Consider the following 110,983-nt stretch of genomic DNA (forward strand, 5'->3'; position numbering starts at 1 on the left):
GTGCGCCCCTTCGCGGGGCGCACCGGCCGTCGTGGTGCCGGGGGTGGGGCTCGATCAGCCGAAGACCGGGCCGGTGTACTTCTCGCCCGGCCCCTGGCCCGGCTCGTCCGGGACGATCGAGGCCTCACGGAAGGCGAGCTGGAGCGACTTCAGGCCGTCGCGCAGCGGGGCGGCGTGGAAGGAGCTGATCTCGGTGGCGCTCGCGGTGACCAGGCCGGCCAGGGCCGTGATCAGCTTGCGGGCCTCGTCGAGGTCCTTGTGTTCGGAATCCGGCTTGTCCAGGCCCAGGTTGACCGCCGCGGCGCTCAGCAGGTGCACGGCCACCGTGGTGATCACCTCGACCGCGGGGACGTCCGCGATGTCGCGGGTCATGGCGTCGTAATCGGGGGCGGCGTCGGCAGCGGGGTCGGCGGGGAGGGTCGCGTCAGTCATGCTTCACACGATAAGCCGGTCGGCGGGTGCCCCCGACCGGAGCACCGGGTGAGCGGCTCCGGCGCGGAATGCTATATTGGGTCACGACCGGCCGGAGACGTATGTCCCCGGCCCACAAGTGGAGGCTCCGATCTCCCACCCGACCACCCTCACGGGAGGCGGGTCACCGGTCAGGCGGCATCCATCGTTCCGTACGGACGATGGAAAGCTGCCCGAGTCTGCGCCCCGCGGTTCGCACGCGGCGGTGCTCCGGTCGTTTTGGAGCCCCTGCCTGTGCCCGGCGGGGCTTTTTTCATTCTCCCCGCTGCGGTCGGTCTGACGGAAATACACGTCAGCGGCTGTCTGCCAGGCAGTCGTCTGGTGCTACCGAGGAGGATCCATCAGCACCGAGCCCCGCATCAACGACCGGATTCGCGTTCCCGAGGTACGGCTTGTCGGTCCCAGCGGCGAGCAGGTCGGCATCGTGCCGCTTGCCAAGGCGCTTGAGCTCGCGCAGGAGTACGACCTCGACCTGGTCGAGGTCGCGGCGTCCGCACGCCCGCCGGTCTGCAAGCTCATGGACTACGGCAAGTTCAAGTACGAGTCGGCCATGAAGGCCCGTGAGGCGCGCAAGAACCAGGCGCACACGGTCATCAAGGAAATGAAGCTCCGGCCGAAGATCGACCCGCACGACTATGACACCAAGAAGGGTCACGTCGTTCGGTTCCTCAAGCAGGGCGACAAGGTCAAGATCACGATCATGTTCCGTGGTCGCGAGCAGTCCAGGCCGGAACTCGGCTACCGACTGCTGCAGCGCCTCGCTTCGGACGTCGAGGACCTCGGGTTCATCGAGTCGAACCCGAAGCAGGACGGCCGAAACATGATCATGGTCCTCGGTCCGCACAAGAAGAAGACCGAGGCCATGGCCGAAGCCCGCGAGGCGCAGGCCGCCCGCAAGGCCGAGCGCCAGGGTGTCGCCCTCACCGGCGACGAGGCTCCTTCCGGGGAGGCCGCCGAGGTGGAGGCCACCGAGGTTGCCGAGGTCGAGGCCACCGAGGCTGTCGCCGACGAGGCGCCCGCCCAGGAGCCGAACACCGAGGCCTGATTCCGGGGCAGCCCGCCTCGGATCACCGATACAACATGACGCTCCCACGAACCGGTCCGGTACCGGACCGGTGGGAGCGCCACCGACGAGGAGATAACGGCGCTATGCCGAAGAACAAGACGCACAGCGGTTCCAAGAAGCGCTTCAAGATCACCGGCTCCGGCAAGGTGCTCCGTGAGCGCGCCGGCAAGCGCCACCTGCTCGAGCACAAGTCGTCCCGTGTCACCCGCCGCCTCACCGGCACCGCGGAGATGGCCCCCGGCGACGCCGCGAAGATCAAGAAGCTTCTCGGCAAGTGACGTCCTCCGCTCCCCCTGCCGGGAGCGGTGACGTCAAGACCGGGACCCCATCGAATTCGGGCCGTGTGAAGACACCCACGGCCCCGCTACAAGGAGTTAAAAAGTGGCACGCGTCAAGCGGGCAGTAAACGCCCACAAGAAGCGCCGGGCAATCCTCGAGGCGGCCTCCGGCTACCGCGGTCAGCGTTCGCGCCTGTACCGCAAGGCCAAGGAGCAGGTCACCCACTCGCTGGTCTACAACTTCAACGACCGCAAGAAGCGCAAGGGCGACTTCCGTCAGCTGTGGATCCAGCGCATCAACGCCGCTGCCCGCCAGAACGGCATGACGTACAACCGCCTCATCCAGGGTCTGAAGGCCGCCAACATCGAGGTGGACCGCAAGATCCTCGCCGAGCTGGCCGTCAACGACGCCAACGCGTTCGCCGCGCTGGTCGAGGTCGCGCAGAAGGCCCTCCCGGCCGACGTCAACGCCCCCAAGGCTGCTGCGTAAGGCTTTGCCGGCCGCGTAAAGCAGTCGGCACCCACGGACCCGCAGGCGATTGCCTGCGGGTCCGTGTGCGTTCGCCCCGCACCTTAGGGGCACCCCCGCCCGCGACCCCGCGCCCCGCGCGAGAGAGAACCCTGAGACCATGCGCACCCCCGCCGAGCTGATCTCCCCCCGATCCCCGCGGGTGGCCGCCGCCAGGCGACTGGCGCGCCGGAACTTCCGCACCAAGGAGCGCCGGTTCATCGCCGAGGGCCCGCAGGCGGTCCGCGAGGCCGTCGAGCACCGCGGCCCGGCGGGTGCGTCGACCCTGATCGAGCTGTTCGCGACCGTCGAGGCCGCCGAGCGCTACTCCGAGATCGTCGACGCCGCCCTGAGCGCGGGCGCCCGCGTGCACTACGCCTCCGACGAGGTGCTCGCCGAGGTCTCGCAGACCGTCACCCCGCAGGGCCTCGTCGGCGTCTGCCACTTCCTGGACTCGCCCTTCGAGGACATCCTGGCGGCCCGGCCGAAGCTCGTCGCCGTCCTCGCGCACGTCCGCGACCCCGGCAACGCCGGTACCGTGCTGCGCTGCGCGGACGCCGCCGGCGCGGACGCGGTGGTACTGACCGACGCCTCCGTGGACCCCTACAACCCCAAGTCCGTACGGGCCTCCGTCGGCTCCCTCTTCCACCTCCCGGTGGCGGTCGGCGTCCCCGTGGAGAAGGCCGTCGAGGGCCTGCGGGCGGCGGGCGTGCGGATCCTGGCGGCCGACGGGGCGGGCGAGGACGACCTCGACGCCGAGCTGGACGCGGGCACCATGGGGACCCCCTCGGCCTGGGTCTTCGGCAACGAGGCCTGGGGTCTGCCGGAGGAGACCCGGGCCCTCGCGGACGCCGTCGTACGGGTCCCGATCCACGGCAAGGCCGAGAGCCTGAACCTCGCGACGGCCGCCGCCGTGTGCCTGTACGCCTCCGCGCGTGCACAGCGGGCTCCCGGAGGGTGCCGCTCCGTGACCCCCAGCTAGTAATGTGGCGGCCCGGGGGGCCCACTGCGCTACTCGGAGATGTGGGGTACGGGGACATGACCGTCGGTACGAACAGCTCACCCGGCGCCGCGGGGGCCGCGGGCGCCGCGGACGCGGCCGAGGGGTGGTTCCCGCAGGCCCGGGCGCACGTGCAGGGCACCGCGGCCGCGCAGCCCGCCGCCGGCCCGCCCCGCGCGGACGCCCGCGACGGACTGCCGGCGGTACCGCCGCAGGCGGCCTCGGGCGGGCGGGGCCACGGCCCCGTGGTCCGCACCGGTGCGTTCCCGCAGACCGACGGCGCCCCGGCCGCCCCGGCGTACGCGGGCGAGGGGTTCGGGATCGATCCCGACGAGCTGCCCGACGGACTGGTCGTCGCCGACGCCACCGGGCGGGTCATCTGCTTCAACCGGGCCGCCGCCCGGATGACCGCCACCGACCCCCGGCAGGCCCTCGGGGCGCCCATCGGCCGGGCGCTGCCGCTGGAGGACCTCGAAGGCCGCCGCTGGTGGGCGCTGACCGATCCGTACGGCGGCCTCGCCACCCGCCGCGGCCAGCCCGAGCGCAACCTCCTGCTCCCCGGCGGGCGCGAGGTGCTGGTCTCCGCCCGGTACGTCCGCACCCACCCCACGGGCCCGCTGCGCCGCCTCGTCGTCACCCTGCGCGGCACCGAGGCCCGCCGCCGTACCGAGCGCAGCCACGCCGAGCTGATCGCCACCGTCGCCCACGAGCTGCGCTCCCCGCTCACCTCCGTCAAGGGGTTCACCGCGACCCTGCTCGCCAAGTGGGAGCGGTTCACCGACGACCAGAAGCGGCTGATGCTGGAGACCGTCGACGCCGACGCCAACCGCGTCACCCGCCTCATCGCCGAGCTCCTCGACATCTCCCGCATCGACTCCGGCCGCCTGGAGGTGCGCCGCCAGCCGGTCGACATCGCCACCGCCGTCGGCCGCCACGTCCAGGCGCTCACCGCGAACGGCCAGGCCCCCGAGCGGTTCCTCGTACGGGTGAGCCGCCCGCTCCCCGACCTGTGGGCCGATCCGGACAAGATCGACCAGATCCTCGGCAACCTCCTCGAAAATGCGGTGCGCCACGGCGACGGAACGGTCACCATCGACGTATCGCCGCACGAGAAGGGAACCGCCGTCACCGTGACCGACGAAGGCCCCGGGATCCCCGAGGAGTCGATGGGCCGCGTCTTCACCCGCTTCTGGCGGGGGAGCAAGCGCGGCGGCACCGGCCTGGGCCTTTACATCGTCAAGGGCATCGTGGAGGCGCACGGCGGCACCATCACGGTCGGCCGCGGCCCCGGCGGCGGCGCCGAGTTCCGATTTATCCTGCCCGTGAGCGCCCCGGCGTACCTCACGCAGTAGCACTGCGGAGCGTCTCGCCAGGCGGCCCACGGGCCCCCTTCACCCCCAGCGACCTTTAGACTCGTCCTTTGGCACCTTTGTGTCCTCGTGGCGAGCGTGTCGGTCGAGCGCGCCGCGCGGGGATCCACCAGCCAGCCATCGGAAGTACGGGAAGAGATGTCGGCACCGAACAAGTCGTACGACCCTGTCGAGGTCGAGGCACTGAAACCGGAAGAGATCGAGCGCATGCGGGACGAGGCGCTCGCCGCCTTCGCGTCCGCCGGCGACCTCGACGCGCTGCGTGAGGCGAAGACCGCGCACATGGGCGACCGCTCGCCCCTGGCGCTCGCCAACCGCGAGATCGGCGCCCTGCCGCCCCAGGCCAAGGCCGAGGCGGGCAAGCGCGTGGGCCAGGCCCGCGGGGCCGTGAACAAGGCCTTCGGGGCCCGCACGGTCGAGCTCGAAGCCGAGCGCGACGAGCGGGTGCTGGTCGAGGAGGCCGTGGACGTCACGCTGCCCTACGACCGCGTTCCCGCCGGCGCCCGGCACCCCCTGACCACGCTGATGGACCGCATCGCGGACATCTTCGTGGCCATGGGGTACGAGGTCGCCGAGGGGCCCGAGGTCGAGGCGGAGTGGTTCAACTTCGACGCGCTCAACTTCACGCCCGACCACCCGGCGCGCCAGATGCAGGACACCTTCTTCGTCCGGGGGCCGGAAGGCACCGAGGGCGACGAGTCCGGCGTCGTGCTGCGCACCCACACCTCCCCGGTGCAGGCGCGCTCGCTGCTGGAGCGCAAGCCGCCCGTCTACATCGTGTGCCCGGGCCGGGTGTACCGCACCGACGAGCTCGACGCGACGCACACCCCGGTCTTCCACCAGGTCGAGCTGCTCGCCGTGGACGAGGGCCTGACCATGGCCGACCTCAAGGGCACCATGGACCACATGGTCCAGGAGCTGTTCGGCGAGGGCACCACCACGCGCCTGCGCCCGCACTTCTTCCCCTTCACCGAGCCGTCCGCCGAGATGGACATGCAGTGCTACGTGTGCCGCGGCGCGTCGGTGGGCAACCCCGACCGTCCGTGCCGTACCTGCTCCAGCGAGGGCTGGATCGAGCTCGGCGGCTGCGGCATGGTCAACCCCAAGGTGCTCATCGCCTGCGGTGTGGACCCGGAGAAGTACAGCGGGTTCGCCTTCGGGTTCGGCATCGAGCGGATGCTGATGTTCCGTCACAACGTAGAAGACATGCGAGACATGGTCGAGGGTGACGTTCGCTTCACCCGGCCGTTCGGGAGTGAGATCTGATGCGCGTCCCGCTTTCCTGGCTGCGGGAGTACGTCGACCTCCCCGCGGGTGAAACCGGCCGTGACGTGGCCCACAAGCTCGTCGACGCCGGCCTCGAGGTCGAGACCGTCGAGCAGCTCGGCGGCGGGCTCAAGGGCCCGCTCGTCGTCGGTCAGGTGCTGACCATCGAGGAGCTGGAGGGCTTCCGCAAGCCGATCCGCTTCTGCACGGTCGACGTCGGCCGGGCCAACGGCACCGGCGAGCCGCAGGAGATCGTCTGCGGCGCCCGGAACTTCGCCGTCGGCGACAAGGTCGTCGTGGTCCTGCCCGGCGCGGTCCTGCCCGGCGACTTCGCGATCGCCTCGCGCAAGACGTACGGCCGCACCTCGCACGGCATGATCTGCTCCGGCGACGAGCTGGGCATGGGCGACGACGGCACGCACGGCATCATCGTGCTGCCGCCCGAGCACGAGGTCGGCACCGACGCGATCGAGCTGCTCCAGCTCGTCGACGAGGTCCTCGACATCGACATCACCCCGGACCGCGGCTACTGCATGTCCATGCGCGGTGTCGCCCGCGAGGCGGCGACCGCGTACGGCCTGCCGCTGCGCGACCCGGCACTGCTCGACGTCCCGGCGCCGAACTCGTACGGCTACCCGGTCAAGGTCGACGACCCGGCCGGCTGCGACCGCTTCACCGCCCGGACGGTGACCGGCCTCGACCCCGACGCGCGCTCCCCGATCTGGCTCACCCGCCGCCTCCAGAAGGCCGGCATGCGCCCGATCTCGCTCGCCGTGGACATCACCAACTACGTGATGCTCGAGCTCGGCCAGCCGCTGCACGCCTACGACCGCGCCAGCATCGAGGGCGCCATCGGTGTCCGCCGCGCCGAGCAGGGCGAGAAGTTCACCACCCTCGACGGGGTCAAGCGCACGCTCGACGCCGAGGACCTGGTGATCACCGACAACAGCGGGCCGATCGGCCTCGCCGGTGTCATGGGCGGCGCCAACACCGAGATCGCCGACTCCGTGACCGACCCCGAGACGGGCGCCGTCACCGGGACCACGGACGTCGTCATCGAGGCCGCGCACTTCGACTCCGTGTCGATCTCGCGCACCGCCCGCCGCCTGAAGCTCTCCTCGGAGGCCTCCAAGCGCTTCGAGCGGGGCGTCGACCCGCTCGCCGCCGCCGCGGCCGCGCAGCGGACCGTCGACCTGCTCGTGCTCCTCGCGGGCGGCACCGCCGAGGCCGGCGTCACCGAGTTCCTCGCCCCGGGCGCCCCGCGCACCATCGCGATGAGCGCGGACCACCCGGACCGGGTCGCGGGCATGGACTACGGCCGCGAGACCGTCGTACGCCGTCTCCAGGAGATCGGCTGCGACGTCTACGGCCAGGACGAGCTCGTCATCACCGTCCCCTCGTGGCGGCCCGACCTCGCCGAGCCCAACGACCTCGCCGAAGAGGTCATCCGGCTGGAGGGCTACGGGAACCTCCCGTCGACCCTTCCGCAGGTGCCCTCCGGCCGCGGTCTGACCGCGCGGCAGCAGCTGCACCGCCGGGTGGGCCGCGCGCTGGCCGGTGCGGGCTACGTCGAGGCGCTGAGCTACCCGTTCATCGGTGAGGGCGTCTTCGACCAGCTCCAGCTCCCCGCGCACGACGCCACCCGTCAGGTCGTCAAGCTGGTCAACCCGATCTCCGACGAGGAGCCGGCGCTGCGCACCACGCTGCTGCCGGGTCTGCTCGGCGCGCTGCGCCGCAACGACAGCCGGGGCAGCCACGACCTCGCGCTCTTCGAGACCGGTTCGGTCTTCCGGGCCGCCGCGCGGCCGGGTGTCGCCGTACGGCTGCCCGTCGACCGGCGCCCCACGGACGAGGAGATCGCCACCCTGAACGCGGCCCTGCCCGCGCAGCCGCGGTACGCCGCGGTCGTGCTGGCCGGTGCGCGCGAGCAGGCCGGCTGGTGGGGCAAGGGCCGCCCGGCCGACTGGGCGGACGCGGTCCAGGCCGCGCGCTCGCTGGCGGTCGAGGCCGGCGCCGAGCTCGTCGTCCGCCAGGGCCAGTACGGCCCCTGGCACCCGGGCCGGTGCGCCGAGCTGCTCGTCACCCTGGACGGGGTGGAGACGGTCATCGGCCACGCCGGTGAGCTGCACCCGCGAGTCGTCAAGGCGATGGGCCTGCCGGCCCGCACCAGCGCGATGGAGCTCGACCTGGACCGCCTCGCGGCGGCCGGTGGCGACGCCCTCCAGGCGCCCCGGATCTCCTCCTTCCCGGTGGCGACCCAGGACGTCGCGCTGATCGTGGACGCGTCGGTTCCGGCGGCTTCCGTCGAGGCCGCTCTGCGCAAGGGCGCGGGTGAACTCCTCGAATCGCTGCGGCTGTTCGACGTGTTCACCGGTGAGCAGGTCGGCGAGGGCAAGAAGTCCCTGGCGTACGCGCTGCGCTTCCGCGCGGCGGACCGCACGCTGACGGCGGAGGAGTCCACGGCGGCCCGTGACGCGGCCGTGGCCCTGGCGGGCGAGCGGACCGGGGCGGTGCTCCGGGGCGCGTAGCGCCCGCTGCGAGGCCTGTCGAGGGGCGCATCCGGACCACCGGATGCGCCCCTCATCCGTTCGGGTGACCGCGCTGAGCGCCGGTGGGTCGGGTGCCGGTTCCGCCGGGGCCCGGCGACCAACCGGGCGCCGGCGGAACCGGGACGCCGCCCGCCTGCCGTGGAGTGTCGGGCAGACAGCAGGACGGGCGGCGCGGTGACGGGTCGTCGCACTGTACGAGGGGGAGCCGACGACCCGAGCTGCCTCTTGGCGAGGCCCTTAAGTGAACCGCCGAACGGCCCGTCTGCGGCAGGGTGCGTATCGCATTTATGCGCGTACACGGTTCACACCCCGTGTGAACCGCGCACCCACTAGCCTGAGAACGACGAGCCCTTGGAGCGGCCCATGCAGCCCAATGTCCTGCTCGACGCCCTCCTCGCCGAGGCGGGAATGTCCCACGCCGGACTCGCCGCGTACGTGAACCAGGCAGGCCGCGCCCGCGGACTCGCCCTGCGCTACGAACACACCGCCGTCGCCCGGTGGTTGAAAGGCCAGCGGCCCCGCGGCCAGGTCCCCGACCTGATCTGCGAGGTGCTCGGCGGCCGGCTGCGGCGGCCCGTCGGGCTGGACGACGTCGGGTTCGGCGTGCCCGGCCAGGCCGCCTCCGCGCACGCCTCCCCGCTGAGCGGCTTCGTCGACCGGGCGGCGGCCCTGTGGCGTTCCGACGGGCAGGCCCGGCCCCAGCTGCTCACCGCCGAGGCGGTCACCGGAACGCCCGCCGTCATCCCCGTCTGGGAATGGGAGAACCCGCCCGAGGACGCCGACGTCTCCCGCGAGGGCCCGGACCGGATCGGGCCCGAGCACATCGAGATCCTGCGGGCCGCCCGTGCGCACTACGAGCTGATGTACCGCCGGGCCGGCGGGGTGGCCACCCGGGACCGCATAGTCCGCTTCCTCGGCAGCGAGACGGCGCCCATGCTGCGCGGCAGCTACCCCGACGCGCTCGGCCGACGGCTGCACCGGGCCACCGGGTCCCTCGTGGCGGTGGCGGGGATCTGTGCGTACGACTCGGACGCCCACGGGCTCGCCCAGCGCTACTTCCACCAGGCCCTGCGCCTGGCCAAGGCGAGCGGGGACCGCGGCCTCGGGGCGTACGTCATCGCGCTGATCGTCAACCAGTCCCTGCACCTGCGCGAGTACCGCCAGGCCGTGGCCTTCGCCGAGGCCGCGCTGCGTGCCGCCGGCCGGCACACCACCCCGGCGCTGGCCGCCGACCTGTACGCCATGCAGGCCAAGGCCTACGCCCAACTGGGCGACACCCGCGCCGCGTTGGCCTGCATCCGGCACGCGGAGGCGGCGGCCGAGCGGATCAGGCCGGGCACCGAACCGGACGAGACCGGCTACGTACAGCCGGGGCTCGTCAACGTCCAGGTCGCCGAGGCGCTGCTCGGGCTGGGGGACCTCGCCGCCGCGCACGAGCAGGCGACCGCCGCCGTCGGCACCCCGGCGCACGACCGCGGCCGCGTGCACCGGCTCGCGATGCTGTGCGAGATCCAGCTGCGCCAGGGAGAGGCGGACCGGGCGGTGGCGGCCGCGGCCGAAATGGCCGAGCGGGCCAAGGGGATGGAGTCGCTGCGGCTGCGCGACCGGCTGCGGGCGGTCCGCGAACAGCTGCTGACCAGCGGTTGTTCCGGCGCGGAGGAGACCGCGCAGCTCATCGACGGGGCGTTGCGCGTTCCCCTGTGACGGCGTGAACTGCTGCCATGTTGCCACCAATTCGAACGGAAGGTGGCACAGCCGTGCAGTGGACCAACCTGAGTGAGCAAACTGTGTACAAGAACCGCTGGTTCGACGTGAATCTCGCCGATGTGGAACTCCCCGACGGCCGGCACCTGGACCACTTCGTGATCCGGCTGCGCCCGGTCGCCGCCGCCACGGCCGTCAACGAGGCCAACGAGGTGCTGCTGCTGTGGCGGCACCGCTTCATCACCGACAGCTGGGGGTGGGAGCTGCCCGCCGGGGTGGTCGAGGACGGGGAGTCCGCCCTGGCCGCGGCCGCGCGGGAGATGGAGGAGGAGTCGGGCTGGCGCCCCGGCCCGCTCCACCACCTCATGACCGTCGAGCCGTCCAACGGGCTGACCGACGCCCGCCACCACCTCTACTGGGCGGACGGGGCCACGTACACCGGTCATCCCGAGGACGACTTCGAGTCCTCACGCCGCGAATGGGTCCCGCTCGAACGCGTACCGGACATGATCGCGCGCGGGGAGATCCCGGCCGCCAACATGGCGGCCGGGCTGCTGCTCCTGCACCACCTCAGGCTGGGCAGGCCGTAGTACTCAGCCGTACGGGTAGAAGCCCGCGCCCGACTTGCGGCCCAGGCGGCCCGCGTCGACCATCCGCTGGAGCAGCGGGGGAGCGGCGTACAGGGGCTCCTTGTACTCCGCGTACATGGAGTCGGCGATCGAGGCGATGGTGTCCAGGCCGATCAGGTCGGACAGCTTGAGCGGGCCCATCGGGTGGGCGCAGCCCAGTTCCATGCCGTTGTCGATGTCCTCGCGGCTCGCGATGCCGGACTCGAACATCCGGATCGCGGACAGCAGGTACGGGACGAGGAGTGCGTTGACGACGAAGCCGGAACGGTCCTGGGCGCGGACCGCGTGCTTGTTCAGCACGTCCCGCACCAGGGCCTCGGCCCGCTTGACGGTCTCCTCGCCCGTCGTCAGCGCCGGGATCAGCTCGACGAGCTTCTGGACCGGGGCCGGGTTGAAGAAGTGGATGCCGATGACCTGGCCGGGCCGCGAGGTCGCGACGGCCAGCTTGACCAGCGGGATCGAGGAGGTGTTGGAGGCGAGGATCGCGTCCGGGCGGGTGATCACCTGGTCGAGGACCTGGAAGATCTCCGTCTTGACCTGCTCGTTCTCGACGACGGCCTCGATGACGAGGTCGCGGTCGGCGAACTCGCCGAGGTCGGTGGTGAAGGTGAGGCGGGCCAGGGTGGCGTCCCGCTCCTCCTCGCTGATCTTGCCGCGTTCGGCGGCCTTCATCAGGGAGCTGTGCAGCCGGGTGCGCCCGATCTCCAGGGCCTCGCCGGTGGTCTCGGCGACCTTCACCTCAAGACCGCTGCGGGCGCACACCTCCGCGATGCCCGCGCCCATCTGGCCGCAGCCCACTACGCCGACCCGTGTGATGTCGGTCGGGAGGGTAGAGAGGTCCGTCACTTCGTGCCTTTCGCTGCTCATCCATCGCGGGTCCCCCGGGCCTGGCAGTGGTAACTGCGTTCCGGCGCCCGCCACGCCCCCCGACGTTACCCCTGACCTTGCCCGCGGTGGCGGGCCGGGGCGGGCATGCTGGGCGGACACAGGGCGATGTCACGGAACGGAACGGAGTCGTCACATGACGTACATCGGACGGCGGGGGCTGCTGGCGGGGGCCGCAGGGGCGCTGGCCTCGGCGGCAACGGGCCGGGCGGGAGCTGCGACGGCAGCGGCGCCCGCGCGGGCCCGCAAGGCGCGGGCCGCGGAGTTCCGGGGGATGTGGATCGCCTCCGTGGCGAATGTGGACTGGCCCTCCGAGAGCGGGCTCACGGCCCGCGAGCAGCGAGCGGAGCTGCTCGGCCTCCTGGACACGGCCGTGAAGCGCCGGCTGAACGCGGTGGTCCTCCAGGTCCGGCCGGCGGCCGACGCGCTGTGGCCCTCCCGGCTGGAGCCGTGGTCGCAGTGGCTGACGGGCGAGCAGGGGGTGGATCCGGGCTGGGACCCGCTGGGCACGGCCGTCACCGAAGCGCACGCCCGCGGGCTGGAGCTGCACGCCTGGTTCAACCCGTACCGGGTGGCCAACCACACCGACCTCGACCGGCTGGCACCCGAGCACCCGGCCAGGCTCAATCCCGACTGGACCGTCGAGTACGGCGGGAAGATCTTCTACAACCCCGGGATGCCCGAGGTGCGGCACTTCGTCCAGGAAGCCATGCTCGACGCGGTCACCCGCTACCCGGTGGACGGGGTGCACTGGGACGACTACTTCTACCCGTACCCGGTCGAGGACGAGGACTTCGACGACGACGAGGCCTACGAGGAACACGGGGCGGCCTTCCGCTCCCGCGCCGACTGGCGCCGCCACAACACCGACACCCTGGTGAGCGAGATGTCCGCGCGGCTGCGGGCGCTTCGGCCCGCGGTCCGGTTCGGCGTCAGCCCCTTCGCGGTCTGGCGCAACTCCAACCGCGACCCGCGCGGTTCGGCCACGCGGGCGGGCCTGGGCACCTACGACGACCTGTACGCGGACACCCGCAAGTGGGTCACCGAGGGCTGGATCGACTACGTCGTGCCGCAGGCCTACTGGCAGATCGGGCACCCGACCGCCGATTACGCCGACATCGTCCCCTGGTGGGCCCGGACCGTCGCGGGCACGAAGGTGCAGCTGTACGTGGGGGAGGCGCTGTACCGCTGCGATGCGGACAGCCCCACCGCGGCCTGGCGCGACCCGGCGGAGCTGTCGAAGCACGTCCGGTTCGCCCGCGAATACCCCCAAGTCCGCGGCCACGTCTACTTCTCGGCGAAGCAGGTGGCCGCGGACCCCAACGGGGCGATGGCCCGGGTGGTCGCCGACCACTACGGCTCGGCGGTGCCCCCGCGCTGATTCAGTGTTCGGGCTCTGCGGGGTGGCGGACCGTGCAGTCGGGTCCGGGAGCCATCAGGGCCTCGTGACCGTCCTGGAAGCGGACCCGGTACGGGGGAGTTCCGTTTTCGCCCAGGACCTGGGTGATCTCGCCCACCTTGTCGTGCTGTCCGACGATCCTGCCGTGCTGCACCAACTGGTCGCCCTCGGTCGCGCGCATAACTGACCTCCTCGGTGGCGGTCCGATCCGGTGCTAGCAGTTTAGGTCGTTCCCGCCCTATTTGACCCGTTGGGTCACGGCGATGCAGACGAGGACCGCGCAGGCGGCCACCGGAGCGGCGGGCGACAGCCGCTCGCCGAGGAGCGCCACGGACCAGACCAGGGTCAGCAGCGGCTGGGCGAGCTGGAGCTGGCTGGCCCGCGGAGCGCCGATCTCGGCCATGCCCCGGTACCAGACGTACAGGCCGAGGAAGGTGGAGCCGGCCGCCGCCCAGACCAGCCCCGCCATCCCGTGGCCGGTCAGGTGCACCGGCTCGTACGTGAGCCCCAGCGCGGAGCCGACGAGGCTGAGGGGCAGGCACAGCACCAGCGCCCACCCGATCACCTGCCAGCCGGGCAGCGTCCGGGCGAGGCGCCCGCCCTCGGTGTACCCGGCGGCGCACACCAGCAGCGCGGCGAAGAGGTAGGCGTCGCCGGCCGAGAGCGAACCGCCGCTCTGTGCCACGGTGAAGCCGATGACCACGGCGGCCCCGGCCAGGGCGGCGGCCCAGAACCGGCGCGAGGGCCGTGCGCCGGTGCGCAGCGCGGCCAGGGCGGCCGTGGTCAGCGGTAGCAGTCCGACCACCACGGCGGCGTGCGAGGTCGTGGAGGTGGTCAGCGCGAGGGTGGTGAGCAGGGGGAAGCCGACGACCACCCCGGCCGCGACGACGGCCAGCCCCGCCCGGTGCTCGCGCGCGGGCAGCGGGACCCGGCACGCCAGCAGGAAGGCGCCGGCGATGACGGCCGCGAGGGCACTGCGCAGGGCGACCAGCGACCAGGGTCCGAAGCTCTCCAGGCCCCAGGCGGTGGAGGGGAAGGTCAGGGAGAAGGCGATCACACCGAGCAGGGCGAGGACGGTGCCGCGACGGCCGGATGTGCGGCCTCCTGGCACGCGGCCCTCGGTCGGGTGGCCCTCGGTATTCTCGACCGCTATCGTCACCGGAGCGGTAGCGCTATTGTGTGCTGTCATGTACGAGCGTAGCAGTGTGGCGGAACTGGCCGATTCTCTTCGGTCCGAGCTCAACCGCTACTCGGTGGGTGGAAAGCTCCCGTCGAGCCGTGCCCTGGTCGAGCACTACCGGGTCAGCCCCGTCACCGTCTCCCGGGCCCTCGCCCAGCTCGCCGCCGAGGGCCTGGTCGTCACGCGGCCCGGCGCCGGGGTCTTCCGCGCCCGGCCGCGCACGTCGGCCGCCGCGCCCGGGGACACCTCCTGGCAGGAGGTCGCCCTCAGCGTGGAAGGGGCCGGGGAAGTCGTCCCGCGTTCCGTGGACGCCAGCGGGGTGCTGACCACGCTGGCCGCGCCGCCGCCCGGGGTGATCGAGCTCAACAGCGGCTACCTGCACCCCTTCCTCCAGCCCGAGCGGGCCATGGCGGCCGCGCTGGCCCGGGCCGGGCGGCGGCCCGGGGCGTGGGGGCGGCCGCCCGTCGAGGGACTGCCCGAGCTGCGCGACTGGTTCGCCCGGGAGATCGGCGGATCGGTCGTCGCCGCCGACGTGCTGGTCACCGCGGGCGGGCAGAGCGCGCTGTCCACCGCCCTGCGGGCGCTCGCCCCGCCCGGGGCGCCGATCCTGGTGGAGTCCCCGACCTATCCCGGGCTGCTGGCCATCGCCCGCGCCTCCGGCTGCCGGCCCGTGCCGGTCCCGGTGGACACCGACGGGGTCCGGCCGGAGCTGCTCGCCGCCGCCTTCGAAGCGACCGGGGCGCGGGTCTTCGTATGCCAGCCGCTGTTCCAGAACCCGACCGGGACGGTGCTGGCCCCCGGGCGGAGGGCCGAGGTGCTGCGGATCGCCCGGGCCGCCGGGGCCTTCGTCGTCGAGGACGACTACGCGCGCGCCCTGGCCCACGAGGACGCCGGGCCGCTGCCCGCGACACTGGCCGCCGAGGACGCGGACGGCGTGGTGGTGCACGTCCGGTCCCTGACCAAGGCCACCTCGCCCAGCCTGCGGGTGGGCGCCCTCGCGGCCCGGGGGCCGGTGGTGGACCGGCTGCGCGCCATCCAGGTCGTGGACAGCTTCTTCGTACCCCGGCCGCTCCAGGAAGCCGCCCTGGAGCTGGTCGGCGCACCCGCCTGGCCGCGCCACCTGCGGACGGTGGCCGCCGAGCTGCGCCACCGGCGGGACGTGCTCGCGGGGGCCCTGCGGCGGGAGCTGCCCGGGCTGGAACTGCCGCACCTGCCTTCGGGCGGCTACCAGTTGTGGGTACGCCCGGCCGGCGGGGAGGACGACGCCGGCTTCACGGCGGCGGCCCTGCGCGCCGGGGTCGCGGTCGCGCCCGGCCGCCCGTACTTCTGCGCGGAACCGCCGGGTCCGTACGTACGGCTGAGCTTCGCCGGGGTCTCCGGCCCCGGCGAACTGGTGGAGGCGGTCCGACGGCTGAAGGGCAGGCCGGCGGACGGTCCGGCGCACGGACCGGCGCAAGGCCTCGGTCCAGACGCTTGACCCCGTGCGCCGCGCGGCTCACCATCACCGCATGCATGTTCGGGTTTCGCTCGTCGCGGCAGCCCGCAGTTCCTCGCTGCTCGCCGAGCGCTTCGACGACGACCGGCCGCTGGACGGCCCGGGCCGCCGGTCGGTGGAGTACGCCGCCCACGGGCTCGTACCGCTGGGCGCGGCCGAGCTGCGCTACTGCTCGCCGACCCCGCGCAGCCGGGCCACCGGCGAGGCCCTCGGGTACGCGCCGCTCGCGCAGCCCGCGCTCCGCGAGTGCGACATGGGCCGCTGGCGGGGTCTGACCCTCGCCGAGGTGACCGCGCACGAACCGGGGGCGGTGGACCTCTGGCTGACCGACCCGCGGGCCGCCCCGCACGGCGGGGAGTCACTGCTCGCCTTCATCTCCCGGATCGGCGGCTGGCTTGACACCAGGCCGGCCGACGACGGGGGCCGGATCGTGGCGGTGGCGGAGCCCTCCGTGGTCCGGGCGGCCCTCGTCTACGCGCTGAAGGCGCCGCCGCTGACCTACTGGAACGTGGACGTGCGGCCGCTGTCCACAATGACCCTGACGGGCTGGTCGGGGCGCTGGCACCTCTCCCTCCAGCCACCGGTGTAAATCGATTGCACCCCCAACGGCCCCCTCCTAGCCTGCGACGATGACCGGAATCATGATCAGCACGCTCGCGGAGCGGCCCGAACTTGCGCCGCGACTCTGGGACATGGAGGACTCCTGGCCCGAGTTCGCCCAGCACGACTCACTGGCCTGGCTGCTGTACCCGCGGATGGTGGCCGAGTTCCCGGAGTACGTCCTGGTCGCCACGGACGGAGACGCGGTGGTCGCCCGCGGCTTCAGCCTGCCCTTCGCGCAGCACGCGCCGGGCCGCGACGGGGTGCTGCCCGCGCAGGGCTGGGACCGGATCCTGATGTGGGCCTTCTCCGACCGCCGACGGGGGGTCGAGCCCGACACCGTGAGCGCGATCGAGATCAGCATCGCCACCGGCCGGCAGGGCGAGGGTCTGTCCGGCCTGATGCTGGCCGCGATGCGGGAGAACGCGCGTGTCCGCGGCTTCGCGGAGGCGGTGGCCCCCGTGCGGCCCAGCGGAAAGCCGGCCGAGCCGGACACCTCGATCCACGAGTACGCGTACCGGACCCGCGAGGACGGCCTGCCGCACGACCCCTGGCTGCGCGTCCACGTCCGCGCGGGCGGCGTCATCGACTCGGTGGCCCCGCTCTCGATGACGATCACCGGCTCGCTCGCGCAGTGGCGCGACTGGACGGGACTGCCCTTCGATGCGCCCGGCCCGGTCCACGTCCCGGGCGCGCTAGCCCCGGTCCGCTGCGAACCGGAACAGGGCTACGCGGTCTACGTGGAGCCGAACGTCTGGGTCCGCCACCCGCTCGGCTGACGGAGGGGGCGTTCCCGGACCCGTCGGCGTGCGACGCGGGGGCCGGCCCTCTTCACACGAGCCGGTCGATGAGGATCATCGCCACGTCGTCCGTCAAGCGGCCCCCGGTGTGGCGGATCAATGCCTTGTGCAGTTCGGCCAGGAACTCCTGTGGGGAGGCGCCGGCGGGTATCTGCTCCATGGTCCGCGGCAGCGGGAGGAAGTCGTTGTCACGGTCGCGGGCTTCGATCACGCCGTCGGTGTAGAGCAGCAGCCGGTCACCGGGCAGGAACGGGTAGCTCTCGGGCTTGGCCGGAGGACCGCTGACGAGGTCCTCCAGGCCGAGGGGCGGCAGTGGTGAGGCGGGCATCAGGGCCCGGACCCTGCCCTGGTGCAGCACCAGCGGAGGCGGATGGCCGCGGTTGACCAGCTGCACCACCGGCTCGTCCGGCACCTGGGCGATGAGCGCGGTGGTGAATCCCTCCATGAGGACCTCGGGAAGCTCTGCCTGGGAGTAGGTACCCGGTACGGCGGCCTCCCGCCGCAGCGCGGCCGAGCAACGGTTCATGACCTCCTGCACCTCGTCCTCGTAGTGGACGGCCTCGCGGAACGCGCCCAATGCCACCGCGACCGCGCGTATGGCGGACAGCCCTTTCCCCCGGACGTCCCCCACGATCAGGCGGACGCCGTAGCGCGTCTGCACGGCCTCGTACAGATCGCCGCCTATCTGCGCCCCCGTCCCGGCCGCGAGGCACAGGCTGGCCGCCCGTACAGGGCCCAGGAGCTCGGGGACGGGCCGCAGGACGACCTCCTGAGCCGCCACCGCGATCCGGCGGACCTGGTCGAGCTCGATCTGCCTGCGGGTGCGCACCGCTTTGCTCAGGGTGACACTGGCTACGGACACCACGATGATCGCCAGGTAATTGCCGACGATCAGCTGGGTCTGGGTTCCCCACGAGTGGTTGTAGGTCGCCGAGGTCGAGTTCACAGCCGCGGCGAGGGCTGCCGCGGACAGTGTGCCCATCGGGCCCATCGTCAGCGCGGCCAGCGCCGGCGTCGTGGTGAGCATGGGACCGGTGACCAGTTCGTGTGCGGGCGAGAGCTCGATGCCCAGCACGCCCAGCGCGATCGCGAACGGCGCACATTTCCCCAGCGTGAACAGGATCGAGCCGTGACGGCCCGCTCTTGGTCGAAAGGACGCCCCTTGCCGAACAGGTGAGCGAGGATGTGACCCCATGGGAACAGCCTGCCCCGCGGAAGCCGCCGCGGCCTCCCGGGAACCGTGACCGGCGGCGCCCGGGAGCTCCTGCGCCCGCCGGCCAGGCCACCCATCCGCCAACGGAAGCGCTCGGCGTGCCGTGCCTCCCGGCGGGGGCATGGGCGGGAAGCCATGGGGCGACGGCGGCGTCCGGCCCCCTAGCAGTCAGCCGTGCGCCGTGAGATCGTCCGCAGGTGACCGACGCTGCTGATGGGGCAATGACCTTGAGACGGCCGGACGACCGCGCTGCGTCCGCCCTGCGCTTCGCGACGGAACTCGTCGCGTGGGTGGCCACCCCCTGGGCCCTGGCCGGCCACTCGTGGCTGCTTGCCGCCCTGTCCGTGCTGGCCCTGATCGGCCTTCCGACGTTGTTCTCCACGCCGGGGGACAAGGCCAACGTGATCGTCGCGGTGCCGGGCTGGGCCACGATCCTGCTGGTGCTGCTCCAGCTCGCCGCGGCCGTGGTCTCCTCGTGGCTGGCCTGGCCCGCCTGGGCGGCGGCCCCCGTGACCCTGCTGGCCGCCGCCACCCTCGTCACGGAGCGCCGCCGCTGGCGGTGGCTGGTCTCCGCGAACCGACTCGCCACCTGAAGCGCTCACCCGCCAACTGGAGCGCCCGGTCTCATTTCCCGGAGCCGGCCGGGTGATCCGGGCTTTGCATAAAAGTGCGTCGGTACGTATAGTCATGCCATCGATGAGGAGGTCCGATGGTGGTACGTGTAGCGGTGGCCGGAGCGAGCGGATACGCGGGCGGTGAACTCCTGCGCCTGCTCCTCTCGCACCCCGAGGTGGAGATCGGCGCGCTGACCGGCAACTCCAACGCCGGACAGCTCCTCGGCTCCCTGCAGCCGCACCTCGTGCCGCTCGCGGGGCGGACCCTGGAGGCGACCAGTGCCGAGGTCCTCGCGGGCCACGACGTCGTGTTCCTCGCGCTCCCGCACGGCCAGTCCGCCGCCGTCGCCGCCCAGCTCGGCGACGACGTCCTCGTCGTCGACATGGGCGCCGACCACCGGCTCAAGAGCTCGGCCGACTGGGACAAGTTCTACGGCGCCCCGCACGCCGGGACCTGGCCGTACGGGCTCCCCGAGCTGCCCGGCGGGCGCGCCGCGCTCCAGGGGGCCAAGCGGATCGCCGTCCCCGGCTGCTTCCCCACCGCCGTCTCCCTCGCGCTGTTCCCCGCGTACCAGGCGCGGCTCGCCGGGCCGGAGGTCGTGGTCGTCGCCGCCACCGGCACCTCGGGCGCGGGCAAGGCGCTCAAGACCCACCTGCTCGGCGCCGAGGTCATGGGCAGCGTCACCCCGTACGGAGTGGGCGGCGGCCACCGGCACACCCCCGAGATGGTGCAGAACCTGTCCCCGCTCGCGGGCACCGAGGTCAGCGTGTCGTTCACGCCGACCCTCGTGCCGATGGCCCGCGGCATCCTCGCCACCTGCTCCGCCAAGGCCCTTCCGGGCACCACCGCCGAATCGCTGCGCGCCGCCTACGAGAAGGCGTACGCCGACGAGCCCTTCGTGCGGCTGCTGCCCGAGGGCCAGTGGCCGTCCACCAAGTCCGTCCACGGATCCAACGCCGTTCACCTGCAGGTCGCCCACGACGAGTCCGCGCAGCGCATCATCGCCATCAGCGCCATCGACAACCTGACCAAGGGCACCGCCGGCGGCGCGGTACAGAGCATGAACATCGCCCTCGGGCTTCACGAGAGCCTGGGGCTTTCCACGATCGGAGTGGCACCGTGAGCGTCACGGCAGCACAGGGATTCACCGCGGCCGGCATCGCCGCCGGGATCAAGGCGAACGGCAACCCGGACCTTGCCCTCGTGGTCAACCACGGGCCGCGGCTTTCCGCCGCGGGTGTCTTCACCTCCAACCGCGTCAAGGCCGCGCCCGTGCACTGGTCCGAGCAGGTCCTGCGCGGCGCCGCGGTCAGCGCGGTCGTCCTGAACTCCGGCGGTGCCAACGCCTGCACCGGCCCCAAGGGCTTCCAGGACACCCACGCCACCGCCGAGAAGGTCGCCGAAACGCTCGGAGCGGACTTCAACGCCGGCGAGGTCGCGGTCGCGTCCACCGGCCTGATCGGTGTCCTGCTCCCCATGGACAAGCTGCTCCCGGGCATCGAGACCGCCGCGGCCGCCCTGTCGGCGGACGGCGGCGAGGCCGCGGCCATCGCCATCAAGACCACCGACACCGTGCACAAGACGGCCACCGTCTCCCAGGGAGGCTGGACCGTCGGCGGTATGGCCAAGGGCGCGGGCATGCTCGCCCCCGGCCTGGCCACCATGCTCGTCGTCCTCACCACCGACGCCGACGTGGACAGCCCCACCCTCGACCGGGCGCTGCGCTCCGCCACCCGCACCACCTTCGACCGGGTCGACTCCGACGGCTGCATGTCCACCAACGACACGGTGCTGCTGCTCGCCTCCGGTGCCTCCGGCCAGGTGCCCGCGTACGAGGAGTTCGCCGAGGCCGTACGCACCGTCTGCGACGACCTCGCCCGCCAGCTGATCGGCGACGCCGAAGGCGCCAGCAAGGACATCCGCATCGAGGTGATCGGCGCGGCCAGCGAGGACGACGCGGTCGAGGTCGGCCGGTCCATCGCCCGGAACAACCTGCTCAAGTGCGCCATCCACGGCGAGGACCCCAACTGGGGCCGGGTGCTCTCCGCCATCGGCACCACCAAGGCAGCCTTCGACCCCGACCGGCTGAACGTGGCGATCAACGGCGTCTGGGTCTGCAAGAACGGCTCGGTCGGCGAGGACCGCGACCTGGTGAGCATGAAGGACCGGGAGGTCCGCATCACCGCCGACCTGTCCACCGGCGGCGAATCCGCCGTCATCTGGGCCAACGACCTGACCGCCGAGTACGTCCACGAGAACAGCGCGTACAGCTCATGAGCACCGCCAGGAAGCACACCGCTCTCCCCAAGGCGGAGATCCTCATCGAAGCCCTGCCCTGGCTCACCCGGCACAACGGCAAGGTCGTCGTCATCAAGTTCGGCGGCAACGCCATGATCGACCAGGACCTCAAGGCCGCCTTCGCCCAGGACGTGGTCTTCCTGCGCCAGGCGGGCCTGAAGCCCGTCGTGGTGCACGGCGGCGGCCCCCAGATCAACGCCCAGCTCGACAAGCAGGGCCTGGTCAGCGAATTCAAGGCGGGCTTGCGCGTCACGACCCCGGAGGCCATGGACGTCGTACGGATGGTCCTGGCGGGGCAGGTCCAGCGCGAGCTGGTCGGCCTGCTCAACGAGCACGGGCCGCTCGCCGTCGGCCTGACCGGCGAGGACGCCCACACCATCACCGCCACCAAGCACAGCCCGGAGATCGACGGCGAGCTCGTCGACATCGGGCGGGTCGGCGAGATCACCGCCATCGACACCGGCGCGATCGAGGCGCTGCTGGCGGACGGCCGGATCCCGGTCATCTCCTCCATCGCGCGCAGCGCCGACGACCACCACGTGTACAACGTGAACGCCGACACGGCCGCCGCGGCGCTGGCCGCCGCGCTCGGCGCCGAGACGCTGATGGTCCTCACCGACGTCGAGGGCCTTTACGCGGACTGGCCCAACAGCGACGAGGTCATCAGCAGGCTCACCGTCAGCGAGCTGGAGAAGCTGCTGCCCGAGCTGTCCAGCGGCATGGTGCCCAAGATGCAGGGCTGCCTGCACGCCGTCCGGGGCGGCGTCAGCACCGCACGGGTGATCGACGGACGGGTCCAGCACTCGATCCTGCTGGAAATCTTCACGGACGAGGGAATCGGCACGATGGTCGTGCCCGACGAGCGGCAAGGGGGAGCGCAGTGACCGGCGATCAGGAGACCGGCCATCAGGAGACCGGCAACCAGCGGTACAGCGCCCGCTGGCAGGACGCGCTGACGAACAACTACGGCACCCCGGCGCTGGCCCTCGTACGCGGTGAGGGCGCCCAGGTCTGGGACGCGGACGGCAAGCAGTACACCGATTTCGTCGGCGGCATCGCGGTCAACGCCCTCGGCCACGCCCACCCGGCGATCGTCGCGGCCGTGACCGGCCAGATCTCGACGCTGGGCCACGTCTCCAACCTCTACGCCTCCGAGCCGGTCATCGCGCTCGGCGAGCGGCTGCTCCAGCTCTTCGGCCGCCCCGGCAAGGTCTTCTTCTGCAACTCCGGCGCGGAGGCCGTCGAAGCCGCCTTCAAGATCGGCAGGCTGACCGGGCGGACCCACATGGTCGCCACAACCGGCGGATTCCACGGCCGGACCATGGGCGCCCTCGCACTCACCGGCCAGCCGACGAAGCAGGACCCCTTCCTGCCGCTGCCCGGCGACGTCACGCACGTCCCGTACGGCGACGCAGAGGCCCTGCGCGCCGCCGTCACCGAGCGGACCGCGCTCGTCGTCATCGAGCCCATCCAGGGCGAGAACGGTGTCGTCGTCCCGCCCGCCGGCTACCTGACGGCCGCCCGTGAGATCACCCGCGCCACCGGCACCCTCCTCGTCCTCGACGAGGTGCAGACCGGCATCGGCCGGTGCGGCCAGTGGTTCGAGCACCAGGCCCACGAGGGCGTCGAGCCCGACCTCGTCACCCTCGCCAAGGGGCTGGGCGGCGGTCTGCCCATCGGCGCCGTCGTCGCCTTCGGCCCGGCCGCGGACCTGCTCCGGCCCGGTCAGCACGGCACCACCTTCGGCGGGAACCCGGTGGCCTGCGCCGCAGGCCTGGCCGTCATCGACACCATCGCGACCGAGGGCCTGCTCGACCAGGTCAAGGCGCGCGGCGAGCGGCTGCGCTCCGGAATCGAGTCTTCCGCACATCCGCTGGTCTCCCACGTCCGCGGTGCGGGCCTTCTCCTGGGTATCGTGCTGACCGAGCCCCTCGCACCCCAGGTGCAACAGGCGGCTCAGGACGCCGGCTACCTGGTCAACGCGCCCGCCCCCGACGTCGTACGGCTCATGCCTCCGTACGTACTCTCCGAGGCCGAGGCGGACGCGTTCCTCCGGGACCTGCCCGGCATCCTCGACGCAGCCAACGGGGACGGATCCGGAGAATGAGACGACGATGAGTCAGGCGCAGGACAACGAGTACGGCGGGCAGGCCGTCCCGCAGACCCGCACCGCCCGCCACCGCCGGATCGTGGACATCCTCAACCGGCAACCGGTCCGCTCCCAGAGCCAGCTGGCCAAGCTGCTCGCCGACGACGGGCTGAGCGTCACCCAGGCGACGCTCTCCCGCGACCTCGACGAGCTGGGCGCGGTGAAGATCCGCAACACCGGCGGCGAGCTGATCTACGCGGTGCCCAGCGAGGGCGGTTTCCGCACCCCGCAGGCCCCGCTCGGCGAGTCCGCGAAGGAGGAGCGCATGCGGCGCCTCTCCGGGGAGCTGCTGATCTCGGCGGAGGCTTCGGCGAACCTCGTGGTCCTGCGCACCCCGCCGGGTGCGGCGCAGTTCCTCGCCTCGGCGATCGACCAGGCCGAACTCCGGGAGATCCTGGGCACGATCGCGGGTGACGACACCCTGATGCTGATCAGCCGTGACCCGGCGGGCGGCCAGGCCCTGGCCGACCACCTCCTGCGCCTGGCCCAGAAGGAAGGCTGACCGGCGCCTCCCGGCTAGTACCGGGTGACGGCGAGCGGCCCCTCCTGGGTGCCGATCGCGATGTGGGGGTGGCGGCGCGGGTTCGCCCAGCGCAGGATCTCCCGCATCGCCCTCATCGGTACGGAGACGCAACCGGCCGTCGCGCCCTTGCCGTTGACGTGCAGGAAGATTCCCGCGCCCCGGCCGCGTACGGGCTCGGCGTAGTTGAAGGCGATGAGCAGCGCGTGCGCGTACTGCTTCTCGTACGTCACCAGGTGCTCGGCCTCGCCCGGCGCGCAGTCCGCGGGCAGCGGCTCCACCCAGCGGTTGTAGCTGGCGGACGCGTTGTCCTGGCACCACCACGAACGGTCCGTCACCCTCCGGTAGCGGTACTCCGTTCCGGCCGGTGCGCGCCGGACGCCGAAGGCGTACGGGAGTTCGTACAGGCCCGTCGGCGTGGTGTTCGTGCCCTGGGTCCGGGTCGCGCCCTCGGTCAGTCCGTTCGCCCCGAAGCGGGCGTCCGTGCTCCCGGCCACGTACCAGCGCCCCGCCCGCCGGTCCCACCAGGTCAGTCGACCGGTCGTGGACCCGGGAGCGGGTGCGACGGCCGTGATCAGCTGGCTTCCGCCGCCGGTGTCGGCGAGACGGGCGGGCAGCGGGGGATGGCCCTGGACGCCCTGCGGGATCAGGGTGGTGACGATCGTTACGCCGGTGACGAGCGCGGTACGCAGCACATGTCAGACGGTACGGGGCGGAAGGGGCAGAGGCAGCGCAGGCAGGCCGTCGAGGCTCGTTCCGATGAAGTCCTTCTTCTCGCAGTACTCGGCGAACTCCTCGTCCGTCTTGCGGCCGAAGTACTCCGCGTGGAGGGTGCGCTCGCCCTGGTACTCCATCAGGGGGACGGCGTACCCGCACACATCGGCGATCCGGCGGGCGTGGACGACGATGACCGCGCGGGCGGACGGCCCGTCGGCGTCGCCGAACAGGGCGATCAGCTCGCCCCAGCGGGGGTCGTCGCGGAAGACCGCCTCGCCCTCGCCGTGTATGCGCACGATGTTGGGCGGGCCGGAGAACGCGCACCACATCAGGGTGATCCGGCCGTTCTCGCGGACGTGCGCGATCGTCTCGGCGCCGCTGCCGCCGAAGTCCAGGTAGGCGAGGGTCTGCTCGTCGATGACGACGAGGGTGCCGGCGCGGCCCTTGGGGGACAGGTTGACGTGCCCGTCACCCGCGAGCGGGGCGGTCGCCGTGAAGAAGACCGGCTGCTCCTCGATGAAGGTGCGCAGGCGGCCGTCTATGCGTTCGTGTTGCTTTCCCATGGAGATCAGTATCCGCCCATGCCGCACTCCGCACGAGGAATTGCGAGCTGCGAGCACATCCATCGGATGGCGTAGTCGCTGGCCAGCCCCGTGCAACGGTCCAGCAGGGCGCCGACCTCCGGGTCCCGGGCCGGCAGGCTCTTCGGCCCGTAGGTGGGCCACAGGCCCTGGATGTGCTGCGCGGCGAGGCGCCTCAGGCCCGGGTCCCCGTCCGACTGCAGCTCCACGGCGGCCCGCAGCCATGCCACACCGCCCTGCGCGTACAGCAGCCGGTACGCGGCCCGGCGGGTGTGGAGCGGGCGCCCGGGAGCGGTGCGGGCCAGCAGCCAGTCGGCGGGCAGCCGCCCGGCCTCGGAGCGCAGGCTCAGGGAGACCTCGCGGGCCACGGCGGGCGACGGGTCGTCCAACAGCGGCCGCAGCAGCTCGTGGTCGGTGGCGTCCAGCAGCCGCAGCCCGCCCACGGCGGCGGCCCGCACCGCACCGGCGGGGTGCTCCAGCAACGCGCGCAGCAGGGTTGCGTCCGCGGGCCGGGCACACTCGGCGAAGCCGGTCACGGCGTACGGGGTCACCCGGGCCGGGTCCTCCAGCAGCGCGCGGGCGACGGCGTTCGGGTCGTCGCCGCCCTGCCGGACCAGCCAGCGGGCGCACGCCCGGACCGTGCCGGAGCGGTCGGCGAGGTGGTTCACGGCTTCCGCCGAACGCCCGGCCCGGCGCAGGGCGGTGACCCCGCCGGCCCGGACCAGCGGGTGGTGCCCGGCGAGGAGGTCGTCGATCGCCGCGCCGTCCGGCCCGTCGGCGGCCATGGCCGCCAGGGCGGCGTCCGTCCAGATCCGGCTCGTCACCGGGTCCCGCTCGTCGCGGGCCCGCGCGGCGAGCTCCCGTACGCCGGTCCGGCCTGTCTCCGACGTCAGCCGGGCGGCGAACCGCCGGGCCGGAAGGTCGGCCCGCAGGCGCAGGAGGTCCAGGACGAAGTCGCGCTGCTCGTCGGTCAGCGAATTCTGGCTCCACGTCGTCGAGGGCCGCCCGGGGCGCCACCACGCGGCGAGCGAGGAGTACCGGCCGCTCAGGGCCGCCTCCAGCTGGTCCACGGCCCAGGCGCCGTGCTCGCGTCGGCCGAGGCGGAGGATGAGCGGGGCGAGCGTGATCAGTGTGTCGACGGGGTCCAGGGCCACGATCCTGCCGAGCACGCGCCGGGCGCGGCCCCGCACGGCCGGGACCCAGTCGGCGCACCGGATCACGACGAGCTGCGGCGGCGGGCGCCGCCACGCGCTCAGCGCGGACTCGCGGATCCGTCCGTCGGGGTCGCACAGCCGGGCCTCGATCCGGTTGCTCGGCAGGGCCCCGCCGAGCCGGGAGCGGTCGCGCCGTACGTCCTTGTCGAAGGCGATCCAGGCTTCCGGCCCGCTCCGGAAGAGGATGCGGACGGCGAGGTCGGAGTTCCTTCTCAGCAGGACTGCCACCGCGGCCCGCCCCCGCTGCGCGTCCCGTCGCAAGTCCCACATGTGCCCTCCCCGGATGTGTGCCGCTGATCGTAGGCGGCCGCCACTGGCGGCGCCCTCGATATACGAGCCGGTCAGGAGTGCGGCAGCGACCCGATTGACGAAACATACGGAGTGCTGCATAGTTATGCCTGTCGTTGATCGCACCGTGCCGTTGACCGCACCGTAAGGAGGCACCCGTGACCGAGCGCGTCGTACTCGCCTATTCAGGCGGTCTGGACACCTCCGTCGCCATCGGCTGGATCGCCGAGGAGACGGGCGCCGAGGTCATCGCCGTCGCCGTGGACGTCGGCCAGGGCGGTGAGGACCTCGACGTCATCCGCAAGCGCGCCCTCGCCTGCGGTGCGGTCGAGGCCGAGGTCGCGGACGCCAAGGACGAATTCGCCGACGAGTACTGCCTCCCGGCGATCAAGGCGAACGCCCTCTACATGGACCGCTATCCGCTGGTCTCGGCGCTCTCCCGGCCGGCGATCGTCAAGCACCTGGTCGCCGCCGCCGCCAAGCACGGCGCCTCGATCGTCGCCCACGGCTGCACCGGCAAGGGCAACGACCAGGTCCGCTTCGAGGCCGGCATCGCCGCCCTCGGCCCGGACCTCACGTGCATCGCCCCGGTCCGCGACTACGCGATGACCCGGGACAGGGCGATCGCCTTCGCCGAGAAGGCGGACCTCCCGATCGCCACCACCAAGAAGTCCCCGTACTCCATCGACCAGAACGTCTTCGGGCGCGCCGTCGAGACGGGCTTCCTGGAGGACATCTGGAACGCGCCGATCGAGGACATATACGAGTACACCTCGAACCCGGCCCTCCCGCGCGAGGCCGACGAGGTCGTCATCTCCTTCGAGGCCGGTGTCCCGGTCGCGATCGACGGCGAGCCGGTCACCGTCCTCCAGGCGATCCAGCGGCTCAACGAGCGCGCCGGAGCCCAGGGCATCGGCCGGATCGACATCGTCGAGGACCGTCTCGTCGGCATCAAGTCCCGCGAGGTGTACGAGGCCCCGGGCGCGATCGCGCTGATCAGCGCCCATCAGGAGCTGGAGAACGTCACGGTCGAGCGCGAACTGGCCCGCTACAAGCGGCAGGTCGAGCAGCGCTGGGGCGAGCTGGTCTACGACGGCCTGTGGTTCTCCCCGCTGAAGCGGGCGCTGGACGGCTTCATCGACGAGGCCAGCCGACACGTCACGGGTGACATCCGGATGACCCTGCACGGCGGCCGCGCCGTCGTCACCGGCCGGAAGTCGGGCCAGTCGCTGTACGACTTCAACCTGGCGACCTATGACTCGGGCGACACCTTCGACCAGTCCAAGGCCCAGGGCTTCATCGAGATCTTCGGTCTCTCCTCGAAGATCGCGGCCCGCCGCGACCTCGCCTGAGCCGTAGCACGTAACACGTAGCACGTAGTAGGAATGCGGCCTCCCCGTTACCTCCGCGGCGGGGAGGCCGTTGCACACCCGAAGCCATGCAGTCTTGAGGAGCAAAGCTGTGAGCAGCAACAACGGTGACGTCCGGCTCTGGGGCGGCCGCTTTGCCGACGGCCCGGCCGAGGCCCTCGCGAAGCTGTCCGCGTCGGTCCACTTCGACTGGCGCCTCGCGCCGTACGACATCGCGGGCTCCCGCGCGCACGCCCGAGTGCTGCACAAGGCCGGCCTGCTCACGCACGATGAGCTCGAACGCATGATCGCCGGCCTCGACCAGCTCGAAGCCGATGTCGCGAGCGGCTCCTTCACGGGCACCATCGCCGACGAGGACGTGCACACCGCGCTGGAACGCGGCCTGCTGGAGCGGCTCGGCCCCGACCTCGGGGGCAAGCTGCGGGCCGGCCGGTCCCGCAACGACCAGGTGGCCACCCTCTTCCGGATGTACCTGCGCGACCACGCACGGATCATCGGCGGGCTGGTCGCCGACCTCCAGGACGCGCTGGTCGGCCTCGCCGAGAGCCACGCGGACGTGGCGATGCCCGGCCGGACCCACCTCCAGCACGCACAGCCGGTGCTCTTCGCGCACCACGTACTGGCCCACGTGCAGTCCCTGTCCCGGGACGCGGAGCGGCTGCGGCAGTGGGACACCCGCACGGCGGTCTCCCCGTACGGCTCGGGGGCCCTCGCCGGCTCCTCGCTGGGCCTGGACCCGGAGGCGGTCGCCGCCGACCTGGGCTTCGAGCGGGGCTCGGTCGGCAATTCGATCGACGGCACGGCCTCGCGCGACTTCGTCGCCGAGTTCGCCTTCGTCACCGCGATGATCGGGATCAACCTGTCCCGGATCGCGGAGGAGATCATCATCTGGAACACGAAGGAGTTCTCCTTCGTGACCCTGCACGACGCCTTCTCGACCGGGTCGTCGATCATGCCGCAGAAGAAGAACCCGGACATCGCGGAGCTGGCGCGCGGCAAGTCGGGACGCCTCATCGGCAACCTGACCGGTTTGCTCGCCACCCTCAAGGCGCTGCCGCTGGCGTACAACCGGGACCTTCAGGAGGACAAGGAGCCCGTCTTCGACTCCTGCGACACCCTTGAGGTCCTGCTGCCGGCCTTCACCGGGATGATGGCCACCCTCACGGTCAACCGGGAGCGGATGGAGGAGCTGGCTCCGGCGGGCTTCTCGCTCGCCACCGACATCGCGGAGTGGCTGGTCAAGCAGGGTGTGCCGTTCAGGGTGGCGCACGAGGTGGCCGGTGAGTGCGTCAAGGTGTGCGAGGTGCTCGGGATCGAGCTGGACGAGCTGACGGACGAGCAGTTCGCCAAGATCTCGGAGCACTTGACCCCCGAGGTCCGGACCGTCCTGAACGTCAAGGGCGCGCTGGCGTCGCGGAGCGGCCGCGGTGGCACGGCCCCGTCGGCCGTCGCCGTCCAGCTGACCGAGCTGAAGGCGGACCTGGTCATCCAGCACGCCTGGGCGATCCACAAGCAGTAGCCGACGCGCCCGCAGGGGCGGTACGGGCCCGCGCGGCCCGTACCGCCCCTGCGGCGTGTGCGGGGATCAGCCGCGGACGGCGTCGCGGTGCGGACGAAGAGGGTGTTCCCGTTCCCCTGGCCGACCAGCACGCCCGGTTGCTCAGGCCGCCCAGTCCGCCAGCCTGTCGAAGTCCGCCCGGGTCAGCCCGATCTGCTCGTCGATCCGCATGAGCAGCGCCCGCGCCGGGTGCAACTGGTCGACGTACTCGTGGTCCATGGCCGTGATGTCGTCGTCGATCCAGGCGAAGGGCCGGGATCCCGCGTATTCCAGGACGTACTGCGTCTTCCAGAAGGTGCCGCGCGGCGCCCGGCCGTGCATCACCGGCCAGTCGATGAAGGGGAGCCTCGGCAGGCCCAGGTGCGGGGCTATCCAGTCGTTGGCCTCGTCCTTCCACGTCGTCGCCCAGACCAGCTCGTACGCGTCCGCCAGCGCGAGCAGTTCCGCGCCGTGGTCGGGATTCAGCCAGACCCGCAACGGCTTCGCGCTCTCGGCTTCCCTCCAGCCCGTCGGTCGCATCCGGTGGGTGGTGTACCCCTCGGGGCGGCGCTGGGGCTTGGCCGCGTAGGGGTTCAGCGGCCCGTCGACGTCGATCAACAGCAGCGGCTTCATCGGCTTCATCTCGCCAGGATTCCTTTCAGGCTGCCCGTGCGCAGCTCATTTGTCGATCGAATGAGACGGTGACGTCTCATTCGGGGTATGCTTGTCTCATGGCTATGGATCGTGACCAGGTGCTCCGCGACGCGGCCGCCCTGCTTTCCCGCAAGTCGACCGCCACGATGGACGAGGTCGCCCGCGCCGCCGGGATCGGGCGCGCGACCCTCCACCGGCACTTCGCCGGGCGCGACGCCCTCGTACGGGCCCTCGAAGAACTCGGCATCCGGGAGTTCGAGGTGGCCTTCGACAACGCCCGCCTGGACGAGGGGAGCGCGGTCGACGCGCTGCGCAGGCTCGTCGCGGAGGCCGAGCCCAATGCCGAGCTGCTGGCCTTCCTCGTCACCGAGAACCAGCTGTTCGAAGGCGACCAGGTCAACGAGGGGTGGGCCCGCCTCGACGCCCGCGTCGGCGCGCTCTTCCGGCGCGGCCAGGCCGAGGGCGACATCCGCATCGACCTGAGCCCCGCCTGGCTCACCGAGGCCCTCTACGGCCTCATCGGCACCTGCGCCTGGGCCGTCATGGACGGCCGGGTCGCGGCCAAGGACTTTCAGTACATGATCATCGAGCTGCTGCTCGGTGGCGCGCGACGGAGTGTGGAGTGATGAGCAGTACCGAACAGCTCAAGGTGCAGACGGGGGTGGAGGGGAGGAGCCCCGGGCGCTGGCTGGCGCTTTCCGTGCTCGTGCTGGCCGTGCTGCTGGTCGCGGTGGACGCCACCGTACTCGGTCTCGCCACCCCGTCCCTCTCCGAGGACCTGGGGCCGTCCGGCACCCAGCTGCTGTGGATCGGCGACATCTACTCCTTCGTCATCGCCGGACTGCTCGTCTCCATGGGCTCCCTCGGTGACCGCATCGGCCGCAAGAAGCTGCTGCTGGTCGGCGCCTCCGCCTTCGGCGCCGTCTCCGTGCTGAGCGCCTACGCGACCAGCCCCGAGATGATGATCGTCGCCCGGGCCCTGCTCGGCGTGGCCGGCGCGACCCTGATGCCGTCCACCCTCGCGCTGATCCGCAACATCTTCCACGACCCCAAGGAGCGCAGCCTCGCCATCGGCATCTGGGGCGCCACCGCTTCCGCCGGCGCCGCCGTCGGCCCGGTCGTCGGCGGGGCCCTGCTCCAGCACTTCTGGTGGGGCTCGGTCTTCCTCATCAACCTGCCCGTGATGATCGTCCTGGTCCTCGTCGGCATCAAGCTGCTGCCCGAGTCGAAGAACCCGGTCGCCGGACCCTGGGACCTGGTCAGCGTCGGCCTGTCGCTCATAGGCGTCATCGGCGTCGTGTACGCCGTCAAGGAAGTCGCCACCCATGGCGCGACCCGGGGCGTCTGGGCCGCCGCCGTCATCGGCGCCGGGTGCTTGTACGCCTTCGTGCGCCGCCAGTTCACCCTGCCGTCCCCGCTGCTCGACATGCGGCTCTTCAAGCACCGCGGATTCTCCGGCGCGGTCCTCGCCGACCTGCTCACCGTCTTCGGCCTCTCCGGGCTGGTCTTCTTCCTCTCCCAGTTCCTCCAGCTCGTACAGGGCCGCGACCCGCTGGAGGCGGGCCTGGCCGAACTGCCTGCCGCCCTCGGCGCGGTGGTCACCGGTCTGGCCGCCGGGCGGTACGCCCGCCGGCACTCCGTACGGTCCGTCGTCGCCGGCGGCCTCGCGGCCATCGGCCTGGCCCTCGCCGTGCTCACCGTGATCCACAAGGAGACCGGCTACCCGCTGCTCGGCGCGGCCCTGCTCGTCGTCGGCCTCGGCGCCGGCTTCTCCTTCACCGTCACGGCCGACGTCATCCTCTCCAGCGTGCCCAAGGAGCAGGCCGGTTCGGCCTCGGCCGTCTCCGAGACGGCGTACGAACTCGGCGCCGCCCTCGGCATCGCCCTGCTCGGCTCCATCGTGACCGGCGTCTACCAGGGCTTCACCGCCCCGGACTCCGTCGCCGCACCCGTCGCCGACGCCGCCCACGAATCCCTCGGAGGGGCCGTCGACGCGGCCGGGTCACTGGATCCGCACACCGCCGAGGTGATGGTCGGCGCCGCCCAGGAGGCGTTCGTGGACGGGCTGCGGCTCGCCTCCGGCGTCGGCGCGGCCGTGCTGCTGGCCACCGCCGCGGCCGCCTGGTTCCTGCTCAGGGGCCAAAAGCTCCAGGGGGGCATCGAGCACTGACGTCCCGCCAGAGGGTGGCGTCCCGGGTCGGGTTGACAGCCCGTCTGACCCCGGGACACCATCCCGGCGATGGAGATCAACGATCTGACCCCGGCCGAACGCCGCGTATGGGACGCCTTCCCGCGTGGTGAGCGCGTCGATTTCCGGGAGGACCCGGAGGAGAACGGTTCCGCCGGTGCCGGCTGGGGGCCCGAGCGGACCGTACGCGCCGAGGTGCTCACCGCCCTGCTGCTGGGCAGGCACCGGGCCGAGGGGCAGGTCGCCGGACTCAACGTCCGGGGTGCCAGGATCACAGGAAAACTCGACCTCATGTACGCCGTCGTCGAGCACCCGATCCGGCTGCGCGCGTGTTGGTTCGAGCGCAAACCCAACATCTACGGGGCCCAGTTGCGCGCCCTGACCCTGAACGACTCGACGCTGCCCGGACTGAGCGGCGCGACCGTCCGCGTCGACGTCGCGCTGCGGCTGTCCTGCTGCCGGATCACCGGACCGGTCCGGCTCGCGGGAGCCCGGATAGCCGGAGGCCTCTTCCTCAGAAAGGCCGTCATCGGGCGCTTCGACGCCGGCGAAGCGGACCAGGAGCCCCCGCTCCAGGTCAGCCACGCCGACATCGGCACGGACGTCATCGCCATGGAGCTCACCGTCCACGGCCAGACCCGCATCAACGGCACCACGGTCGGCGGCCAGATCAACCTCAACGACGCCCGCCTGCTGGCCCCCGGCGCCATCGCGCTGCACGCCGAGAACCTGACCGTCGGCACCGACGTGCGGGGTCACCGGCTGGAGGCCCGCGGCACGTTCAACCTGACGGGATCCCGCATCCCGGGCCAGCTCTACCTCGGGCGTGCCGCGTTCGCCAACCCCGACGGGGTCGCCCTGCGCGCGTCCAGCTGCGCGATCGGCGAGGTGTGGCTGAGCTCCTGCGACACCATCCAGGGCGTGGTGAGCCTGCGCCGCTCGCAGTTCGACCTGCTGCACATTTCGCCCGACACCTGGCCCGCGCAGATCCGCATCGACGGCCTCAGCTACCGCACCCTGGCCCCGCACCTGCCCGCCGAGCAGCGGCTGCCCGTCCTGGAGCGCGAGGAGTCGGGCTACCTCGGGTACGCCTACGAGCAGCTCGCGGCGGCCTACCGGACGGCCGGCGACGAGGCGGCCGCCCGGACCGTGCAGCTCGCCAAGCTGCGCCGGCACCGTCGCACACTGCCCCGGCACGCCAGGGTCTGGGGGCTGCTCCAGGACGTCACGGTCGGCTACGGCTTCCGGCCGCTGCGCGCGGCCGGCTGGCTGCTGGCGCTCCTGCTCGTCGGCTCGATCGCCTACGGTCTGCACGCGCCCCGGCCGCTGAAGGCGGGGGAGGCGCCGGACTTCAACGCCGTCTTCTACACGATCGACCTGATGCTGCCGATCATCGGCTTCGGCCAGGAGTCGGCCTTCGCGCCGAGCGGCTGGTACCAGTGGCTGTCGTACCTGCTGATCGTGACCGGCTGGGTCCTCGCCACCACGACGGCGGCGGGCGTCAGCCGGTCACTCCAGCGCCAGTGAAACGGTTTCAGGCAGCCTTGGCCTTGGTGGCGTACATGTCCACGTACTCCTGGCCCGAGAGGCGCATGACCTCGGCCATCACCGAGTCGGTGACCGCGCGCAGCACGTACCGGTCGCGGTCCATGCCCTCGTAGCGGGAGAACTCCATCGGCTCGCCGAAGCGGACGGTGACCCGGCCCGGGCGCGGCATCCCGGCGCCGCCGGGCTGGAGCTTGTCGGTGCCGATCATCGCGAACGGGACCACGGGGGCGCCGGTCATCAGGGTCAGCCGGGCGATGCCGGTGCGGCCGCGGTAGAGGCGGCCGTCGGGGGAGCGGGTGCCCTCCGGGTAGATGCCGAAGATCTTGCCCTCTTCGAGGATCCGGCGCCCGGTCATCAGGGCCGCGACCCCGCCGTTGGCCCCGTCGCGGTCGACGGGGATCATGCCGGCGCCCGTGAAGAACCAGGCCATCGCGCGGCCCTTGATGCCCTTGCCCGTCACGTACTCGTCCTTGCCGATGAAGTGGACCGTACGGTCGCACACCAGCGGAAGGATCATGGAGTCGATGAAGGTGAGGTGGTTGCCCGCCAAAATCACCGGTCCGGTGCCCGGAATGTTCTCGATGCCCTCCACACGGGTACGGAACATCAGGCGCATGACCGGTCCGACAGTGGCTTTGATGAGGCGCGTACGGAACAACGTGGGCCCTCCGGCATCGAAAAGCGGTTCTCGCACCCACCACAGAGCGGTAGTGCAGGTGAGGACGATACTCGCGGGTCAGCTCTGATCGCACATCGGGTTCACGAGATGGATACGCAGTGTTGACGTGCGTTTGCGCCATGTTCCCTGCGTGCTGGCCCTGCCGACATCCCCTTTTGCCTACGATCGCCACGCAGATCCGGGCGTTTTCGTAACAGGGAGTGGCACTCATGACACAGGGTGGGGCAGCGCGGCGCACGGTCCTGGGGGCCGCGGTCCTGGCGGCCGGAACCGGGATCACCGCACTGGCGGCGGGCACCGCCACGGCCTCGGAGGCCGGCCACGGCGACGGGGGCTACCGGGACCTCCCCTACCCCACGGTGATCGGCCACCGCGGGGCCAGCGGCTACCGGCCGGAGCACACGCTCGGCTCCTACCAGCTCGCCCTCGACCTGGGCGCCGATGTCATCGAGCAGGACCTGGTCCCGACCCGGGACGGGCACCTGGTGTGCCGCCACGAGAACGAGATCGGCGGCACCACCGACGTCGCCGACCATCCCGAGTTCGCCTCCCGGCGCACCACCAAGTCCGTGGACGGGGTCTTGGTCACCGGCTGGTTCACCGAGGACTTCACCCTCGCCGAGCTCAAGACCCTGCGCGCGAAGGAACGTATCCCCGCCGTCCGCCAGCGCAACACGCTCTACGACGGCCAGTGGGCGGTGCCCACCTTCGAGGAGGTCCTGCGCTGGGCCAACCGGGAGAGCCGCCGGCGCGACAGGCAGGTCTGGCTGCACGTGGAGACCAAGCACCCCAGCTACTTCCGGGCACTGGGCCTCGGCCTGGAGGAGCCCCTCGCCGAACTGCTGCGCCGCTACGGACGCGACCGCCGCGATTCGGCCCTGTTCCTCCAGTCCTTCGAACCCTCCAGCATCCAGCGGCTCTCCCGGCTGGTCTCGGCACCCCGTGTGGTCCTGCTCTCCGCCGCGGGCACCCGCCCCTGGGACTTCGAACAGGCCAAGGACCCGCGTACGGTCGCGGACCTGGTCAAGCCCGAGGGGCTGCGCTGGATCGCGGGCTTCGCGCAGGGCATCGGCCCCACCATGGACCTGATCCTCCCGCGCGACGCGGCCGGCAAGCTCGGTGCCCCGACCACCCTGGTCAAGGACGCCCACGCCCACGGGCTCGTGCTGCACCCCTACACCGCGCGCAACGAGAACAGCTTCCTGCCCGCCGACTTCCGCAAGGGCACGGATCCGGCCGCGTACGGGGACGCCTTCGGCGCCTTCCGGACGTACTTCGAACAGGGCATCGACGGCATCTTCACGGACAACCCGGACACCGGGCTGCTCGCGGCGGAGGCCTTCCGGCCGGGCCGACGCCCCGTCAACAGCTGAGCGGACCTTCCCGAACGAGTGAGCCGGGGCCGGCGGGGAAACCGCCGGGCCCGGCCCGCTCGTCCCGCCCGGCATGGACCTGCTGAAGGCTGACCTCTTTGAGAAGCTCGGCCCGCTGCTCTCCGCGGAGGCCGCCGCGGAGGCCCCGGGCACCGGAGAAGACGCGGCCGACCTGGAACAAGCCGTCTGGGTCAGGCTGCTGGAGAGCGGCCCCCGCGACCCGGACCCCGACGGCCGTGCACGCTGGCTGCGCCGGGCGGTGCGCGCCGAGGCGCGGCTCGCCCGGCGGCGCGCCCGGCGCGAGATCCCGTACGGCGCGACCCCCACGGACGGGGCCGGTGAACCGGAGGACGCGCTCCTGCACGGCGAGGCGACCCAGGCCATCCGGTCGGCGGTCGCCCGATTGCCCGGACGCTGCCCGGAGCTGATGAAGGCACTTCTTTCGCCCAGAGACCTCACTTACCGTGAAATCGCAGGAGAGTTGGGTATCTCACAAGGAAGTTTAGGGCCCGTACGTTCCCGTTGCCTGGGATGTCTGCGCAGAATGCTGGCTGCAGAGGTTGCGGCTCCTGGCCTGTGGGGAAAGGAGCGGTAGACCAACGGGCAACCAGGTGAGCGGGAGGCATGCGCACATGGGCATGAGCGTGACCATTTCGGCGGCGGCTGCCGAGGACGCTGAGCAGATCTTCAAGCTGCAGTACCTGGCCTTCCAGCGGGAGGCCGAGCTCTACGGCAACTACCTCATCCAGCCGCTCACCCAGTCCCTGGACTCCCTCAAGGGTGAACTGGCGACGGACACCGTACTGGTGGCCCGGCTCGGCGACGAGGTCGTCGGCACCGTGCGCGGCAGCGTGGACGAGGACGGTACCGGGAAGATCGCCAAGCTGTGCGTCCACCCCCGGCTGCAGGGCCACGGTCTCGGCGCGCGCCTGCTGCGCGCGGTCGAGGAGGCACTCGCGGGCGACAGCGCCACCACCCGCTTCCGCCTGCACACCGGGCACAAGAGCGAGTCCAACCTGCGGCTCTACCGCAAGGCCGGCTACACCCAGGTCGGCGGCCGCACGGCCTCCGACGGAGTGCGGCTGGTGATCCTGGAGAAGGAAGCCAAGGACACCGACTTCGCGGTCAGCGCCTAACCCTTCTTGCGCAGCCAGAGCATCCCGGTGATCGGCAGGATCACCGGGATGAACAGGTAGCCCATCCCGAAGTCCGACCACACGGTCGCGTCGGGGAAGGCGTCGGGGCGCACGAGGGTCCAGGTGCCCACCGTCAGGACGCCGGCCAGCTCGGCGGCGCAGCACAGGAGCGCCGCCTTGCGGGCCGTCTCCCCGCCGCGCACCAGCGAGTACGTGATGAACGCGTAGACCAGCGCGGCTACGGCGGACAGCGCGTACGCCAGCGGTGCCCGGTCGAACTCGGTGGAGATCTGGTACGCCGATCGCGAGACCGCGCCCACCACCATCACCCCGTACAGCCACACCAGGAGCAGCCCCGGCCCGGAGACGAGCCGCTTGCGTCCGGCGGGCGTGGCGGTCGTCGTGTCAGGCACCGGCGGTCCCCCAGATGTCGTAGAGCCGTACTTCGAGGACGGCGAGGACGACCGCGCCCGCGGCGACCGTCACCGAGCCCCACTTGGTCCGCTCGGTCAGCGAGAGCATCCCGGCGGCCGGTACCGCCGCGAAGGCGCCCACCAGGTAGGCCACGAAGATCACCGTGCCCTCGTCGGGCTTCTCGCCACGGGCCAGCATGACCAGGCCGATCACCAGCTGGGCCAGGACCAGTACGGTCACCACGGCCATGCCGATGAAGTGCCAGTCCTTGGTCGGCTGGTCCCGCCATGCGGCGTGGCCGCACCAGGCGGCGAGGGCGAGTGCGGCCACGCCTATGGCGACCGTCAGGGCGTCGAGCATGCAGCGAGGGTATTACGGGCCGAAAGACCCGATGCGCGCACCCTCCCCGCTCACCACGACGGCCGCACGCGACCGTGGTGGTCTTGACCACAGTGCACACCTGTGCCGGACTCGGCGCGCACGTGGCCGTACGGGGCCTTTCGGGCGTGTCCGTGCAGGTCGGCGTGGTTGATCGGGCCCCGGGACGGCTGACCGGGCCGGCCGCTGTTGTCCGGTATGCGGGCGAATTCCGTCCGCTATCCGGACAGTGTTGATCGGTGAAGCGACAGGTCTGCTTTACTTGGGCCCATGACCACGACGAGCTGCCGCACCCTTGCGACCGAGGCGACGATGACGCCCGGTGCTCGTTGTATGTGTCGAATGCGCGCCTTCTGAGGGCCCCTTCCGCAAGCCTCGCGCCCCGAAGCGAGACCGGCCGAGCCTGTCCGTACGCCTTGGACCGCTCCTGCCCCGCGCCCGCGCCGAGACCGCCGAATCATCCGGTTTCGACCCGTATCGCGTCCCCAGATCTTTGCCCCGTGCCCGGCACCGCTTTGCCGTGCACTCGACAGCGACGGAAATCCTGTGATCACCACATCGGGCCTCACGAAGGTCTACCAGTCCCGTGGCCGCGAGGTCACCGCCCTGGACGGCGTGGACCTCCACGTCCGCGAGGGCGAGGTCTACGGAGTCATCGGCCAGAGCGGCGCCGGCAAGTCCTCCCTGATCCGCTGCGTGAACCTGCTGGAGCGCCCCACCACCGGCACCGTGAGCGTCGACGGAGTCGACCTCACCGCTCTGGCGGGCCGCGGCCGCCGCGCCGGCAAGGACCTCCGCGAGGCCCGCAGCCGCATCGGCATGGTCTTCCAGCACTTCAACCTGCTGTCCTCGCGCACCGTCCAGGGCAACATCGAGCTGCCCCTGGAGATCCTCGGCGTCTCCGGCCGCGAGCGCTCCCGCAAGGCCCTGGAACTCCTCGACCTGGTCGGCCTCGCCGACAAGGCCAAGGCCTACCCCACCCAGCTCTCCGGCGGTCAGAAGCAGCGCGTCGGCATCGCCCGCGCCCTGGCCGGCGACCCCAAGGTGCTGCTCTCCGACGAGGCCACCAGCGCGCTGGACCCCGAGACCACCCGCTCCATCCTCCAGCTGCTGCGCGACCTCAACCAGCAGCTCGGCCTCACCGTTCTGCTCATCACGCACGAGATGGACGTGGTCAAGTCCGTCTGCGACTCGGCCGCCCTGATGAAGCGGGGCCGGATCGTCGAATCGGGCACCGTCGCCCAACTGCTCGCCACCCCGGGCTCCGAGCTCGCCGGTGAACTCTTCCCCGTCACCGGCGCCGCCACCGGCCCCGACCGCACCGTCGTCGACGTCACCTTCCACGGTGATGCCGCCGCCCAGCCGGTCATCTCGCAGCTCTCGCGCACGTACAACATCGACATCTCGATCCTCGGCGCCGCGATGGACACCGTCGCCGGCCGCCAGATCGGCCGCATGCGCATCGAACTGCCAGGCCGCTACGAGGACAACGTCGTACCCGTGGGCTTCCTGCGCGAGCAGGGCCTCCAGGTCGACGTCGTCGACGGGACCGACGGGACCGACGAGGCCGCCGAGGCCGACGAGATCGACAACGAACTGGCCGCACTGGTCAAGGATGGTGCGAAGTGACCTGGTCCGAAATGCAGCCCCTGCTCACCCAGGGCACCTACGACACCCTCTACATGGTGCTGTGGTCGACCCTGGTGACCGTCCTGGGCGGACTGCCGATCGGCATCCTGCTGGTCCTCACCGACAAGGGCGGCCTCCTCCAGAACCGGCCGCTCAACAAGGTCCTGGGCGTGATCGTGAACATAGGCCGCTCGCTGCCGTTCATCATCCTGCTGATCTTCCTGATCCCGGTCACCACCGCGGTCGTGGGCACCTTCATCGGCCCCACCGCCATGATCGTCCCGCTCGCCATCGGCGCCATCCCCTTCTTCGCCCGGCTCGTCGAGACCGCCGTCCGCGAGGTGGACCACGGCCTGATCGAGGCCGTCGAGTCCATGGGCGGCGGCATCCCCACCCTCGTCGGCAAGGTGCTCCTCCCGCAGGCCCTGCCGTCCCTCGTCGCCGGAGTCACCACCACCGTCATCACCCTGGTCGGCTACTCCGCCATGGCCGGCGCGGTCGGCGGCGAAGGCCTCGGATCCAAGGCCATCACCTACGGTTTCCAGCGCTTCGAGACCGGCTTCATGGTCGCCACCGTCGTCGTCCTGGTCGCCATCGTCACGGTGATCCAGCTCCTCGGCGACGGCGCGGTCCGGCTCCTGGCCCGCCGCGGCCGGACGGCCTGAACAGCCCTCGGGCCCGCAAGACCTCCCCCCTCAAGAAAGCCCGCACTTGTCGTGCTTGGGCCACCACCCTGTAAATGCAAGAAAGGCACTCTTCGTGCGTAAGAACGTCAAGCTCACCGCCCTCGCCACCACCGCCACCGCGCTCGCCCTCGGCCTCACCGCCTGCGGCAGCTCCTCGGACCCGTCATCCACCAAGGCCGACGGCGGCAAGGCCGACGAGAGCAAGCCCCTGGTCATAGCGGCCTCCCCGAGCCCGCACGCCGACATCCTGAACTTCGTCAAGGACAAGCTCGCCGCCAAGGAAGGCCTCAAGCTGGAGGTCAAGGAGTTCACGGACTACGTCCTGCCGAACACCGCCACCCAGCAGGGCCAGGTCGACGGCAACTACTTCCAGCACAAGCCGTACCTCGACGACTTCAACAAGAAGAACAAGACGACCGTCGTGCCCGTCGTCAACGTGCACCTGGAGCCCCTCGGCCTCTACTCCAAGAAGGCCAAGGCCATCGGCGACATCAAGCCCGGCCAGACCGTCGCCGTCCCCAACGACACCACCAACGAGGGCCGCGCGCTCCAGTTGCTCGCCGCGAACAACCTGATCACCCTCAAGGAGGGTGTCGGCACCGGCGCCAAGCTGTCCGACATCACCGACAAGAAGGGCCTGGAGTTCAAGGAGCTGGAGGCCGCCACGGTCCCGCGCGCCCTGAACGACGTGGACGCCGCCGTCATCAACGGCAACTACGCCCTTGAGGCCAACCTGTCGCCCGCCAAGGACGCGCTGATCCTGGAGAAGGCCGAGGGCAACCCGTACGCCAACTTCCTCGCGGTCAAGGACGGCAACCAGAACGACCCGCGGGTCCAGAAGCTCGCCAAGCTCCTGAACTCCGACGAGGTCAAGAAGTTCATCGAGGAGAAGTACCAGGGCTCGGTCGTCCCGGCCTTCGCCGCCCCGGCCTCCTGAGCCACCGGCCGGATCCGGCCACACCTTCCGGCCACCCCTTCCGGTCAGGCATCTCGGCCCCGCACGCCCCTGTCGGCGCGCGGGGCCGAACGGTGCCCGCCCGCGGGCAACCCGGCCCTGCACATCCCCCGGTCGATGCTGCATGCTGTGGCCTACGACCCGCACAAACGGTCCCGCACCACGGTCTCAGGCATGGAGCTGCGCATGACTACCACCTTCCCGGACGTCACCATCAGCACGGACCGGCTGGTGCTGCGCCCCTTCGAGGAAGAGGACGTCACGGCGCTCACCGAAATGATGAACGACGAGAACGTCACCGCCTGGACGACCGTCCCGCACCCCTACACCCAGGCCGACGCGCACGGCTGGGCCACCCGGCAGTCCCACGCCGAACGCACCGAGGGCCGCGGTCTCGCCCTCGCCGTCACCGAGTTCCTCACCCACCGCCTCGTCGGCGTCATCCACCTCCAGAACACCAACTGGCGCACCCGCTCCACCGAGGTCGGCTACGTCACCGCCCCCTGGGCCCGCGGCGAGGGCTACGCCAGCGAGTCCGTACTCGCCGTCGCCCAATGGCTCTTCCGCGAGCAGGGCTTCGAACGCCTCGAACTGCGCACACCCGCCGACAACACCGCCTCCCAGCAGGTGGCCCAGAAGATCGGCTGCATCAGCGAGGGCGTCCTGCGCAACGCGTGGATAGTGCGCACGCAGACGGCCGACGGCGACTGGACCGACACCCGCACCGACCTCATCGTCTGGAGCCTGGTCCCCGAGGACCTCGACGACGCGGAGGGGTACGGCGACTATGCCGACTACGGCGGCTACCGCGAGGGGTACGACGCCTACACCGCGGACAACGCCTACGGACAGCGGGCCGACGCGACCGGCCACCGCGTCGGCGCCGACTGGAAATGAACCGATGACCAGGTAGTCTCACCGTGCCCGAACCCGACGAAACTGCGCCTGCCCCCACTCCAGGAGACTGACGACGATGGCCGACCGGGTCACGGTGATCGGCTGGGACGGCTCGCCCCTGACCGCGGCCGCCCGGTCAGCGCTCTCCGCCGCCACCCTCGTGGCCGGCGCGGCCCACCACCTCGCCCTTCCCGAGGTCCCGCCCGCGGCCGAACGCATCCGCCTGGGCAGCCTCGGACTCGCCGCCCGCCGCATCGCGGGCCACCGCGGCACCGCCGTCGTCTTCGCCGACGGAGACCCCGGCTTCTTCGGCGTCGTACGCACCCTGCGCGCTCCCGAACACGGCCTGGAGGTCGAGGTCGTCCCGGCCGTCTCCTCCGTCGCCGCCGCCTTCGCCCGGGCCGGCATGCCCTGGGACGACGCCCAGGTCGTCGTCGCCCACCCCCGCACCCTGCGCCGCGCCGTCAACGTCATCCGCGCCCACGGCAAGGTCGCCGTCCTCACCTCGCCCGGCGCCGGCCCCGCCGAACTCGCGCTGCTCCTCGACGGAGTCCACCGCACCTTCGTCATCTGCGAGGAACTCGGTACCGACAAGGAGCAGGTGAGCGTCCTCACCTCCGACCGGGCCGCGGACCACACCTGGCGCGACCCGAACGTCGTCATCGTCATCGGCGGAAGCGGACAGGCCCTGGCCGCCGAACCGGCCTGGCTGCTCGGCCAGAGTCCGGCCCAGGCCCAGGCCGCCGGACGCGGCTGGGCCAGACCCCAGGCCGACACCGGCGAAGGCGAGTCCGCCCAGCTGCGCGCCGCCCAGCTCGCCCGGCTCGGCCCCCGTACCGGCGACCTCGTCTGGGACATCGGCGCCGGCTCCGGCGGCCTCGCCGTGGACGCCGCCGCGCTCGGCGCCGCCGTCATCGCCGTGGACGCCGACCCGGGCGCCTGCGAACGCGTAACTGCCGCCGCCCGCAAGCGGGGCGTGCAGCTCCAGGTCGTCGCCGGGCGGGCACCCCACGTACTGGAGAACCTGCCCGAACCCGACGTCGTACGCGTCGGCGGCGGGGGAGCCCAGGTCGTCGCGGCCGTCGCCGACCGCCGCCCCGAACGGATCGTCAGCCACGCCTCCACGCGCGACGAGGCGGAGGCCATCGGCCGCACGCTCACCGAACACGGTTACGAGGTGGAGTGCGCGCTGCTCCAGTCCGTCGGCCTGGACACCCGCACCTGGGCCGAACAGGAGCGTTCCGTCGTCTTCCTCCTGGCAGCCGAACGCCCCGTGACCCGCTGAGGTGAGAGCCGGGGTAGGCTGGCCGATCGTCGTACTGCCCAGGACGATTCGGGCATCACGGCACGGGATGACGCGCGACGTGGCGCAGTCCACAGTGGACCGTGGCGGTAATGGCCGCCGCGGTGGCTAACGGGCGCGACAATGCTTAGTGGTTGTCGCGCAGGTGCACGTGAGGCGCTGGTGCCGCACGGCAACCCCGCACGGAAACTCCGCGCGGCGGCCTTGTGGGCGACCGGGCGATCGAAGAGGCAACACCGATGGGCGAGGGGTACGCATGACTGACACCGGCCAGGTCCCGGGCGAGGGTCACCCGGACAACGCGGGCATGGTGGATCAGCAGGGCATCCCCGCTCCGGTCCAGCTCCCGCCGCCGCTTCCCCCGGGCTACGCCTTCCAGGACCTCGTGGACGACCCGGCCGAGCCCGAGGACGAGGAACTGCTGCTGATGCCGAGCGGCCAGGGTGCGTGGAGCGACCCGCAGGTCGTCCCGCAGGCCCCCTCCTTCCCCGTCGAGAACCCGCAGGCCGAGCCCCAGCCGTACGCCGACGCGCCCTACGGCGCCGAGCCCTCGTACCCCGAGGCGCCGGTGGCGTACGCGGAGCCCGCCGCGTACCCCGAGTACCCCTCCTACGGCGCCGACGCCCACGAGACGGGCGGCCGTGACTCCGGCGCGCTCGACCTCGGCGGACTCGTCGTGCCGCCGCCCGCGGCCCCCGCCCCCGCCGTCGCCCAGGCCGCTCCGGTCCGACGCCCGCTGCACATGGGCCCGCCGATGCCCGAGGCCAACGGCGGAGTCGTACGGTCCCTCGCGGACCGCGGTCCGGCCGCGACGCCCGCTCCGGCCGCTCCGGTCCACCAAGCGGGGCCGCCGACCACGGGCCTCGAATACCTGGACGTCCCGCGCACGGAGGCCGTCGCCGCCCCCGCGCCGCAGCTCGGCGAGATCCCCCCGCAGGCCGGCGCGCCGTGGACGCCGGAGCCCGCGCCGGCGCCGGCGTTCGCCCCCGAGCCGGTGGCGGAGCCCGTCCTGGCAGCTGCGGCTCCCGAGGCCGCGCCCGAGCCCGCGCCCGTGCCCGCCCCGGAGCCGGTCGCCGAGGCTGCGCCGCAGCCGCAGCCGCAGCCGGTGGCCGTCGAGGCCGCCCCGGAGCCCGTACCGGCCCCCGTGGCGGTCGAGGCCGTCGCTCCGGAGCCCCAGTCCCAGCCGCAGCCTGAGCCGCAGCCCCAGCCTGAGCCGCAGCCCGAGGCTGTGCCCGCCCCCGCCGAAACGGTGGCCCAGGCGCCGGAGCCCGAGCCCGTCGTGGTGCCCGAGCCGCAGCCCGTACCCGAGCAGGCCGTTCCCGAGCAGCCGGTACAGGAGCAGGCCGCTCCCGCAGCGGTCGAGCCGGTCGTCGAGGCCGAGCCCGTACCGGCCGGACCCGTTCCCGCCGAGCCCGAGCCGGTCGCCGCCGAGCCCGTTCAGGCGGTGCAGGCGCAGGTGCAGGAGCTGCAGCCGGAGCAGGAGCAGCAGCCGGCGCCGGAGCCCGTACCGGCCGAGCCCGTACCGGCCGAGCCCGAGCCGGTCGCCGCCGAGGCGGAGCCGCAGCCCGAGCCCGTCGCCGTCCCGGCCGAGCCCGCCGCGGGCGAGGCCGCTCCCGCCTACGACGACGCCGAGCGCGAGGCCGTCCTGCGCGTCATGCGCGAGCGCCGTGACATCCGCAAGGGCTTCCGCACCGACCCGATCCCGCACGAGGTGCTCCTGCGCGTCCTGGAGGCGGCCCACACCGCGCCCAGCGTCGGCCACTCCCAGCCCTGGGACTTCGTCGTCATCCGCTCCGCCGAGACCCGCCAGACGATGCACGAGCTCGCCCAGCGCCAGCGCGAGGCCTACGCGAACTCCCTGCCCAAGGCCCGGGCGAAGCAGTTCAAGGAACTCAAGATCGAGGCCATCCTCGACACCCCGGTGAACATCGTCGTCACCGCCGACCCCACCCGCGGCGGCCGCCACACCCTCGGCAGGCACACCCAGCCGCAGATGGCCCCGTACTCCTCGGCCCTCGCCGTCGAGAACCTCTGGCTCGCCGCGCGCGCCGAAGGCCTCGGCGTCGGCTGGGTCAGCTTCTTCGACGAGCGCGAGATGGTCCGCGAACTCGGCCTGCCGGAGCACCTGGAGGTCGTCGCGTACCTGTGCGTCGGCTACGTCGACGAGTTCCCCGAGGAGCCCGAGCTCCTGCAGGCCGGCTGGTCGAAGCGCCGGCCGCTCTCGTGGGTCGTCCACGAGGAGACGTACGGGCGCCGCGCGCTGCCCGGCGAGGAGCCGCACGACCTGCTCTCGGAGACGGTCGCCAGCATCCGCCCGCTCGACGCGAAGGCGCTCGGCGAGGCGTGGGAGCGGCAGAAGCGCATGACCAAGCCCGCCGGGGCCCTGGGCATGCTCGAAATCATCTCCGCCCAGCTCAGCGGCCTCTCCCGGGTCTGCCCGCCGCCGATCCCGGAGCCCGCCGCCGTCGCGATCTTCGCCGGTGACCACGGCGTGCACGCCCAGGGCGTCACCCCGTGGCCGCAGGAGGTCACCACCCAGATGGTGGCCAACTTCCTGGGCGGCGGAGCGGTCTGCAACGCCTTCGCCAACCAGGTCGGCGCCGAGGTCTGCGTGATCGACGTCGGCGTCGCGGGCGACCTGCCCGCCACCCCCGGTCTGCTGCCCCGCAAGGTCCGCCCGGGCACGGCCGACCTGTCCGTCGGCCCCGCGATGACCCGCGAGGAAGCCGTCGCGGCGATCGAGGTCGGCATCGAGACCGCCCGCGACCTGGTCGCGGCGGGCAACAAGGCCCTGCTCACCGGCGAGATGGGCATCGCGAACACCACGGTGTCCGCCGCGCTGATCTCGGTCTTCACCGGGGTGGACCCGGCGGAGGTCACCGGCCGCGGCACGGGCATCAACGACGAGACCCACGCCCGCAAGGTCGAGGTCGTACGCCGCGCCCTGGAACTCCACCAGCCGGACCCGGCGGACCCGGTCGGCGTCCTCGCGGCCATCGGCGGCCTGGAGCACGCGGCGATCGTCGGCCTCCTCCTCGGCGGCGCCTCCCTGCGTACGCCGGTCATCCTGGACGGCGTCAGCGCCGGCGCTGCCGCCCTGGTGGCCCGCGCCATCGCCCCCGAGTCGCTGTCGGCGTGCATCGCGGGCCACCGCAGCGCGGAGCCGGGCCACGTCGCGGCGCTCAACAAGCTGGGCCTGCGCCCGCTCGTCGACCTGGACCTCCGCCTCGGCGAGGGCACGGGCGCACTCCTGGCCCTCCCCCTGGTCCAGAGCGCGGCCCGCGCGATGCACGAGGTCGCCACGTTCGACTCCGCCGGCGTCACCGAGAAGTAGTCCGCGGGTTGCCGCGGCCGGGGGCCCCGCCCCCGGACCGCGCGCCTGGCGGACGGCCTGTGTCACGTCCCGCCCCGCCCGGGGGAGGCGGCCGGGGGGAGTTCGAGGCGCTGGGTCCGGGGCGGAGCCCCGGAGGCACCGCAGCGGGCCCGCCCCGCGCCACCGCCCGGCCCGCGCCGTATGGTGGACCCGCACCACATAACCGCACGTCAGTACCCCGCCGCTCCAACGCCGCAGCGGCACGCAAACGCACCGCCGCCCTCAGGAGCCGCACCGCCATGGCCGAACACCCCGCCTACCCCGTAGGACTCCGTCTGGCCGGCCGCCGCGTCGTCGTCATCGGCGGCGGACAGGTCGCCCAGCGGCGCCTCCCCGCCCTGATCGCGGCCGGCGCCGACGTCCTGCTCGTCTCGCCCTCGGCCACCCCCTCCGTGGACGCCATGGCCGAGACCGGCGAGATCCGCTGGGAGCGCCGCCGCTACGAGGACGGCGACCTCGCCGACGCCTGGTACGCCCTCATCGCCACCCAGAACCGCGAGGCCAACGAGCGCGCCTCCGCCGAGGCCGAGCGCGAGCGCGTCTGGTGCGTGCGCGCCGACGACGCCTCTGCCGCCACCGCCTGGACCCCGGCCACCGGCCGCATCGAGGGCGTCACCGTCGCCGTGCTGACGGGCAACGACCCCCGCCGCTCCGCCGCCGTCCGCGACGCCGTCGTCGAGGGCCTGCGCGACGGCACCCTCGCCGCCCCCGGCCACCGGCACAAGTCGACCCCCGGCGTCTCCCTCGTCGGCGGCGGCCCCGGCGACCCCGACCTCATCACCGTGCGCGGCCGCCGCCTCCTCGCCGAGGCCGATGTCGTCATCGCCGACCGGCTCGGCCCCCGCGACCTGCTCGACGAGCTCCCCCCGCACGTCGAGGTCATCGACGCTGCGAAGATCCCGTACGGCCGGTACATGGCCCAGGAGGCCATCAACAACGCCCTGATCGAGCACGCCAAGGCCGGCAAGGCCGTGGTCCGGCTCAAGGGCGGGGACCCGTACGTCTTCGGCCGCGGCATGGAGGAGCTCCAGGCCCTCGCCGAGGCCGGCATCTCCTGCACCGTCGTTCCCGGCATCTCCAGCTCCATCTCGGTGCCCGGCGCCGTCGGTATCCCGGTCACCCACCGGGGCGTGGCCCACGAGTTCACCGTGGTCAGTGGCCACGTCGGCCCCGACGACCCGCGTTCGCTCGTGGACTGGGCCTCCCTCGCCAAGCTCACCGGCACCCTGGTGATCCTCATGGGCGTGGACAAGATCGGCCTGATCGCCGAGGCGCTCGTGCGCCACGGCCGCTCCGCCGACACCCCCGTCGCGGTGATCCAGGAAGGCACCACCGCCACCCAGCGCCGGGTGGACGCGACCCTCGCCACGGTCGGCGCGACCGTCCGCGAGCAGGAGGTCCGCCCGCCCGCGGTCATCGTCATCGGCGAGGTCGTCCGCGTCGGCACCCCGACTCTCCCCACCACCAGCGCCTGACAGGCCGTTGGCACCACACCCAGGACAAGGCAGTATCACCCTGTGGCTGATCTCATCACCGTCGAGGACCCCGACGACCCGCGCCTGCGCGACTACACGGGCCTGACCGACGTCGAACTGCGGCGCAGGCGCGAGCCCGCGGAAGGGCTCTTCATCGCCGAGGGCGAGAAGGTCATCAGACGGGCCAAGGACGCCGGGTACGAGATGCGCTCGATGCTGCTCTCGGCCAAGTGGGTCGACGTCATGCGCGACGTGATCGACGAACTCCCCGCCCCGGTCTACGCCGTCAGCCCGGAGCTCGCCGAACGCGTCACCGGCTACCACGTGCACCGCGGCGCCCTCGCCTCCATGCAGCGCAAGCCGCTGCCCACGGCCGAGGACCTGCTCGCCACCACCCGCCGCGTGGTCGTCATGGAAGCGGTCAACGACCACACCAACATCGGGGCCATCTTCCGCAGCGCCGCGGCCCTCGGCATGGACGCGGTGCTGCTGTCGCCCGACTGCGCGGACCCGCTCTACCGCCGTTCGGTGAAGGTCTCCATGGGCGCGGTCTTCTCCGTCCCCTACGCCCGTCTGGACGCCTGGCCCAAGAGCCTGGACTCGGTCCGCGAGGCCGGCTTCAAGCTGCTCGCCCTGACCCCGCACCAGAAGGCCTCGCCGATCGACGTGGCCGCGCCCCAGTCCCTGGAGCGCGTGGCGCTGATGCTCGGCGCCGAAGGGGACGGCCTGTCCACGCAGGCGCTGGTCGCCGCCGACGAATGGGTGCGCATCCCCATGGCGCACGGCGTGGACTCGCTGAACGTGGGCGCCGCGGCCGCGGTCGCCTTCTACGCCGTGGCCCAGGGTCGCGAAGCCCCGTAGCGGATCAGAGTTTCTGGGCGGCGGCGATGCCCAGGGCCACGATCAGCGTCACCACGACGAACACGATCAGCCGCTGCCGCATCAGCTTCGGGTCCGGCCGTGAAGGGCGCCGCCCCGCCCCCGTCGTACGGGGGGCCGGGCGGCCGCCCGTACGCCCCGCGGTCGGCCGGGAGGACGGGCCCGCCGCACCCCGCGGGTTACGGGGGGACGAGGGCCGCGAGTGCGGTCCGCTGTGCGGCTCGCCCTGGGCCCGGGGCGTGGTGCTGCCGCCCGTACGGCGCTCCGTACGCTCCGCGTACTCCTCGGGAAGCCGGCCGGTGGGCTGCTGCTGCTCCGCGCGGGCGCGCTGCGCCGGCGGGCGACCGTCGGACAGGCCCTGTGCCTCGCGCGACGCGATCTCCTTGAGCCGCATCGAGAGCTGGAGCGTGCTGGGCCGCTCCTCGGGATCCTTGGCCAGGCAGGCCCGTACGAGGGGTGCGAGCGCGTCCGGAACCCCGACGAGGTGCGGCTCCTCGTGCACCACGCGGTACAGCATGACCTCGGAACTGCCGTGCCCGAAGGGCGAGTCCGCCGTCGCCGCGTAGGCGAGGGTGGCGCCGAGGGCGAAGACGTCGGTGGCCGGGGTGACGGCGGCGCCGCGCACCTGTTCTGGCGCGAGGAAACCGGGGGAGCCGACGGCCGTCCCCACGTGGGTGAGGGTGCTCGCCCCGGTGGCCCAGGCGATCCCGAAGTCGATGATCCGAGGGCCCTTCGGGGAGAGCAGGATGTTCGAGGGCTTGAGGTCCCGGTGGACGACCCCCGCCTCGTGCACGGCGACCAGCCCTTCGGAGAGCGCGGCGCCGATGGCGGCGATCTGCGCGGCCGTCAGGGGGCCTTCCTCGGCCACCTTGTCATGCAGGGAGGGCCCGGGGACGTACTGGGTGGCGAACCAGGGCCGCTCGGCCTCCAGGTCCGCGGCCACCAGACGGGCGGTGCACCCGCCGCGGATCCGCCGGGCGGCGGACACCTCGCGGGCGAACCGGGAGCGGAACTCCTGGTCCTCGGCCAGATCCGGCCGGATGACCTTGAGCGCGACGCGCTGCCCGCGCCGGTCGGACCCCAGGTAGACCACGCCCATACCGCCGGCCCCGAGCCGTCGGTGCAGCCTGAACGAGCCGACGACACGCGGGTCCTCGCGCCGGAGCCGCATCATCGCCATGTCCACCCCGCTGCCCGGTCGTCCTGTTGACGTGGCACAGCTTACGGACCATCCGGCATGTGCGCTCAGAGGCCGCGCCCTCGCCGGGGGATTCGATCGTCAGTGCTGCACAGCGCACTTGAGGGAGTATCAGGGACTTCGTCCGGCCCGGATGGGGAGCGGACCGGCCGGGTCAAACACCCTTTCGGGTAAGGGGATTGGGGATCCGGCATCCCCTCCGGCCCGGCGGGGGGCGGCTGTCCGCCGGCCGCCCGCGAGTCGATCTCCGCCGCCCCTCGTCGGCGGACACGCATGAACGGGGAGTGACGGAAGTGAGCGAAGTCACTACGCTCCGGTGACCCCCTCCGGGAAGACCCCGATGCCGGGGGACCGGTCTCCACCCAGGGGAGTACGCGGGGGTGAGCCCGTCATCCTCCGGGAGGCCCGGCAATGGGTACGAGGGCATGAGGCCAGGAGCCTTCCGCGTGCCTAGTGTTGAAGACAAGCGGCGGGTGGCGCACTCGTCCCCCGAGGTCACAAGCCCGCCGCTGCCAGACGACAGGGAGAGGACCATGGCGGACATCGCACGGCAGGGACGCAAGGCATTCGCGTTCAACGGCCATGAGTCCGGTACGCGCCACCCGCTGGTGGCCGCAGCCATGGTGCTCCCCCTGGCCGCCCTCCTGCTCTTCCTCTTCGGAGGCTTCGAGCAGGTGGCGGCGCAGGCGTCGTCCGTGGGCGCGATGCTGGGGCGCTGAGCGGCGCCCCGGGTCCGGGAGAGCGGCCCGGGCCGGGACATCCGCCTTTGTCACACCCCGTGGGGACGGGGGCGTGGCGACGGACGGCAGGTGAAGGGTGCTGCCGGTGCGACTGGGGAGTCGTACCGGCAGCACCCTTTTTGCGTGCGGGCCCCCCGTCGTGGAGGCGGTCCGGAAGGCGGTCCGGAGGAACGCAGAAGCCCCGGCCGTCGAGACGGCCGGGGCTTCCGGGCGGTGCGCGATACTGGGATTGAACCAGTGACCTCTTCCGTGTCAGGGAAGCGCTCTCCCGCTGAGCTAATCGCGCGGGCTCCACGGCTCGAAAGCCGCAGGTCAGGCAGGTAATGCTTTGGTACTGCGTGCGCGATACTGGGATTGAACCAGTGACCTCTTCCGTGTCAGGGAAGCGCTCTCCCGCTGAGCTAATCGCGCGGGGATCCTTGCGGATCAGTGGACGATACTGGGATTGAACCAGTGACCTCTTCCGTGTCAGGGAAGCGCTCTCCCGCTGAGCTAATCGTCCTTGGAGGTGGAGACGGGATTTGAACCCGTGTAGACGGCTTTGCAGGCCGTTGCCTCGCCTCTCGGCCACTCCACCATGGAGCTGCAGGGGTCCTCGGGAAGAAAATCCCCCACTTCGAGCGGACGACGAGACTCGAACTCGCGACATCCACCTTGGCAAGGTGGTGCTCTACCAACTGAGCTACGTCCGCAGGTCACCGTGTTCGCTCCGGGGTTTTTCCCCTTCGCTCCCTGGCGACGTGTTGAACTCTAGCGGATTACCGGGCCAGCTCAAAAACGCGTTTCCGCAGCGTGCTGCCGCTCGATCACCACCGGTCACCTGCTGCTCACCCCACCGGCGCCGCCGCGTCACCGGTCATAGACTCGCAGCCGTGCACGACCTGCCTCCTCTGGCCCGCTTCGGCGGCCTTCTCGCGACCGACCTCCGAGATGTCACCAGCGACCCCGCGGCCCTGGACTCCACCGGCTTCTGGGCGGTGGCCGCCGACTTCGAAGGGCGGCTCGTCTGCGCGCGCTTCGGGGACATACGCCCCGACCCCGTCCCCGCGCCCGCACCGGGCGCCTGGCGGGGTCCCGCCGCCGACGAGTGGTCCTCCTCGCTCGACCGGGCCGCGTACGTGGCCGGCGTCCGCCGCATCCGCGAGCACATCGCCGCCGGCGAGGTCTACCAGGCCAATCTCTGCCGGGTGATGTCCGCGCCGCTGCCCCACCCGGCCGATGCCGATGTCGACGCGCTCACCGCGCTCCTCGCGCGCGGCAACCCCGCGCCCTACGCAGGAACGATTCGGCTCCCCGCGCACGGCGTCGAGATCGCCACCGCCTCCCCGGAGCTGTTCCTGCGCCGCACCGGCCGCCGCGTCGACTCCGGCCCCATCAAGGGCACCGGCCGCACCGCCGAAGACCTGCTCCCCAAGGACCACGCCGAGAACGTGATGATCGTGGACCTCGTACGCAACGACCTCGGCCGGGTCTGCGCCACGGGCTCCGTCACCGTCCCCGAGCTGTGCGCCGTCGAGGAGCACCCGGGCCTGGTCCACCTCGTCTCCACCGTGAGCGGCGAACTCGCCGACGGCGTCGGCTGGCCGGAGCTGCTCGCCGCCACCTTCCCGCCCGGCTCCGTCACCGGAGCGCCCAAATCCTCCGCCCTGCGGATCATCGAGACCCTGGAGACCGCTCCCCGCGGCCCCTACTGCGGCGGCATCGGCTGGGTCGACGCCGACCAGGGCACCGGCGAGCTGGCCGTCGGCATCCGCACCTTCTGGATCGACCGGGAAGCCCCCGGCGGCCCCCGCCTGCTGTTCGGCACCGGCGCGGGCATCACCTGGGGCTCCGACCCCGACCGCGAGTGGGCCGAGACCGAACTGAAGGCCGCCCGCCTGCTGCGGGTAGCGTCTGGAACCCACGAGAACGGGACCATGAGAGGGGCCGTACGGTGAAAATCTGGCTCGACGGAGCTCTGCGGGACGTCGACGACGCGAGGGTGTCCGTCTTCGACCACGGGCTGACCGTGGGTGACGGCGTCTTCGAGACCCTCAAGGCGGAGCGCGGCAAGCCCTTCGCGCTCACCCGCCACCTCGACCGGCTGACGCGCTCGGCCCGCGGACTGGGCCTGCCGGACCCCGACCACGACGAGGTGCGCCGGGCCTGCGCGGCCGTACTGGAAGCCAACCCGGTGCCGTTCGGGCGGCTGCGCGTCACCTACACCGGCGGCGTCTCCCCGCTCGGCTCCGACCGCGGCGAGGCCGCGCCCACCCTGATCGCCGCAGTGGTGGAGTCCCCCCGCCGCCCGGACACCACCGCCGTCGTCACGGTGGACTGGGTCCGCAACGAGCGCTCCGCCGTGGCAGGCCTCAAGACCACCTCGTACGCCGAGAACGTCGTCGCACTGGCGACCGCCGCCCGGGCCGGGGCCTCGGAGGCACTCCTCGCCAACACCGTCGGACAGCTCTGCGAGGGCACCGGCTCCAACGTCTTCGTCGTGCTCGACGGCCAACTGCACACCCCGCCCCTGGCCTCGGGCTGCCTTGCCGGCATCACCCGCGCCCTCGTCGTCGAATGGGCCGGGGCCAAGGAGACCGACCTGCCCTTCGAGGTGCTGGAGCAGGCCGAGGAGGTCTTCCTGACCTCCTCGCTGCGCGACGTCCAGGCGGTCACGCGGATCGACGGCCGCGAGCTCGCCGCGGGCCCGGGCCCGGTCACGGCCGAGGCCATGCGGATCTTCGACGCCAAGGCGGGCACGGAACTCGACCCCTAGGCCCCCAGGTCCTTCGGACGGATAAAGGCTGTCGCGGCGGCCTCGGGGCGGGTAGAACTCGACCAATGACCACCACCCTGCGGCCGTCCGGGCCGCTCCAGCAGACCACGACGGGGGCGCGGACGCGTCCGTACGAGATCCGGGTCAACAGCAGGCGCGTCGGCGCCCTGCTGATCGCCTCCGACACCCCCTTCGGGCCGACGGTCGGCGAGATCCGCGACCTGAGCGTCGACGAGGGCGACCGTCGGCGGGGGAGGGCCACGGTGGCCGCGCTCGCCGCCGAGGAAGTGCTGCGCGGCTGGGGCTGCCGCCGGGTCCGCGTAGCCGTCCCGGCCGACTCGGCGGGCGGCCTGCGCATGGCCGAGGCCCTCGGGTACACCGAGTACAGCCGCAACATGGTCAAGGACCTGCCGGCCGAGCCGCCCGCTCTGCCCGAAGGACTGCTCGGCCGCCCGATGACGGACGCCGAGTACGAGGTCTGGAACGCCGGGGCCATCGAGTCCTACGCCGCCGGCTGGACCAGCCGCGGCATGTCCGCGCAGGCCGCGCACGCGAAGTCGGTGGCCGACCACGAGACCCAGCTGCCGCAGGGCCTGGCCACCCCCGGAACCGACTTCATCGTCCTGGAGGCGGCCGGAGTGCCCGTCGGCCATGTGTGGCTCGCACCCGGGGACGAGGGCGCGTACGTCTTCGACGTCGAGGTCGACGCCGAGTACCGGGGCCGGGGGCACGGCCGCCACCTGATGCTGCTCGCCGAGCGCACGGCCCTCGCCGGGGGCCACCGCGTGCTCGGGCTCCACGTCTTCACCGACAACACCCCGGCCCTGCGCCTGTACGAGTCCCTCGGCTACCGCCCCACCAACTTCAACTACGTCAAGGACCTGATCTAGGCCGGATCAGGCCCGGTCGGAGGCCAGCAGGCGGTCCGCGATCTCCTCGATCCGGGCGCGCAGGCCGTCCTGGCTCTTGCCGCCGTCCAGGCGTTCGCCGCCGATCACGTACGTCGGGGTGCCGGTCACGCCGATCGCCTCGCCCTCCGCCTGGTCGGCGTCGACGATCAGGATGTGCCGCCCGTCGATCAGGGCGGTGTCGAACTCCTCGACGTCGAGACCCAGTTCACGCGCCACGTCCAGCAGCACCGGCTCGCCGCGCTCGCCCAGCTCCGCGGTGCGCGCCAGCACGGCCTCCGCGTACGGCCAGCCCTGCCCCTGCTCCACGGCCTCCTCGGCGGCCTGCGCCCCGGCGAAGGCGTGCTTGTGCTTCTCCAGGGGGAAGTGGCGCAGCCGGATGTCCAGCCGGTCGCCGTAGCGGGCCCGCAGGGCGCGTACGTCGTCCAGCGCGCTGTGGCAGTCCGGGCACTGCAGTTCGCACCAGACTTCGAGGATCACGGAATCGGTCATACGGACAGTCTCCCAGGCCCGCACGCGCCCACCCACCGGTACCCGGGGAGGAGGCGCGACCCGGAGATGTCCCGGAGATCCGTGCGGCAGCGGCCGTGGACCTGGCTCGTACGGTGCCCCCGGGGCAGGATGGATAGGGACAGACCGCCCACACCTGGAGGACCGCATGCTCGCCGAGACCATTTGTGCCGCGGTGTCCGCGGCGGGCCTGGGCATCGCCGCGCTGACCGCCTACCGCAGGCGCTTCCTGGCCGCGACGCGGATCGCCGCGTACGCGCTGGTGCCCGTCGCCCTCGTGATGACGGGCCTCGTGGAGTGGGTGTCCGGAATCGTCTTCAACCCGACCGTCTGGGCCGGCTTCGGCCTGCTCGGGCTCGCCTGGCTGCTCCTCGTCACCACCCGCCGCGTCGAGCGCCGCAGGCTCGGGACGTCCGAGAAGCCGGCCAAGGCCGCCAAGGGGAGTCCGGGCCGGGAGGCCGTCGCCCCGGCCGCTTCCGCGCCGTCCCTGGGCGCCGGCAGCCGCCCCCAGCCCACCGCTCGCCAGAATCCGTCGGCCGCCGCCCCCGCGGACGACTTCTCGGACATCGAGGCCATCCTCAAGAAGCACGGGATCTGACCGGCCGGGGCCGGGGGCGCCCAGGTCCACGAGATCGGGCGAAGTGCCGGGCGGATCTTGGCGTGTTGAGGGACGGATGGGGGCGCGCTGCGCCATCATCGGCCCGACATGCTCGAGACATCGCAGAGTGAGCCCTCGGTGCCCGCGCCGGTACCCGCCCCTGTCGCCGAGGAGCCGCGAGGCTGCCTCTTCGCCCTTTCCCAGCCGCCCCTGATGATCTTCCTAGCCGTGATCGGCGTCCTGCTGCTGCTCGCCGCCGTCCACGATCTGTTCCTGCTCTGACCGTCCCTGCTCCGAGGGGCTCGCGTCGGCTTCCTTGCGCCGGGCCCGGTACGCCGCCACGTGCAGCCGGTTCCCGCAGGTCCGGCTGTCGCAGTAGCGCCGCGAGCGGTTCCGCGACAGGTCCACGAAGGCGCGCCGGCAGTCCGGGGCCTCGCAGCGCCGCAGCCGTTCCTGCTCGCCGGAGACCACGATGAAGGCCAGCGCCATGCCGCCGTCGGCTGCCAGGTGGTCGCCCACCGAGGCGCCCGGCGCGAAATAGTGCACGTGCCAGTCGTAGCCGTCGTGGTCGGTCAGCTGCGGGGTGGTGCCGGCCGTCGCGACCAGTTCGTTGATCAGCGCGGATGCCGCACGCGAGTTCGGTGCGGCGAAGACCTGGGCGAACTTGCCGCGCACCGTACGGACCCCGGCCAGGTCGCGGGCGCCCAGCTCGCCGACGTCGCTGATCGAGTACTCCTGTACGAAGTCGCGCAGCGCGCTGATGTCCGAGAGTCCGTCGGGCTGGTCCGCCTCGGCCGCGGTGTTCACCAGCGCGACGACGACGTCGAGCGCGCGACGGGTGTCGTGGGGGATCTGCACGGGGTCTCCCTCAAGGGCCGGGCCTGCGGCGACGGGCTGCTGCCGCCGCTGGGGGCCGACTCTGGCGGGTTGCTGCGGAAGGGGGTCTCCACGCACACCGGCGCCGTCCGCACGGGTGGCTCCCGCGTGAACAGCGCCGGCACTGCCGTATGTGGTTGTCCGACGCACACCGTCGCCCCGAGTCGGACGGTGTCGATCGGCTGTAGGCCTGGCTCAGCTTTCGGCCAGGATGTGGGAGAGCTCCTTGTCGAGATCGAAGTGCCGGTGCTCGGTCCCGGGTGGGACCGCTGCGTCCGTCCGCTTGAGGAACGACTCGAGTGCTCGGGCGGGTGCTTCGAGCAGCGCTTCTCCCTCCGGTGAGCTCAGGGCGATGCAGACGACGCCCTGACCGTGGCTGCGGGAGGGCCAGACGCGGACGTCGCCGGTACCGGTGGGCCGGTGGAGGCCCTCCGCGAGGAGGTCGCGGGCGAATACCCATTCGACCGTTTCCTCGGCGCCGGTGTGGAAGGTGGCGTGCACGGCGTAGGGGTCGGCCGTGTCATACCGCAGGCCCGCGGGAACAGGCAGTGAGGACTCGCTCGACACAACGAGGCGCAGGTGCAGCTCGCAGCTGACCGTGGTGTTCATAAGCGCCAGGGCCTTTCGCTCAGTGTGCGCTCGGGGATTCGCACGTCGGCGAAATCGACATGCCACCTACGGTGCCGTTGTAAACCCCTCTGACCGTTTTGCGGACCTCTGGGTCCCTCGTACGGCGGATCCAAAGCACCATTCACGTGTGCTTCCGGCTCCGGTAGATTCGTCCCCATGAATACGGGGAGTGACCGCGAGACCGATCAGTCCGCAGCCGACGCGAGCGCAGCCGACACAGCGGCCTCCGACGCGTCCGGCAAGGAAGCCGCGCCGGAGGCGCCGCACGTGTCGAAGGCGCCCGCCTTCATCAAGGCCAACCGGAGCCTGCACCTGAGCTGGCAGGTCGGCGTCTTCGTCGTCGGCCTCGCCGTCATCGCGGCGGGCGTCGCCATGCTCGTCCTGCCCGGACCGGGCTGGGTGGCGATCTTCGCGGGCCTGGCGATCTGGGCCACCGAGTTCGCCTGGGCCCACCTCGTGCTGCGCTGGACCAAGCGCAAGGTCACCGAAGCGGCACAGAAAGCGCTCGACCCGAAGGTCCGCCGCCGCAACATCATCCTGACGAGCGTGGGCCTCGTGATCGCGGGTGCGCTGATCGGCTTCTACCTGTGGAAGTACGGGCTCGTGCTGCCCTGGAACCTCAAGGACCAGTGACCGACCGGTGCTGGTCATGGAGCACCGCTGACATGCGGTAATGTTTGCGGTGCGTCCGGGCGATTAGCTCAGTGGGAGAGCACTTCGTTCACACCGAAGGGGTCACTGGTTCGAACCCAGTATCGCCCACCCGGACCAGAGGCCCGGAGACTTTCACAGTCTCCGGGCCTCTGGCGTTTCCCGGCTTCCGGGACGTCCGGGCGGCTCATCCGAGCCGGCTGATGGCGTCCCGGAGCCTCCGGGCGTCCCGCAGCCGCTTCTCGTACGTGGCCCCCACCGCCAGCAGCAGCAGGCCCGCCAGGGCCGGCGGCACCCAGCGCGGGAGCGCCCCCGCGACCTGCACCACGTACGGGGCCAGCTCGTGCAGCGCCACCGCCGCGAGTACGGCGCCGCCCAGCAGGAGCGGGGCCTGGAGCCTGTGGTGGGCGCCCACCAGGGTCACCGCCAGCGCGGCCAGGCCCAGCAGCAGCGGCCGCAGCCAGTGCGCATCACCGGCCGGGGAGGCCCCCAGGGCGGCCAGCAGGCTCGGCAGCAGGGTCGCGGCCAGCCCCGGGCCGTACGCCGTCCAGGAGGACGCCCGCGGGTCCCTATGGCGCCGCAGGAGGCCCACCACGAGGGCGGGAGCCGTGACCGGCAGCGTGTACGCCTCCGGAACCGTGACCCCGGAGTCGGCCAGCCGGACCCAGGTCGCCGCCACGAACAGCGCCCCCGCCGCCCAGCCGGCCGCAGCGCGCCGGTCCGCCCGTACCGCGGCCCCCGCGCAGATCACCCCGGCCAGTGCCAGGACCAGCGCCAGCGTCCCGGCCCGGCCGGCCGACAGGGCCACCGCCGCAGCACCGGCGACGGCCGCCGCGATCTCCGACGGCACCCGCACGGAGCCCAGCCGCGGCCCGAGCGCGGCCACCACCGCGGGCACCGCGAGCACCGGGAGCGACCACCAGGCCACGGCCAGGTCCGCCACCGCGGCCGCCGCCACCAGCACCCCCGTGGCGTACGCGACCGCGCACACCGCCGCCCCCGAGCGGACCGGGCGCGGAGCGGGCGTGTACGCCGCCCCCGCCACGCAGCCCGCGCCCAGCAGCCCCCACACCGCGAAGGTCGCCGCCCGGCCGTCCAGCGCGCCCACGGACACGTTCACGCCGCCGGCCAGCGCGCACGCGGCGGCCGCGATCCCGGCTCCGCGCGTCCGTGAGCGCAGGGCGAGGACGCCCGCGGCGCCCGTCACCGCCGTCTGCGCGGCGAACACCGCCGCCACCGGGAGGCCCAGCAGCTCAGGGGCCGTGAACAGGCCGGCCCAGGCCGCGGCCACCGCCGCCACCGCCGGCTCCGGCCGGGACAGCGTCCGGGACAGCCACCAGGCCGCCCCCGCCGTGATCAGCAGCGTCGCCGTGACCGCCGCCCCCGGTCCGTACGGATCCCGGGCCGGGCTCGTCACCGCCCACACCTCGTCCAGCACCCGGATCCGGGTCAGCAGCGTCGGCGCCACCGCCGACCAGCCCGCCAGCGCGGCCAGACCGGCCACCGCCGCACCGGCCCAGGCCAGCCCGCGCCGCACCGCCGCCGGGAGCCCGTGCACCCGTACCGCCGCCAGCAGCGGAAGCGCCACCAGCAGGTGCGCCACCACCGCCCACGCCGGATCCAGCGACGGCCTCGCCACACCGCCCAGCGCCACCACCACGGCGAGCCCGCCCGCGAGCGCGGCGGCCAGGGCGCGCGGCTCCCGCCACGCCGCAGCCGTACCCAGGGCCGCGCCCGCCAGCAGCAGCCCCGCCGGGGCCAGGGCGTCGGCCGCGGTGGCCGCCGACCAGGAGTCCGCCGCTGCGATGAGCAGCGCCGCCGTCGCCAGCAGCGCCCCCGGGAGGGCCGCCGCCCGGGCCCGCAGTGCCAGGGCCGCGTCCAGCGCGGCCGTCGCCAGCAGCGCCCAGCCGATCTCCAGCGGTCCCCCCTGCGCGGCCAGCGCGGCCAGCGGCAGCGGGAACTGCGCCGCCAGCACCGCTGCGGGCAGCGCGATCCGCAGCTTCGGCAGGGCCAGGCCGTAACCGGCCCACACCGCCGCCAGCACCGCGGCGGCCCCGGCGGTGTACGAGGCGCCGTCCGTGCCCGGCATGCCGACCGCGTACAGCGCGTACGCGTCCAGCACGGTCAGCAGCAGCCCCACCGCCGCCACCGACTCCGCCGTCGAGCCCAGACCGCGGCGCAGCAGCGGCACGGGAGCGGCCAGGGCCGCCGCGGTCACCGCGGCCAGCACCGCCGAACGCCCGGCGATCCCGAGCGACCCCCAGCTCAGCAGCGTGAAGGCCAGCGCCGCCACGGCCAGCAGCACCGCGCCCAGGGCGAGCAGCACGTTCTGTGCGCCGGGGGCCGAGGCCTCCGTGGCGGGCGCGGGCCCGCGCCCGGGAGCCGCCCAGACGGCAGGACCCGTCGCGGGCTGGTGCAGCAGGCGCAGCAGCCAGTCCCGGCGGCCCAGCAAGTGCAGCCGCCGCGCGTCCAGTTGAGCCAGCTCGCGGTCGATGAGCGCCAGCTCTTCGGCCGGTGGCAGGGGCGTGTTCATAGTCCGGAGTGTGGCGGCGGTCACGCGGTCAGGACATGGGTGTGCGTACTCAGATGTGTGCTGAGTACGTGCGAAGCAGGCATGCCCGCACCCCCGGCGGGCCAGACTGGATCCATGGACCGCAGTCGCTGGGACCGATGGAGCCGCTACCGCTTCCGCAGTGTGTGGGACCTCGACGCCCCGCCCGCACGCGTCTACGCCGTGCTGGAGGAGCCGGGGGAGTACCCGTACTGGTGGCCCCAGATCCGCCGGGTCGAACCCGTCGACGACCGCACCGGCGCCGCGACCGTCCGCTCGGTCCTGCCGTACGCGCTGCACGTCACCGCCTCCGAGCTCGTGCGCGACCCCGCCCGCGGGGTCCTGGAGGTGTCGCTGGCCGGTGACCTCGACGGCTGGGCGCGGTGGACCGTACGGCCGCGCCGCGGGGCCGGCGGCGCGCGGACCCGCGCGCTGTACGAGCAGGAGGTCGAGGTGCGGCTGCCGCTGATGCGGCGCCTCGCGCTGCCCGGGCGGCCGGTGTTCCGGCTCAACCACGCCCTCATGATGCGGGCCGGCCGGCGCGGTCTCGCAGCCCGGTTGGCCGCCCCGGGGGAAGCGGTTTGAACCAGCCCCAAGGCTTCTGTATTGTTCAGTCCGTTCCCGGGCGATTAGCTCAGCGGGAGAGCACTTCGTTCACACCGAAGGGGTCACTGGTTCGATCCCAGTATCGCCCACCGGGACAGGCCGGTCCGTCTCAGACGGACCGGCCTTCCGCATGCAAGGGCCCTGAATTCACGCCGCCGTCGACAGGTCCGGCCGCAGCGGCCAGTGCGGATCCACCGCCTCGGGCGTTCCCTGGCGCGCGAACCACGCCTGCAGCCCCCGCGCCTGTGCCGCGTGCCACACCTGCTGCAGCGTGTGCAGTTCGGCCGGGGTCAGCCGCTCCAGCCGGGCCGCGAACCTGCGCCCCACCGCCCGTACGAGCTCCAGCGACGCGTGCGCGTCCGCCGCCGCGTCGTGCGCGCCCTCCAGCTCTATCCCGTAGTGCGCGCACAGGTCCGTCAGGGTCCGGCGGCCCTTGCGGTACCGGTCCAGATGCTTGTCCAGCACCCGCGGATCCAGCACCGTCAGCGGCCGGTTGTCCAGATACCGCGCCAGCGACGACGCCCGGTGCCGGCGCAACTCCCGGTCCAGCAGCGTCAGATCGAACGGCGCGTTCATCACCACCACCGGCCGGCCGGCCAGCTGCTGCTCTCCGAGCGCCCGGGCTATCTCCTCCACCACCGGCGCCGGCCAGCGCCCGTGGCGCTGGAGGTGCTCGTCGGTGAGGCCGTGCACTTCCGTGGCACCCGGGGGCACCGGGATGCCGGGATTGACCAGCCAGCGCGTGGTGCGGACGCGCCCGCCCGCACACTCCTGCACGATGAGCGCGGCGGACACGATCCGGTCCTGCTCGACGTCCACTCCGGTGGTCTCCGTGTCGAATGCGGCCAGCGGGCCCTCGTACCAGCGTGTCATGGCGAACTCCTCGTCCCCGGTCGGCAGATGGGGCGCACTTGGGCACCGCTGCCTCAAGAACCCGCCACCTTCGCCCGCATCGGTGATACCCGTGCTGTTTGCCGCGTACGCCGTTTGCTGCGACCCGGGTGCGGCAACAACACTCTTGGGGGGCCGTACACATGACCGGTCGTCACCCCACACACCACCCACGGCAGAGCCCGGAAGGCATGGGGAGCCGGCCATGGCGCTCGCGCAGCCCGAACCGGGCGGGGTGCTGGCGGGGCAGATCGATCCGCGCACCGGTACGCCGGGCGACGCGCGGACCGGACCGCTGCGCGGCACACTCGCCACCACCGCCTGTATGGAGACCCTTCAGGTGGGATACCTGCACGCCGTCGCCGCCGCGGCCGGCTGCTCGCTCTCCCAGCCCTTTCCGGACAACGGCATCGACTGGCACGTCAGCCACGGAGCCCCCGAGCACGTCGTCGACGACGAGGTCACCATCAAGGTGCAGTTGAAGGCGACCTACCAGGTACCGCCGCGGCCGGCCGGGCCCACCTTCGCCTTCACCCTCGACAACGAGCACCTGGTGAAGCTGGCCCGCACCCCGGTCGCAGTTCACAAGATCCTCGTGGTGATGCTCGTCCCGCGCGAGCGCGACCAGTGGCTCGCCGCCGGGCACGACCGGCTCGACCTGCGGCACTGCTGCTACTGGACCAACCTCGCCGGACACCCCGTGACCGGCCGGCGCCGGACGACCGTACGGATCCCGACCACGCGGATCTTCGACGACCGGGCGCTGTGCGAGATCATGACCCGGGTCGGGTCGGGAGGGACACCCTGATGAACTGGCACTCGTCGCACCTCGAACCGCTGTCGTCCCCGGAGTTCGCCCCGGGCGAGCCCGACCCCGCTCACGTGGACCCGGCGGTGCTCGGCGCGCTGCTGCACCGCCACGGCTGGCTGCGGCGCGGCGGGGCCGTCGGCCGGTACGGGCGCTGGACCCCGCCCGGCCGCTCGGGCACCAGCCTGCTCGTCCCGGAGAGCCGCACCTTCCCCGACTGCGCGGACCTGTTGGAAGAGGCGCTCACCGCCCTCGCGCACGGCGGACTGCCCTCGGCCGGCGAGGTGCTCCTCGGGCTGAGCGTGCCCAGCGACGAGATCCGCTGGGAGCGGGAGATCCCGGAGGGGCCCTACGGGTACCAGGGCGAGGCCTCCTGGCCCGTGCAGGAACAGCTGCGCTCGGCCGCCCGCCGGCTCCTGCTCGCCGGGGCCCTCGCCGACCGGGCCCGGGCCGGGTACTACGGGGCCCGGCACCAGGCGCAGGCCGAACGCGCCCTGGACGGGGTGCTGGTGGGGCCCTCTCCGGGCGGGCGCCGACTGACCGCGTACGTCCCCGTGGACGGCGGCCGTGGGCCCGTGACCCGGCTGCACCACGCCCTGCACGCGGCCCGCGAGGCGGTGGACTACCAGCGGGCCACCGGCGGCATGGAGGCCTTCGACGCGGCGGTGGCCGCCGGGGTCAGCCGGGAACTCGCCGAGGCGCTCATCGCCCTGGTCCGGGGCTCGGAGGGGGCCCGGATCGCACTGGCCTGGGCGCCGGCGGCCGGGGTCCCGGCCGGGTGCGCGGCCCGTCCCGAGCCGGTGGAGTTCTCCCCGGGCGACCTGCCAGTGCTGCGGGAGGCCGCCGCCCGCTACACCCGCGCGGAGCCCGCCGTACCGGTCAGGCTCGCCGGGGCCGTGGTGCGGATGCGGCGCAAGGCCGCCGGGGGAGGGGGGACCGTACGGCTGCGGGTGCTGGCGGGGGCGGAGGTCCCGTACGTCCGGGCGGCCCTCGACGAGGAGGCGTACCGCATCGCGGGCCACGCCCACCTGGTGGGCCTGCCGATCCGGGTCACGGGCCGACTGCAACGGCGCGGGGGCTTCCGGCGGCTGTCCGACGTGGCGGACGTGACGCCGGTACCGATGGACGAGGTCGAGCGGGACCGGCTCATGAAGTCCCTGGACGCGGCCTTCGACCCCGAGGACGTGCTGCCGTCCGACGACTAGGCCCGGTCGGCCCGAGCCCGTGCCCGGTCCCGGCGGCCCCGCGAGACCCACCGGGCGCGGCCCACCAGGTAACCGTTTAGCGGCGCGGCCACTCCGCTCGGTACGATTCAGGCGCGCGGCGTTCGCCCGCGCACCCCCTGAGTCAGGAGAGACCGGTGTCAGACGTCCGTGTGATCATCCAACGCGATTCCGAGCGGGACGAGCGCGTGGTGGCCACGGGCACTACGGCGGCCGAGCTCTTCGCCGGCGAGCGCACCATCGTCGCCGCGCGCGTCGCGGGTGAGCTGAAGGACCTCAGCTACGAGGTGAAGGACGGCGAGACCGTCGAGCCGGTCGAGATCTCCTCCGAGGACGGCCTCAACATCCTGCGCCACTCGACCGCGCACGTCATGGCGCAGGCCGTGCAGGAGCTCTTCCCCGAGGCCAAGCTGGGCATCGGCCCTCCGGTCCAGAACGGCTTCTACTACGACTTCGACGTGGCCCGGCCCTTCACCCCGGAGGACCTGAAGGCCATCGAGAAGAAGATGCAGGAGATCCAGAAGCGCGGCCAGCGCTTCTCCCGCCGCGTGGTCACCGACGAGGCGGCCCGCGAGGAGCTCGCCGACGAGCCGTACAAGCTGGAGCTCATCGGCATCAAGGGCTCCGCGTCCACCGACGACGGCGCGAACGTCGAGGTGGGCGGCGGCGAGCTGACCATCTACGACAACCTCGACGCGAAGACCGGCGAGCTGTGCTGGAAGGACCTCTGCCGCGGTCCCCACCTGCCCACCACCCGCAACATCCCGGCCTTCAAGCTCATGCGCAACGCCGCCGCCTACTGGCGCGGCAGCGAGAAGAACCCGATGCTCCAGCGCATCTACGGCACCGCGTGGCCGTCGAAGGAGGAGCTGAAGGCGCACCTCGACTTCCTCGCCGAGGCCGAGAAGCGTGACCACCGCAAGCTCGGCAACGAGCTGGACCTCTTCTCCATCCCGGACGAGATCGGCTCCGGCCTCGCCGTCTTCCACCCGCGCGGCGGCATCATCCGCCGGGTCATGGAGGACTACTCGCGCCGTCGGCACGAGGAGGAGGGCTACGAGTTCGTCTACTCCCCGCACGCCACCAAGGGCGCCCTCTTCGAGAAGAGCGGCCACCTGGACTGGTACGCGGAGGGCATGTACCCCCCCATGCAGCTCGACGGTGGTACCGACTACTACCTCAAGCCCATGAACTGCCCGATGCACAACCTGATCTTCGACGCGCGCGGCCGCTCCTACCGCGAACTGCCGCTGCGCCTGTTCGAGTTCGGCACCGTGTACCGGTACGAGAAGTCGGGCGTCGTGCACGGCCTGACCCGTGCCCGCGGCTTCACCCAGGACGACGCGCACATCTACTGCACCCGTGAGCAGATGGCGGAGGAGCTCGACCGCACGCTCACCTTCGTGCTGAACCTGCTGCGCGACTACGGTCTGACCGACTTCTACCTGGAGCTGTCCACCAAGGACCCGGAGAAGTTCGTCGGCTCGGACGAGGTCTGGGAGGAGGCCACCGCGGTCCTCCAGCAGGTCGCCGAGAAGCAGGGCCTCCCGCTGACCCCCGACCCGGGCGGCGCGGCCTTCTACGGCCCGAAGATCTCCGTGCAGGCGCGGGACGCCATCGGCCGTACCTGGCAGATGTCGACCGTCCAGCTGGACTTCAACCTGCCGGAGCGGTTCAACCTGGAGTACACGGCCCCGGACGGCTCGCGCCAGCGCCCGGTCATGATCCACCGCGCGCTGTTCGGCTCGATCGAGCGGTTCTTCGCCGTGCTGCTGGAGCACTACGCGGGCGCCATGCCGCCGTGGCTGGCCCCGGTCCAGGCGGTCGGCATCCCGATCGGCGACGGACACGTCGAGTACCTGCAGGAGTTCGCCGCCGAGGCGAAGAAGAAGGGCCTGCGGGTCGAGGTGGACGCCTCTTCCGACCGCATGCAGAAGAAGATCCGCAACCACCAGAAGCTCAAGGTCCCGTTCATGATCATCGTCGGTGACGAGGACATGGCCGCGGGCACGGTCTCCTTCCGCTACCGCGACGGTTCGCAGGAGAACGGCATCGCGAAGGACGAGGCGCTGGCCAAGCTGGCCAAGGTCGTCGCGGACCGCGTCCAGGTCTGATCGTCGCCGGAAGGCCCCCGGGAAGTGATCACTTCCCGGGGGCCTTCCTCGTATCCGAAGGCAAGGTCATATGCTTGCCGCCATGACGACTGAGCCGGAGCAGCAGATCGGTGTGGGCACGCAGGACGCGTTCCAGCGTCTGTGGACGCCCCACCGGATGGCCTACATCCAGGGGGAGAACAAGCCGACCGGCCCGGAGGCCGGGGACGGCTGTCCCTTCTGCGGGATTCCGGAGATGTCCGACCAGGACGGGCTGATCGTGGCTCGCGGCAAGCACGTCTACGCCGTGCTGAACCTCTACCCGTACAACGGCGGCCACCTGATGGTGGTCCCGTACCGGCACGTGGCCGACTACACCGAGCTCGACGGTCCGGAGACGGCCGAGCTCGCCGATCTCACGAAGCGGGCGATGATCGCGCTGCGCAAGGCGTCCGGGGCGCACGGCTTCAACATCGGCATGAACCAGGGCGCTGCCGCCGGGGCCGGCATCGCCGCGCACCTGCACCAGCACATCGTGCCCCGCTGGGGCGGGGACACGAACTTCATGCCGGTCGTCGGCCACACCAAGGTGCTGCCCCAGCTCCTCGCGGACACCCGCCAGATGCTGGCCGACTCCTGGCCCACCGCCTGATATCAGGACGTGCGGGTCTCCCGCCACGTCCGCAGGACGTCCTCGACGTCGAACTCGGTGATGCCGAGCGGCGGCCCCGGCGGCGGCATGCGCAGTGCCGCCCGGATCTTCTCGTTGATCTCCGTGAGGACGGCCCGCACCTGGCGCTCGGTCCGGGCCGCTCGGACCGTCTCCAGCGCGTCCTCGGCCTCCTTGCGCAGTGCGAGCGCGGGAGGCAGGGCGGAGAAGCCCTCGCGGTGCATCTTCTGCTTGATCCACCACATCTCGTCGTACGGAGCGTCGAGCGAGGCCAGGGGTTTGCCCCAGCCCGGCAGGTTCTCGAAGTCGCCGCGGTCGGCTGCCTCTCTGATCTGCCGGTCCACCCAGGACTCGACGTCCACGCCAGGCGGTTTGCGCTCGGTCATCGCCCCTCCTCGGGCCTCGCGGGTCACCTCGGTCATTCGAGCCTACCCACGCGTCCCTACGCGTCGTACACGTCCGCCTTGCGCGGCGCCGGCTCCTGGATCAGGCCGCTCATGATCGAGGAGCGGTTCGTGAAGCGGTCGGTGTCGACGCCGTTCTCCTCCAGCACCCTGAAGGTGGCGGCGTGCACCGCGCGCAGGACCGGTGCCACGGTGCGCAGCGCGTCGTCCGCCATGAAGCGGTGGCGCCACATCGAGCCGGCCCACACGTGCCGCAGGCCGAAGGGCTCGGGCAGGACCAGCTTGCCGCCGAAGAAGTCGAGGACCGGCGGGAACCAGCTCAGCGGGGCCCGGACGGCGAGGCGTACGACCTCCTGGGCGTCCACCAGAGGCAGCGGGCGCTCCACGGTCTCCCAGAAGCGGATGCTCTTGGGCACCTCCACCACCGGGGCCGCGGACTTCGTCGTGAACAGGCCGTGTACGGGTCCCAGGGCGTGCGCGGTGACGTCCACGCGCAGCGTCTTGTAGAGCACGGTGACGGTGACCAGCATGTTGATGACGAGCTGGCCGTCCCAGAGCGGGTACTGGATGCCCAGGTAGTGCCGGTTGCCCGCGCTGAACTGCTGCTCGTTGCAGATCCGGGTGATCTCGTGCGGCTTGATCAGGAAGTTGTCGGTGTTCTCGCCGGTGGGGCGGGCCACCTCGGCGGCGCCCTCGCCGATCGGGGTGACGATCCAGTGCTGGATGGCGGCCGCCGGGAAGCCGCCGGTGTGCAGGGGGCCGCGTTCCAGCTTGCGCAGCTCGGTGTCGATCGCGCGTACGACGTCCCAGCTGCGGAAGGGGTGGATCTCGGCGCCCTCGGTCTTGGGGGCGAGCTCTTCGGCCATCTGCCAGCTGCCCCACCGGGTGCCCATGCCGAGCAGGCCCTTGGGGCCCGCGTAGAAGACGTGGTTGCTGCGGTCCTCCGCGGTCAGCTTGGCGAGCTGGTGGCGCAGGTCCTCGCGGGCCTTCTCGTCCGGGTTCCCGGGTACCGCCTCCGGGATCTTGGCGCCGATCCCGTCACCGGCCAGCAGCCCGTCCCAGCGGGCGCGCAGGTCGGCGGCGGTGGTCTCGCAGATCCGGCGGGCGAGCAGCCAGCCCAGGGCCGGGGCGATGATCATGCCGCGGAGGTAGAGACCGAAGAAGCCGGTGAAGGGCAGCTTGAACATCAGCACCGCGACCACGAGGGCGACGCCGACCAGGACCGCGGTCCCGAGCCAGGACGCGTGCTTCTTGTCCCCGGAGGCCAGGCTCTTGCGGAGCTGGAACAGACCCAGCCACAGCAGCAGGCCGGGGAGGAACACGACACCGCAGACGAGCATGATCAGGCGGAGCTTGCCGTCGCGCTCCTTGCGTATGCGGGAGGCGGCCAGGCAGTGCTCCACGACGGTCTGCGGGTCGGCGCCGAAGGACTGGATGAGCGGCTTCCGGCCGGAGCCGAGGGTGCGGGCCTCGACGGCGCGGCAGAAGGCCTCGCCGAGGTTGGGCTCGAAGAGGGAGATCTTCGGGGGCTTGACCGTGGCGGGATGGTTCTCGCTGTTGGCGTCGAGAATCTTTGCCAGCTTCGTGTCATTTCCGCCGTCGCGGTACGCGGCCGAGGCGAGGGCGTTGGTCGCCGCCGTCTGCCCCCCGCCGCCCTGGAGCGGGATCTGTGCTCCGGGCCTGAAGTCGAATCCGTCGTCCGCCACCGCTGCCCCCATCGCTGCGCGTTCGTGCTCCTTTGGTGCGCCGACGAGCCTATCGACGCATCTCGCCCCATGGTCATGGGACAGGGAAATGCCGCCCACCGCAAGCTGGTCGGGTGGGCGGCGTCTCCGACGCTATGTCAATTAGGTTCCCTTCTCGGCCTGTTCACGCACCTTGTCCGCGACCTGAGGCGGCATGGGCTCGTGGCGGGCGTACGCCCGGGCGAAGCGGCCCGTGCCGTGCGAGACGGAGCGCAGCTCGACGGCGTAGCGACCGATCTCGATCTCGGGGATCTCGGCGCGGATCCGGGTGCGCCCGGAGCCCGCCTGCTCGGTGCCGACGACGCGGCCGCGACGGCCCGCGAGGTCGCTCATGACCTGGCCTACGTACTCGTCCGGGACGACGACGGCGAGCTCCGCGACCGGTTCGAGGAGCTCGATGCGGGCCTCGGCGGCGGCCTCGCGCAGGGCCAGCGCGCCTGCGGTCTGGAAGGCGGCGTCGGAGGAGTCCACCGAGTGCGCCTTGCCGTCGAGGAGGGTGACGCGCACGTCGACCAGCGGATAGCCGGCCGAGACCCCGCGCGCCGCCTGGGTGCGTACGCCCTTCTCCACGGACGGGATGAACTGGCGGGGCACCGCGCCGCCGACGACCTTGTCGACGAACTCGATGCCGCTGCCGGGCGGGAGCGGCTCGACCTCGATCTCGCAGATCGCGAACTGACCGTGGCCGCCGGACTGTTTGACGTGCCGGCCGCGCCCGGCCGCCTTGGCGCCGAAGGTCTCGCGCAGGCTCACCTTGTGGGGCACTGCGTCGACCTGGACGCCGTAGCGGTTGCGCAGCCGCTCCAGCGCGACGTCCTGGTGGGCCTCGCCGAGGCACCACAGGACGACCTGATGGGTGTGCGGGTTCTGCTCCAGCCGCATGGTGGGGTCCTCGGCGACGAGGCGGGCCAGGCCGTGCGAGAGCTTGTCCTCGTCGGCCTTGCTGTGGGCCTCGATCGCGAGGGGGAGGAGGGGGTCGGGCATGGCCCAGGGCTCCATGAGGAGCGGATCGTCCTTGGCGGAGAGGGTGTCACCGGTCTCGGCGCGGGTGAGTTTGGCCACGCAGGCGAGGTCGCCGGCGATGCCCCGGTCCAGGATGCGCTGCTGTTTGCCGAAGGGCGAGGTCAGAGTGCCGATCCGTTCGTCGACGTCGTGGTCCTCGTGGCCCCGGTCGGTGAGGCCGTGCCCGCTGACGTGGACGGTCTGCTCGGGGCGCAGGGTGCCGGAGAAGACGCGGACGAGCGAGACGCGGCCGACGTAGGGGTCGGAGGAGGTCTTGACGACCTCGGCGAGGAGGGGGCCGTCGGGATCGCAGGTGACGGCGGGGCGGTCGGCGCCGTCGGGGGTGGTGACGGTGACGGGGCCGCGTTCCAGGGGGGTGGGGAAGCCGCCGGTGATCAGTTCGAGGAGTTCCACGGTGCCGAGGCCCTGCTTGGCGCCGTCGGTGGCCGGGGCGGCCATCAGGACGGGGTGGAAGGTGCCGCGGGCGACCGCGCGCTCCAGGTCGTCGACCAGGGTCTTGATGTCGATGTCCTCGCCGCCGAGGTAGCGGTCCATGAGGCTCTCGTCCTCGCTCTCGGCGATGATCCCCTCGATGAGGCGGGACCGGGCGCCGGAGATGAGCTCGACCTCGGCGGGATCCGGATCGCGTTCGGCGCGCTCGCCGGAGGCGTAGTCGTAGACGCGCTGGGAGAGCAGGCCGAGGAGGCCGGTGACCGGGGCGTGCCCGTCGGGGCCCGCGGGGCCGTGCAGGGGGAGGTAGAGCGGGATGACGGCGTCCGGGTCGTCGGCCCCGAAGATCTGGCCGCAGACGTCGGTCATCTGGGCGTAGTCGGCGCGGGCGGCCTCCAGGTGCGTGACGACGATGGCGCGGGGCATGCCGACGGCCTCGCACTCGTCCCAGACCATGCGGGTGGCTCCGTCGATCCCGTCCGAGGCCGAGACGACGAAAAGGGCCGCGTCCGCGGCGCGCAGACCGGCCCTGAGTTCTCCGACGAAGTCGGCGTATCCGGGGGTGTCCAGGATGTTGATCTTGATTCCGCCCCATTCGACGGGGACGAGGGACAGCTGGACGGAGCGTTGTCGGCGGTGCTCGATCTCGTCGTAGTCGGAGACGGTGGCGCCGTCCTCGACCCGGCCCGCCCGGTTGACCGCTCCGGCTGTCAGGGCGAGGGCTTCGACCAGCGTGGTCTTGCCGGATCCGCTGTGGCCGACCAGCACGACGTTCCGTACGGAAGAGGGGCGGTCGGCCGTCAGTGCCCTGCCGGCGGCTCCGGCTTGGTGTGATGTGGCTCCCATGATGCTCGTGCCTCCCGATGGTACGGAGGAAGAAACGGGGTTCTTCGAGCTTTGCACTGCTGTCACACCGCGTCCATACGTCGTACCAGGGGGGTACGGGAGCAGGTCCGTGACGTGAAGTACGTCTTACGAGTCCCGAACCGGGGTGCGCGGCGTCCGGGGGGGCGGCGTGCTGGCTACGATGGGCCAGCCGGTGGCCGTGGTGGCCGTGCGGCCCAGCGACCCTCCGGGAAGGCCATGCTGAACAAGTACGCGCGTGCATTCTTCACGCGTGTTCTCACGCCATTCGCCGCATTTCTGCTCCGGCGGGGGGTGAGCCCGGACGCGGTCACCCTGATCGGCACGGCCGGAGTGGTGGCGGGAGCGCTGGTCTTCTTCCCCCGGGGGGAGTTCTTCTGGGGCACGATCACCATCACCCTCTTCGTCTTCTCCGACCTTGTGGACGGGAACATGGCCCGCCAGGCCGGCGTCTCCAGCCGGTGGGGCGCCTTCCTCGACTCCACCCTCGACCGGGTGGCGGACGCGGCGATCTTCGGCGGCCTCGCGCTCTGGTACGCGGGCTCCGGCAACGACAACGCGCTGTGCGCGGTGGCCATCTTCTGCCTGGCCAGCGGCCAGGTGGTCTCGTACACCAAGGCACGCGGTGAGTCGATCGGGCTGCCGGTGGCCGTCAACGGGCTCATCGAGCGGGCCGAGCGGCTGGTGATCACACTGGTCGCGGCCGGTCTGTCCGGGCTGCAGACCTTCGGTGTGCCGTCCTGGATCGGGGTGCTGCTCCCGGTCGCGCTGTGGGTCGTGGCGGTGGGTTCCCTCGTCACGCTGATCCAGCGGGTGGTCACCGTACGTCGTGAGTCGGCCGAGGCCGACGCGGCGGCCGCCTCGGCCGAGGGCGGCGCGGCCTGATGGGCGCGGCGCAGGACAAGCTGGTCGACGGGCTGTACGGGCTCGGCTGGGCCGGGGTCAAGAAGCTGCCCGAGCCGGCCGCGGTGGCCCTCGGCCGCCGGATAGCGGACTTCGCGTGGAAGCGGCGCGGCAAGAGCGTGCTGCGGCTGGAGTCGAATCTGGCGCGCGTGGTGCCCGAGGCGGGTCCGGAGCGGCTGCGGGAGCTGTCCAAGGCCGGCATGCGCTCGTACATGCGGTACTGGATGGAGTCCTTCCGGCTGCCCACCATGGACCCGAAGCGGTTCAGCACGGACGTCGAGTTCAAGGACGAGCACCTCCTGCGCGAGGCGCTCGCCTCCGGGCGGGGGGTCATCGTCGCCCTCCCGCACCTCGCCAACTGGGACCTCGCCGGGGCCTGGGCCATAGGCCACATCGGAGTCCCGTTCACCACGGTCGCCGAGCGGCTCAAGCCCGAGTCCCTCTACGACCGTTTCGTGGCCTACCGCGAGAGCCTGGGGATGGAGGTCCTGCCGCACAGCGGCGGCGCCGCGTTCGGGACCCTCGCGCGCCGGCTCCGCTCGGGCGGCCTGGTCTGCCTGGTCGCGGACCGGGACCTGTCGGCCTCCGGGGTCGAAGTGGACTTCTTCGGCTCCACGGCGCGGATGCCGGCCGGGCCGGCGCTGCTGGCCCAGCAGACGGGTGCCGTGCTGCTGCCGGCCACCCTGCACTACGGCGACACGCCGAAGATGTACGGCCGCATCCACCCCGAGGTGGAGGTGCCGAAGACCGGGACGCGCACCGAGAAGACCACCGTCATGACGCAGGCCCTCGCGGACGCCTTCGCGTGGGGCATCGGGGAGCACCCGGAGGACTGGCACATGCTGCAGCGTTTGTGGCTGGACGATCTGACCGACCAGGGGGAGCGCCCGTAGTGAAGATCGGCATCGTGTGCCCGTACTCGTGGGACGTGCCCGGAGGCGTCCAGTTCCACATCCGGGACCTGGCGGAGCACCTGATCCGCCTCGGCCACGAGGTGTCGGTCCTGGCCCCGGCGGACGACGAGACCCCGCTCCCGCCGTACGTGGTCTCCGCGGGGCGGGCGGTGCCGGTGCCGTACAACGGCTCGGTGGCCCGGCTGAACTTCGGCTTCCTGTCGGCGGCCCGGGTGCGGCGCTGGCTGCACGAAGGCACCTTCGACGTGATCCACATCCACGAGCCGGCCTCGCCCTCGCTGGGGCTGCTGTCCTGCTGGGCCGCGCAGGGGCCGATCGTGGCGACCTTCCACACCTCGAACCCGCGGTCGCGGGCGATGATCGCGGCGTACCCGATCCTCCAGCCGGCGCTGGAGAAGATCAGTGCGAGGATCGCGGTGAGCGAGTACGCGCGGCGCACGCTGGTGGAGCACCTGGGCGGGGACGCGGTGGTGATCCCGAACGGCGTCGACGTGGACTTCTTCGCCAAGGCCGAGCCGAATCCGTCGTGGAGCGGCCGGACCCTCGGTTTCATCGGCCGCATCGACGAGCCGCGCAAGGGCCTGCCGGTGCTGATGGCGGCCTTCCCGCAGATCGTGGAGGCCTGCCCGGACGTACGGCTGCTCGTGGCCGGCCGCGGTGACGAGGAGGAGGCGGTGGCCACGCTGCCCGCGGAGCTGCGCTCCCGGGTGGAGTTCCTCGGCATGGTCTCGGACGAGGACAAGGCGCGGCTGCTGCGCAGCGTCGACGTGTACGTCGCCCCGAACACGGGCGGCGAGAGCTTCGGCATCATCCTCGTCGAGGCCCTGTCGGCGGGCGCGGCGGTCCTGGCGTCGGACCTGGACGCCTTCGCGCAGGTCCTGGACCAGGGCGGCGCCGGCGACCTCTTCGCGAACGAGAACCCGGACGCGCTCGCCGCCGGGGCGATCAACCTGCTGCGGGACCCGGCCCGCCGGGCGGAGCTCAGCGCGCGCGGCTCGGCGCACGTGCGGCGCTTCGACTGGTCCACGGTCGGCGCGGACATCCTGGCGGTCTACGAGACGGTCACGGACGGCGCGGCGGCGGTCGCCACGGACGAACGCGTCCCGCTCCGTACCCGACTGGGGTTCTCGCGGGACCCGTCCTCCTGACAGGCCGGTAGAGTCGCGGCCCGTGATCGAAACCCTTGTCTGGATTGCCCTGGCTCTCGGTGTCATCGGGGTCTACCTCAGCTGGACCGCCGGTCGGCTGGACCGCTTGCACTCGCGGATGGACGCCGCGCGGGCCGCGCTCGACGCGCAGCTCGTGCGGCGGGCCTCCGTGGTGCTGGAGGTGGCCACCTCCGGGGTGCTCGACCCCGCGTCCTCCCTGGTCCTGTACGAGGCCGCGCACGCCGCCCGGCAGGCCGAGGAGGAGCACCGCGAGGTCGCCGAGAGCGAGCTCAGCCAGGCGCTGCGGGCCGTCTTCGACGCCGATCAGGTCGAGGTGCTGAAGGCCGCTCCGGGCGGGGCTGAGGCCACCGAGGACCTGGCCGCGGCCGTCCGCCGGGTGCCCATGGCCCGGCGGTTCCACAACGACGCCGTACGGGCCGCCCGCGCCCTGCGCAGGCACCGCAAGGTCCGCTGGTTCCGGCTGGCCGGGCACGCCCCCTTCCCGCTCGCCTTCGAAATGGACGACGAGCCTCCGGCGGATCTGGCGGAGCGGCCTGTATAGACAGCCGGTAGGGCCGCAGGGGACAAGTGAAGAGGCCACAGGCTCCACATTGGCCCTTGTTGTGGACTGGTCCGTGGGGTTTCCTCGGCCGAGTAGTCCAGTAGGCCCCGTCTTCCGTTCGAGTTCCTTTCGAGTGAGGTCAATCCGTGAGCACGCTTCCCACCTCCCCCCAGTCCGCCGAGTCGGCCATCGGCACCTCGCGCGTCAAGCGCGGCATGGCCGAGCAGCTCAAGGGCGGCGTGATCATGGACGTGGTCAACGCCGAGCAGGCGAAGATCGCCGAGGACGCCGGCGCCGTGGCCGTCATGGCCCTGGAGCGGGTCCCGGCCGACATCCGCAAGGACGGCGGGGTCGCCCGCATGTCCGACCCGAACATGATCGAAGAGATCATCGAGGCCGTCTCGATCCCCGTCATGGCCAAGTCCCGCATCGGGCACTTCGTCGAGGCCCAGGTCCTGCAGTCCCTCGGCGTCGACTACATCGACGAGTCCGAGGTCCTGACCCCGGCCGACGAGGTCAACCACTCCGACAAGTGGGCGTTCACCACCCCCTTCGTCTGCGGTGCCACCAACCTGGGCGAGGCCCTGCGCCGCATCGCCGAGGGCGCGGCCATGATCCGCTCCAAGGGCGAGGCCGGCACCGGCAACGTCGTCGAGGCCGTCCGTCACCTGCGCCAGATCAAGAACGAGATCGCCAAGCTGCGCGGCTTCGACAACAACGAGCTGTACGCCGCCGCCAAGGAGCTGCGCGCCCCGTACGAGCTCGTCAAGGAGGTTGCCGAGCTCGGCAAGCTCCCCGTCGTCCTGTTCTCCGCCGGTGGCGTCGCCACCCCGGCCGACGCCGCCCTGATGCGCCAGCTCGGCGCCGAGGGTGTCTTCGTCGGCTCCGGCATCTTCAAGTCCGGCGACCCGGCCAAGCGCGCCGCCGCCATCGTGAAGGCCACCACCTTCTACGACGACCCGAAGATCATCGCGGACGCCTCCCGCAACCTGGGCGAGGCCATGGTCGGCATCAACTGCGACACCCTCCCCGAGACCGAGCGCTACGCCAACCGCGGCTGGTAGTCACATGACCACCCCCATCATCGGAGTCCTGGCCCTCCAGGGCGACGTACGGGAACACCTGATCGCCCTGGCCGCGGCGGACGCCGTGGCCAGGCCGGTCCGGCGTCCCGAGGAGCTCGCCGAGGTCGACGCCCTGGTGATCCCCGGCGGCGAGTCCACGACCATGTCCAAGCTCGCCGTGCTGTTCGGCATGCTGGAGCCGCTGCGCGAGCGCGTGCGCGCCGGCATGCCCGTCTACGGCACCTGCGCCGGCATGATCATGCTGGCCGACAAGCTGCTGGACGGCCGTGAGGACCAGGAGACCCTGGGCGGCATCGACATGATCGTCCGCCGCAACGCCTTCGGTCGCCAGAACGAATCCTTCGAGGCGAAGATCGATTTCGCCGGCATCGCGGACGGCCCGGTCGAGGGCGTCTTCATCCGCGCGCCGTGGGTCGAGTCCGTCGGAGGCGCCGCCGAGGTGCTCGCCACGTACGACGGCCACACGGTCGCCGTGCGCCAGGGCAACGTCCTCGCCACCTCGTTCCACCCCGAACTGACCGGCGACGACCGGGTCCACGCGTATTTCGTCGACATGGTGCGCGCGGGGCTGTAATCAGGTCCCGGTAGGATCGGAGACGAACACTGTTGGTTACGCGAAGGAGACAGGCGGATGTCCGGCCACTCTAAATGGGCTACGACGAAGCACAAGAAGGCCGTGATCGATGCCAAGCGCGGCAAGCTCTTCGCGAAGCTGATCAAGAACATCGAGGTCGCGGCCCGTATGGGCGGCGCTGACATCGACGGCAACCCGACGCTCTTCGACGCCGTGCAGAAGGCGAAGAAGCAGTCGGTCCCGAACAAGAACATCGACTCCGCGGTCAAGCGCGGCGGTGGCCTTGAGGCCGGCGGTGCCGACTACGAGACGATCATGTACGAGGGCTACGGTCCCAACGGTGTCGCGGTGCTCATCGAGTGCCTCACCGACAACCGCAACCGTGCCGCGTCCGACGTCCGCGTCGCCATGACCCGCAACGGCGGCTCGATGGCCGACCCGGGCTCGGTCTCGTACCTGTTCAACCGCAAGGGCGTCATCCTCCTGCCCAAGGCCGAGCTGTCCGAGGACGACGTGCTCGACGCGGTCCTGGAAGCCGGTGCCGAAGAGGTCAACGACAACGGCGAGACCTGGGAGATCATCAGCGAGGCCACCGACCTGGTCGCGGTCCGCACCGCGCTCCAGGAAGCCGGCATCGACTACGACTCCGCCGACTCCAGCTTCGTTCCGACCATGCAGGTCGAGCTCGACGAGGACGGCGCGCGCAAGATCTTCAAGCTGATCGACGCGCTGGAGGACAGCGACGACGTGCAGAACGTCTTCGCCAACTTCGACGTCTCGGACGAGGTCATGGAGAAGGTCGACGCCTGACCGGCATCGACCTCACCCTTCGAACGGCGGGCCGACGGGGACACACCCCGGCGGCCCGCCGTCGCTTTGTGCCGATGTCAGTGGGGCCGGATAGCCTGCACGGACAGATGGTCGAACGGCAGGGGGCAGGGTGCGAGTTCTCGGTGTGGACCCGGGGCTGACGCGGTGCGGCGTCGGCGTCGTCGAGGGTGTCGCCGGGCGTCCCCTGACCATGCTCGGCGTGGGCGTCGTACGGACGCCCGCGGACGCCGAGTTGGGCCACCGGCTCGTCGCCGTCGAGCAGGGCATCGAGGAATGGCTCGACACGCACCGGCCCGAAGTCGTCGCGGTGGAGCGGGTGTTCAGCCAGCACAACGTCCGCACCGTGATGGGCACCGCCCAGGCGAGTGCCGTCGCCATGCTGTGCGCCGCGCGGCGCGGGATACCGGTCGCCCTGCACACGCCGAGTGAGGTCAAGGCCGCCGTCACCGGCAGCGGCCGGGCCGACAAGGCCCAGGTCGGGGCCATGGTGACCCGGCTGCTCCGGCTGGACGCACCGCCGAAACCGGCCGACGCCGCCGACGCGCTCGCCCTTGCCATCTGCCACATCTGGCGGGCCCCCGCCCAAAACCGCCTCCAGCAGGCGGTCGCCCTGCACGCCTCTGGCTCGAAAGGCCGTACCCGATGATCGCCTTCGTCAGCGGCCCGGTCGCCGCGCTCGCCCCCAACCTGGCCGTGATCGAAGTCGGGGGAGTGGGCATGGCCGTGCAGTGCACGCCGAACACCGTCGCCGGCCTGCGGATCGGCGAGCACGCCCGGCTGGCCACCTCGCTGGTCGTACGGGAGGACTCGCTCACCCTGTACGGCTTCGCCGACGACGACGAGCGGCAGGTCTTCGAACTGCTGCAGAGCGCCAGCGGGGTCGGGCCGAGGCTGGCCCAGGCGATGCTCGGGGTGCACAGCCCCGACGCGCTGCGGCTGGCCATGTCCACCGGGGACGAGAAGGCGCTGATGGCCGTGCCCGGCATCGGCAAGAAGGGCGCGCAGAAGCTCCTGCTGGAGCTGAAGGACAAGCTGGGCGCCCCGCTGGGGTCGAGCGGCCTGGTGGGGGCGCAGCGGGCCGCCGCGTCGGGGCCGGCCCCGTGGTCGGAGCAGCTCTCGGCAGCACTGATCGGCCTCGGCTACGCGTCCCGGGAGGCGGAGGAGGCCGTCTCGGCGGTGACGCCGCAGGCCGAGGCCGCCATCGCCGCGGGCGGGTCGGCCCCCGTGCCGCAGCTCCTGCGCGCGGCCCTGCAGTCCCTGAACCGCGCCCGCTGACGTGCGGCCCCGCTCCTGGGACTCCGCCCCGGAGCCCGCTCATCGAACGCCGGAGGAGCTGGATTCGGCCGATTCCGCCGGAAAGGCGGGCGTGGTTCCATCTGCAGGGGTTCGTGGGGGGAGCCTCCGCCGCGGCGCCGCACACGACAGACCCACCGTGCATAACCGAGAAGGCAGACTGACACCGTGAACTGGGACGACGAGACCGACGCCGAGACCGAGCGGCTGGTGGCGGCCGCCGCCGACGGCGAGGACACCGCCGTCGAGGCAGCCCTGCGCCCCAAGGACCTCGGCGAGTTCGTCGGCCAGGAAAAGGTCCGCCAGCAGCTGGACCTCGTCCTCAAGGCGGCCCGCCAGCGGGGCGCCACCGCCGACCACGTCCTGCTCTCCGGCGCCCCCGGCCTGGGCAAGACCACCCTGTCGATGATCATCGCGGCCGAGATGGGCGCGCCCATCCGCATCACCTCCGGCCCCGCCATCCAGCACGCCGGCGACCTCGCGGCCATCCTCTCCTCCCTCCAGGAGGGCGAGGTCCTCTTCCTCGACGAGATCCACCGCATGTCCCGGCCCGCCGAGGAAATGCTGTACATGGCCATGGAGGACTTCCGCGTCGACGTGATCGTCGGCAAGGGGCCCGGCGCGACCGCGATCCCGCTCGAACTGCCGCCCTTCACCCTCGTCGGGGCGACGACACGGGCCGGACTGCTGCCGCCCCCGCTGCGCGACCGCTTCGGCTTCACCGGGCACATGGAGTTCTACGCACCCGAGGAGCTGGAACGCGTCATCCACCGCTCCGCCCGACTCCTCGACGTCGAGATCGACACCGCCGGCGCCGCCGAGATCGCCGGCCGCTCCCGCGGCACCCCGCGCATCGCCAACCGCCTCCTGCGCCGCGTCCGCGACTACGCGCAGGTCCGGGCCGACGGCGTGATCAACCGGGACGTGGCCGGTACCGCCCTCCAGGTCTACGAGGTGGACGCGCGCGGGCTCGACCGGCTGGACCGGGCCGTCCTGGAGGCGCTGCTCAAGCTCTTCGGCGGCGGGCCCGTCGGCCTGTCCACCCTCGCCGTCGCCGTCGGCGAGGAGCGGGAGACCGTCGAGGAGGTCGCGGAGCCCTTCCTCGTCCGCGAGGGGCTGCTCGCGCGCACCCCCAGGGGACGCGTGGCGACCCCCGCCGCCTGGGCTCACCTGGGACTCGTACCGCCGCAGCACCACGGGAGTGGATCAAGCGGACAACAGGGCTTGTTCGGGGCCTGACGGCGCGGAGGTTCGACCCCTCAGGAACTGCGGTGCCATGCTGGGCGTTGTTCCATCGGTGCGGACTCGCCTAGACTCCGCCGATGCCGACCCTTCAGGTCGGTATGCCCACCCCCGTAGAAAAGGCCGCCGTCCGCGTGCGGTCGTGCGAAGGATCTCCGTCCCGTGAATCTCGTGACATTCCTCCCGTTCATCGTGCTCATCGGGGCGATGGTCCTGATGACCCGCTCCGCCAAGAAGAAGCAGGCCCAGGCCGCGCAGATGCGCGACCACATGACGCCCGGCACCGGGGTCCGCACCATCGGCGGCATGTACGCCACGGTGAAGGAGATCGGCGACGACACCGTCACTCTTGAGGTGGCTCCCGGCGTCCACGCGATCTACGCGAAGAACGCCATCGGCGCCGTTCTGGAGGACGCGGAGTACAACCGCATCGTTCACGGCATCGGCGACGAGGCGGCGCACGACGCGCCGGTCGTCCCGGACGACGCCTCCTCGCTGACCGAGGCCCCGAAGGCGGACCTCACGAAGGACGAGGACGAGGCTCCCAAGCTCGACCTGGGCAAGAAGGACGAGGAGCCCAAGGGCGACGACGAGCCCAAGGACGGCAAGACCGACGGCGAGGCCGGCGCGAAGTAGCGCGCGGGCCGGGGACCGCGAGGGCGCCTGATCGGCGGCCGTCGCGGTCCCGGTCAGTGACCACTTCTGCGGGGGGCAGGGGTCCCCACCACACATTTCGTGGCCGTCCGCGCGCTGACCCGGCGCGGGGCGGTTGGACAGGGAGAAACGACAAGGTGGCAGCACCGAAGAAGGGCCGGCGGCCCACGGGGGCTCAGGGGAGGCCGGGGCGCGCCCTGGCGATCATCCTGATCGCGATGGTGGCGCTCACCGCGGGGATGTTCCTCTCCAAGCAGACGACTCCCCGGCTCGGCATCGACCTCGCCGGCGGTACGAGCATCACGCTCAAGGCCAAGAGCGAGCCCGGCAAGCCGGACGCGATCAACGAGACCAACATGAACACGGCGGTCGGCATCATCGAGCGCCGCGTCAACGGTCTCGGCGTGTCGGAGGCCGAGGTCCAGACGCAGGGCCGCGACCACATCATCGTGAACATCCCCAAGGGGACGAACGAGCAGCAGGCGCGCGAGCAGGTCGGTACCACCGCCCAGCTGTACTTCCGCCCGGTCCTGGCCTTCGCCGACGGCGCCCCGGCCGCACCCGAGGGCACCCAGAGCCCGAGCCCCTCCGCGAGCGGCTCCGGCGCTCCCAAGGCCGGGGACGGCAAGTCCTCCCCGTCGGCCACCCCGTCGTCCAGCGCCACTTCCCAGGGCCGTGCGCTCAGCGAGGCCCTCAAGGCCCCGAACGCCCCCTCTCCCTCGCCTTCGGCGAGCGAGTCGAAGAAGGCAGACGACAAGGCGGCCCCGACCCCCTCGGGCTCCGCGTCGGCGACGCCGCCGTCGGCCGATGAGCAGGCCGCCAAGACCCTGCAGGACAACTTCGCGAAGCTGGACTGCACCAACGAGGAGCAGCGCGCGGCCGCCGGCAAGGGTGCCAAGCCCGAGGACCCGATGGTCGCCTGTGGTCAGCGCGGCACCACCTGGGGCAAGTGGATCCTCGGTCCGGCCCAGGTCAACGGCCAGGACGTGAAGAACGCCAAGGGAATCATCGATCCCCAGCGCGGTGCCTGGATCGTCACGATGCAGTTCACCGACAAGGGCGCCGACAAGTTCGCCAAGATCACCGGCGAGCTGGCCACCAAGCAGGCCCCGCAGAACCAGTTCGCGATCGTGCTCGACGGCCAGGTCATCTCCGACCCGTCCGTGAGCCAGGCGCTGACCGGCGGCAACGCCGAGATCTCCGGCGGCTTCACCCAGCAGTCCGCTCAGGACCTGGGCAACATGCTCTCGTACGGCGCCCTGCCGCTCTCCTTCAGCGAGGACAGCGTCACCACCGTCACCGCCGCGCTCGGCGGTGAGCAGCTGAAGGCCGGCCTGATCGCCGGTGCCATCGGCATGCTCCTCGTGGTGATCTACCTGCTGGTGTACTACCGGGGCCTGGCGTTCGTCGCCATCCTCAGCCTCCTGGTCTCCGCGATCCTCACCTACACGCTCATGGCGCTGCTCGGTAAGGGCATCGGCTTCGCGCTGAACCTGCCCGCCGTCTGCGGTGCGATCGTCGCGATCGGCATCACGGCGGACTCGTTCATCGTGTACTTCGAGCGCATCCGTGACGAGATCCGCGAGGGCCGCACCCTGCGGCCGGCCGTCGAGCGGGCCTGGCCCCGTGCCCGGCGCACCATCCTGGTCTCCGACTTCGTGTCGTTCCTGGCCGCCGCGGTGCTGTTCATCGTCACCGTCGGCAAGGTGCAGGGCTTCGCCTTCACGCTGGGTCTGACCACCCTGCTCGACGTGGTCGTGGTGTTCCTCTTCACCAAGCCCGTCATGACGCTGCTGGCGCGCACGAAGTTCTTCGCCAGCGGTCACCCGTGGTCCGGGCTGGACCCGAAGCGGCTGGGTGCCAAGCCCCCGCTGCGCCGGTCCCGTCGTACCGGTTCCGCCCCCGCCCCCGTCGACGCAAAGGAGGCGTGAGAGATGTCGAAGCTGGGAGATCTCGGCGCCAAGCTGTACCGCGGTGAGGTCGGATACGACTTCGTCGGCAAGCGCTTTCTCTGGTACGGCGTTTCCATCCTGATCACCATCACGGCGATCGTGGCCCTGGCCGTTCAGGGCCTCAACATGGGCATCGAGTTCAAGGGCGGTGCCGTCTTCACCACCCCGAAGACGGCCGTCTCGGTCGCCAAGGCGACCGAGGAGGCGGAGAAGGCCTCGGGCCACGACGCGATCGTCCAGGAGCTCGGCACCGGCGGGCTGCGCATCCAGATCTCGGGTCTGGACACCGACTCCGCGACCGACGTGAAGAAGCAGCTCGCGACCGACCTCAAGGTCACCGAGGCGGACGTCAACGCGGACCTGGTCGGCCCCAGCTGGGGTGAGCAGATCGCGAACAAGGCCTGGACCGGCCTCGGCATCTTCATGGTCCTCGTCGTGATCTACCTCGCCATCGCCTTCGAGTGGCGGATGGCGGTCGCGGCACTGATCGCCCTGATCCACGACCTCACGATCACCGTCGGCGTGTACGCGCTGGTCGGCTTCGAGGTCACCCCGGGTACGGTCATCGGTCTGCTGACGATCCTCGGTTACTCCCTCTACGACACCGTCGTCGTCTTCGACGGTCTGAAGGAGGGGTCGAAGGACATCACGAAGCAGACCCGCTACACGTACAGCGAGATCGCCAACCGCAGCATCAACGGCACGCTCGTCCGTTCGATCAACACCACGGTCGTGGCGCTGCTGCCGGTCGGGGCCCTGCTGTTCATCGGCGGCGGCTTCCTGGGCGCCGGCATGCTGAACGACATCTCGCTGTCGCTGTTCGTCGGCCTCGCGGCCGGTGCGTACTCCTCGATCTTCATCGCGACCCCGCTGGTCGTGGACCTCAAGGAGCGCGAGCCGGCGATGAAGGCCCTGAAGAAGCGGGTGCTCGCCAAGCGGGCGGCCGCCGCGGCCAAGGGCGAGTCCGCGGACGAGGGCTACGAGTCCGAGGGCGGGCCGCAGGTCGTGGCGCAGGGCCGCGCGGGGCGGCGCCGGTGACCGGGCTGCTCTCCGAGGACGTACGCGAGCTGCTGCTCAGCCGGATCAAGGACGTACCGGACTACCCGAAGCCGGGCGTGATGTTCAAGGACATCACCCCGCTGCTGGCCGACCCGGAGGCGTTCGCCGCGCTGACGGGCGTGCTGGTGGAGCTGGCCGAGCGGTACGGCGCGACGAAGATCGTCGGGCTGGAGGCGCGCGGGTTCATCCTGGCGGCCCCCGTGGCCGTGGCGGCCGGAGTCGGCTTCGTGCCGGTGCGCAAGGCCGGCAAGCTGCCGGGCGCGACGCTGGCGCAGTCGTACGAGCTGGAGTACGGGACCGCGGAGATCGAGGTCCACGCGGAGGACCTGTCGGCCGGTGACCGGGTCATGGTCATCGACGACGTACTGGCCACCGGTGGCACCGCCGAAGCCTCGCTCTCGCTGATCCGGCGGGCCGGGGCCGAGGTCGCCGGGGTGGCGGTCCTGATGGAACTGTCCTTCCTGCCCGGGCGGGCCAAGCTGGCCGATGCGCTCGCGGCGGCCCCGCTGGACGCGCTGATCGTGGTCTGACCACCCGCGTGCCGCACGCGGCGGGTATCCGGGACACCCCGGGTACCCGCCGCTTTCGTGTGCGGCGCCGCTGCCGGGGGCCGGCCCCGAGCAGCGGAGCGCGCCGGACCGGTTCAGGCCGAGGCTCGGGGGAACGACGGGGCGCAACCCTCGCTACGATGGGTTATCCGGACCGGACACGGGTACCGGATCCTCCCCCAGACGCCGTCCGGGGGGACCCCCAGGGAGCGCTCTTGCCAGACGAGGTCCAGCCACTCTCCGCCGCGCAGCCCGACCCGCGGGCCGAGCAGGCCGCGGCGCCCGCCGCCACGCCCCCGCCGGCCCCGCCGGTCAAGCCCGCGCCGGCGAAGTCGGCCGGGTCCTCCAACCGGGTGCGCGCCCGGCTGGCCCGCCTCGGCGTCCAGCGTTCCACCGCGTACAACCCGGTCCTGGAGCCCCTGCTCCGCATAGTCCGCAGCAACGATCCGAAGATCGAGACGGCGACGCTGCGCCAGCTGGAGCAGGCCTACCAGGTCGCCGAACGCTGGCACCGCGGCCAGAAGCGCAAGAGCGGCGACCCGTACATCACCCACCCGCTCGCGGTGACCACGATCCTCGCCGAGCTCGGCATGGACCCGGCCACCTTGATGGCCGGCCTGCTCCACGACACCGTCGAGGACACCGAGTACGGCCTCGAAGACCTGCGCCGCGACTTCGGCGACGCCGTGGCCCTCCTCGTCGACGGTGTCACCAAGCTCGACCGGGTCAAGTTCGGCGAGGCCGCGCAGGCCGAGACCGTCCGCAAGATGGTCGTCGCCATGGCCAAGGACCCGCGCGTCCTGGTCATCAAGCTCGCCGACCGGCTGCACAACATGCGCACCATGCGCTACCTCAAGCGGGAGAAGCAGGAGAAGAAGGCCCGCGAGACCCTTGAGATCTACGCCCCGCTGGCGCACCGGCTGGGCATGAACACCATCAAGTGGGAGCTCGAAGACCTCTCCTTCGCGATCCTCTACCCGAAGATGTACGACGAGATCGTCCGTCTGGTCGCCGAGCGGGCGCCCAAGCGCGACGAGTACCTCGCCGTCGTCACGGACGAGGTGATGGTCGACCTGAGAGCCGCCCGGATCAAGGCCACCGTGACGGGCCGCCCGAAGCACTACTACAGCGTCTACCAGAAGATGATCGTCCGCGGCCGTGACTTCGCGGAGATCTACGATCTGGTCGGCATCCGGGTGCTGGTGGACACCGTACGGGACTGCTACGCCGCCCTCGGCACCGTGCACGCGCGCTGGAACCCGGTCCCCGGCCGGTTCAAGGACTACATCGCGATGCCCAAGTTCAACATGTACCAGTCGCTCCACACGACGGTCATCGGGCCCAGCGGCAAGCCGGTCGAACTCCAGATCCGCACCTTCGACATGCACCGCCGCGCCGAGTACGGCATCGCCGCGCACTGGAAGTACAAGCAGCAGACCGTCGCCGGCACCTCCAAGGTCCGTACCGACGTCCCGCAGGCCGCCAAGGGAAGCGCCGGCCAGGACACGGTCAACGACATGGCCTGGCTGCGCCAGCTGCTGGACTGGCAGAAGGAGACCGAGGACCCGGGCGAGTTCCTGGACTCGCTGCGCTTCGACCTCTCCCGCAACGAGGTCTTCGTCTTCACGCCCAAGGGCGACGTCATAGCGCTGCCCGCCGGCGCCACCCCCGTGGACTTCGCGTACGCCGTCCACACCGAGGTCGGCCACCGGACCATAGGGGCACGCGTCAACGGACGCCTCGTCCCGCTGGAGTCCACGCTCGACAACGGCGACCTGGTCGAGGTCTTCACCTCCAAGGCCGAGGGCGCCGGCCCGTCCCGTGACTGGCTGGGCTTCGTCAAGTCCCCGCGGGCCCGCAACAAGATCCGCGCCTGGTTCTCCAAGGAGCGCCGCGACGAGGCCATCGAGCACGGCAAGGACGCCATCGCGCGGGCCATGCGCAAGCAGAACCTGCCGATCCAGCGCATCCTGACCGGCGACTCGCTCGTCACCCTCGCGCACGAGATGCGCTACCCCGACATCTCCTCCCTCTACGCGGCGATCGGCGAGGGCCACGTGGCCGCGCAGGGCGTCGTACAGAAGCTGGTGGCGGCCCTCGGCGGCGAGGATGCGGCCAGCGAGGACATCGAGGAGAGCATCCCGCCGGCCCGCGCCCGCAAGCGGCGCGGCAGTGCCGACCCGGGCGTCGTCGTCAAGGGCGTCGACGACGTGTGGGTCAAGCTGGCCCGCTGCTGCACCCCGGTGCCGGGCGACCCGATCATCGGGTTCGTCACGCGTGGCAGTGGCGTATCGGTTCACCGCGCGGACTGCGTCAACGTCGACTCGCTCTCCCAGCAGCCCGAGCGGATGCTGGAGGTCGAGTGGGCGCCCACCCAGTCCTCGGTCTTCCTGGTCGCCATCCAGGTCGAGGCGCTGGACCGGTCCCGGCTCCTGTCCGACGTCACCCGGGTCCTGTCGGACCAGCACGTGAACATCCTCTCGGCCGCCGTGCAGACCTCCCGCGACCGGGTGGCCACCTCGCGGTTCACCTTCGAGATGGGCGACCCCAAGCACCTGGGGCACGTCCTGAAGGCCGTTCGGGGTGTCGAGGGCGTGTACGACGTCTACCGTGTGACTTCGGCGAGGAGGCCGTGACCATCACCTGATGCCGTACCGGGGGCGCGCGTGGCGCGTACGACATGTTCCCGTGCGGCCTCAGCCGGCGCTACGAGCCCGTACGGGTCATTGGCCGGGGCGGCATGGGCGTGGTCTTCGAGGCGGAGGCCTCCGCCTCGATCGGCGGGTGGCCATCAAGTGCCTCACGGACGGCATCAGTGCCGCTCGACGGTGAGGACCTGTCCGAGCTGGTCGCCGGGCGCGGGCAGCCGCTGCCCGTGGAGCGGGCCTGCCGGGTCGCCGTGGACATGCTCGCCGGGCTGGGCGCGGCACACGCCAGCGGGGTGCTGCACCGGGACTACGTGAAACCGTCGCCCGGAACCGGGCCCGGGCGCCGCGCGGAGTTCCGGCCGGGCCGGTGCTCCGGGGAGATCTCCGGTCGGCCATGGTCGGGACCGGCCTCGCCCGGGTCCGGACCCAGCGCTCCGCGGGGCGGACCCGGGACGCACTCCCGGTGCTGCGGCTCGCCCTGCGCGAGCGGTCGGGCGCGGGAGAGGGCGATCTGCTGGCCGTCCAGCGCGAACTGGCCGGCATGCTGGCCGAGACCGGGCAGCTCGGCGAGGCGATCGCCGTACTCGAAGAGGCGTTCGTGCGCGTGCACCGCTTCCGCCGGCCGGACGCGGTCCTGGTGTGCCGGCGGCTGGCCGGGCTGTTGCAGGAGTCCGGGAACCACATCCACTCCTGCGAGGTGCCGGAGCACGGGCTCGACCTGATCCAGGACGAGAAGCGGGTCCGGCCCTGAGACGCACGAGGGCCCCGGTACGGATCTTCCGTACCGGGGCCTGTTGCGTACCGGGGAGCGGGGCCGTCAGCCGCCGAACTCCTCCAGGCCCTTCAGCGCCTGGTCCAGCAGGGCCTGGCGGCCCTCCAGCTCCCGGGACAGCTTGTCGGCCTTCGCGTTGTTGCCCGCCGCGCGCGCCGCGTCGATCTGCTCACGCAGCTTGTCGACCGCCGCCTGGAGCTGGCCCGTCAGACCGGCCGCACGCGCCCGCGCCTCCGGGTTCGTACGACGCCACTCGCCCTCCTCGGCCTCCTGGATGGCCCGCTCCACCGCGTGCATCCGGCCCTCGACCTTCGGCCGGGCGTCCCGCGGCACGTGGCCGATGGCCTCCCAGCGCTCGTTGAGGGAGCGGAACGCGGCACGGGCCGCCTTCAGGTCGGTGATCGGGACGAGCTTCTCGGCCTCGGCGGCCAGCTCCTCCTTCAGCTTCAGGTTCTCCACCTGCTCGGCGTCGCGCTCCGCGAACACCTCGCTGCGCGCCGCGAAGAAGACGTCCTGGGCCCCGCGGAAACGGTTCCACAGATCGTCCTCGGCCTCGCGCTGCGCCCGGCCCGCCGCCTTCCAGTCCGCCATCAGCTCGCGGTAGCGGGCGGCCGTCGGACCCCAGTCGGTCGACTTCGACAGCGACTCGGCCTCCGCGACCAGCTTCTCCTTGACCTTGCGGGCATCCTCGCGCTGCGCGTCCAGCGAGGCGAAGTGCGCCTTGCGGCGCTTGGAGAAGGCGGAGCGGGCGTGCGAGAAGCGGTGCCACAGCTCGTCGTCCGACTTGCGGTCCAGCCGCGGCAGACCCTTCCAGATGTCCACCAGGGCGCGCAGCCGCTCGCCCGCGCTGCGCCACTGGTCGCTCTGCGCCAGTTCCTCGGCCTCGACGACCAGGGCGTCCTTGGCCGCGCGGGCCTCGTCCGTCTGCTTGGCCTTCTGCGCCTTGCGCTCCTCGCGCCGCGACTCCACCGTCGCGACCAGCTTGTCCAGCCGAACGCGAAGAGCGTCCAGGTCGCCCACGGCATGGTGCTCGTCGACCTGCGTGCGCAGGTGGTCGATCGCCGTCTGCGCGTCCTTGGCGGACAGATCGGTGGTCCGCACCCGCTTTTCGAGGAGGCCGATCTCGACCACCAGGCCCTCGTACTTGCGCTCGAAATAGGCCAGGGCCTCCTCAGGGGTGCCCGCCTGCCATGAGCCGACGACCTTCTCGCCATCGGCAGTACGCACGTACACGGTGCCCGTCTCGTCGACTCGGCCCCACGGGTCGCTGCTCACAGCGCCTCCTCCACCTGATGCCTTTCGAGGGGTTCACCCCCTGGGCATCGTCCACAGTTTCCTGGGGCGGGCAGCGCCCGCCCTGCACAACGCCAACATAGGCGACCGCCGGGCCGCCTGTCCGCATCCCGCACGACGGAATATCGGCGTACGCGCGGGACGCGGGGGCCCGGACCCGGGGCCGGCCGGCTTCCGGTCAGTTCTGGGTGACGGTGCCCTTCTCGATCTTGACTTCCTTCTTCGGGGCCCCGTCCTGGCCGCCGTCGGCCGTACCGGCCTTGGCGATCTCCTCCAGGACCTTCAGCCCGGCGGCGTCGATCTTGCCGAACGGGGTGTACGACGGCGCCAGCGGGCTGTCCTTGTAGACCAGGAAGAACTGGCTGCCGCCCGAGCCGGGCTGGCCGGTGTTGGCCATCGCGACCGTGCCGGCCGGGTAGATCACCTGGCCCTGGTCGTTCGCCTTGCCGAGGGAGTCCAGGTTCTCGTCCGGGATCGTGTAGCCGGGGCCGCCCATGCCGGTGCCCTCGGGGTCGCCGCACTGGAGCACGAAGATCCCGCCGCTCGTCAGCCGGTGGCACTTCGTGTTGTCGAAGTAGCCCTTGTCGGCGAGCGACTTGAACGAGTTCACGGTCTGCGGGGTCTTCGCCGCGTCCATCGCGAAGCTGATGTCGCCCGCGCTGGTCTTGAGGGCGAAGGTGTACTTCGCCTTCTGGTCGATGGCCATCTCGGGCGAGGGGGACTGCTTGGGCTTCGGCGCGGCCGAGGGGCTCGCGGCCGGGTTCGCCGCCTGGTCCTTCTTGTCCTTGTCGAAGACGCCGCCCACGATCAGGCCGACCAGCGTCGCGACGACCACGGCCACCGCCGCGCCGATGATCGCCGTGCGCTGGCGCGCCTTGCGCCGGGCCTCGGCCCGGCGCTTCTGCTGGCGCTCGTACTTCTCCCTGGCGAGCTGTCGCCGCCGCTGATCGCTCGTGACCACCGGGTCGTCTCCTTGTACGTGTCTGGTACTGCTGTCCGGGCTGGGTTAGGCCGTACCGTATATGGGTTCGCTGTGTAATGAGGGGCGCCGGTAGGCTCTGAGCAGCAACATTCCGAACTGCAGCTCCCGCCGGACGACGATTGAGGACGAACGTGCTGATTGCCGGGTTCCCCGCCGGGGCCTGGGGGACCAACTGTTACGTGGTCGCCCCCGCCGCCGGTGAGGAGTGCGTCATCATCGACCCGGGCCACCAAGCCGCCCAGGGTGTCGAGGAGACGCTGAAGAAGCATCGGCTCAAGCCCGTCGCGGTCGTGCTGACCCATGGCCACATCGATCATGTGGCCTCGGTGGTCCCGGTGTGCGGAGCACACGACGTACCGGCCTGGATCCACCCCGAGGACCGCTACATGATGAGCGACCCGGAGAAGGCCCTCGGCCGCTCCATCGGGATGCCGCTCATGGGCGAACTGACCGTGGGCGAGCCGGACGACGTCCGTGAGCTGACCGACGGCGCCGGCCTGAAACTGGCCGGAATGGACTTCTCCGTGGCGCACGCGCCGGGGCATACCAAGGGGTCGGTGACCTTCCGGATGCCCGAGCTGGCCGACATCCCGCCGGTCTTCTTCTCGGGTGACCTGCTCTTCGCCGGCTCCATCGGACGCACCGACCTGCCCGGCGGCTCCCACGCCGAGATCCTCGAGTCGCTGGGCCGCGTGTGCCTGCCGCTCGACGACTCGACCGTGGTGCTGTCCGGCCACGGTCCCCAGACCACCATCGGCCGTGAGCGCGCGACCAACCCGTACCTGCGGGAGGTCGCCGCCGGCCTGGCAGCGGACCCGACGGCCGCTCCACGACGAGGAATGTGACGAGAGTTTCGTGGCTACTTTTCAGGCCCCCAAGGGCACGTACGACCTGATCCCGCCGGTTTCCGTGAAGTACCTGGCGGTACGCGAGGCCATCTCCGCCCCGCTGAGGAACTCCGGCTACGGCTACATCGAGACGCCCGGCTTCGAGGACGTGGGCCTCTTCGCCCGCGGTGTGGGCGAGTCCACCGACATCGTCTCCAAGGAGATGTACGCCTTCGAGACCAAGGGCGGCGACCAGCTGGCCCTGCGTCCCGAGGGCACGGCCTCGGTGCTGCGCGCGGCGCTGGAGGCGAGCCTGCACAAGAAGGGCAACCTGCCGGTCAAGCTCTGGTACTCGGGCTCGTACTACCGCTACGAGAAGCCGCAGAAGGGCCGCTACCGCCACTTCTCGCAGGTCGGTGCCGAGGCCATCGGCGCCGAGGACCCGGCGCTGGACGCCGAGCTGATCATCCTGGCCGACCAGGCGTACCGCTCGCTGGGCCTGCGCAACTTCCGCATCCTGCTGAACTCGCTGGGCGACAAGGAGTGCCGCCCGGTCTACCGGGAAGCGCTGCAGTCCTTCCTGCGCGGGCTGGACCTCGACGAGGAGACCGTCCGCCGGGCCGAGATCAACCCGCTGCGCGTCCTCGACGACAAGCGCACGGACGTACAGAAGCAGCTGGTCGGCGCGCCGATGCTGCGGGACTACCTGTGCGACGCGTGCAAGGCGTACCACGAGGAGGTGCGGTCGCTGATCACGGCGGCCGGGGTCGCCTTCGAGGACGACGAGAAGCTGGTGCGCGGGCTCGACTACTACACCCGCACCACCTTCGAGTTCGTCCACGACGGTCTGGGCTCGCAGTCCGCGGTGGGCGGCGGCGGCCGCTACGACGGTCTGTCCGAGATGATCGGCGGACCGGCGCTGCCGTCCGTGGGCTGGGCGCTGGGTGTGGACCGTACGGTGCTCGCGCTCGAGGCCGAGGGCGTGGAGCTGGACATCCCCGCGTCGACCTCGGTGTTCGCGGTCGCGCTCGGCGACGAGGCCCGGCGGGTGCTGTTCGGGAAGATCACCGAACTCCGCAAGGCCGGGATCGCGGCCGACTTCTCCTACGGCGGCAAGGGCCTCAAGGGTGCGATGAAGGACGCGAACCGGTCGGGCGCACGGTTCGCCGTCGTCGCCGGTGAGCGTGATCTGGCCGAGGGGCTGGTCCAGCTGAAGGACATGGAGTCCGGCGAGCAGGCCCCGGTGGCCGTGGCCGATCTGGTCGCCACCGTCCAGGCCCGCCTGGCCTGATACGCGTACGCGGACGGCCGCGGACCGGGGAACTCCCCCGGTCCGCGGCCGTCCGCGTCACAGCAGGCCGTGCCGCATGGCCGTCGTCACCGCCGCCGTGCGGTCCGTGACCTCCAGCTTCGCGAAGACCCGCAGCAGGTGGGTCTTGACCGTGGACTCCGCCACGAACAGGCGGCGGCCGATCTCCGCGTTCGTCGCGCCCTCCGCGACCAGGCGCAGGACCGATACCTCGCGCTCCGACAGGTGCGGACGCTCCGGCCGGGCGCGCAGGTGGTCGACCAGACGGCCCGCCACCGACGGGGCCAGGACGGTCTCGCCGCGGACGGCCGCGCGGACCGCCTCCGCCAGTTCCGCACGGGCCATGTCCTTCAGCAGGTAGCCCGCCGCGCCCGCCTCCACCGCCCGCAGGATGTCGCGGTCGTCCTCGTACGTGGTCAGCACCACCACCCGGACCGGCAGCCCGGCCGCGGTGATGCGGGCGGTGGACTCCACCCCGTCGCCGCCGGGCATCCGCAGGTCCATCAGGATCAGGTCCAGGTCGGGCACCAGCCGCGCGGCCAGCGCTTCCGCCTGCGGACCGTTGGCGGCCTCCGCGACGACCTCCAGATCCGGCTCGGCGCTGAGCATGCCGCGCAGGCCCTCCCGTACCACCGGGTGGTCGTCGGCCAGCAGGATGCGGATCATGTCGTACGGCTCCTCAGCGGATCGGCAGGGTGACGGTGACGGTGGTGCCCCCGGGCACCGCGCTGTCGACCGACGCGGTGCCGCCGGCCTCCGCCGCACGGGCGCGCAGCCCCCGCAGGCCGTAGCCGGGGGAGGGGGCCGCCGGATCGAAGCCCCGGCCGGAGTCCCGGACCGAGACCGTCAACTCCGCCTCACCGTAGGCGAGGGACAGCGCGGCGACGGCCCGGGGGCCCGCGTGCTTGGCCGCGTTCGCCAGGGACTCCTGGCACGTGCGCAGTGCCACCACCTCCAGCGCCGGCGGCAGCGGCCGGACCTCCCCGGTCACCGTGACGGCCGCGGGCGGGTCGTGCCGCGCCGCGAGGCGGCGTACCGCGTCCGGCAGCGAACCCCCGTCCAGGTCGGCGGGCGCCCCGCCGGACACCAGGGCCCGGGCCTCGGCCAGGTTCTGCCGGGCGGTCACCGCCATCAGCTCCAGGTGGCGGTGGGCCTCGGCCGGATCCGTGTCCAGCTCGGACTGCACCGCCTGCACCAGCATCAGCAAGCTGGTGAAGCCCTGGGCGAGGGTGTCGTGGATCTCGCGGGACATGCGATCCCGTTCGGCGAGGGCGCCGCGTTCGGCGGAGAGCCGGGCCACCTCCTCCCGGCTGGCGTCGAGTTCGGCGATCAGCCCGGCCCGGCCCGCGCTCTGCTCGATGATCCGGGTGATCCACGAGCCCATGAAGGCCGAGAAGGCGAACGTGGTCACACCGAGCACGGAGTTGAGGAATACCACGTGCCCTTCGGGCCGCCACAGCAGCGCCCACCCGGCCACCGGCACCAGGCACACCACCGCCATGTAGGCGACCGCCCGGCGCAAGGTCACCAACATGAAGAAGTGCGGGGCGAGCGCGGAGGTGATCAGCCGTGTCTCGCCGACCAGTACGGCGGCCGGCAGGAACAGGGCGAGTGTCACGCCCAGGTAGAGGGCGGAGCGGCGCGGCTCGTAGTTCGGCAGCAGGAGGAGCGGCCGTCCGGCCCACAGGTACCAGGGGACCAGCGCGGCGAGCAGCCCGAGGGCAGCGATCCGGTGGGGCAGCGAGGGCATGGCGGCGCCGAGGACGAAGGCCACCGTCGCCAGCCACACGAGCCCGAAGTACAGGTCCCACGGCAGGAACGCACGGTCCCACACATGGGACTCGCGCGCTCCGGCCGATTTCACGAAGCCGCTCAACCGTCGCGCCGGCTCTTCCATTTGAAGGTCAGCAGACACAGCACCAATCCTCCGGCAACCCAGGCCCCCAGCACGAGCGCCGTCTTCCCGTACTCCCAGCCGCCGGCCTGTTCGAGGACCGCGGCGGACTCGGGCAGGAACACCCCGCGCAGACCCTGGCACATCCACTTGAGCGGGAACAGCGCCCCGATGTTCAGCAGCCAGTCGGGGATCTGGTGGACCGGGATGTACACGCCGGAGATGAACTGGAGGATCAGGAAAGGCAGGACGACCACGGAACTGGCGCTCTTGCCGGACTTGGGGAGGCTGCTGATGGCGATGCCGAGCAGGGCGCAGCCCGTCAGGCCGAGGGCGAAGATCCACGCGAAGGTGAGCCACTTGGAGGCCGAGGACGGCACGTCCAGGTCGAAGAGGGTGGAGCCGACGAGGAGCAGGACCGCGGTCTCGGCGAGTCCGGTGACGAGCACCATCCAGACCTTGCCGAGGAAGTAGGCGGCCGGGGGCATCGGGGTGCCGCGCAGCCGGCGCAGCACCTTCTCGTCCCGTTCGACGGCGATGGAGATGCCGAGCGACTGGAAGCTGGTGGACATGATGCCCGCCGCGACCATGCCCGCCGCGTAGAGCTGGGAGGCGGTGATCCCGGTGCCCTCGACGGCGTCCCCGAAGATCGAGGCGAAGAGGGCGAGGAAGACGACGGGGAAGGCGAAGGTGAAGATCACCGCATCGCGCTGGCGGAAGAACTGCCTGATCTCCAGCACGCCGCGGCTCAGTCCCAGGGCCCAGGCTCCGGGCAGGGCCTTCGCCGCCCGCGTGACGGTGGTCTCGGTGGTGTTGGTGGTCATCGTGCTTCCTCCGGCTGCGGCTCGGGCTGGGTGAGCTGGCCCGTGAGGCGCAGGTACACGTCCTCCAGGGTGGGGCGGGTGATCTTCAGGCCCGGGATCTCGCCGTCGAAGCGGGCCATCAGCTCCCGGGCGCTGCGGGTGGGGGTCTCGGTCCGGATCTCGCGCGGGGTGCCGTCGGGGTCGGTCCACTCGACGGTGGCGCCGGTGCCGAACCGGGCGCGCAGAGCGGCCGGTTCGCCCTCGGCGACGACGCGGCCGCGTGCCACGATCGCGAGGCGGTCGGCGAGGGCCTCGGCCTCCTCCAGGTAGTGCGTGGTGAGCACGATGGTCGTGCCCCCGTCGGCCAGCAGCCGGATCAGGTCCCAGAACTGGCGGCGGGCAGCCGGGTCGAAGCCGGTGGTCGGCTCGTCGAGCAGGAGCAGTTCCGGACCGCCGATGACGCCGAGCGCCACGTCGAGGCGGCGCCGCTGGCCGCCGGAGAGGCCCTTCACCCGCTGGTCGCGCTTGTGTTCCAGGCCGACCAGTGCGATGACCTCCGCCGGGTCGCGCGGGGCCGGGTAGTAACGGGCGAAGTGCTCGACCGTCTCCCGTACCGTCAGTTCGGCGGGCGCCGACTCGTCCTGCCAGACGATCCCGACGCGCGAACGCCAGGCCCGTCCGGCCGTCGCCGGGTCCGCGCCCAGGACGCGGACCTCACCGCCGTCCCGCTCCCGGTGGCCCTGGAGTATCTCCACCGTGGTGCTCTTGCCGGCTCCGTTGGGCCCGAGGAGGCCGAAGACCTCGCCCGGGCGAATCGTCAGGTCAAGCCCGTCGACCGCGGTGACCTCGCCGTACTGCTTGCGAAGCCCCCGTACTTCCACCGCGTTCTGTGTCATGCCTCGAATGCTCCGCCGGAATCCGCGCCGCCGGTCCCCCCGGGCGTACGTCCTTATGTCCGTCGAACGGTGGACACACAGTCACGTGCGGCACAATGGCCGGTGCTTGTTGACCTTGCAGATGTGGAGTGGGCGGTATGACGACACGACCTACGGACGCGGACACCGCCCCGAGGACCACCTTCGGGGGGAGCCGGGCGCTGGCCTGGCTGCTGGTGATCACGGGGGCCGCGGGCCTGCTCGCCGCCTGGGTGATCACGATCGACAAGTTCAAGCTGCTGGAGGACCCGAACTTCACGCCGGGCTGCAGCCTGAACCCGATCGTCTCCTGCGGCAACATCATGAAGAGCGACCAGGCGGCCGTCTTCGGCTTCCCGAACCCGATGCTCGGTCTGGTCGCCTACGGCATCGTGATCTGCGTCGGCATGAGCATGCTGGCCGGGGCCCGGTTCAGCCGCTGGTACTGGCTGACCTTCAACGCGGGCACCCTCTTCGGCGTCGTCTTCTGCGCCTGGCTGATGTACCAGTCGCTGTACAACATCAACTCGCTCTGCCTGTGGTGCTGCCTGGCCTGGGTCGCCACGATCGTGATGTTCTGGTACGTCACCTCGCACAACGTCCGCCAGGGGCTGCTGCCCACGCCGGGCTGGCTGAAGAGCTTCTTCGACGAGTTCACCTGGGTGCTCCCGGTGCTGCACATCGGGATCATCGGAATGCTGATCCTGACGCGCTGGTGGGACTTCTGGACCTCGTAAGGACTGTCGGTGGGCTCGCATAGGCTTTCGGTGTGGAACCAGACCTTTTCACCGCCGCCGCCGAAGACCGCCAGGAGAAGGATCCCGCGAGCTCTCCGCTCGCCGTCCGGATGCGCCCGCGCACCCTGGACGAGGTCGTCGGCCAGCAGCACCTGCTGAAGCCCGGATCACCGCTGCGGCGGCTGGTCGGGGAGGGCGCGGGCGGTCCGGCCGGAGCCTCCTCGGTGATCCTCTGGGGCCCGCCGGGCATCGGGAAGACCACGCTGGCGTACGTGGTGAGCCAGGCCACCCGGAAGCGGTTCGTGGAGCTGTCCGCGATCACGGCGGGAGTCAAAGAGGTACGGGCGGTCATCGAGGGCGCGAAGCGCGCCGCCGGGGGCTACGGCAAGGACACCGTCCTCTTCCTCGACGAGATCCACCGCTTCAGCAAGGCGCAGCAGGACTCACTGCTCCCGGCCGTCGAGAACCGCTGGGTGACGCTGATCGCCGCGACCACGGAGAACCCGTACTTCTCGATCATCTCCCCGCTGCTCTCGCGCTCGCTGCTGCTGACGCTGGAGCCGCTGACGGACGGCGACCTGAGCGCGCTGATGCGCAGGGCGCTGGAGGAGGAGCGGGGGCTCGGCGGGGCGGTGACCCTGCCGGCGGACGCCGAGGCGCACCTGCTGCGGATCGCCGGGGGCGACGCCCGGCGGGCGCTGACGGCGCTGGAGGCGGGGGCCGGGTCGGCCATCGCCAAGGGCGAGGACGAGATCACCCTCCAGACGGTGGAGGAGGCGGTCGACCGGGCCGCCGTCCGCTACGACCGGGACGGCGACCAGCACTACGACGTGGCGAGCGCGCTGATCAAGTCGATCCGCGGCTCGGACGTGGACGCGGCGCTGCACTATCTGGCCCGGATGATCGACGCGGGGGAGGACCCCCGGTTCATCGCGCGGCGCCTGATGATCTCGGCGAGCGAGGACATCGGCCTGGCGGACCCGACGGCCCTGCCGCTCGCGGTGGCCGCGGCCCAGGCGGTGGCGATGATCGGCTTCCCGGAGGCCGCGCTGACCCTCTCGCACGCCACGATCGCGCTGGCGCTGGCCCCGAAGTCGAACACCGCCACGACCGCGATCGGCGCGGCGCTGGCCGACGTCCGGGCCGGGCTGGCGGGCTCGGTCCCGCCGCACCTGCGGGACGGGCACTACAAGGGCGCGGCGAAGCTGGGGCACGCGCAGGGGTATGTGTACCCGCACGACGTGCCGGGGGCCATCGCCGCCCAGCAGTACGCGCCCGACGAGATCCACGGGAAGCGGTACTACGAGCCGACGCGGTACGGAGCGGAGGCGCGCTACGCGGACGTCGTGGAGAAGGTCCGGGAGCGGCTCCGCGGCACGTGAGCGTGCCGGCGGGGTCGCGACGGTTCAGGGGGTGTCTGGCGGATCAGGGCCGGATTGCCCGGGTGGGCTGGTGCCGTGGATTGCAAGGCGGAGGAGGGAGTCGACGCGGTGGGGGCACCTCCCAGCGGTAGCTGGGGGACGTCGGCGACCGGCGACAGCGCGGCAAGCCGCGGTGCCGGGCGAGCCGGGCCCGGCCCTGATCCGTCAGACACCCCCTAACTAATGGCCCACCGCCGTGAGCAGGGTGTGCATCGCACGGCGCAGGCCGCAGATGTCCGCGACGGGCTCGGGGAAGTCGAAGCGGGCGTCGAAGCAGCCGGCCGCGCCGCCGGTGAAGCGGACGCGGAGGCCCAGGCGGTCCAGGGCGAGCGGGACGGCCGTCATGTCCCCGGCCCCCCGCGGACCCAGCAGCCCGCACAGTTCGCCGATCCGGTCGCCGTGGGCGGAGTGCAGGTGCTGGAGGAGTTCCGCCTCGTGGGCGACCATCGGGTCCGGCTCCGCCGCGGCCAGGTCCTCCGGGTCCACGTGCTCGGCGCCCCACAGGTCGTCCACCGAGATCTCGCCGACCTCCAGGCGGAGCAGCCTCCAGCGGGCCTCGGCCAGCCCCAGCAGCTCACCCACCGGATGGCGCTCCGCGAGCAGCGCCGCGCAGGCCGCCCGGTCGTCGCCGCGGACCGGGGTCAGCCACCCGGCCAGCCAGGCGCGGCCTCGGATACGATGCTGCACGGACACCGGCGCCACATCCGTGATCTCGATCACGGCGGTGAGGTCGTCGTCCTGGGCGTGAGCGGCTGCCCTGGCAGCCGCGGATTCCCCGGAAACAAGGAGAATCACGTCCCCGTCCGGGGTGACGGTCCGTGCGACCGGCGCCCCTGTCCCGAGCTCGTCCTGGTCATAAGCACCCGGGAGGGTGAGGGATACTGAGGCGTTGGACTCTACGAGGGTTCGTACGCGTTCGGCTCCGGTGAGCTGCCGAACGCCTTCCCTGGGACGCGGCTGACCTTGCTTATCGTCGTCGAAAGCAGATCCTGTTTCGTTTGGATCTGAACTGCGGCGCGCACTGGGCAGGGGGATCCCATGTGGTCGAGACATTACGTCCTCCTCGCTAAGGTAAGCCTCACCTAACTTACATGGAGGTAGGTTCCCCGTGAACCAGAAGCGACCCAAGGTCAAGAAGTCGCGTGCCCTCGGCATTGCGCTGACCCCGAAGGCCGTCAAGTACTTCGAGGCCCGCCCCTACCCGCCGGGCGAGCACGGCCGTGGCCGCAAGCAGAACTCGGACTACAAGGTCCGTCTGCTGGAGAAGCAGCGTCTGCGCGCTCAGTACGACATCTCTGAGCGTCAGATGGCCCGCGCGTACGACCGCGCCAAGAAGGCCGAAGGCAAGACGGGCGAGGCGCTTGTCGTCGAGCTCGAGCGTCGTCTCGACGCCCTGGTTCTGCGTTCGGGCATCGCCCGCACCATCTACCAGGCCCGCCAGATGGTCGTTCACGGCCACATCGAGGTCAACGGCGCCAAGGTCGACAAGCCGTCGTTCCGTGTCCGCCCGGACGACGTCATCACGGTGCGCGAGCGCAGCCGCGAGAAGGTTCCGTTCCAGGTTGCCCGTGAGGGTGGCTACGCAGGCGAGGGCGAGACCCCGCGCTACCTGCAGGTCAACCTGAAGGCCCTGGCCTTCCGCCTGGACCGCGACCCGAACCGCAAGGAAATCCCGGTCATCTGCGACGAGCAGCTCGTCGTCGAGTACTACGCCCGCTGATGCAGGCGTAGGCCTCACAGGCTGGTGGAAGCCCGCCGTCCCCTCCGGGGGGCGGCGGGCTTCCCGCGTTCGCGGCGCCCGCGCCCGCTTCGGCACCCCGCCCGACGAACCCGCCCGGCTCCGAGGGAAGATCGCCGCACGTCGGCTGTCGCAGGGGACACGGAGAGCGCTGGTCCGCGAGCTCTGCGTACAAGCGATCCCGCCCGGACCCGGAATTCCGGTACGGCCGGGGATCTCCGGCGCGATAGGGTCGGAGGCGAACCTTGTCGCAGTTCAAGTGCAGACTTCAAGTACAGACAGAGAGCGGTGTGACGTGTCCGGTGGAGAGGTGGCCGGGATCCTCGTGGCCGTCTTCTGGGCCATCCTGGTCTCCTTCCTCGCCGTGGTGCTGGTGAGGCTGGCGCAGGTGCTCAAGGCGACTACCAAGCTGGTGGCCGACGTGACCGACCAGGCCGTCCCGCTGCTGGCCGACGCCTCCACCACCGTCCGCTCCGCGCGCACCCAGCTCGACCGGGTCGACGCGATCGCGAGCGACGTCCAGGAGGTCACCTCCAACGCCTCCGCGCTGTCCTCCACCGTGGCCTCCACCTTCGGCGGGCCGCTGGTCAAGGTCGCGGCCTTCGGCTACGGCGTCCGCAAGGCGCTCGGCCGGACGGACGAGGCACCGCAGAAGACCACCCGGCGCACCGTGATCGTCGGCCGTACCGTGCCGACGGCCCGGCGCCGGAAGCAGAAGGGCTGAGACCGCCGATGTTCCGCCGAGCCTTCTGGTTCACCGCAGGCGCCGCCACCGGCGTGTGGGCCACCACCAAGGTCAACCGCCAGCTCAAGAAGCTGACGCCGGAGAGCCTTGCCGCCCGGGCCGCCGACAAGGCGCTGGAGGCGGGCCACCGCCTCAAGGACTTCGCCCTCGACGTCAAGGCGGGAATGACGCAGCGCGAGGACGAGCTGAACGATGCACTGGGGCTGACCCAGGACGCCGACCACCCGGCCCTGACCGGCAACGTCACCGCCCTCCCGGGGCAGCGGCGGCTGCGGGCCATCGACAATGACAAGACCAACCACCGACCGGGCCGCTCGACGGCCAGGTACAACCGGAATGAGGACCACTGATGGAGTCGGCTGAAATCCGCCGCCGCTGGCTGAGCTTCTTCGAGGAGCGCGGTCACGCCGTTGTCCCTTCGGCGTCGCTCATCGCGGACGACCCGACTCTGCTGCTGGTCAACGCGGGCATGGTCCCCTTCAAGCCGTACTTCCTCGGCGAGACCAAGCCCCCCGCCCCGCGCGCCACCAGCGTGCAGAAGTGCGTCCGTACGCCGGACATCGAAGAGGTCGGCAAGACCACCCGCCACGGCACGTTCTTCCAGATGTGCGGCAACTTCTCCTTCGGCGACTACTTCAAGGAAGGCGCCATCAAGTACGCCTGGGAGCTGCTCACCAGCTCCGTGGCGGACGGCGGCTACGGCCTTGAGCCGGAGAAGCTCTGGATCACCGTCTACCTCGACGACGACGAGGCCGAGCAGATCTGGCGCGAGAAGATCGGCGTGCCCGCCGAGCGCATCCAGCGCCTGGGCAAGAAGGACAACTTCTGGTCCATGGGCGTCCCGGGCCCCTGCGGCCCGTGCTCCGAGATCAACTACGACCGCGGCCCCGAGTTCGGCGTCGAGGGCGGCCCGGCCGTCAACGACGAGCGCTACGTGGAGATCTGGAACCTGGTCTTCATGCAGTACGAGCGCGGAGCCGGCGACGGGAAGGAAGACTTCCCGATCCTCGGCGACCTGCCGTCGAAGAACATCGACACCGGCCTGGGTCTCGAGCGTCTCGCCATGATCCTGCAGGGCGTGCAGAACATGTACGAGACCGACACCCTGCGCGTGGTCATGGACAAGGCCACCGAGCTGACCGGCGTGCGGTACGGCGCGGCCAAGGACACCGACGTGTCCATGCGCGTGGTCGCCGACCACATCCGCACCTCCGTCATGCTCATCGGCGACGGCGTCACCCCCGGCAACGAGGGCCGCGGCTACGTGCTGCGCCGCATCATGCGGCGCGCCATCCGCAACATGCGCCTCATGGGCGCCACGGGTCCCGTCGTCCAGGACCTCGTCGACGTCGTGATCGACACGATGGGCCAGCAGTACCCGGAGCTCGTCACCGACCGCAAGCGCATCGAGACCGTCGCGCTCGCCGAAGAGGCCGCCTTCCTCAAGGCCGTCAAGGGCGGCACGAACATCCTCGACACCGCCGTGACGGAGACCAAGGCCGCAGGCGGCACGGTCCTCTCCGGCGACAAGGCGTTCCTGCTCCACGACACCTGGGGCTTCCCGATCGACCTGACCCTGGAGATGGCCGCCGAACAGGGCCTCTCCGTGGACGAGCAGGGCTTCCGCCGCCTGATGCAGGAGCAGCGCGACCGGGCCAAGGCCGACGCCAAGGCCAAGAAGACCGGCCACGCCGACGTCTCCTCGTACCGCGAGATCGCCGACCGGGCGGGCGCCACCGAGTTCACCGGCTACGCCACCAACCAGGGCGAGTCCACCATCGTCGGCCTCCTGGTCAACGGCGTCCCCGCGCCCGCCGCCTCCGAGGGCGACGACGTCGAGGTCGTCCTCGACCGCACCCCGTTCTACGCCGAGGGCGGCGGCCAGCTCGCCGACCAGGGCCGTATCAAGCTCGACTCCGGCGCCGTCATCGTCGTCCGCGACGTCCAGCAGCCGGTCCCGGGCGTCTCCGTGCACAAGGGCTCCGTCCAGGTCGGCGAGGTGACGGTGGGCGCCTCCGCGTACGCCGCCATCGACGTCAGCCGCCGCCGGGCCATCGCCCGTGCCCACTCGGCCACGCACCTGACCCACCAGGCGCTGCGCGACGCGCTGGGCCCGACGGCCGCCCAGGCCGGCTCCGAGAACTCGCCGGGCCGCTTCCGCTTCGACTTCGGTTCGCCGAACGCCGTCCCCGGCTCGGTCCTCACCGACGTCGAGCAGAAGATCAACGACGTCCTCTCCCGCGAGCTCGACGTTACCGCCGAGATCATGAGCATCGACGAGGCGAAGAAGCAGGGCGCCATCGCCGAGTTCGGCGAGAAGTACGGCGAGCGCGTCCGCGTCGTCACCATCGGCGACTTCTCCAAGGAGCTGTGCGGCGGCACGCACGTCGGCAACACCGCCCAGCTGGGTCTGGTGAAGCTGCTCGGCGAGTCCTCCATCGGCTCCGGCGTGCGCCGCGTCGAGGCCCTCGTCGGCGCGGACGCGTACAACTTCCTCGCCAAGGAGCACACGGTCGTCGCCCAGCTCCAGGAGCTGGTCAAGGGCCGTCCGGAGGAGCTGCCGGAGAAGATCGCCACCATGCTCGGCAAGCTGAAGGACGCCGAGAAGGAGATCGAGAAGTTCCGCGCGGAGAAGGTCCTCCAGGCCGCCGCCGGGCTCGCCGAGAACGCCCAGGACATCCGCGGCGTCGCCCTCGTCGTGGGCACGGTGCCGGACGGCACCGGCGCCGACGACCTGCGCAAGCTGGTCCTCGACGTCCGCGGCCGCATCCAGGGCGACCGCCCTGCCGTCGTGGCGCTGTTCACCACGGCCGGCGGGCGCCCGCTGACGGTCATCGCCACCAACGAGGCCGCCCGCGAGCGCGGTCTCAAGGCGGGCGACCTCGTCCGTACGGCCGCCAAGACCCTCGGTGGTGGCGGCGGCGGCAAGCCGGACGTCGCCCAGGGCGGCGGCCAGAACCCGGCTGCCGTCCCCGAGGCCATCGCCGCGGTCGAGCGCCTCGTCGTCGAGACGGTCTGACCATGACTCTGCGCCGCGGCCGCCGCCTCGCGATCGACGTCGGGGACGCCCGGATCGGGGTCGCCTCGTGCGACCCCGACGGGGTCCTGGCCACACCGGTCGAAACCGTTCCGGGCCGGGACATCCCCTTCGCCCACCGGCGGCTGCGGCAGCTCGTCGAGGAGTACGAGCCCCTCGAAGTCGTGGTCGGCCTGCCCCGCTCGCTCAGCGGGCGGGAGGGGCCGGCCGCGGCCAAGGTGCGCGCCTTCGCGAACGAACTGGCCAAGGGCATCAAGCCGGTGACGGTCCGTCTGGTGGACGAGCGGATGACGACGGTCACCGCGGCGCAGGGTCTGCGGGCCTCGGGAAGGAACGCGAAGAAGGGCCGTTCGGTCATCGACCAGGCAGCTGCGGTGGTGATTCTCCAGAACGCTCTTGAGACCGAACGGGTATCGGGTAATCCGCCCGGCGAGTGCGTCGAAGTGGTTGTCTGATCGCGATACGGTAACGTTCCGCGCGATGAGACGGCATTCGAACAGCCGTCGCCTTCGTCTCGCGGCACTAGGGGACCGATGACTGAGTATGGCCGGGGCCGTGGCTCCGAACCGTGGCACCCTGAGGATCCCCTGTACGGGGACCAGGGGTGGACCGGGCACCAGACCCAGCAGGGCCAGGCGCCGTATGGCAACGATCCGCAGCAGCAGTACCAGCAGAATCCACAGCAGTACCAGCAGAATCCGCAGTACCAGCAGCAGTACCCCCAGCAGGCCCAGAACCAGCAGCAGTACGTGCAGCAGCCGCAGCCGCAGCAGTATCCGCAGCAGCAGCCACAGCAGTACCAGCAGCCGCAGCCACAGCAGGGGCAGTACCCGCAGTACCAGGGGCAGCAGCAGTCCTACGCTCCCCAGGCTCCCCAGCAGCCGGTGTACGACTCCCAGATCTGGGACACCGGCCAGGGCCAGTACCTGGCCGCCGCGCAGGTCGACGCCTACGCGGGCGTGGACCCGTACGCCCAGCAGCCCGCGGCCGGCTACCCCGACGGGGCCCCTGACCAGTACGCGACGCCGGAGGCCTTCCCTCCGCCGCAGCCCCCGGGCCGGCGTCACCCGGAGCCGGAACCGGCCGAGCAGGAGGAGGAGCCCGAGAGCGCCTTCTTCGCCGGCGGTGGAGGCCAGGACGGCGAGGACGAGGGCGACGACCCGTCGGGCGACGGCCGCCGAGGAGGCCGCCCGAAGGGCGGCAAGCCCAAGAAGCGCAGCGGCATGGCCTGCCTGATCGCCGCCGTCGTCATCATCGGCGTGGTCGGCGGTGGCGGCTACTACGGCTACACCTACCTCAAGGCGAGGTTCGGCGCCGCCGAGGACTTCGCGGGCGAAGGCGTCGACGAGATGGTCGACGTGGAGATCCCCAAGGGGGCGGGCCTGGGACAGATGGGCCGCATCCTCAAGGAAGCCGGCGTGGTCGCCAGCGCCCAGGCCTTCGTCGACGCCGCGAACGCCAATCCCATGGGCAAGTCCATCCAGCCCGGTGTCTACCCGATGAAGAAGAAGATGTCGGGTGCGGCCGCCGTCGCGGTGATGATCGACCCCAAAAAGCTGAACGTCCTCATCGTCTCCGAGGGCATGCGCAACGCCAAGGTGTACGAGGCGATCGACAAGAAGCTGGGCAAGCCGGAAGGCACCACCAAGGACATCGCCCAGCGCGAGGCGAAGAACCTCGGACTGCCGGCCTGGGCGGGCAACAACCCGAAGCTCATCGACCCGCTCGAAGGCTTCCTGTACCCGACGCGCTACGACCTCAGCAAGGACAGCACCCCCGAGTCCCTGCTCAAGCAGATGGTCAAGAACGCGAGCGACAAGTACTCCGAGCTGGGCATCGAGGGCAAGGCCAAGGAACTGGGCCTGGAGAACCCGCTCCAGGTGGTGACGGTCGCCAGTCTCGTCAACGCCGAAGGCAAGAGCCACGACGACTTCCGGAAGATGTCCGAGGTCGTCTACAACCGCCTGAAGAAGACGAACGACGTCACGAACCAGAAGCTCGAGTTCGACTCGACGTACAACTACATCAAGGGCAAGAGCGACATCAACTTCTCCATCAAGGAGGCGAGGGCGCTCGACAACCCGTACAACACGCACTTCGTCAAGGGCCTGCCTCCCGGCCCGATCGGGAACCCGGGCGCGGACGCCCTGAGCGCTACGCTCAACCCCGATCACGGCGGCTGGATGTTCTTCGTGTCGGTGGACGGCGACAAGACGACCTTCACCCAGACCTACGAGGAGCACCTGAAGCTCGTCGACGAGTTCCAGGCGCGGCAGAAGCAGAAGAACGGCGGGTAGCAGGACATGTCACGGATACGGGCCGCGGTGCTGGGTTCGCCCATCGAGCACTCCCTCTCGCCGGTGCTGCACCGTGCCGCCTACGAGGAGCTCGGCCTCGACGACTGGTCGTACGACCGCTTCGAGATCGACGAGGCCGCGCTCCCGGAGTTCGTCACGAGCCTCGGCCCCGAGTGGGCCGGGCTGTCGCTGACCATGCCGCTGAAGCGGGCGATCATCCCGCTGCTCGACGCGATCAGCGACACGGCCGCCTCGGTCGAGACGGTCAACACGGTCGTCTTCACCCCGGACGGCCGACGCCTCGGCGACAACACCGACATCCCCGGCATGGTCGCCGCGCTGCACGAGCGCGGCATCGAGAAGGTACCGTCCGCCGCCGTCCTTGGCGCCGGAGCCACCGCCTCCTCGGCGCTCGCGGCGCTCTCCCGGATCTGCACCGGTGAGGTCACGGCGTACGTCCGCTCGCGCGCCCGCGCCGACGAGATGCGGCAGTGGGGCGAGCGGCTCGGCGTCCCCGTCCGCACCGCCGACTGGTCCGAGGCGGCCGAGGCGCTGGCCGCCCCGCTGGTGATCGCGACCACCCCGGCCGGGGCGACGGACGCCCTGGCCGCGTCCGTACCGGATGCGCCGGGCACACTCTTCGACGTCCTGTACGACCCGTGGCCGACCTCCCTCGCGGCGGCCTGGGACCGCCGTGGCGGCAAGGTCGTCGGCGGGCTGGACCTCCTGGTCCACCAGGCCGTGCTCCAGGTCGAGCGGATGACCGGCCGCACCCCCGGCCCGCTCGCCGCCATGAGGGCCGCCGGAGAGCGGGCGCTCGCCGCCCGTTAGGCTTCCCGCCTGCGTATTCGATCACGGAGGCGGCATGGAACAGGCAGGCGACGGCCAGATACTCGCGTCGAAGTGGGACATTCCCTTCGTCGTCTTCGCCGCGGTCAAGGCGCTCTTCGGTCAGTTCCCGTGGTGGGCGAAGGCCATCGTCCTCGGACTCATCGGTTCCCTCGCGCTGTGGACGGCGATCACCTGGCTCCGCGAGCGCCGCAGCAAGGCCACCTGACGGACAAGGCGTCCGATAGCTGGACCGGGGGCCGGGATCCCGGCCCGGACATGGGAGGATCAGGTACGGCGGGTCCGGGCCGCGCACCCGTTCGCGCCGTCGCTGAACCAGGCGCGAGCATGAGGAGCATCGTTGAGCAGGTTGCGTTGGCTGACCGCCGGGGAGTCGCACGGACCGGCGCTGGTAGCGACGCTGGAGGGGCTTCCCGCCGGCGTTCCGGTCACCACCGAGCTGGTGGCCGACCACCTCGCCCGGCGTCGGCTCGGCTATGGCCGCGGTGCCCGGATGAAGTTCGAGCAGGACGAGATCACCTTCCTGGGCGGCGTCCGGCACGGGCTGTCGCTGGGTTCCCCCGTGGCTGTCATGGTCGGCAACACCGAGTGGCCCAAGTGGGAGACGGTCATGTCGGCCGACCCGGTCGACCCCTCGCTGCTCAAGGAGACCGGCCGTAACGCTCCGCTGACCCGGCCCCGGCCCGGCCACGCCGACCTCGCCGGCATGCAGAAGTACGGCTTCGACGAGGCCCGGCCGATCCTGGAGCGCGCCAGCGCCCGTGAGACCGCCGCCCGTGTCGCCCTCGGAGCCATCGCCCGGTCCTTCATCAAGGAGGCCGCGGGCATCGAGATCGTCTCGCACGTGGTGGAACTGGCTTCGGCCAAGGCCCCGTACGGCGTCTACCCGACCCCCGCCGACGTCGACAAGCTCGACGCCGACCCGGTGCGCTGCCTCGACGCCGACGCGAGCAAGGCGATGGTCGCCGAGATCGACCAGGCCCACAAGGACGGCGACACCCTCGGCGGTGTCGTCGAGGTCCTGGCCTACGGAGTCCCCGTCGGCCTCGGCTCGCACGTCCACTGGGACCGCCGTCTCGACGCCCGCCTCGCCGCGGCCCTGATGGGCATCCAGGCCATCAAGGGCGTCGAGGTCGGCGACGGCTTCGAACTCGCCCGCGTGCCCGGCTCGAAGGCGCACGACGAGATCGTCTCCACCCCCGAGGGCCTGAAGCGCACCTCCGGCCGCTCCGGCGGCACCGAGGGCGGTCTGACCACCGGCGAGCTGCTGCGCGTACGGGCCGCCATGAAGCCCATCGCCACCGTGCCCCGCGCGCTGGCGACCGTGGACGTGGCGACCGGAGAGGCGACGGTGGCCCACCACCAGCGCTCCGACGTCTGCGCCGTCCCGGCCGCGGGCATCGTGGCCGAGGCCATGGTCGCCCTCGTGCTGGCCGACGCCGTGGTCGAGAAGTTCGGCGGCGACTCCGTCCCCGAGACCCGCCGCAACGTCCGCTCGTACCTCGACAACCTGCAGATCCGGTGACCGGCGGACCAATGGTCGTCCTCGTCGGGCCCATGGGGTCCGGCAAGTCCACGGTGGGGGCGCTGCTCGCCGAGCGGCTCGGCGTCCCCTACCGGGACACCGACGCGGACATCGTCGCCGCCCAAGGCCGGGAGATCTCCGACATCTTCGTCGACGAGGGCGAGCCGTACTTCCGCGAGCTGGAGCGCCGCGCGGTCGCGGCCGCGCTCGCCGAGCACGCAGGAGTCCTGGCCCTCGGCGGCGGCGCCGTCCTCGACGAGGGCACCCGCAAGCTGCTGACCGGCCTGCCCGTCGCCTATCTGTCGATGGACGTCGAGGAAGCCGTACGGCGCGTGGGCCTCGGCGCCGCGCGCCCGCTGCTCGCCGTCAACCCGCGCCGTCAGTGGCGCGAGCTGATGGACGCCCGGCGCCCCCTGTACACCGAAGTCGCGCGCGTCGTGGTGGCCACCGACGACCGCACCCCCGAAGAGGTCGCCCAGGCGGTCCTCGACGCACTGGAGTTGAAGGACGTATGACAGACCAGGTGACGCGGATCCACGTCGGCGCGAGCGCCGGACACGACGCGTACGACGTGCTGGTCGGCCGGCAGCTGCTCGGCGAACTCGGCACCCTGATCGGGGCGAAGGCCCAGCGGGTCGCCGTGATCCATCCGGAGGCGCTGGCCTCGACCGGCGAGGCTCTGCGCGACGACCTGGCCGAGCAGGGCTACGAGGCGATCGCCATCCAGGTGCCGAACGCCGAGGAGGCCAAGACCGTCGAGGTGGCGGCGTACTGCTGGAAGGCCCTCGGGCAGTCCGGCTTCACCCGCACCGACGTCATCGTCGGCGTCGGCGGCGGAGCCACCACCGACCTCGCGGGCTTCGTCGCGGCCTCCTGGCTGCGCGGCGTGCGCTGGGTCGCCGTACCGACCACCGTCCTCGCGATGGTCGACGCGGCCGTCGGCGGCAAGACCGGCATCAACACCGCCGAGGGCAAGAACCTCGTCGGCGCCTTCCACCCGCCGGCCGGTGTGCTGTGCGACCTGGCCGCCCTGGACTCGCTGCCCGTCAACGACTACGTCAGCGGTCTCGCCGAGATCATCAAGGCCGGATTCATCTCCGACCCGAAGATCCTCGAACTGATCGAGGCGGACCCGCAGGCGGCCCGTACGCCCGCCGGCCCGCACACGGCCGAGCTGATCGTGCGTTCCATCCAGGTCAAGGCCGACGTGGTCTCCAGCGACCTCAAGGAGTCGGGTCTCCGCGAGATCCTCAACTACGGCCACACCCTCGCGCACGCCATCGAGAAGAACGAGCGCTACAAGTGGCGCCACGGCGCCGCCGTGTCCGTCGGCATGGTCTTCGCCGCCGAGCTCGGCCGGCTCGCGGGCCGCCTCGACGACGCGACGGCCGACCGGCACAAGGCGGTCCTCGCCTCGGTGGGCCTGCCGCTGACCTACCGCGGTGACCAGTGGCCCAAGCTGCTCCAGACCATGCAGGTCGACAAGAAGTCCCGCGGCAACCTGCTGCGCTTCATCGTCCTGGACGGGCTGGGCAAGCCGACGGTCCTGGAGGGCCCCGACCCCGCGCACCTGATCGCCGCCTACGGCGAGGTGTCGGCGTGAGCCGCCGCGTCCTCGTGCTGAACGGCCCGAACCTGGGGCGGCTCGGTTCGCGCGAGCCCGACGTGTACGGGGCCACCTCGTACGCGGGGCTGGTGGAGAGCTGCCGCTCGCTGGGGGAGGAGCTCGGCTTCGACGTCGAGGTCCGCGAGACCAATGACGAGGGGCAGCTGGTGCGCTGGCTGCACGAGGCGGCCGACGGCAAGATCCCCGTGGTCATCAACCCGGGAGCCTTCACGCACTACTCGTACGCCATGCGGGACGCGGCCGCACAGCGCACCGCGCCGCTGATCGAGGTGCACATCTCGAACCCGTACGCACGCGAGGAGTTCCGGCACACCTCGGTCATCGCGTCCGTGGCGACCGGGACGGTGGCGGGCTTCGGCATCGGGTCGTACCGGCTGGCGCTGCGCGCGCTCGCGGACGAGGTCAGCGGCTGAGGCTCCGGCGGCACCGGGCCGGACTGGTGGACGATTCGGGGCCCGGGGTCATATAACGTTCTCGCATCAGTCGCCGGAACGAGACGGAGTGGCACCGGATGCAGCACGGAGTGGGAGGCGGGAACGCGGGCTGGGGACAGCCGGGGCCGCACCCGGCGGCGCCCCCGCAACCGCCGATACCCCCGGCGCAGGGCTGGCCGGGTTCGCCCCCCGCCCACTCCCAGCCCCCGCTCCCGCCGCCACCGGTGGCGCCCGTCCCGGACCCCACCGGGCACATTCCGCTGCCGCCCGCGGTGGCGGGTACGGGCGGGGCCACCCTGGCGGTGCTGCTGATCGGCCCGGCCGGCGCGGGGAAGACCACCGTGGCCCGGCACTGGGCGAGCACCCGGCCCGTGCCGACCGCGCACGTCAGCCTGGACGACGTCCGGGAGTGGGTGTGCTCGGGCTTCGCGGACCCGCAGGCCGGCTGGAACGAGCACTCCGAGGCCCAGTACCGCCTGGCCCGCCGGACGTGCGGGTTCGCCGCCCGCAACTACCTGGCGAACGGGATCTCCTGCATCCTCGATGACGCCGTCTTCCCGGACCGGCCGGTGGTCGGACTGGGCGGCTGGAAGCGCCACGTGGGCCCCGCGCTGCTGCCCGTGGTGCTGCTGCCCGGCCTGGAGATCGTCCTGGAGCGCAACGCGGCCCGCTCCGGCAACCGCCGCCTCTCCGACGAGGAGGTCGCGCGGATCCACGGCCGAATGGCGGGCTGGTACGGCTCCGGCCTGCCGATCATCGACAACTCGCACCTCGACGTCGAGGGGACGGCGCGCGCCCTCGACGAGACGCTGGCACGTGCGCTGACCTAGGGGGTGTCTGACGGATCAGGGCCGGGCCCGGCTCGCCCGGCACCGCGGCTTGCTGCGTTGTCGTCGGTCGCCGACGCTCCGCGTCGACTCCCTC

At 71.8% G+C, this 110,983-nt stretch carries 108 protein-coding genes and 7 tRNA genes; 81 read left to right on the top strand and 34 right to left on the bottom strand.

The genetic code is table 11. From position 1 onward, the window contains the following. Positions 1-54: 54 nt before the first annotated feature. Entirely contained in the window at positions 55-432 is a 378-nt protein-coding gene (locus tag ACFYOB_RS28585; protein WP_328924814.1) for a DUF1844 domain-containing protein, read from the bottom strand. Between the two features lie 379 nt (positions 433-811). Here ACFYOB_RS28585 and infC point away from each other — a divergent pair, with 379 nt between their 5' ends. The 9 genes from infC (at position 812) to ACFYOB_RS28630 (ending at position 10,802) form a co-directional block, all read left to right on the top strand. Further along, complete coding sequence (gene infC, locus ACFYOB_RS28590; protein ID WP_388564501.1) at positions 812-1,516, top strand: translation initiation factor IF-3; 705 nt, start codon at positions 812-814, stop codon at positions 1,514-1,516. A gap of 104 nt (positions 1,517-1,620) precedes the next feature. Further along, entirely contained in the window at positions 1,621-1,815 is a 195-nt protein-coding gene (rpmI, locus tag ACFYOB_RS28595; RefSeq protein WP_030387121.1) for a 50S ribosomal protein L35, read from the top strand. A 103-nt stretch (positions 1,816-1,918) separates the two neighbouring features. After that, positions 1,919-2,305, top strand: coding sequence for a 50S ribosomal protein L20 (rplT, locus tag ACFYOB_RS28600; protein ID WP_007263143.1), 387 nt, complete (start codon positions 1,919-1,921; stop codon positions 2,303-2,305). A 139-nt stretch (positions 2,306-2,444) separates the two neighbouring features. Next, positions 2,445-3,305, top strand: coding sequence for a TrmH family RNA methyltransferase (locus ACFYOB_RS28605; protein WP_388564258.1), 861 nt, complete (start codon positions 2,445-2,447; stop codon positions 3,303-3,305). A 56-nt stretch (positions 3,306-3,361) separates the two neighbouring features. Further along, positions 3,362-4,675, top strand: coding sequence for an ATP-binding protein (locus ACFYOB_RS28610; protein WP_388564260.1), 1,314 nt, complete (start codon positions 3,362-3,364; stop codon positions 4,673-4,675). A 156-nt stretch (positions 4,676-4,831) separates the two neighbouring features. Beyond that, a complete protein-coding gene (pheS, locus tag ACFYOB_RS28615; protein ID WP_388564263.1) occupies positions 4,832-5,959 on the top strand; it encodes a phenylalanine--tRNA ligase subunit alpha in 1,128 nt (375 codons plus the stop codon). Beyond that, the gene (gene pheT / locus ACFYOB_RS28620) at positions 5,959-8,487 is read left to right on the top strand and encodes a phenylalanine--tRNA ligase subunit beta (RefSeq protein ID WP_388564266.1); all 2,529 of its coding nucleotides are present in this window, start codon (positions 5,959-5,961) and stop codon (positions 8,485-8,487) included. The genes pheS and pheT overlap by 1 nt, the downstream gene beginning before the upstream one ends. Before the next feature lie 384 nt (positions 8,488-8,871). Next, positions 8,872-10,212, top strand: a complete 1,341-nt coding sequence (locus ACFYOB_RS28625) for a transcriptional regulator (RefSeq protein WP_388564269.1) — start codon at positions 8,872-8,874, stop codon at positions 10,210-10,212. 53 nt (positions 10,213-10,265) lie between these two features. Further along, a complete protein-coding gene (locus ACFYOB_RS28630) occupies positions 10,266-10,802 on the top strand; it encodes an NUDIX hydrolase (RefSeq protein WP_388564272.1) in 537 nt (178 codons plus the stop codon). A gap of 3 nt (positions 10,803-10,805) precedes the next feature. Here the strand turns inward: ACFYOB_RS28630 and ACFYOB_RS28635 are convergent, their stop codons facing one another. After that, entirely contained in the window at positions 10,806-11,708 is a 903-nt protein-coding gene (locus ACFYOB_RS28635) for a 3-hydroxybutyryl-CoA dehydrogenase (protein ID WP_388564275.1), read from the bottom strand. A 154-nt stretch (positions 11,709-11,862) separates the two neighbouring features. Between ACFYOB_RS28635 and ACFYOB_RS28640 the strand changes: the two genes are divergently transcribed. After that, positions 11,863-13,107 carry a glycoside hydrolase family 10 protein gene (locus ACFYOB_RS28640; RefSeq protein ID WP_388564278.1) on the top strand — a complete coding sequence of 415 codons (1,245 nt, stop codon included), beginning with the start codon at positions 11,863-11,865 and terminating at the stop codon, positions 13,105-13,107. A 1-nt stretch (position 13,108) separates the two neighbouring features. Here the strand turns inward: ACFYOB_RS28640 and ACFYOB_RS28645 are convergent, their stop codons facing one another. Together ACFYOB_RS28645 and ACFYOB_RS28650 are read right to left on the bottom strand one after the other, a co-directional pair. Further along, on the bottom strand, positions 13,109-13,306 hold the full coding sequence (locus ACFYOB_RS28645; RefSeq protein ID WP_388564280.1) for a DUF1918 domain-containing protein: 198 nt from the start codon (positions 13,304-13,306) through the stop codon (positions 13,109-13,111). Between the two features lie 57 nt (positions 13,307-13,363). Beyond that, the gene (locus tag ACFYOB_RS28650; RefSeq protein ID WP_388564283.1) at positions 13,364-14,314 is read right to left on the bottom strand and encodes a DMT family transporter; all 951 of its coding nucleotides are present in this window, start codon (positions 14,312-14,314) and stop codon (positions 13,364-13,366) included. On the opposite strand from ACFYOB_RS28650, the gene ACFYOB_RS28655 reads away from it, so the two are divergent. From ACFYOB_RS28655 to ACFYOB_RS28665, 3 genes are read left to right on the top strand one after another with little or no spacing between them, the layout of a single operon-like run. Continuing rightward, entirely contained in the window at positions 14,313-15,782 is a 1,470-nt protein-coding gene (locus ACFYOB_RS28655; RefSeq protein ID WP_388564286.1) for a PLP-dependent aminotransferase family protein, read from the top strand. The genes ACFYOB_RS28650 and ACFYOB_RS28655 overlap by 2 nt on opposite strands. Before the next feature lie 31 nt (positions 15,783-15,813). Then, a complete protein-coding gene (locus ACFYOB_RS28660) occupies positions 15,814-16,389 on the top strand; it encodes a histidine phosphatase family protein (protein ID WP_388564289.1) in 576 nt (191 codons plus the stop codon). Between the two features lie 40 nt (positions 16,390-16,429). Continuing rightward, a complete protein-coding gene (locus tag ACFYOB_RS28665) occupies positions 16,430-17,179 on the top strand; it encodes an N-acetyltransferase (protein ID WP_388564291.1) in 750 nt (249 codons plus the stop codon). 52 nt (positions 17,180-17,231) lie between these two features. Here ACFYOB_RS28665 and ACFYOB_RS28670 read toward each other — a convergent pair whose 3' ends face one another. Continuing rightward, positions 17,232-18,275, bottom strand: a complete 1,044-nt coding sequence (locus ACFYOB_RS28670) for a PP2C family protein-serine/threonine phosphatase (RefSeq protein ID WP_388564294.1) — start codon at positions 18,273-18,275, stop codon at positions 17,232-17,234. Between the two features lie 359 nt (positions 18,276-18,634). Between ACFYOB_RS28670 and ACFYOB_RS28675 the strand changes: the two genes are divergently transcribed. The 6 genes from ACFYOB_RS28675 to ACFYOB_RS28700 all read left to right on the top strand — a co-directional run bounded on the left by ACFYOB_RS28675 (position 18,635) and on the right by ACFYOB_RS28700 (position 23,977). Continuing rightward, positions 18,635-19,006 (top strand): hypothetical protein, encoded by a 372-nt coding sequence (locus tag ACFYOB_RS28675; protein WP_388564297.1) that lies wholly within the window; start codon positions 18,635-18,637, stop codon positions 19,004-19,006. Positions 19,007-19,122: 116 nt separating this feature from the next. Next, a complete protein-coding gene (gene argC / locus ACFYOB_RS28680; protein WP_388564299.1) occupies positions 19,123-20,151 on the top strand; it encodes an N-acetyl-gamma-glutamyl-phosphate reductase in 1,029 nt (342 codons plus the stop codon). Further along, positions 20,148-21,305, top strand: coding sequence for a bifunctional glutamate N-acetyltransferase/amino-acid acetyltransferase ArgJ (gene argJ / locus ACFYOB_RS28685; protein ID WP_388564302.1), 1,158 nt, complete (start codon positions 20,148-20,150; stop codon positions 21,303-21,305). Before argC ends, argJ begins: the two co-directional genes overlap by 4 nt. Then, the gene (gene argB / locus ACFYOB_RS28690; RefSeq protein ID WP_388564304.1) at positions 21,302-22,210 is read left to right on the top strand and encodes an acetylglutamate kinase; all 909 of its coding nucleotides are present in this window, start codon (positions 21,302-21,304) and stop codon (positions 22,208-22,210) included. The genes argJ and argB overlap by 4 nt, the downstream gene beginning before the upstream one ends. Further along, positions 22,207-23,433: an acetylornithine transaminase gene (locus ACFYOB_RS28695; protein ID WP_388564307.1), complete on the top strand. Its 1,227-nt coding sequence runs from the start codon at positions 22,207-22,209 to the stop codon at positions 23,431-23,433. Before argB ends, ACFYOB_RS28695 begins: the two co-directional genes overlap by 4 nt. A gap of 7 nt (positions 23,434-23,440) precedes the next feature. Then, the gene (locus tag ACFYOB_RS28700) at positions 23,441-23,977 is read left to right on the top strand and encodes an arginine repressor (RefSeq protein ID WP_328924795.1); all 537 of its coding nucleotides are present in this window, start codon (positions 23,441-23,443) and stop codon (positions 23,975-23,977) included. Between the two features lie 14 nt (positions 23,978-23,991). Here ACFYOB_RS28700 and ACFYOB_RS28705 read toward each other — a convergent pair whose 3' ends face one another. From ACFYOB_RS28705 to ACFYOB_RS28715, 3 genes are read right to left on the bottom strand one after another with little or no spacing between them, the layout of a single operon-like run. Beyond that, the gene (locus ACFYOB_RS28705; protein WP_388564504.1) at positions 23,992-24,687 is read right to left on the bottom strand and encodes a L,D-transpeptidase; all 696 of its coding nucleotides are present in this window, start codon (positions 24,685-24,687) and stop codon (positions 23,992-23,994) included. Between the two features lie 6 nt (positions 24,688-24,693). Then, entirely contained in the window at positions 24,694-25,275 is a 582-nt protein-coding gene (locus ACFYOB_RS28710; RefSeq protein ID WP_388564310.1) for a pyridoxamine 5'-phosphate oxidase family protein, read from the bottom strand. Between the two features lie 5 nt (positions 25,276-25,280). Further along, positions 25,281-26,777 (bottom strand): hypothetical protein, encoded by a 1,497-nt coding sequence (locus ACFYOB_RS28715; RefSeq protein WP_388564313.1) that lies wholly within the window; start codon positions 26,775-26,777, stop codon positions 25,281-25,283. Between the two features lie 176 nt (positions 26,778-26,953). Between ACFYOB_RS28715 and ACFYOB_RS28720 the strand changes: the two genes are divergently transcribed. Both ACFYOB_RS28720 and argH read left to right on the top strand, forming a co-directional pair. After that, a complete protein-coding gene (locus ACFYOB_RS28720; RefSeq protein ID WP_388564316.1) occupies positions 26,954-28,147 on the top strand; it encodes an argininosuccinate synthase in 1,194 nt (397 codons plus the stop codon). A 109-nt stretch (positions 28,148-28,256) separates the two neighbouring features. After that, the gene (gene argH / locus ACFYOB_RS28725; RefSeq protein ID WP_328924792.1) at positions 28,257-29,684 is read left to right on the top strand and encodes an argininosuccinate lyase; all 1,428 of its coding nucleotides are present in this window, start codon (positions 28,257-28,259) and stop codon (positions 29,682-29,684) included. Positions 29,685-29,825: 141 nt separating this feature from the next. On the opposite strand, the gene ACFYOB_RS28730 is transcribed toward argH, so the two are convergent. Next, on the bottom strand, positions 29,826-30,335 hold the full coding sequence (locus ACFYOB_RS28730; RefSeq protein WP_388564507.1) for an HAD domain-containing protein: 510 nt from the start codon (positions 30,333-30,335) through the stop codon (positions 29,826-29,828). A 98-nt stretch (positions 30,336-30,433) separates the two neighbouring features. On the opposite strand from ACFYOB_RS28730, the gene ACFYOB_RS28735 reads away from it, so the two are divergent. From ACFYOB_RS28735 to ACFYOB_RS28745, 3 genes are all read left to right on the top strand, one after another. After that, positions 30,434-30,982, top strand: a complete 549-nt coding sequence (locus ACFYOB_RS28735; protein WP_328924789.1) for a helix-turn-helix domain-containing protein — start codon at positions 30,434-30,436, stop codon at positions 30,980-30,982. Beyond that, positions 30,982-32,526: an MFS transporter gene (locus ACFYOB_RS28740; RefSeq protein ID WP_388564320.1), complete on the top strand. Its 1,545-nt coding sequence runs from the start codon at positions 30,982-30,984 to the stop codon at positions 32,524-32,526. Before ACFYOB_RS28735 ends, ACFYOB_RS28740 begins: the two co-directional genes overlap by 1 nt. 69 nt (positions 32,527-32,595) lie before the next feature. Continuing rightward, complete coding sequence (locus ACFYOB_RS28745) at positions 32,596-34,071, top strand: membrane-associated oxidoreductase (protein ID WP_388564323.1); 1,476 nt, start codon at positions 32,596-32,598, stop codon at positions 34,069-34,071. Between the two features lie 7 nt (positions 34,072-34,078). Here ACFYOB_RS28745 and ACFYOB_RS28750 read toward each other — a convergent pair whose 3' ends face one another. Further along, positions 34,079-34,708, bottom strand: coding sequence for a 1-acyl-sn-glycerol-3-phosphate acyltransferase (locus ACFYOB_RS28750; RefSeq protein ID WP_112453204.1), 630 nt, complete (start codon positions 34,706-34,708; stop codon positions 34,079-34,081). Positions 34,709-34,980: 272 nt separating this feature from the next. On the opposite strand from ACFYOB_RS28750, the gene ACFYOB_RS28755 reads away from it, so the two are divergent. The 3 genes from ACFYOB_RS28755 (at position 34,981) to ACFYOB_RS28765 (ending at position 37,280) form a co-directional block, all read left to right on the top strand. Continuing rightward, positions 34,981-36,144 (top strand): glycerophosphodiester phosphodiesterase, encoded by a 1,164-nt coding sequence (locus tag ACFYOB_RS28755; protein ID WP_388564326.1) that lies wholly within the window; start codon positions 34,981-34,983, stop codon positions 36,142-36,144. A gap of 73 nt (positions 36,145-36,217) precedes the next feature. Continuing rightward, positions 36,218-36,739 carry a sigma-70 family RNA polymerase sigma factor gene (locus ACFYOB_RS28760; RefSeq protein WP_388564329.1) on the top strand — a complete coding sequence of 174 codons (522 nt, stop codon included), beginning with the start codon at positions 36,218-36,220 and terminating at the stop codon, positions 36,737-36,739. 37 nt (positions 36,740-36,776) lie between these two features. Then, on the top strand, positions 36,777-37,280 hold the full coding sequence (locus ACFYOB_RS28765) for a GNAT family N-acetyltransferase (protein ID WP_362397223.1): 504 nt from the start codon (positions 36,777-36,779) through the stop codon (positions 37,278-37,280). Here the strand turns inward: ACFYOB_RS28765 and ACFYOB_RS28770 are convergent. Both ACFYOB_RS28770 and ACFYOB_RS28775 read right to left on the bottom strand, forming a co-directional pair. Further along, positions 37,277-37,693: a hypothetical protein gene (locus ACFYOB_RS28770; protein WP_388564332.1), complete on the bottom strand. Its 417-nt coding sequence runs from the start codon at positions 37,691-37,693 to the stop codon at positions 37,277-37,279. The two genes, ACFYOB_RS28765 and ACFYOB_RS28770, sit on opposite strands and share 4 nt — an antisense overlap. Next, positions 37,686-38,054 carry a hypothetical protein gene (locus ACFYOB_RS28775; protein WP_328924782.1) on the bottom strand — a complete coding sequence of 123 codons (369 nt, stop codon included), beginning with the start codon at positions 38,052-38,054 and terminating at the stop codon, positions 37,686-37,688. Before ACFYOB_RS28775 ends, ACFYOB_RS28770 begins: the two co-directional genes overlap by 8 nt. Positions 38,055-38,618: 564 nt before the next feature. Between ACFYOB_RS28775 and ACFYOB_RS28780 the strand changes: the two genes are divergently transcribed. The 8 genes from ACFYOB_RS28780 (at position 38,619) to ACFYOB_RS28815 (ending at position 49,251) form a co-directional block, all read left to right on the top strand. Further along, positions 38,619-39,701: a methionine ABC transporter ATP-binding protein gene (locus tag ACFYOB_RS28780; protein WP_388564335.1), complete on the top strand. Its 1,083-nt coding sequence runs from the start codon at positions 38,619-38,621 to the stop codon at positions 39,699-39,701. Continuing rightward, positions 39,698-40,366: a methionine ABC transporter permease gene (locus tag ACFYOB_RS28785; protein WP_388564338.1), complete on the top strand. Its 669-nt coding sequence runs from the start codon at positions 39,698-39,700 to the stop codon at positions 40,364-40,366. Before ACFYOB_RS28780 ends, ACFYOB_RS28785 begins: the two co-directional genes overlap by 4 nt. A gap of 94 nt (positions 40,367-40,460) precedes the next feature. Then, a complete protein-coding gene (locus ACFYOB_RS28790; RefSeq protein ID WP_388564341.1) occupies positions 40,461-41,324 on the top strand; it encodes a MetQ/NlpA family ABC transporter substrate-binding protein in 864 nt (287 codons plus the stop codon). Positions 41,325-41,528: 204 nt separating this feature from the next. After that, positions 41,529-42,239, top strand: a complete 711-nt coding sequence (locus ACFYOB_RS28795; RefSeq protein WP_388564344.1) for a GNAT family N-acetyltransferase — start codon at positions 41,529-41,531, stop codon at positions 42,237-42,239. Positions 42,240-42,315: 76 nt separating this feature from the next. Continuing rightward, complete coding sequence (cbiE, locus tag ACFYOB_RS28800; RefSeq protein ID WP_388564347.1) at positions 42,316-43,524, top strand: precorrin-6y C5,15-methyltransferase (decarboxylating) subunit CbiE; 1,209 nt, start codon at positions 42,316-42,318, stop codon at positions 43,522-43,524. Between the two features lie 274 nt (positions 43,525-43,798). Further along, a complete protein-coding gene (gene cobT / locus ACFYOB_RS28805; RefSeq protein ID WP_388564349.1) occupies positions 43,799-46,876 on the top strand; it encodes a nicotinate-nucleotide--dimethylbenzimidazole phosphoribosyltransferase in 3,078 nt (1,025 codons plus the stop codon). 278 nt (positions 46,877-47,154) lie between these two features. Further along, positions 47,155-48,390, top strand: coding sequence for a uroporphyrinogen-III C-methyltransferase (gene cobA, locus ACFYOB_RS28810; RefSeq protein ID WP_388564352.1), 1,236 nt, complete (start codon positions 47,155-47,157; stop codon positions 48,388-48,390). A gap of 42 nt (positions 48,391-48,432) precedes the next feature. Beyond that, positions 48,433-49,251, top strand: coding sequence for a TrmH family RNA methyltransferase (locus ACFYOB_RS28815; RefSeq protein ID WP_388564355.1), 819 nt, complete (start codon positions 48,433-48,435; stop codon positions 49,249-49,251). A gap of 4 nt (positions 49,252-49,255) precedes the next feature. On the opposite strand, the gene ACFYOB_RS28820 is transcribed toward ACFYOB_RS28815, so the two are convergent. After that, positions 49,256-50,449 (bottom strand): serine/threonine-protein kinase, encoded by a 1,194-nt coding sequence (locus ACFYOB_RS28820; RefSeq protein ID WP_388564358.1) that lies wholly within the window; start codon positions 50,447-50,449, stop codon positions 49,256-49,258. Positions 50,450-50,976: 527 nt separating this feature from the next. On the opposite strand from ACFYOB_RS28820, the gene ACFYOB_RS28825 reads away from it, so the two are divergent. Beyond that, positions 50,977-51,186: a hypothetical protein gene (locus ACFYOB_RS28825; RefSeq protein ID WP_388564509.1), complete on the top strand. Its 210-nt coding sequence runs from the start codon at positions 50,977-50,979 to the stop codon at positions 51,184-51,186. Positions 51,187-51,421: 235 nt separating this feature from the next. Here ACFYOB_RS28825 and ACFYOB_RS28830 read toward each other — a convergent pair. From ACFYOB_RS28830 to ACFYOB_RS28850, 5 genes are all read right to left on the bottom strand, one after another. Continuing rightward, positions 51,422-51,493, bottom strand: a tRNA-Val gene (locus tag ACFYOB_RS28830). A 53-nt stretch (positions 51,494-51,546) separates the two neighbouring features. Then, a tRNA-Val gene (locus tag ACFYOB_RS28835) sits at positions 51,547-51,618 on the bottom strand. Positions 51,619-51,637: 19 nt separating this feature from the next. After that, a tRNA-Val gene (locus ACFYOB_RS28840) sits at positions 51,638-51,709 on the bottom strand. Position 51,710: 1 nt separating this feature from the next. Further along, a tRNA-Cys gene (locus ACFYOB_RS28845) sits at positions 51,711-51,784 on the bottom strand. Between the two features lie 42 nt (positions 51,785-51,826). Beyond that, positions 51,827-51,899: transfer RNA gene (locus ACFYOB_RS28850), tRNA-Gly, on the bottom strand. Positions 51,900-52,079: 180 nt separating this feature from the next. Here ACFYOB_RS28850 and ACFYOB_RS28855 point away from each other — a divergent pair. From ACFYOB_RS28855 to ACFYOB_RS28865, 3 genes are all read left to right on the top strand, one after another. Continuing rightward, positions 52,080-53,144 carry a chorismate-binding protein gene (locus tag ACFYOB_RS28855; protein WP_388564361.1) on the top strand — a complete coding sequence of 355 codons (1,065 nt, stop codon included), beginning with the start codon at positions 52,080-52,082 and terminating at the stop codon, positions 53,142-53,144. Beyond that, complete coding sequence (locus tag ACFYOB_RS28860; protein WP_388564364.1) at positions 53,141-53,962, top strand: aminotransferase class IV; 822 nt, start codon at positions 53,141-53,143, stop codon at positions 53,960-53,962. The genes ACFYOB_RS28855 and ACFYOB_RS28860 overlap by 4 nt, the downstream gene beginning before the upstream one ends. Before the next feature lie 65 nt (positions 53,963-54,027). Further along, positions 54,028-54,852, top strand: coding sequence for a GNAT family N-acetyltransferase (locus tag ACFYOB_RS28865; protein ID WP_388564366.1), 825 nt, complete (start codon positions 54,028-54,030; stop codon positions 54,850-54,852). Positions 54,853-54,858: 6 nt separating this feature from the next. Here ACFYOB_RS28865 and ACFYOB_RS28870 read toward each other — a convergent pair whose 3' ends face one another. Then, positions 54,859-55,362: a DsbA family protein gene (locus tag ACFYOB_RS28870; protein WP_388564369.1), complete on the bottom strand. Its 504-nt coding sequence runs from the start codon at positions 55,360-55,362 to the stop codon at positions 54,859-54,861. Positions 55,363-55,528: 166 nt separating this feature from the next. Here ACFYOB_RS28870 and ACFYOB_RS28875 point away from each other — a divergent pair, with 166 nt between their 5' ends. Then, positions 55,529-55,978 (top strand): hypothetical protein, encoded by a 450-nt coding sequence (locus ACFYOB_RS28875; RefSeq protein WP_388564372.1) that lies wholly within the window; start codon positions 55,529-55,531, stop codon positions 55,976-55,978. 222 nt (positions 55,979-56,200) lie between these two features. Here the strand turns inward: ACFYOB_RS28875 and ACFYOB_RS28880 are convergent, their stop codons facing one another. After that, entirely contained in the window at positions 56,201-56,836 is a 636-nt protein-coding gene (locus tag ACFYOB_RS28880) for a CGNR zinc finger domain-containing protein (RefSeq protein ID WP_388564375.1), read from the bottom strand. A 213-nt stretch (positions 56,837-57,049) separates the two neighbouring features. After that, positions 57,050-57,463 (bottom strand): SsgA family sporulation/cell division regulator, encoded by a 414-nt coding sequence (locus ACFYOB_RS28885; RefSeq protein WP_030011909.1) that lies wholly within the window; start codon positions 57,461-57,463, stop codon positions 57,050-57,052. Positions 57,464-57,640: 177 nt separating this feature from the next. On the opposite strand from ACFYOB_RS28885, the gene ACFYOB_RS28890 reads away from it, so the two are divergent. Then, positions 57,641-58,117 carry a TIGR02611 family protein gene (locus tag ACFYOB_RS28890; protein ID WP_388564377.1) on the top strand — a complete coding sequence of 159 codons (477 nt, stop codon included), beginning with the start codon at positions 57,641-57,643 and terminating at the stop codon, positions 58,115-58,117. A 57-nt stretch (positions 58,118-58,174) separates the two neighbouring features. Then, a tRNA-Val gene (locus ACFYOB_RS28895) sits at positions 58,175-58,246 on the top strand. 76 nt (positions 58,247-58,322) lie between these two features. On the opposite strand, the gene ACFYOB_RS28900 is transcribed toward ACFYOB_RS28895, so the two are convergent. Continuing rightward, positions 58,323-60,668, bottom strand: coding sequence for an SCO7613 C-terminal domain-containing membrane protein (locus ACFYOB_RS28900; RefSeq protein WP_388564379.1), 2,346 nt, complete (start codon positions 60,666-60,668; stop codon positions 58,323-58,325). Positions 60,669-60,782: 114 nt separating this feature from the next. On the opposite strand from ACFYOB_RS28900, the gene ACFYOB_RS28905 reads away from it, so the two are divergent. Together ACFYOB_RS28905 and ACFYOB_RS28910 are read left to right on the top strand one after the other, a co-directional pair. Then, complete coding sequence (locus ACFYOB_RS28905) at positions 60,783-61,271, top strand: SRPBCC family protein (RefSeq protein ID WP_388564382.1); 489 nt, start codon at positions 60,783-60,785, stop codon at positions 61,269-61,271. Between the two features lie 38 nt (positions 61,272-61,309). Beyond that, a tRNA-Val gene (locus tag ACFYOB_RS28910) sits at positions 61,310-61,381 on the top strand. A gap of 58 nt (positions 61,382-61,439) precedes the next feature. Here ACFYOB_RS28910 and ACFYOB_RS28915 read toward each other — a convergent pair. Next, on the bottom strand, positions 61,440-62,165 hold the full coding sequence (locus ACFYOB_RS28915; RefSeq protein ID WP_388564385.1) for a 3'-5' exonuclease: 726 nt from the start codon (positions 62,163-62,165) through the stop codon (positions 61,440-61,442). Positions 62,166-62,388: 223 nt separating this feature from the next. On the opposite strand from ACFYOB_RS28915, the gene ACFYOB_RS28920 reads away from it, so the two are divergent. From ACFYOB_RS28920 to ACFYOB_RS28935, 4 genes are all read left to right on the top strand, one after another. Continuing rightward, positions 62,389-62,991 (top strand): DUF4365 domain-containing protein, encoded by a 603-nt coding sequence (locus ACFYOB_RS28920; RefSeq protein WP_388564388.1) that lies wholly within the window; start codon positions 62,389-62,391, stop codon positions 62,989-62,991. Then, positions 62,991-64,196 (top strand): hypothetical protein, encoded by a 1,206-nt coding sequence (locus ACFYOB_RS28925; protein ID WP_388564391.1) that lies wholly within the window; start codon positions 62,991-62,993, stop codon positions 64,194-64,196. The genes ACFYOB_RS28920 and ACFYOB_RS28925 overlap by 1 nt, the downstream gene beginning before the upstream one ends. 155 nt (positions 64,197-64,351) lie before the next feature. After that, a complete protein-coding gene (thrS, locus tag ACFYOB_RS28930) occupies positions 64,352-66,328 on the top strand; it encodes a threonine--tRNA ligase (RefSeq protein WP_388564393.1) in 1,977 nt (658 codons plus the stop codon). 70 nt (positions 66,329-66,398) lie between these two features. Further along, a complete protein-coding gene (locus ACFYOB_RS28935; protein WP_388564395.1) occupies positions 66,399-66,959 on the top strand; it encodes an HIT family protein in 561 nt (186 codons plus the stop codon). A 2-nt stretch (positions 66,960-66,961) separates the two neighbouring features. Here the strand turns inward: ACFYOB_RS28935 and ACFYOB_RS28940 are convergent, their stop codons facing one another. The 3 genes from ACFYOB_RS28940 to ACFYOB_RS28950 all read right to left on the bottom strand — a co-directional run bounded on the left by ACFYOB_RS28940 (position 66,962) and on the right by ACFYOB_RS28950 (position 71,424). Then, on the bottom strand, positions 66,962-67,363 hold the full coding sequence (locus ACFYOB_RS28940; RefSeq protein WP_388564398.1) for a DUF1992 domain-containing protein: 402 nt from the start codon (positions 67,361-67,363) through the stop codon (positions 66,962-66,964). Positions 67,364-67,419: 56 nt separating this feature from the next. Further along, a complete protein-coding gene (locus ACFYOB_RS28945) occupies positions 67,420-69,087 on the bottom strand; it encodes a hypothetical protein (RefSeq protein ID WP_388564400.1) in 1,668 nt (555 codons plus the stop codon). 141 nt (positions 69,088-69,228) lie between these two features. Continuing rightward, complete coding sequence (locus ACFYOB_RS28950; RefSeq protein WP_388564403.1) at positions 69,229-71,424, bottom strand: elongation factor G-like protein EF-G2; 2,196 nt, start codon at positions 71,422-71,424, stop codon at positions 69,229-69,231. Positions 71,425-71,661: 237 nt separating this feature from the next. Between ACFYOB_RS28950 and pgsA the strand changes: the two genes are divergently transcribed. The 15 genes from pgsA (at position 71,662) to ACFYOB_RS29025 (ending at position 86,843) form a co-directional block, all read left to right on the top strand. Then, complete coding sequence (gene pgsA, locus ACFYOB_RS28955; protein WP_328924752.1) at positions 71,662-72,327, top strand: phosphatidylinositol phosphate synthase; 666 nt, start codon at positions 71,662-71,664, stop codon at positions 72,325-72,327. Continuing rightward, complete coding sequence (locus ACFYOB_RS28960) at positions 72,327-73,238, top strand: phosphatidylinositol mannoside acyltransferase (protein WP_388564406.1); 912 nt, start codon at positions 72,327-72,329, stop codon at positions 73,236-73,238. The genes pgsA and ACFYOB_RS28960 overlap by 1 nt, the downstream gene beginning before the upstream one ends. Next, complete coding sequence (locus tag ACFYOB_RS28965; RefSeq protein WP_388564408.1) at positions 73,238-74,407, top strand: glycosyltransferase family 4 protein; 1,170 nt, start codon at positions 73,238-73,240, stop codon at positions 74,405-74,407. Before ACFYOB_RS28960 ends, ACFYOB_RS28965 begins: the two co-directional genes overlap by 1 nt. 22 nt (positions 74,408-74,429) lie before the next feature. After that, on the top strand, positions 74,430-74,969 hold the full coding sequence (locus ACFYOB_RS28970) for a hypothetical protein (protein WP_376681874.1): 540 nt from the start codon (positions 74,430-74,432) through the stop codon (positions 74,967-74,969). A gap of 146 nt (positions 74,970-75,115) precedes the next feature. After that, the gene (gene pdxS, locus ACFYOB_RS28975; protein ID WP_388564411.1) at positions 75,116-76,033 is read left to right on the top strand and encodes a pyridoxal 5'-phosphate synthase lyase subunit PdxS; all 918 of its coding nucleotides are present in this window, start codon (positions 75,116-75,118) and stop codon (positions 76,031-76,033) included. Between the two features lie 4 nt (positions 76,034-76,037). Next, positions 76,038-76,628, top strand: a complete 591-nt coding sequence (gene pdxT / locus ACFYOB_RS28980; RefSeq protein WP_328924748.1) for a pyridoxal 5'-phosphate synthase glutaminase subunit PdxT — start codon at positions 76,038-76,040, stop codon at positions 76,626-76,628. A 57-nt stretch (positions 76,629-76,685) separates the two neighbouring features. Beyond that, positions 76,686-77,438, top strand: coding sequence for a YebC/PmpR family DNA-binding transcriptional regulator (locus tag ACFYOB_RS28985; protein ID WP_388564413.1), 753 nt, complete (start codon positions 76,686-76,688; stop codon positions 77,436-77,438). Between the two features lie 130 nt (positions 77,439-77,568). Then, the gene (gene ruvC, locus ACFYOB_RS28990; protein WP_388564416.1) at positions 77,569-78,105 is read left to right on the top strand and encodes a crossover junction endodeoxyribonuclease RuvC; all 537 of its coding nucleotides are present in this window, start codon (positions 77,569-77,571) and stop codon (positions 78,103-78,105) included. Beyond that, complete coding sequence (gene ruvA, locus ACFYOB_RS28995; RefSeq protein ID WP_388564419.1) at positions 78,102-78,734, top strand: Holliday junction branch migration protein RuvA; 633 nt, start codon at positions 78,102-78,104, stop codon at positions 78,732-78,734. The genes ruvC and ruvA overlap by 4 nt, the downstream gene beginning before the upstream one ends. Positions 78,735-78,920: 186 nt before the next feature. Continuing rightward, complete coding sequence (ruvB, locus tag ACFYOB_RS29000) at positions 78,921-79,991, top strand: Holliday junction branch migration DNA helicase RuvB (protein ID WP_388564421.1); 1,071 nt, start codon at positions 78,921-78,923, stop codon at positions 79,989-79,991. Positions 79,992-80,156: 165 nt separating this feature from the next. Further along, positions 80,157-80,630 carry a preprotein translocase subunit YajC gene (gene yajC / locus ACFYOB_RS29005; RefSeq protein ID WP_388564424.1) on the top strand — a complete coding sequence of 158 codons (474 nt, stop codon included), beginning with the start codon at positions 80,157-80,159 and terminating at the stop codon, positions 80,628-80,630. 155 nt (positions 80,631-80,785) lie between these two features. Next, positions 80,786-82,579, top strand: coding sequence for a protein translocase subunit SecD (secD, locus tag ACFYOB_RS29010; protein ID WP_388564427.1), 1,794 nt, complete (start codon positions 80,786-80,788; stop codon positions 82,577-82,579). A gap of 3 nt (positions 82,580-82,582) precedes the next feature. Then, on the top strand, positions 82,583-83,638 hold the full coding sequence (secF, locus tag ACFYOB_RS29015; protein WP_388564429.1) for a protein translocase subunit SecF: 1,056 nt from the start codon (positions 82,583-82,585) through the stop codon (positions 83,636-83,638). A 5-nt stretch (positions 83,639-83,643) separates the two neighbouring features. Beyond that, positions 83,644-84,189 carry an adenine phosphoribosyltransferase gene (locus tag ACFYOB_RS29020; RefSeq protein ID WP_388564512.1) on the top strand — a complete coding sequence of 182 codons (546 nt, stop codon included), beginning with the start codon at positions 83,644-83,646 and terminating at the stop codon, positions 84,187-84,189. A gap of 233 nt (positions 84,190-84,422) precedes the next feature. Next, a complete protein-coding gene (locus tag ACFYOB_RS29025) occupies positions 84,423-86,843 on the top strand; it encodes a RelA/SpoT family protein (protein ID WP_388564432.1) in 2,421 nt (806 codons plus the stop codon). 176 nt (positions 86,844-87,019) lie between these two features. On the opposite strand, the gene ACFYOB_RS29030 is transcribed toward ACFYOB_RS29025, so the two are convergent. Further along, complete coding sequence (locus ACFYOB_RS29030) at positions 87,020-87,157, bottom strand: hypothetical protein (protein WP_388564434.1); 138 nt, start codon at positions 87,155-87,157, stop codon at positions 87,020-87,022. Between the two features lie 92 nt (positions 87,158-87,249). Here ACFYOB_RS29030 and ACFYOB_RS29035 point away from each other — a divergent pair, with 92 nt between their 5' ends. Next, positions 87,250-87,606: a hypothetical protein gene (locus tag ACFYOB_RS29035; RefSeq protein ID WP_388564437.1), complete on the top strand. Its 357-nt coding sequence runs from the start codon at positions 87,250-87,252 to the stop codon at positions 87,604-87,606. 66 nt (positions 87,607-87,672) lie between these two features. Here ACFYOB_RS29035 and ACFYOB_RS29040 read toward each other — a convergent pair whose 3' ends face one another. Together ACFYOB_RS29040 and ACFYOB_RS29045 are read right to left on the bottom strand one after the other, a co-directional pair. Then, complete coding sequence (locus ACFYOB_RS29040) at positions 87,673-88,902, bottom strand: DUF349 domain-containing protein (RefSeq protein ID WP_388564440.1); 1,230 nt, start codon at positions 88,900-88,902, stop codon at positions 87,673-87,675. Positions 88,903-89,098: 196 nt separating this feature from the next. After that, complete coding sequence (locus ACFYOB_RS29045) at positions 89,099-89,881, bottom strand: peptidylprolyl isomerase (RefSeq protein WP_388564443.1); 783 nt, start codon at positions 89,879-89,881, stop codon at positions 89,099-89,101. A 152-nt stretch (positions 89,882-90,033) separates the two neighbouring features. Here ACFYOB_RS29045 and ACFYOB_RS29050 point away from each other — a divergent pair, with 152 nt between their 5' ends. Together ACFYOB_RS29050 and hisS are read left to right on the top strand one after the other, a co-directional pair. After that, positions 90,034-90,747 carry an MBL fold metallo-hydrolase gene (locus ACFYOB_RS29050; protein ID WP_388564446.1) on the top strand — a complete coding sequence of 238 codons (714 nt, stop codon included), beginning with the start codon at positions 90,034-90,036 and terminating at the stop codon, positions 90,745-90,747. A gap of 10 nt (positions 90,748-90,757) precedes the next feature. Further along, entirely contained in the window at positions 90,758-92,020 is a 1,263-nt protein-coding gene (gene hisS / locus ACFYOB_RS29055; protein ID WP_388564449.1) for a histidine--tRNA ligase, read from the top strand. 57 nt (positions 92,021-92,077) lie between these two features. Here hisS and ACFYOB_RS29060 read toward each other — a convergent pair whose 3' ends face one another. Genes ACFYOB_RS29060 through ACFYOB_RS29075 form a run of 4 tightly spaced genes read right to left on the bottom strand, consistent with a single transcriptional unit; the run spans position 92,078 to position 95,631 of the window. After that, a complete protein-coding gene (locus ACFYOB_RS29060; RefSeq protein ID WP_388564452.1) occupies positions 92,078-92,704 on the bottom strand; it encodes a response regulator in 627 nt (208 codons plus the stop codon). A gap of 13 nt (positions 92,705-92,717) precedes the next feature. After that, complete coding sequence (locus ACFYOB_RS29065; RefSeq protein ID WP_388564515.1) at positions 92,718-93,935, bottom strand: sensor histidine kinase; 1,218 nt, start codon at positions 93,933-93,935, stop codon at positions 92,718-92,720. Continuing rightward, on the bottom strand, positions 93,911-94,756 hold the full coding sequence (locus ACFYOB_RS29070; RefSeq protein WP_388564455.1) for an ABC transporter permease: 846 nt from the start codon (positions 94,754-94,756) through the stop codon (positions 93,911-93,913). Before ACFYOB_RS29070 ends, ACFYOB_RS29065 begins: the two co-directional genes overlap by 25 nt. Further along, complete coding sequence (locus ACFYOB_RS29075) at positions 94,753-95,631, bottom strand: ABC transporter ATP-binding protein (protein ID WP_388564457.1); 879 nt, start codon at positions 95,629-95,631, stop codon at positions 94,753-94,755. The genes ACFYOB_RS29070 and ACFYOB_RS29075 overlap by 4 nt, the downstream gene beginning before the upstream one ends. Before the next feature lie 137 nt (positions 95,632-95,768). On the opposite strand from ACFYOB_RS29075, the gene ACFYOB_RS29080 reads away from it, so the two are divergent. Next, entirely contained in the window at positions 95,769-96,386 is a 618-nt protein-coding gene (locus ACFYOB_RS29080) for a vitamin K epoxide reductase family protein (protein ID WP_388564459.1), read from the top strand. A gap of 32 nt (positions 96,387-96,418) precedes the next feature. After that, a complete protein-coding gene (locus tag ACFYOB_RS29085) occupies positions 96,419-97,768 on the top strand; it encodes a replication-associated recombination protein A (protein WP_388564462.1) in 1,350 nt (449 codons plus the stop codon). A 219-nt stretch (positions 97,769-97,987) separates the two neighbouring features. Here ACFYOB_RS29085 and ACFYOB_RS29090 read toward each other — a convergent pair whose 3' ends face one another. Then, positions 97,988-98,602 (bottom strand): DUF2470 domain-containing protein, encoded by a 615-nt coding sequence (locus ACFYOB_RS29090; protein ID WP_388564465.1) that lies wholly within the window; start codon positions 98,600-98,602, stop codon positions 97,988-97,990. A gap of 313 nt (positions 98,603-98,915) precedes the next feature. On the opposite strand from ACFYOB_RS29090, the gene rpsD reads away from it, so the two are divergent. The 13 genes from rpsD to ACFYOB_RS29155 all read left to right on the top strand — a co-directional run bounded on the left by rpsD (position 98,916) and on the right by ACFYOB_RS29155 (position 110,889). Next, positions 98,916-99,527 (top strand): 30S ribosomal protein S4, encoded by a 612-nt coding sequence (gene rpsD / locus ACFYOB_RS29095; protein WP_030026606.1) that lies wholly within the window; start codon positions 98,916-98,918, stop codon positions 99,525-99,527. Between the two features lie 313 nt (positions 99,528-99,840). Next, positions 99,841-100,269: a DUF948 domain-containing protein gene (locus tag ACFYOB_RS29100; protein ID WP_388564468.1), complete on the top strand. Its 429-nt coding sequence runs from the start codon at positions 99,841-99,843 to the stop codon at positions 100,267-100,269. Between the two features lie 8 nt (positions 100,270-100,277). Continuing rightward, the gene (locus tag ACFYOB_RS29105; RefSeq protein WP_388564470.1) at positions 100,278-100,640 is read left to right on the top strand and encodes a DUF6167 family protein; all 363 of its coding nucleotides are present in this window, start codon (positions 100,278-100,280) and stop codon (positions 100,638-100,640) included. Further along, positions 100,640-103,309: an alanine--tRNA ligase gene (alaS, locus tag ACFYOB_RS29110; RefSeq protein WP_388564472.1), complete on the top strand. Its 2,670-nt coding sequence runs from the start codon at positions 100,640-100,642 to the stop codon at positions 103,307-103,309. Before ACFYOB_RS29105 ends, alaS begins: the two co-directional genes overlap by 1 nt. Positions 103,310-103,311: 2 nt before the next feature. Then, positions 103,312-103,782, top strand: coding sequence for a Holliday junction resolvase RuvX (ruvX, locus tag ACFYOB_RS29115; RefSeq protein ID WP_030028999.1), 471 nt, complete (start codon positions 103,312-103,314; stop codon positions 103,780-103,782). A gap of 78 nt (positions 103,783-103,860) precedes the next feature. Next, positions 103,861-105,624, top strand: coding sequence for an endolytic transglycosylase MltG (gene mltG, locus ACFYOB_RS29120; protein ID WP_388564476.1), 1,764 nt, complete (start codon positions 103,861-103,863; stop codon positions 105,622-105,624). 6 nt (positions 105,625-105,630) lie between these two features. Continuing rightward, positions 105,631-106,455, top strand: coding sequence for a shikimate dehydrogenase (locus tag ACFYOB_RS29125; RefSeq protein WP_388564479.1), 825 nt, complete (start codon positions 105,631-105,633; stop codon positions 106,453-106,455). 34 nt (positions 106,456-106,489) lie between these two features. Then, complete coding sequence (locus ACFYOB_RS29130) at positions 106,490-106,681, top strand: hypothetical protein (protein WP_388564482.1); 192 nt, start codon at positions 106,490-106,492, stop codon at positions 106,679-106,681. A 132-nt stretch (positions 106,682-106,813) separates the two neighbouring features. After that, the gene (gene aroC / locus ACFYOB_RS29135; protein WP_388564484.1) at positions 106,814-107,998 is read left to right on the top strand and encodes a chorismate synthase; all 1,185 of its coding nucleotides are present in this window, start codon (positions 106,814-106,816) and stop codon (positions 107,996-107,998) included. Continuing rightward, positions 107,995-108,513, top strand: coding sequence for a shikimate kinase (locus ACFYOB_RS29140; RefSeq protein ID WP_388564487.1), 519 nt, complete (start codon positions 107,995-107,997; stop codon positions 108,511-108,513). Before aroC ends, ACFYOB_RS29140 begins: the two co-directional genes overlap by 4 nt. After that, entirely contained in the window at positions 108,510-109,601 is a 1,092-nt protein-coding gene (gene aroB, locus ACFYOB_RS29145; RefSeq protein WP_388564489.1) for a 3-dehydroquinate synthase, read from the top strand. Before ACFYOB_RS29140 ends, aroB begins: the two co-directional genes overlap by 4 nt. After that, positions 109,598-110,038: a type II 3-dehydroquinate dehydratase gene (gene aroQ / locus ACFYOB_RS29150; protein WP_388564491.1), complete on the top strand. Its 441-nt coding sequence runs from the start codon at positions 109,598-109,600 to the stop codon at positions 110,036-110,038. Before aroB ends, aroQ begins: the two co-directional genes overlap by 4 nt. Before the next feature lie 98 nt (positions 110,039-110,136). Continuing rightward, positions 110,137-110,889, top strand: a complete 753-nt coding sequence (locus tag ACFYOB_RS29155; RefSeq protein ID WP_388564494.1) for an AAA family ATPase — start codon at positions 110,137-110,139, stop codon at positions 110,887-110,889. The last annotated feature ends 94 nt before the right edge of the window (positions 110,890-110,983 follow it).

The organism is Streptomyces sp. NPDC006463 (assembly GCF_042870715.1).
Classification (GTDB): domain Bacteria; phylum Actinomycetota; class Actinomycetes; order Streptomycetales; family Streptomycetaceae; genus Streptomyces.

Excerpts from the sequence above, each read along its gene's own strand:
- rpmI (WP_030387121.1), top strand. The coding sequence starts at position 1,621 with ATGCCGAAGAACAAGACGCACAGCGGTTCCAAGAAGCGCTTCAAGATC.
- cobA (WP_388564352.1), top strand. The coding sequence starts at position 47,155 with ATGGCCGAACACCCCGCCTACCCCGTAGGACTCCGTCTGGCCGGCCGC.
- pgsA (WP_328924752.1), top strand. The coding sequence starts at position 71,662 with ATGCTGAACAAGTACGCGCGTGCATTCTTCACGCGTGTTCTCACGCCA.
- ruvA (WP_388564419.1), top strand. The coding sequence starts at position 78,102 with ATGATCGCCTTCGTCAGCGGCCCGGTCGCCGCGCTCGCCCCCAACCTG.
- ACFYOB_RS28700 (WP_328924795.1), top strand. The coding sequence starts at position 23,441 with ATGAGTCAGGCGCAGGACAACGAGTACGGCGGGCAGGCCGTCCCGCAG.
- ACFYOB_RS28660 (WP_388564289.1), top strand. The coding sequence starts at position 15,814 with ATGCATGTTCGGGTTTCGCTCGTCGCGGCAGCCCGCAGTTCCTCGCTG.
- alaS (WP_388564472.1), top strand. The coding sequence starts at position 100,640 with ATGGAGTCGGCTGAAATCCGCCGCCGCTGGCTGAGCTTCTTCGAGGAG.
- ACFYOB_RS28610 (WP_388564260.1), top strand. The coding sequence starts at position 3,362 with ATGACCGTCGGTACGAACAGCTCACCCGGCGCCGCGGGGGCCGCGGGC.
- ACFYOB_RS28900 (WP_388564379.1), bottom strand. The coding sequence starts at position 60,668 with ATGAACACGCCCCTGCCACCGGCCGAAGAGCTGGCGCTCATCGACCGC.
- ACFYOB_RS28985 (WP_388564413.1), top strand. The coding sequence starts at position 76,686 with ATGTCCGGCCACTCTAAATGGGCTACGACGAAGCACAAGAAGGCCGTG.
- ACFYOB_RS29035 (WP_388564437.1), top strand. The coding sequence starts at position 87,250 with ATGGTCGGGACCGGCCTCGCCCGGGTCCGGACCCAGCGCTCCGCGGGG.
- ACFYOB_RS28865 (WP_388564366.1), top strand. The coding sequence starts at position 54,028 with ATGACCACCACCCTGCGGCCGTCCGGGCCGCTCCAGCAGACCACGACG.
- ACFYOB_RS28715 (WP_388564313.1), bottom strand. The coding sequence starts at position 26,777 with ATGTGGGACTTGCGACGGGACGCGCAGCGGGGGCGGGCCGCGGTGGCA.
- ACFYOB_RS28650 (WP_388564283.1), bottom strand. The coding sequence starts at position 14,314 with ATGACAGCACACAATAGCGCTACCGCTCCGGTGACGATAGCGGTCGAG.
- ACFYOB_RS28920 (WP_388564388.1), top strand. The coding sequence starts at position 62,389 with ATGGCGCTCGCGCAGCCCGAACCGGGCGGGGTGCTGGCGGGGCAGATC.
- ACFYOB_RS28775 (WP_328924782.1), bottom strand. The coding sequence starts at position 38,054 with ATGCTCGACGCCCTGACGGTCGCCATAGGCGTGGCCGCACTCGCCCTC.
- ACFYOB_RS29155 (WP_388564494.1), top strand. The coding sequence starts at position 110,137 with ATGCAGCACGGAGTGGGAGGCGGGAACGCGGGCTGGGGACAGCCGGGG.
- argC (WP_388564299.1), top strand. The coding sequence starts at position 19,123 with ATGGTGGTACGTGTAGCGGTGGCCGGAGCGAGCGGATACGCGGGCGGT.
- ACFYOB_RS29060 (WP_388564452.1), bottom strand. The coding sequence starts at position 92,704 with ATGATCCGCATCCTGCTGGCCGACGACCACCCGGTGGTACGGGAGGGC.
- ACFYOB_RS28645 (WP_388564280.1), bottom strand. The coding sequence starts at position 13,306 with ATGCGCGCGACCGAGGGCGACCAGTTGGTGCAGCACGGCAGGATCGTC.
- cobT (WP_388564349.1), top strand. The coding sequence starts at position 43,799 with ATGACTGACACCGGCCAGGTCCCGGGCGAGGGTCACCCGGACAACGCG.
- ACFYOB_RS28585 (WP_328924814.1), bottom strand. The coding sequence starts at position 432 with ATGACTGACGCGACCCTCCCCGCCGACCCCGCTGCCGACGCCGCCCCC.
- ACFYOB_RS28870 (WP_388564369.1), bottom strand. The coding sequence starts at position 55,362 with ATGACCGATTCCGTGATCCTCGAAGTCTGGTGCGAACTGCAGTGCCCG.
- pheS (WP_388564263.1), top strand. The coding sequence starts at position 4,832 with ATGTCGGCACCGAACAAGTCGTACGACCCTGTCGAGGTCGAGGCACTG.
- ruvX (WP_030028999.1), top strand. The coding sequence starts at position 103,312 with ATGACTCTGCGCCGCGGCCGCCGCCTCGCGATCGACGTCGGGGACGCC.
- pdxT (WP_328924748.1), top strand. The coding sequence starts at position 76,038 with ATGACCACCCCCATCATCGGAGTCCTGGCCCTCCAGGGCGACGTACGG.
- ACFYOB_RS28890 (WP_388564377.1), top strand. The coding sequence starts at position 57,641 with ATGAATACGGGGAGTGACCGCGAGACCGATCAGTCCGCAGCCGACGCG.
- ACFYOB_RS28665 (WP_388564291.1), top strand. The coding sequence starts at position 16,430 with ATGACCGGAATCATGATCAGCACGCTCGCGGAGCGGCCCGAACTTGCG.
- ACFYOB_RS28635 (WP_388564275.1), bottom strand. The coding sequence starts at position 11,708 with ATGAGCAGCGAAAGGCACGAAGTGACGGACCTCTCTACCCTCCCGACC.
- ACFYOB_RS28640 (WP_388564278.1), top strand. The coding sequence starts at position 11,863 with ATGACGTACATCGGACGGCGGGGGCTGCTGGCGGGGGCCGCAGGGGCG.
- ACFYOB_RS29125 (WP_388564479.1), top strand. The coding sequence starts at position 105,631 with ATGTCACGGATACGGGCCGCGGTGCTGGGTTCGCCCATCGAGCACTCC.
- ACFYOB_RS28820 (WP_388564358.1), bottom strand. The coding sequence starts at position 50,449 with ATGGCGATGATGCGGCTCCGGCGCGAGGACCCGCGTGTCGTCGGCTCG.
- ACFYOB_RS28760 (WP_388564329.1), top strand. The coding sequence starts at position 36,218 with ATGGACCTGCTGAAGGCTGACCTCTTTGAGAAGCTCGGCCCGCTGCTC.
- secF (WP_388564429.1), top strand. The coding sequence starts at position 82,583 with ATGTCGAAGCTGGGAGATCTCGGCGCCAAGCTGTACCGCGGTGAGGTC.
- argB (WP_388564304.1), top strand. The coding sequence starts at position 21,302 with ATGAGCACCGCCAGGAAGCACACCGCTCTCCCCAAGGCGGAGATCCTC.
- ACFYOB_RS28625 (WP_388564269.1), top strand. The coding sequence starts at position 8,872 with ATGCAGCCCAATGTCCTGCTCGACGCCCTCCTCGCCGAGGCGGGAATG.
- aroB (WP_388564489.1), top strand. The coding sequence starts at position 108,510 with ATGACAGACCAGGTGACGCGGATCCACGTCGGCGCGAGCGCCGGACAC.
- ACFYOB_RS29105 (WP_388564470.1), top strand. The coding sequence starts at position 100,278 with ATGTTCCGCCGAGCCTTCTGGTTCACCGCAGGCGCCGCCACCGGCGTG.
- ACFYOB_RS28950 (WP_388564403.1), bottom strand. The coding sequence starts at position 71,424 with ATGGGAGCCACATCACACCAAGCCGGAGCCGCCGGCAGGGCACTGACG.
- ACFYOB_RS28935 (WP_388564395.1), top strand. The coding sequence starts at position 66,399 with ATGCTTGCCGCCATGACGACTGAGCCGGAGCAGCAGATCGGTGTGGGC.
- ACFYOB_RS28885 (WP_030011909.1), bottom strand. The coding sequence starts at position 57,463 with ATGAACACCACGGTCAGCTGCGAGCTGCACCTGCGCCTCGTTGTGTCG.
- ACFYOB_RS28605 (WP_388564258.1), top strand. The coding sequence starts at position 2,445 with ATGCGCACCCCCGCCGAGCTGATCTCCCCCCGATCCCCGCGGGTGGCC.
- ACFYOB_RS28730 (WP_388564507.1), bottom strand. The coding sequence starts at position 30,335 with ATGAAGCCGCTGCTGTTGATCGACGTCGACGGGCCGCTGAACCCCTAC.
- ACFYOB_RS28735 (WP_328924789.1), top strand. The coding sequence starts at position 30,434 with ATGGCTATGGATCGTGACCAGGTGCTCCGCGACGCGGCCGCCCTGCTT.
- ACFYOB_RS29070 (WP_388564455.1), bottom strand. The coding sequence starts at position 94,756 with ATGACCACCAACACCACCGAGACCACCGTCACGCGGGCGGCGAAGGCC.
- mltG (WP_388564476.1), top strand. The coding sequence starts at position 103,861 with ATGACTGAGTATGGCCGGGGCCGTGGCTCCGAACCGTGGCACCCTGAG.
- ACFYOB_RS28905 (WP_388564382.1), top strand. The coding sequence starts at position 60,783 with ATGGACCGCAGTCGCTGGGACCGATGGAGCCGCTACCGCTTCCGCAGT.
- ACFYOB_RS28960 (WP_388564406.1), top strand. The coding sequence starts at position 72,327 with ATGGGCGCGGCGCAGGACAAGCTGGTCGACGGGCTGTACGGGCTCGGC.
- ACFYOB_RS28675 (WP_388564297.1), top strand. The coding sequence starts at position 18,635 with ATGACCTTGAGACGGCCGGACGACCGCGCTGCGTCCGCCCTGCGCTTC.
- ACFYOB_RS28925 (WP_388564391.1), top strand. The coding sequence starts at position 62,991 with ATGAACTGGCACTCGTCGCACCTCGAACCGCTGTCGTCCCCGGAGTTC.
- ACFYOB_RS29075 (WP_388564457.1), bottom strand. The coding sequence starts at position 95,631 with ATGACACAGAACGCGGTGGAAGTACGGGGGCTTCGCAAGCAGTACGGC.
- ACFYOB_RS28940 (WP_388564398.1), bottom strand. The coding sequence starts at position 67,363 with ATGACCGAGCGCAAACCGCCTGGCGTGGACGTCGAGTCCTGGGTGGAC.
- ACFYOB_RS28875 (WP_388564372.1), top strand. The coding sequence starts at position 55,529 with ATGCTCGCCGAGACCATTTGTGCCGCGGTGTCCGCGGCGGGCCTGGGC.
- cbiE (WP_388564347.1), top strand. The coding sequence starts at position 42,316 with ATGGCCGACCGGGTCACGGTGATCGGCTGGGACGGCTCGCCCCTGACC.
- ACFYOB_RS28745 (WP_388564323.1), top strand. The coding sequence starts at position 32,596 with ATGGAGATCAACGATCTGACCCCGGCCGAACGCCGCGTATGGGACGCC.
- ACFYOB_RS29080 (WP_388564459.1), top strand. The coding sequence starts at position 95,769 with ATGACGACACGACCTACGGACGCGGACACCGCCCCGAGGACCACCTTC.
- ACFYOB_RS28765 (WP_362397223.1), top strand. The coding sequence starts at position 36,777 with ATGGGCATGAGCGTGACCATTTCGGCGGCGGCTGCCGAGGACGCTGAG.
- pheT (WP_388564266.1), top strand. The coding sequence starts at position 5,959 with ATGCGCGTCCCGCTTTCCTGGCTGCGGGAGTACGTCGACCTCCCCGCG.
- ACFYOB_RS28710 (WP_388564310.1), bottom strand. The coding sequence starts at position 25,275 with ATGGGAAAGCAACACGAACGCATAGACGGCCGCCTGCGCACCTTCATC.
- ACFYOB_RS28655 (WP_388564286.1), top strand. The coding sequence starts at position 14,313 with ATGTACGAGCGTAGCAGTGTGGCGGAACTGGCCGATTCTCTTCGGTCC.
- ACFYOB_RS28750 (WP_112453204.1), bottom strand. The coding sequence starts at position 34,708 with ATGCGCCTGATGTTCCGTACCCGTGTGGAGGGCATCGAGAACATTCCG.
- ACFYOB_RS28740 (WP_388564320.1), top strand. The coding sequence starts at position 30,982 with ATGAGCAGTACCGAACAGCTCAAGGTGCAGACGGGGGTGGAGGGGAGG.
- ACFYOB_RS28795 (WP_388564344.1), top strand. The coding sequence starts at position 41,529 with ATGACTACCACCTTCCCGGACGTCACCATCAGCACGGACCGGCTGGTG.
- ACFYOB_RS29130 (WP_388564482.1), top strand. The coding sequence starts at position 106,490 with ATGGAACAGGCAGGCGACGGCCAGATACTCGCGTCGAAGTGGGACATT.
- ACFYOB_RS28755 (WP_388564326.1), top strand. The coding sequence starts at position 34,981 with ATGACACAGGGTGGGGCAGCGCGGCGCACGGTCCTGGGGGCCGCGGTC.
- ACFYOB_RS29065 (WP_388564515.1), bottom strand. The coding sequence starts at position 93,935 with ATGGAAGAGCCGGCGCGACGGTTGAGCGGCTTCGTGAAATCGGCCGGA.
- ACFYOB_RS28915 (WP_388564385.1), bottom strand. The coding sequence starts at position 62,165 with ATGACACGCTGGTACGAGGGCCCGCTGGCCGCATTCGACACGGAGACC.